This is a genomic window from Chryseobacterium sp. T16E-39 (assembly GCF_002216065.1).
In the GTDB taxonomy this organism is placed as follows: Bacteria; Bacteroidota; Bacteroidia; order Flavobacteriales; family Weeksellaceae; genus Chryseobacterium.
The window spans coordinates 230686-346028 of record NZ_CP022282.1; the positions used below are offsets into that span (position 1 = coordinate 230686).

The 115343-nt window shown below is 34.1% G+C and carries 99 protein-coding genes and 1 tRNA gene (2 of these 100 only partly in view); 73 read left to right on the forward strand and 27 right to left on the reverse strand.

The window, feature by feature from the left end; all coding sequences use genetic code 11:
- Positions 1-252, forward strand: the final stretch of a protein-coding gene (locus CEY12_RS01005; RefSeq protein WP_089025925.1) for a S8 family peptidase. Its footprint begins 1887 nt before the window's first position; only the last 252 of its 2139 coding nucleotides appear in the window; the start codon falls outside the window, past its left edge; its stop codon occupies positions 250-252.
- Between the two features lie 199 nt (positions 253-451).
- Here CEY12_RS01005 and CEY12_RS01010 read toward each other — a convergent pair whose 3' ends face one another.
- Together CEY12_RS01010 and CEY12_RS01015 are read right to left on the reverse strand one after the other, a co-directional pair.
- Positions 452-1618, reverse strand: a complete 1167-nt coding sequence (locus CEY12_RS01010; RefSeq protein ID WP_089025926.1) for a T9SS type A sorting domain-containing protein — start codon at positions 1616-1618, stop codon at positions 452-454.
- 4 nt (positions 1619-1622) lie between these two features.
- A complete protein-coding gene (locus tag CEY12_RS01015) occupies positions 1623-2189 on the reverse strand; it encodes a hypothetical protein (RefSeq protein WP_157676724.1) in 567 nt (188 codons plus the stop codon).
- A 325-nt stretch (positions 2190-2514) separates the two neighbouring features.
- Here CEY12_RS01015 and CEY12_RS01020 point away from each other — a divergent pair, with 325 nt between their 5' ends.
- From CEY12_RS01020 to CEY12_RS01030, 3 genes are all read left to right on the forward strand, one after another.
- Positions 2515-3363 (forward strand): helix-turn-helix domain-containing protein, encoded by an 849-nt coding sequence (locus CEY12_RS01020; protein ID WP_089025928.1) that lies wholly within the window; start codon positions 2515-2517, stop codon positions 3361-3363.
- Between the two features lie 116 nt (positions 3364-3479).
- Positions 3480-4943 (forward strand): serine hydrolase, encoded by a 1464-nt coding sequence (locus tag CEY12_RS01025; RefSeq protein ID WP_089025929.1) that lies wholly within the window; start codon positions 3480-3482, stop codon positions 4941-4943.
- A 15-nt stretch (positions 4944-4958) separates the two neighbouring features.
- A complete protein-coding gene (locus CEY12_RS01030) occupies positions 4959-6398 on the forward strand; it encodes a serine hydrolase domain-containing protein (protein WP_089025930.1) in 1440 nt (479 codons plus the stop codon).
- 66 nt (positions 6399-6464) lie between these two features.
- Here the strand turns inward: CEY12_RS01030 and CEY12_RS01035 are convergent, their stop codons facing one another.
- Positions 6465-7091: an RNA polymerase sigma factor gene (locus CEY12_RS01035; RefSeq protein ID WP_089025931.1), complete on the reverse strand. Its 627-nt coding sequence runs from the start codon at positions 7089-7091 to the stop codon at positions 6465-6467.
- A gap of 267 nt (positions 7092-7358) precedes the next feature.
- On the opposite strand from CEY12_RS01035, the gene CEY12_RS01040 reads away from it, so the two are divergent.
- The 17 genes from CEY12_RS01040 to CEY12_RS01120 all read left to right on the forward strand — a co-directional run bounded on the left by CEY12_RS01040 (position 7359) and on the right by CEY12_RS01120 (position 28203).
- Positions 7359-8306, forward strand: a complete 948-nt coding sequence (locus CEY12_RS01040) for a FecR family protein (RefSeq protein ID WP_228409760.1) — start codon at positions 7359-7361, stop codon at positions 8304-8306.
- A 75-nt stretch (positions 8307-8381) separates the two neighbouring features.
- A complete protein-coding gene (locus CEY12_RS01045; RefSeq protein ID WP_089029735.1) occupies positions 8382-11678 on the forward strand; it encodes a TonB-dependent receptor in 3297 nt (1098 codons plus the stop codon).
- Between the two features lie 357 nt (positions 11679-12035).
- Complete coding sequence (locus tag CEY12_RS01050; RefSeq protein WP_089029736.1) at positions 12036-13352, forward strand: hypothetical protein; 1317 nt, start codon at positions 12036-12038, stop codon at positions 13350-13352.
- A 65-nt stretch (positions 13353-13417) separates the two neighbouring features.
- Entirely contained in the window at positions 13418-14338 is a 921-nt protein-coding gene (locus tag CEY12_RS01055) for a T9SS type A sorting domain-containing protein (RefSeq protein WP_089025932.1), read from the forward strand.
- 183 nt (positions 14339-14521) lie between these two features.
- Positions 14522-15259 carry a hypothetical protein gene (locus CEY12_RS01060; protein WP_228409761.1) on the forward strand — a complete coding sequence of 246 codons (738 nt, stop codon included), beginning with the start codon at positions 14522-14524 and terminating at the stop codon, positions 15257-15259.
- 17 nt (positions 15260-15276) lie between these two features.
- Positions 15277-16635 carry a S41 family peptidase gene (locus CEY12_RS01065; protein WP_089025933.1) on the forward strand — a complete coding sequence of 453 codons (1359 nt, stop codon included), beginning with the start codon at positions 15277-15279 and terminating at the stop codon, positions 16633-16635.
- Between the two features lie 70 nt (positions 16636-16705).
- On the forward strand, positions 16706-16981 hold the full coding sequence (locus CEY12_RS01070) for a hypothetical protein (RefSeq protein ID WP_089025934.1): 276 nt from the start codon (positions 16706-16708) through the stop codon (positions 16979-16981).
- Positions 16982-17325: 344 nt separating this feature from the next.
- A complete protein-coding gene (locus CEY12_RS01075; protein ID WP_089025935.1) occupies positions 17326-18795 on the forward strand; it encodes an ATP-binding protein in 1470 nt (489 codons plus the stop codon).
- A 4-nt stretch (positions 18796-18799) separates the two neighbouring features.
- Entirely contained in the window at positions 18800-22414 is a 3615-nt protein-coding gene (locus CEY12_RS01080; RefSeq protein ID WP_089025936.1) for a response regulator, read from the forward strand.
- Positions 22415-22428: 14 nt separating this feature from the next.
- Entirely contained in the window at positions 22429-22794 is a 366-nt protein-coding gene (locus CEY12_RS01085; protein WP_089025937.1) for a response regulator, read from the forward strand.
- A complete protein-coding gene (locus CEY12_RS01090; RefSeq protein ID WP_089025938.1) occupies positions 22795-23625 on the forward strand; it encodes a CheR family methyltransferase in 831 nt (276 codons plus the stop codon).
- Positions 23625-24215 carry a chemotaxis protein CheB gene (locus CEY12_RS01095; RefSeq protein ID WP_228409762.1) on the forward strand — a complete coding sequence of 197 codons (591 nt, stop codon included), beginning with the start codon at positions 23625-23627 and terminating at the stop codon, positions 24213-24215. Before CEY12_RS01090 ends, CEY12_RS01095 begins: the two co-directional genes overlap by 1 nt.
- A 16-nt stretch (positions 24216-24231) precedes the next feature.
- On the forward strand, positions 24232-24597 hold the full coding sequence (locus CEY12_RS01100; protein ID WP_089025939.1) for a response regulator: 366 nt from the start codon (positions 24232-24234) through the stop codon (positions 24595-24597).
- Between the two features lie 165 nt (positions 24598-24762).
- Positions 24763-25254 carry a MarR family winged helix-turn-helix transcriptional regulator gene (locus CEY12_RS01105; protein ID WP_089025940.1) on the forward strand — a complete coding sequence of 164 codons (492 nt, stop codon included), beginning with the start codon at positions 24763-24765 and terminating at the stop codon, positions 25252-25254.
- A gap of 6 nt (positions 25255-25260) precedes the next feature.
- On the forward strand, positions 25261-26019 hold the full coding sequence (locus CEY12_RS01110; RefSeq protein WP_089025941.1) for a hypothetical protein: 759 nt from the start codon (positions 25261-25263) through the stop codon (positions 26017-26019).
- A 341-nt stretch (positions 26020-26360) separates the two neighbouring features.
- Positions 26361-27368 carry an SDR family oxidoreductase gene (locus tag CEY12_RS01115; RefSeq protein WP_089029739.1) on the forward strand — a complete coding sequence of 336 codons (1008 nt, stop codon included), beginning with the start codon at positions 26361-26363 and terminating at the stop codon, positions 27366-27368.
- 109 nt (positions 27369-27477) lie between these two features.
- Positions 27478-28203, forward strand: a complete 726-nt coding sequence (locus CEY12_RS01120; RefSeq protein ID WP_089029740.1) for a sterol desaturase family protein — start codon at positions 27478-27480, stop codon at positions 28201-28203.
- 13 nt (positions 28204-28216) lie between these two features.
- Here the strand turns inward: CEY12_RS01120 and CEY12_RS01125 are convergent, their stop codons facing one another.
- From CEY12_RS01125 to CEY12_RS01140, 4 genes are all read right to left on the reverse strand, one after another.
- Positions 28217-29173, reverse strand: coding sequence for an NAD(P)-dependent oxidoreductase (locus tag CEY12_RS01125; RefSeq protein ID WP_089025942.1), 957 nt, complete (start codon positions 29171-29173; stop codon positions 28217-28219).
- Between the two features lie 98 nt (positions 29174-29271).
- A complete protein-coding gene (locus tag CEY12_RS01130) occupies positions 29272-29634 on the reverse strand; it encodes a nuclear transport factor 2 family protein (RefSeq protein ID WP_089025943.1) in 363 nt (120 codons plus the stop codon).
- Positions 29609-30229 (reverse strand): FMN-dependent NADH-azoreductase, encoded by a 621-nt coding sequence (locus CEY12_RS01135; protein WP_089025944.1) that lies wholly within the window; start codon positions 30227-30229, stop codon positions 29609-29611. The genes CEY12_RS01130 and CEY12_RS01135 overlap by 26 nt, the downstream gene beginning before the upstream one ends.
- A gap of 45 nt (positions 30230-30274) precedes the next feature.
- Positions 30275-31108, reverse strand: coding sequence for a sigma-70 family RNA polymerase sigma factor (locus CEY12_RS01140; protein ID WP_157676725.1), 834 nt, complete (start codon positions 31106-31108; stop codon positions 30275-30277).
- A gap of 107 nt (positions 31109-31215) precedes the next feature.
- On the opposite strand from CEY12_RS01140, the gene CEY12_RS01145 reads away from it, so the two are divergent.
- Together CEY12_RS01145 and CEY12_RS01150 are read left to right on the forward strand one after the other, a co-directional pair.
- Positions 31216-31779, forward strand: coding sequence for a Crp/Fnr family transcriptional regulator (locus tag CEY12_RS01145; RefSeq protein WP_089025946.1), 564 nt, complete (start codon positions 31216-31218; stop codon positions 31777-31779).
- Between the two features lie 99 nt (positions 31780-31878).
- Positions 31879-32268 (forward strand): RidA family protein, encoded by a 390-nt coding sequence (locus CEY12_RS01150; RefSeq protein WP_089025947.1) that lies wholly within the window; start codon positions 31879-31881, stop codon positions 32266-32268.
- Positions 32269-32434: 166 nt separating this feature from the next.
- On the opposite strand, the gene CEY12_RS01155 is transcribed toward CEY12_RS01150, so the two are convergent.
- Positions 32435-33496 carry an NADH:flavin oxidoreductase gene (locus CEY12_RS01155; protein WP_089025948.1) on the reverse strand — a complete coding sequence of 354 codons (1062 nt, stop codon included), beginning with the start codon at positions 33494-33496 and terminating at the stop codon, positions 32435-32437.
- 134 nt (positions 33497-33630) lie between these two features.
- Between CEY12_RS01155 and CEY12_RS01160 the strand changes: the two genes are divergently transcribed.
- The 16 genes from CEY12_RS01160 to CEY12_RS01235 all read left to right on the forward strand — a co-directional run bounded on the left by CEY12_RS01160 (position 33631) and on the right by CEY12_RS01235 (position 55021).
- The gene (locus tag CEY12_RS01160; RefSeq protein ID WP_089025949.1) at positions 33631-33978 is read left to right on the forward strand and encodes a winged helix-turn-helix transcriptional regulator; all 348 of its coding nucleotides are present in this window, start codon (positions 33631-33633) and stop codon (positions 33976-33978) included.
- 253 nt (positions 33979-34231) lie between these two features.
- Entirely contained in the window at positions 34232-35290 is a 1059-nt protein-coding gene (locus CEY12_RS01165; RefSeq protein ID WP_089025950.1) for a 3-oxoacyl-ACP synthase III family protein, read from the forward strand.
- A 94-nt stretch (positions 35291-35384) separates the two neighbouring features.
- Positions 35385-35472: transfer RNA gene (locus CEY12_RS01170), tRNA-Ser, on the forward strand.
- 250 nt (positions 35473-35722) lie between these two features.
- Complete coding sequence (locus tag CEY12_RS01175) at positions 35723-36961, forward strand: site-specific integrase (RefSeq protein ID WP_089025951.1); 1239 nt, start codon at positions 35723-35725, stop codon at positions 36959-36961.
- A gap of 236 nt (positions 36962-37197) precedes the next feature.
- Complete coding sequence (locus CEY12_RS01180) at positions 37198-38187, forward strand: helix-turn-helix transcriptional regulator (protein ID WP_089025952.1); 990 nt, start codon at positions 37198-37200, stop codon at positions 38185-38187.
- Positions 38188-38240: 53 nt separating this feature from the next.
- Positions 38241-40703, forward strand: a complete 2463-nt coding sequence (locus CEY12_RS01185; RefSeq protein WP_089025953.1) for an N-6 DNA methylase — start codon at positions 38241-38243, stop codon at positions 40701-40703.
- Complete coding sequence (locus CEY12_RS01190; protein ID WP_089025954.1) at positions 40700-41623, forward strand: hypothetical protein; 924 nt, start codon at positions 40700-40702, stop codon at positions 41621-41623. Before CEY12_RS01185 ends, CEY12_RS01190 begins: the two co-directional genes overlap by 4 nt.
- 4 nt (positions 41624-41627) lie before the next feature.
- Complete coding sequence (locus CEY12_RS01195; protein ID WP_089025955.1) at positions 41628-43265, forward strand: class I SAM-dependent DNA methyltransferase; 1638 nt, start codon at positions 41628-41630, stop codon at positions 43263-43265.
- A complete protein-coding gene (locus tag CEY12_RS01200) occupies positions 43266-44462 on the forward strand; it encodes a restriction endonuclease subunit S (RefSeq protein WP_089025956.1) in 1197 nt (398 codons plus the stop codon). It begins immediately after the preceding gene.
- A gap of 19 nt (positions 44463-44481) precedes the next feature.
- Complete coding sequence (locus CEY12_RS01205) at positions 44482-46545, forward strand: DUF262 domain-containing protein (RefSeq protein ID WP_089025957.1); 2064 nt, start codon at positions 44482-44484, stop codon at positions 46543-46545.
- Complete coding sequence (locus CEY12_RS01210; protein ID WP_157676726.1) at positions 46538-47764, forward strand: MBL fold metallo-hydrolase; 1227 nt, start codon at positions 46538-46540, stop codon at positions 47762-47764. The genes CEY12_RS01205 and CEY12_RS01210 overlap by 8 nt, the downstream gene beginning before the upstream one ends.
- The gene (locus tag CEY12_RS01215) at positions 47761-48339 is read left to right on the forward strand and encodes a hypothetical protein (protein ID WP_089025959.1); all 579 of its coding nucleotides are present in this window, start codon (positions 47761-47763) and stop codon (positions 48337-48339) included. The genes CEY12_RS01210 and CEY12_RS01215 overlap by 4 nt, the downstream gene beginning before the upstream one ends.
- An 11-nt stretch (positions 48340-48350) precedes the next feature.
- Positions 48351-51833, forward strand: coding sequence for a DEAD/DEAH box helicase family protein (locus CEY12_RS01220; RefSeq protein ID WP_089025960.1), 3483 nt, complete (start codon positions 48351-48353; stop codon positions 51831-51833).
- Between the two features lie 327 nt (positions 51834-52160).
- Entirely contained in the window at positions 52161-53447 is a 1287-nt protein-coding gene (locus tag CEY12_RS01225) for a nucleotidyltransferase (protein ID WP_066439288.1), read from the forward strand.
- Positions 53425-53883: a hypothetical protein gene (locus CEY12_RS01230; protein WP_228409763.1), complete on the forward strand. Its 459-nt coding sequence runs from the start codon at positions 53425-53427 to the stop codon at positions 53881-53883. The genes CEY12_RS01225 and CEY12_RS01230 overlap by 23 nt, the downstream gene beginning before the upstream one ends.
- A 10-nt stretch (positions 53884-53893) precedes the next feature.
- The gene (locus CEY12_RS01235; RefSeq protein ID WP_089025961.1) at positions 53894-55021 is read left to right on the forward strand and encodes an SAVED domain-containing protein; all 1128 of its coding nucleotides are present in this window, start codon (positions 53894-53896) and stop codon (positions 55019-55021) included.
- Between the two features lie 102 nt (positions 55022-55123).
- Here CEY12_RS01235 and CEY12_RS01240 read toward each other — a convergent pair whose 3' ends face one another.
- The gene (locus CEY12_RS01240; RefSeq protein WP_066439292.1) at positions 55124-55432 is read right to left on the reverse strand and encodes a helix-turn-helix domain-containing protein; all 309 of its coding nucleotides are present in this window, start codon (positions 55430-55432) and stop codon (positions 55124-55126) included.
- Between the two features lie 618 nt (positions 55433-56050).
- On the opposite strand from CEY12_RS01240, the gene CEY12_RS01245 reads away from it, so the two are divergent.
- From CEY12_RS01245 to CEY12_RS01255, 3 genes are read left to right on the forward strand one after another with little or no spacing between them, the layout of a single operon-like run.
- Positions 56051-57352 carry a TlpA family protein disulfide reductase gene (locus CEY12_RS01245; RefSeq protein ID WP_089025962.1) on the forward strand — a complete coding sequence of 434 codons (1302 nt, stop codon included), beginning with the start codon at positions 56051-56053 and terminating at the stop codon, positions 57350-57352.
- A 57-nt stretch (positions 57353-57409) separates the two neighbouring features.
- Entirely contained in the window at positions 57410-60589 is a 3180-nt protein-coding gene (locus tag CEY12_RS01250; RefSeq protein ID WP_089025963.1) for a SusC/RagA family TonB-linked outer membrane protein, read from the forward strand.
- A gap of 11 nt (positions 60590-60600) precedes the next feature.
- The gene (locus tag CEY12_RS01255) at positions 60601-61950 is read left to right on the forward strand and encodes a RagB/SusD family nutrient uptake outer membrane protein (RefSeq protein WP_089025964.1); all 1350 of its coding nucleotides are present in this window, start codon (positions 60601-60603) and stop codon (positions 61948-61950) included.
- 61 nt (positions 61951-62011) lie between these two features.
- Here the strand turns inward: CEY12_RS01255 and CEY12_RS01260 are convergent, their stop codons facing one another.
- Positions 62012-62326 carry a hypothetical protein gene (locus CEY12_RS01260; RefSeq protein ID WP_157676727.1) on the reverse strand — a complete coding sequence of 105 codons (315 nt, stop codon included), beginning with the start codon at positions 62324-62326 and terminating at the stop codon, positions 62012-62014.
- Positions 62327-62605: 279 nt separating this feature from the next.
- Positions 62606-63034: a MauE/DoxX family redox-associated membrane protein gene (locus CEY12_RS01265; protein WP_157676728.1), complete on the reverse strand. Its 429-nt coding sequence runs from the start codon at positions 63032-63034 to the stop codon at positions 62606-62608.
- Positions 63035-63433: 399 nt separating this feature from the next.
- On the opposite strand from CEY12_RS01265, the gene CEY12_RS01270 reads away from it, so the two are divergent.
- From CEY12_RS01270 to CEY12_RS01345, 16 genes are all read left to right on the forward strand, one after another.
- Positions 63434-65104 carry a helix-turn-helix domain-containing protein gene (locus tag CEY12_RS01270; protein WP_089025967.1) on the forward strand — a complete coding sequence of 557 codons (1671 nt, stop codon included), beginning with the start codon at positions 63434-63436 and terminating at the stop codon, positions 65102-65104.
- Positions 65105-65268: 164 nt separating this feature from the next.
- Positions 65269-65808, forward strand: a complete 540-nt coding sequence (locus CEY12_RS01275) for a Crp/Fnr family transcriptional regulator (protein ID WP_089025968.1) — start codon at positions 65269-65271, stop codon at positions 65806-65808.
- Between the two features lie 51 nt (positions 65809-65859).
- On the forward strand, positions 65860-66213 hold the full coding sequence (locus CEY12_RS01280; RefSeq protein WP_089025969.1) for a bleomycin resistance protein: 354 nt from the start codon (positions 65860-65862) through the stop codon (positions 66211-66213).
- 20 nt (positions 66214-66233) lie between these two features.
- The gene (locus tag CEY12_RS01285; protein WP_089025970.1) at positions 66234-66755 is read left to right on the forward strand and encodes an AAA family ATPase; all 522 of its coding nucleotides are present in this window, start codon (positions 66234-66236) and stop codon (positions 66753-66755) included.
- 594 nt (positions 66756-67349) lie between these two features.
- A complete protein-coding gene (locus CEY12_RS01290) occupies positions 67350-67610 on the forward strand; it encodes a helix-turn-helix domain-containing protein (protein WP_089025971.1) in 261 nt (86 codons plus the stop codon).
- Between the two features lie 24 nt (positions 67611-67634).
- Positions 67635-67961 carry a hypothetical protein gene (locus CEY12_RS01295; protein ID WP_228409764.1) on the forward strand — a complete coding sequence of 109 codons (327 nt, stop codon included), beginning with the start codon at positions 67635-67637 and terminating at the stop codon, positions 67959-67961.
- 170 nt (positions 67962-68131) lie between these two features.
- Positions 68132-70258 carry an ATP-binding protein gene (locus tag CEY12_RS01300; protein ID WP_089025972.1) on the forward strand — a complete coding sequence of 709 codons (2127 nt, stop codon included), beginning with the start codon at positions 68132-68134 and terminating at the stop codon, positions 70256-70258.
- Positions 70255-71187, forward strand: coding sequence for a hypothetical protein (locus CEY12_RS01305; RefSeq protein ID WP_089025973.1), 933 nt, complete (start codon positions 70255-70257; stop codon positions 71185-71187). The genes CEY12_RS01300 and CEY12_RS01305 overlap by 4 nt, the downstream gene beginning before the upstream one ends.
- Positions 71177-73390 (forward strand): ATP-binding protein, encoded by a 2214-nt coding sequence (locus tag CEY12_RS01310; protein ID WP_089025974.1) that lies wholly within the window; start codon positions 71177-71179, stop codon positions 73388-73390. Before CEY12_RS01305 ends, CEY12_RS01310 begins: the two co-directional genes overlap by 11 nt.
- A 1-nt stretch (position 73391) precedes the next feature.
- Entirely contained in the window at positions 73392-74711 is a 1320-nt protein-coding gene (locus CEY12_RS01315; protein ID WP_089025975.1) for a hypothetical protein, read from the forward strand.
- Positions 74681-75328 carry a condensin complex protein MksE gene (locus CEY12_RS01320; protein WP_089025976.1) on the forward strand — a complete coding sequence of 216 codons (648 nt, stop codon included), beginning with the start codon at positions 74681-74683 and terminating at the stop codon, positions 75326-75328. The genes CEY12_RS01315 and CEY12_RS01320 overlap by 31 nt, the downstream gene beginning before the upstream one ends.
- Positions 75325-78567 carry a DNA repair protein Rad50 gene (locus CEY12_RS01325; protein ID WP_089025977.1) on the forward strand — a complete coding sequence of 1081 codons (3243 nt, stop codon included), beginning with the start codon at positions 75325-75327 and terminating at the stop codon, positions 78565-78567. Before CEY12_RS01320 ends, CEY12_RS01325 begins: the two co-directional genes overlap by 4 nt.
- A 3-nt stretch (positions 78568-78570) precedes the next feature.
- A complete protein-coding gene (locus CEY12_RS01330; RefSeq protein ID WP_089025978.1) occupies positions 78571-79536 on the forward strand; it encodes a hypothetical protein in 966 nt (321 codons plus the stop codon).
- Position 79537: 1 nt separating this feature from the next.
- Positions 79538-81691 carry a P-loop NTPase fold protein gene (locus CEY12_RS01335; RefSeq protein ID WP_089025979.1) on the forward strand — a complete coding sequence of 718 codons (2154 nt, stop codon included), beginning with the start codon at positions 79538-79540 and terminating at the stop codon, positions 81689-81691.
- Between the two features lie 16 nt (positions 81692-81707).
- Positions 81708-82061 carry a hypothetical protein gene (locus CEY12_RS01340; RefSeq protein WP_089025980.1) on the forward strand — a complete coding sequence of 118 codons (354 nt, stop codon included), beginning with the start codon at positions 81708-81710 and terminating at the stop codon, positions 82059-82061.
- Between the two features lie 181 nt (positions 82062-82242).
- Positions 82243-82923 carry a HEPN domain-containing protein gene (locus CEY12_RS01345; RefSeq protein ID WP_157676730.1) on the forward strand — a complete coding sequence of 227 codons (681 nt, stop codon included), beginning with the start codon at positions 82243-82245 and terminating at the stop codon, positions 82921-82923.
- A 775-nt stretch (positions 82924-83698) separates the two neighbouring features.
- Here CEY12_RS01345 and CEY12_RS01350 read toward each other — a convergent pair.
- Positions 83699-84664 (reverse strand): alpha/beta fold hydrolase, encoded by a 966-nt coding sequence (locus CEY12_RS01350; protein ID WP_089025982.1) that lies wholly within the window; start codon positions 84662-84664, stop codon positions 83699-83701.
- A gap of 251 nt (positions 84665-84915) precedes the next feature.
- Positions 84916-85782, reverse strand: coding sequence for a CPBP family intramembrane glutamic endopeptidase (locus CEY12_RS01355; protein WP_089025983.1), 867 nt, complete (start codon positions 85780-85782; stop codon positions 84916-84918).
- 495 nt (positions 85783-86277) lie between these two features.
- Between CEY12_RS01355 and CEY12_RS01360 the strand changes: the two genes are divergently transcribed.
- From CEY12_RS01360 to CEY12_RS01400, 9 genes are all read left to right on the forward strand, one after another.
- The gene (locus CEY12_RS01360) at positions 86278-86649 is read left to right on the forward strand and encodes a hypothetical protein (RefSeq protein WP_089025984.1); all 372 of its coding nucleotides are present in this window, start codon (positions 86278-86280) and stop codon (positions 86647-86649) included.
- Entirely contained in the window at positions 86646-87269 is a 624-nt protein-coding gene (locus tag CEY12_RS01365) for a hypothetical protein (protein WP_089025985.1), read from the forward strand. The genes CEY12_RS01360 and CEY12_RS01365 overlap by 4 nt, the downstream gene beginning before the upstream one ends.
- A 287-nt stretch (positions 87270-87556) precedes the next feature.
- Positions 87557-87973 carry an OsmC family peroxiredoxin gene (locus tag CEY12_RS01370; protein WP_089025986.1) on the forward strand — a complete coding sequence of 139 codons (417 nt, stop codon included), beginning with the start codon at positions 87557-87559 and terminating at the stop codon, positions 87971-87973.
- A 244-nt stretch (positions 87974-88217) separates the two neighbouring features.
- On the forward strand, positions 88218-89069 hold the full coding sequence (locus CEY12_RS01375; protein WP_089029742.1) for an AraC family transcriptional regulator: 852 nt from the start codon (positions 88218-88220) through the stop codon (positions 89067-89069).
- Positions 89070-89400: 331 nt separating this feature from the next.
- The gene (locus CEY12_RS01380) at positions 89401-89895 is read left to right on the forward strand and encodes a peroxiredoxin (protein ID WP_228409766.1); all 495 of its coding nucleotides are present in this window, start codon (positions 89401-89403) and stop codon (positions 89893-89895) included.
- Between the two features lie 114 nt (positions 89896-90009).
- Complete coding sequence (locus tag CEY12_RS01385; RefSeq protein WP_089025988.1) at positions 90010-90459, forward strand: thioredoxin family protein; 450 nt, start codon at positions 90010-90012, stop codon at positions 90457-90459.
- 19 nt (positions 90460-90478) lie between these two features.
- Positions 90479-91117, forward strand: a complete 639-nt coding sequence (gene msrA / locus CEY12_RS01390; RefSeq protein WP_089029743.1) for a peptide-methionine (S)-S-oxide reductase MsrA — start codon at positions 90479-90481, stop codon at positions 91115-91117.
- A 10-nt stretch (positions 91118-91127) separates the two neighbouring features.
- Positions 91128-91652 (forward strand): peptide-methionine (R)-S-oxide reductase MsrB, encoded by a 525-nt coding sequence (msrB, locus tag CEY12_RS01395; protein WP_089025989.1) that lies wholly within the window; start codon positions 91128-91130, stop codon positions 91650-91652.
- Positions 91653-91848: 196 nt separating this feature from the next.
- Positions 91849-93726, forward strand: a complete 1878-nt coding sequence (locus CEY12_RS01400; RefSeq protein ID WP_089025990.1) for a protein-disulfide reductase DsbD family protein — start codon at positions 91849-91851, stop codon at positions 93724-93726.
- Between the two features lie 191 nt (positions 93727-93917).
- On the opposite strand, the gene CEY12_RS01405 is transcribed toward CEY12_RS01400, so the two are convergent.
- The gene (locus tag CEY12_RS01405) at positions 93918-94265 is read right to left on the reverse strand and encodes a winged helix-turn-helix transcriptional regulator (protein WP_089025991.1); all 348 of its coding nucleotides are present in this window, start codon (positions 94263-94265) and stop codon (positions 93918-93920) included.
- Positions 94266-94368: 103 nt separating this feature from the next.
- On the opposite strand from CEY12_RS01405, the gene CEY12_RS01410 reads away from it, so the two are divergent.
- On the forward strand, positions 94369-95343 hold the full coding sequence (locus CEY12_RS01410) for an aldo/keto reductase (RefSeq protein WP_089025992.1): 975 nt from the start codon (positions 94369-94371) through the stop codon (positions 95341-95343).
- Between the two features lie 90 nt (positions 95344-95433).
- On the opposite strand, the gene CEY12_RS01415 is transcribed toward CEY12_RS01410, so the two are convergent.
- Positions 95434-97212, reverse strand: coding sequence for an ABC transporter ATP-binding protein (locus CEY12_RS01415; protein ID WP_089025993.1), 1779 nt, complete (start codon positions 97210-97212; stop codon positions 95434-95436).
- Between the two features lie 217 nt (positions 97213-97429).
- On the opposite strand from CEY12_RS01415, the gene CEY12_RS01420 reads away from it, so the two are divergent.
- Positions 97430-98413: an alpha/beta fold hydrolase gene (locus CEY12_RS01420; protein WP_089025994.1), complete on the forward strand. Its 984-nt coding sequence runs from the start codon at positions 97430-97432 to the stop codon at positions 98411-98413.
- 216 nt (positions 98414-98629) lie between these two features.
- On the opposite strand, the gene CEY12_RS01425 is transcribed toward CEY12_RS01420, so the two are convergent.
- From CEY12_RS01425 to CEY12_RS01440, 4 genes are all read right to left on the reverse strand, one after another.
- Positions 98630-99103 carry a nucleoside deaminase gene (locus CEY12_RS01425; RefSeq protein WP_089025995.1) on the reverse strand — a complete coding sequence of 158 codons (474 nt, stop codon included), beginning with the start codon at positions 99101-99103 and terminating at the stop codon, positions 98630-98632.
- A gap of 51 nt (positions 99104-99154) precedes the next feature.
- The gene (locus CEY12_RS01430) at positions 99155-100036 is read right to left on the reverse strand and encodes a helix-turn-helix domain-containing protein (RefSeq protein ID WP_089025996.1); all 882 of its coding nucleotides are present in this window, start codon (positions 100034-100036) and stop codon (positions 99155-99157) included.
- Positions 100037-100137: 101 nt separating this feature from the next.
- A complete protein-coding gene (locus CEY12_RS01435) occupies positions 100138-100503 on the reverse strand; it encodes a DsrE family protein (RefSeq protein WP_089025997.1) in 366 nt (121 codons plus the stop codon).
- 239 nt (positions 100504-100742) lie between these two features.
- Positions 100743-101831 carry an NADH:flavin oxidoreductase gene (locus CEY12_RS01440; protein WP_089025998.1) on the reverse strand — a complete coding sequence of 363 codons (1089 nt, stop codon included), beginning with the start codon at positions 101829-101831 and terminating at the stop codon, positions 100743-100745.
- A gap of 252 nt (positions 101832-102083) precedes the next feature.
- On the opposite strand from CEY12_RS01440, the gene CEY12_RS01445 reads away from it, so the two are divergent.
- Genes CEY12_RS01445 through CEY12_RS01455 form a run of 3 tightly spaced genes read left to right on the forward strand, consistent with a single transcriptional unit; the run spans position 102084 to position 104186 of the window.
- Positions 102084-102719: an FMN-dependent NADH-azoreductase gene (locus CEY12_RS01445; protein WP_089025999.1), complete on the forward strand. Its 636-nt coding sequence runs from the start codon at positions 102084-102086 to the stop codon at positions 102717-102719.
- On the forward strand, positions 102716-103405 hold the full coding sequence (locus CEY12_RS01450) for a hypothetical protein (protein ID WP_089026000.1): 690 nt from the start codon (positions 102716-102718) through the stop codon (positions 103403-103405). Before CEY12_RS01445 ends, CEY12_RS01450 begins: the two co-directional genes overlap by 4 nt.
- Positions 103406-103433: 28 nt before the next feature.
- Positions 103434-104186 carry a DJ-1/PfpI family protein gene (locus CEY12_RS01455; RefSeq protein WP_172821001.1) on the forward strand — a complete coding sequence of 251 codons (753 nt, stop codon included), beginning with the start codon at positions 103434-103436 and terminating at the stop codon, positions 104184-104186.
- Positions 104187-104459: 273 nt separating this feature from the next.
- Here the strand turns inward: CEY12_RS01455 and CEY12_RS01460 are convergent, their stop codons facing one another.
- The 7 genes from CEY12_RS01460 to CEY12_RS01490 all read right to left on the reverse strand — a co-directional run bounded on the left by CEY12_RS01460 (position 104460) and on the right by CEY12_RS01490 (position 113678).
- Positions 104460-105884 carry an MATE family efflux transporter gene (locus CEY12_RS01460; RefSeq protein ID WP_089026001.1) on the reverse strand — a complete coding sequence of 475 codons (1425 nt, stop codon included), beginning with the start codon at positions 105882-105884 and terminating at the stop codon, positions 104460-104462.
- Between the two features lie 274 nt (positions 105885-106158).
- Positions 106159-107088, reverse strand: a complete 930-nt coding sequence (locus CEY12_RS01465; RefSeq protein ID WP_089026002.1) for a bifunctional helix-turn-helix transcriptional regulator/GNAT family N-acetyltransferase — start codon at positions 107086-107088, stop codon at positions 106159-106161.
- 127 nt (positions 107089-107215) lie between these two features.
- Positions 107216-108040 (reverse strand): universal stress protein, encoded by an 825-nt coding sequence (locus CEY12_RS01470; RefSeq protein WP_157676731.1) that lies wholly within the window; start codon positions 108038-108040, stop codon positions 107216-107218.
- A 20-nt stretch (positions 108041-108060) separates the two neighbouring features.
- On the reverse strand, positions 108061-108510 hold the full coding sequence (locus tag CEY12_RS01475; RefSeq protein WP_089026004.1) for a MarR family winged helix-turn-helix transcriptional regulator: 450 nt from the start codon (positions 108508-108510) through the stop codon (positions 108061-108063).
- 340 nt (positions 108511-108850) lie between these two features.
- The gene (locus CEY12_RS01480) at positions 108851-109780 is read right to left on the reverse strand and encodes a hypothetical protein (protein ID WP_089026005.1); all 930 of its coding nucleotides are present in this window, start codon (positions 109778-109780) and stop codon (positions 108851-108853) included.
- A 276-nt stretch (positions 109781-110056) separates the two neighbouring features.
- The gene (locus CEY12_RS01485) at positions 110057-110671 is read right to left on the reverse strand and encodes a response regulator transcription factor (RefSeq protein ID WP_089026006.1); all 615 of its coding nucleotides are present in this window, start codon (positions 110669-110671) and stop codon (positions 110057-110059) included.
- On the reverse strand, positions 110664-113678 hold the full coding sequence (locus CEY12_RS01490) for an ATP-binding protein (protein WP_089026007.1): 3015 nt from the start codon (positions 113676-113678) through the stop codon (positions 110664-110666). Before CEY12_RS01490 ends, CEY12_RS01485 begins: the two co-directional genes overlap by 8 nt.
- A gap of 283 nt (positions 113679-113961) precedes the next feature.
- Here CEY12_RS01490 and CEY12_RS01495 point away from each other — a divergent pair, with 283 nt between their 5' ends.
- Positions 113962-114519 carry an OmpH family outer membrane protein gene (locus tag CEY12_RS01495; protein WP_228409767.1) on the forward strand — a complete coding sequence of 186 codons (558 nt, stop codon included), beginning with the start codon at positions 113962-113964 and terminating at the stop codon, positions 114517-114519.
- Positions 114520-114638: 119 nt separating this feature from the next.
- On the opposite strand, the gene CEY12_RS01500 is transcribed toward CEY12_RS01495, so the two are convergent.
- Positions 114639-115343 carry the 3' portion of a sulfatase-like hydrolase/transferase gene (locus CEY12_RS01500; RefSeq protein WP_089026009.1) on the reverse strand. Its footprint extends 381 nt past the window's final position, so only the last 705 of its 1086 coding nucleotides appear in the window; its start codon lies off the right edge, out of view; its stop codon occupies positions 114639-114641.

Consider the following 115343-nt stretch of genomic DNA (forward strand, 5'->3'; position numbering starts at 1 on the left):
AAAGTTGGAAATGTAAACGCAGAAAGCGGTTTGGTGATCGCTCCAACAATTACTAAAGATTTCGTTAAAGTACTGAAAGCTCCTAAAAATTCGACATATACCATTTATGATCTTTCAGGAAAGAGAATACAGAGTGGAACCATTAATTCTGATAGTGCAAGTATAGATCTATCTTCTAATATTAAAGGTATTTATATCATCGAGGTAAAAACAGATAAAGAAACTATTTCGAAAAAAGTTATTAAAGAATAAGTGATCATTTCTTATTCTGTTATTTCTACTATTTTTTTGTATAAACAAAGGTATCATTCTCAATGGTTAATCTTAATTCTTTAAAACCATTGTTAGATGCCTTTGTTTATTTTTTGTTTATGTAGCACGTTTGAATATAATTAAACTCCCACCTATATAAAATAGATAGGAGTTAATTGAATGATATATATATTCAAAATCAAATTTTAATAAATTTTCCACTGTAAATTTTACTTTCAGTAATTAATTTAATGAAATAAGTGCCAGATGGAATATCTCTAATGTTGATATGCTTATTAGCTATGGTTAAAGGTATCCTTTTTACTGTTTGTCCTACTATATTTTGTATTTCAACATTTCCTTCAATACTATTGTTGTCAATATTTAAAGTGATTTCTTCTTTAGCTGGATTCGGAAATACAGATAGCGGGCTATTCAAATCGAAATATTCCTTCTTTTTGTTCGTAATCAGGGAATTACGTGATGGTTTTGAAATTGCACATGCGTAAGAAGAATAGCTGGACATTACCTGTCCTGACTGCTTGGATTGAATTGAATTTGTACAGGGTGAAATAGCTAAAATTAATGGGTTTCCAGACGAGGATGAAAGTATAGACTTAGGACCTACTGTGATTACATCGCCTGCTGTAATATTTGTTGTCACATTTGGTGTTGTAGTAGTTTCTGTTGTTGAAGAACAAAAAGAAGAGCCAATATTAATATTTTTCCAATACAGATCACCACCTGGTATTACATTACAATATGTCATATCAGTAGATGCACATCCAAAGATTTCTAAGCAAGAGATAGTTAATTCTATTTGTGATCTGTTTGCATTTGGACCAGGATAAACAACAATATATTTGTATGATTCCATTGTATCAGTAGAAAATGTCAAATGTAAGGTTTGATCTGTAAAAGACCCTCCCGTATAAGTATATAAAAGTCTACTGGACGAAAATGAAGGAATTGGGCATCCTGAATAACTACAATTTGGTGGAATAGGATCATTACAAAGCAAAACATTGAATTTAGCATTTGTAAATACAGAAGCATTGAATTTTGGAATTCCAATATTTACTTGATATGAGGATCCCTGTACAAAATTTACCTTTCTATAGACTCCTTCTCCCATGGTACCGGACAGATTAGGAAAATTTTGATAACCACTCCACATCCACAAGGTCTGTCCAACACCGTCATATGTAGGAGTCCCGTGTGTAACTCCCCATTCTCCTGGTGTTGCAATGAGCTGTAAATTGCCAGATGTTGGCCCAAGATTAATATTATCTGAAATATTTACCTGAGCTTGAAAAAATGAAGTTATCAGCAATAAAGCAAAAAGTAGATGAATTATATTTTTCATAGGTTCAATTTTTCGTTTTCAACTGATCAACTTCTTTTTGTAGCTTAATGATGTAAAGAGTTAATTCTTCTACTTTTTGCATTAAAATCTTATTCATTTCTTCTACATCCAATCCTTTTTCTTTGATTTCAGCCTCGCTGGGAACACCAGGTAAATGTTTATTTTTAGTAATGAATGAAGATACTTCATTAAGGTCTGGCAAGTGGTAATCATTTGCAAAAACATAATCAGCCCACTTGTCAATTTGAATTACACAACGTTTAGCAATAATATCTCCATCTACACTAAGCTTATAGCCACCATAATTACCATTTGCAGCTGTAGCACCAATTCTAACATTTCCATTATTATCCATAGCCATAGCTAATTTTGTTTCAGATGCCGGAGGAAATTGAGTTGTCTGATAAGTTCTCCATATTTCAAAAATATTTCCGGGAATAACCAACAATCCGCTTGAATAATCTGAAATTTTAAAAGCAGGTTGTGGTGTTTCACCTATAACTGCGCGAATTGATCTACTAATGGACAATGAAGCGTCTGGTGTAGTATTGCCAATTCCTACTTTTCCCATTGTAGTTGTTGGTATACCAACTCCTCCGGTCCACACATTTTGTGCAAAAGAGGTAGTCGATACTGAAAGGATTAAAAGAAAAAAAATTTTGTTTTCATGGTATTAAATTTTATAGTGTTAAATTAATCTTGATATTCGAATTTATCAGTATTGATAAAAGGTATATGTTCTCTATTGTGTGAAGTAAAGATAGGAGAAGGTGAAAATTGGATATAGTATAAATACGACATTATAATTGAAATTTATTATGATGATCTATATTTCAATTGTCAAAATGAATTGAAAAATATTCTATATTTACTTTCAATCAGTTGAATAGATTTTTATGGAACCATTAACATTTCTTCCCATAAATAATAGATTGAAAAAGATTGTTGAATCAATTGTAATTATTGATATTGATTGTGATCAGTATGATTTGAAAAGGGAATATCAATATCCATGGACTGCTAAGGCAAGTATATTTTTTACATTAAGTGATGAGAAATTATTAATAAAAGAGAATGGTAAATATCAAAAATTACCATTTTGTTATACTGTAGGTCCAAGGCTTGTTAATGACGTTATTAATATTGGAGAAAAAAGACGTAAGATTGTTGGAGTTACCTTTAAGGCTGGAGGATTTCACAGACTTATGGGAATACCTGTTAATTTGTTAACAAAAGAAAATACAAATACTCATCATATTTTTGGAAAAGAAACTGAAGAAGTGGAAGAGAGATTAAGAGAGGCTAAAAACAATATTGAAATATTGTCCATAATAGAAAGTTTTTTATTTAGAAGAATAGAATCTCTTCCAGCATTTTCACTATTTGATCTTGCACTTGAACAATGTGTGGAGAGTAAAGGAAATATCAAAATCGGAGAATTGGCCTCCATTTCAGGATTAAGTATCAGGCAGTTTGAAAGAAAATGTGAGATAAGTTTAGCTGTTGCTCCAAAGCTTTTTGCCAGATTGACACGTTTTACTTCTGCATTTATGATGAAAGAAAATAATTTAAAATTAAATTGGTCAAACATAGCTTACGAATCTGGTTATTTTGATCAGATGCATCTTATAAAGGATTTTAGAATGTTTTCGGGATACAATCCTAACATGATGAATCAGATTGAAAACTTTGATGTCAAAATTATGACAATTTTAGAAGGTAAGTACAAGTATAAGACTTCCTAAAGTACTAAATCTAACTTAGCGTATGATCCACAAATTATATAGGAATGTGATTTATTATTCTTATGTAATAGAATTATAATATTGATTGTCTTATTACAAATTACAAACAACCAAAAATGAAGACTTACTTTTTACTGTTTCTTTCTATTCTTTCATCTTTTTACTATGCCCAGAATGCTGAATTGGCTGTCGATGCTATTATAAAAAGGGAAATGTCCGAGCGTAAGATTCCGGGGCTGCAAATTGCAGTGGTTCAGAACGGGAAAATCATTTTGAAAAAATCTTTTGGTGTTGCGAATATACAGGACCAGGTTCCGGTAACAGATACTACGATTTTCCCGATTAATTCCTGTACAAAAGTATTTACAGCTACTGCCATTATGCAGTTGGTAGAACAGGGTAAAGTGGATTTGTCAGCACCCATTTCTACCTATTTGGTTGATCTTCCTGAGCAGTGGCAAAAGGTCACTGTAGAGCAGATGATGACTCATATTTCGGGATTTCCGGAGTTGCTAAATGTACTCGACCCGAATACCGGAAATACCACAAAAAGTGAAAAAGAAGTCTGGGATGAAGTGAAAAGTCTTCCTATGGTTTTTAAAACCGGAGAACAGTTTAGCTATAATCAAACGAATTATTATCTGCTGGGAAAAATAATTGAAAAATTAACGGGAAAATCCTTTGAACAGTTTTTTAAAACCAAACAATTTCAACAGGTTGGTATGACTCATACGCTATTCGGGGATTCCAGAGATGTTATTCCTCATTTTGCACCAACATATCGTTATCGAAACCTGAATAATGGGAAAACAGGGGGCGAACAAAAGTGGGTGAATGATTACTATATATTTCCGGATTTTACCAGAACCGGAGCAGGACTTAACAGTACCGTAGAGGATATGGCAAAATGGATTATTGCTTTACAAAACGGTCAACTTCTGAAAACTCCTGAAGCATTAAACAGAATGTGGTCACCTATAAAAATGAATAATGGAACTCCTACAGCTTGGGCACCCGGTTGGGGATTGGCAAAATTCCGAACCAAACATAAGGCAGTGGGAATGTCTGGCGGTGCCAGATCAGCATTTTTAGTATATCCTGATGATCATTTAGCTGTAATTGTCCTCACCAATTTGGGCGGAAGTACCCCGGAAGATTTCCTGGAAGAGCTTGCTGGTGTTTATAATCCTGAGATCATTAAAGCTGATCCTGTTACTTTTCTAAGGCTTAATTTAAAGAAAATGGGATTTGATAAAGCTATTGAATTAGTCAATGCGGAAAAGAAAAGGAATCCTGATTTTAAGCCTCAGGAATTTGAATTGAATGAGTGGGGCTATCGGATGATGTCTAAAAATGAGTTGAAAAATGCTTCTGAAATTTTTAAATTAAATGTTCACTTGTTTCCAGATAGCTGGAATGCTTATGACAGTTATGGCGAAGTCTTATTAAAATTAGGGGATAAGGATCAGGGGATTAAGATGTATCAAAAATCAATGGAACTCAATCCTGACAATGAAAATGGTAAAAATGTTTTGAAGAAATTGACTTTAATAGAAAGCCCTAAAAGTACCAGCAAATAATCATATTACAATACAATGAAGAATTATACCAGTCTGCTTTTTTTATTTCTTGCAATATGTCCGATTTTTGCTCAATTGCCGGCGGACTCGATAAGACTCCTTGCTAAAAAGGCTGTTACTGATAAAAGAAGTAAAAGCATTATTATCGGTATAATAGATGCCAATGGCAGAACCATTTTCAAAGAAGGAGTCATAAGTGATGATAATCCTGTATTACCCGATGAAAATACGATTTACGAAATTGGTTCCATTACCAAGGTATTTACGTCATTGGTTTTAGCGGATATGAGTATAAAACATCAGTTAAAGCTTGATGATCCTGTTTCAAAGTTTCTGAAGAAAGATATAAAATTACCTACTAGAGGAGGAAAAGAAATTTCTTTACTCAATCTGGCTACCCATAGGTCAGCACTTCCTCGATTTCCTTACAATGTAGATCCAGGAGACCTTGATAATCCATATGCTGACTATACTGAGAATAAGATGTTTGAGTATTTATCACACTATCAGCCGGATATTGATATTGATTCAAAATGGAGATATTCGAACACGGGATACGGATTATTAGGGTATGCGTTAACATCGGTTTCGAAACAAAAAAATTATGAAACGCTGATAAAAGAGAAGATTTGTAAACCTCTTCATATGGATCATACGGTCATTACTATGACTGATGAACTGGAAAAGAATAGAGCAAGAGGGCATTCTGAATATGGAAAGCCCGCAAATTTTGTTGTTTTATCGGCAATTGAAGCAGGAGGTAGCCTACGTTCAAACCTTAATGATATGTTTACTTTTGTTGAAGCCAATTTGGGACTGATAAAGTCGGATTTGTTTCCAGCTATGAAACTTACTCATTTAAAACAGTCTAAAAAGGAGAATCATATGGGCTATGCTACACTTGGCTGGACATTTTGGGATAATGGGAAGGATATTGTTTTCAAAGATGGGGGAACACCAGGTTTCAGTTCTTTCATCGGACTTGATACCAAAAATAAATGGGGGATTGTTATACTATCCAATTCAGCGAATTCAGTTACAGATATTGGATTGCATATTATGGATCCAAGCTATATAATAGAACCTTACAGGTATCCATGGAAACTTTTAGACACTCTGCGGATAGCGGTTAAAAATAATGGTGTAGATCATGGCATTGAATTATACAGGGATCTTAAAGCGAATCATCATACGGAATTTACATTTGATGAGAATCAGCTTAATTATTTAGGACATGAATTGAGAAGAGATAATAAGATGGAAGATGCGATTAAAGTATTTGAATTTAATAAAAATGAATACCCAAAATCTACACTTGTGTATGAGAGCCTGGGAGAGATCTACAAAAGAAATCATAACCGGAAGAAAGCTTTTGAAAATTTCGGAAAAGCCATGGAATTAGAACCTCAGAACAAACATTGGGATTTTATGCTTCATCAACTGAAAAATCAGTGACCTTTTCTTGCACGCCAAATATATCAGAAAAAGATCAGATTCTTGGATCAGTAATTTGAGAGCTCTTTACGAATACAGATTAGGCATCATTTGCATCAGAATGAGTAGAGAAACCAGCTTTTTTGAGGATTCATAATTGGGGTTAAGCTGTTCCCTGATCTCATTCAAGGCTTTACTGAGATTATTACTCACTGTTTTATTACTTAGATTAAGGGCTTCAGCAGTTTCTACAACAGACATATTTTTACGGATTCTTAAATCATACACTTTTTGTTCTGTTGGTGAAAGATGAGAAATGACTTCGTCTATCATTGTGAAAAGCTCATTGATGTCATGATCTTCAAGTATTTCTGCATATTCTGCATCGGTAATTTCCGCTAAAAAATCCTCAGTTTCATCTACATATACTTCCTGTATCTTCTTGATGCTCGCATAATAGTCCAAAATGCGATAATGTATAAATCGGAATAAATATCCCTTAGCACTTTCCTCCTCATCAGTTTGTACAAATTCAGGGTTTTCCAGAATCCTGATCCAGAGGTTTTGCAATAGCTCTTCAGTAGCTTCTCTATCTCTCGTACGGGTGAATATCATTGTATAGAAACTATCCCAATATCTGTCGTACAGCGTAACAAAAGCAGGACGGTCTCCTGATTTTATTTTATTTAGTAAATTATAGTCTGTCGGTTTCATAATCTCTATTGCAAATCTACCTAAACTAATATTAATGTTTTGTGAATTATCCAGTCTTTAAGGTTAAATAATTCTGAAAAAAAATCGTGTTTTCCACTGATAATGTGTCTGTTTGTTCATAAATGTGTTGTTTTTGTTGAAAAAATAATGTCAATGTTAATGAAATATTAAATCCCGTTTGGGAAGTTTCTCTTTTTGCCCAGTATTATAAGTGAGCGTATTTATTGAAATTAATACAACATAAAACTAATACAACAACATTATAAAGTGAAGAAATTGAAATACAGCAAGACCGAGGCATTTGTTTTTAAATTATGGAGCAGGGAAGTATCCGGTAAAGAGATTTCCAGAAAAGAATCAGAAGTCCTGGAACTGTGGAAAAGTGAAGCAAGTAAAAACCTGGATAAAAACCATATCCTCGAATCTAAAATTAAAGTGCTGTCTGGTTTAGAATCCTATTTTGGACGTCCGGTAAAGAATAATGTCTTTTATCTGAGACGAAATTTTTATCGTGCAGCTGCTGTATTGCTTCTCCTTTTTGGTCTTACCGGTTTTTTCTCCTATAACTTTTTCATTAAACCAGATATATATGTTGCAGTAGAAGTTAATAAGATCATCAAATTGAAAGATGGATCTACTGTAATGCTTTTGCCTGGAGCAAAACTAACTGTTGAAAAATCTTTTCCAGCTAAAACAAGGGTGGTGGATTTACAGGGTGATGCTGTATTTAAAGTAGCCAAATCCAAAATACACCCATTCATTGTAAAAGCGGATGGCTTTAGTACAAGAGTAATGGGAACAGTTTTTAAAGTGATGCAGAGAGGTGCACGTAAAACGGTGGAATTATACGAAGGAAAAGTAGCAGTTTCCTCACCAGGCACCGCTGTTTCTTACCTTACTCCTAATCAAAGGTGGACAAATTTTGGATCAGCACATACTGCGGCAGTAATTAATGACAAAACAGATAAGAAGTCTGGAAAAAAGATCTCAATGCTCCTAACCTTAACTTTTAATGATGTATCCTTTAAAAGTATCATGGAGATTTTATATAAAAACTATGGAATAAGCATCAGATATCCGGAAGAAATAGCCGAGAAGAAAATTACGGCAGACCTTACCGGAAGCAGCTGGGATGAAAATGTAGAAGCATTGGCATTTATAACCGGTCTGGAGGTACAAAAAGAAAATAATACCACTTATATATTAAAAAAATAGTAACAGGATTAGTGTGTGATGGAGATTACGAATAAAATTATGAGTCAGTCAGTAATAAAAAGTGGGGTTAAAAATATGAGAAATTTGAAATGCAGTCTTACTGTAGCGGTGATCTTTTTTGCTACGACAATAGACGCGCAGGAGTTAACAATGAAAGTCTCTTTCTCTGCTCAGGCAGGCAGACCTTTGATTGGAACACTGGAAGAATTTGCAGATAAAACAAGAATGCGTTTGGTGTATTCAAAATCAGATATAAAAGATCTCAAAGTGGGCGAGGTAAAATGTGATAACATTCCTGTAACCGATTGTCTGAAAAGTATTACAGATAATCTTCCGGTTGCAGTACGTCAAAGAGGAGAACTGATCTCGGTGAAATACCAGGGGTCTGCTATGTCTGTATCTTCAGTACAAAAAAATGGAAAACTTACCGGTAAGATTGTAGATGAGATCGGAAACGCGGTTATAGGTGCAGAAGTGAGCATAGCGGGTAAGGCAACCGTAACAGATAACAATGGGGACTTTAGCATCAACATTCCTTCTGGAACTTATACACTTACTGTGAAAGCATCCGGCTACAATTCATTAAGGGTAGAGAAGCTTACAATAAGCAATGAAGAAACAAATACAGTTTCCTTTGCTATGAAGCATATTTCTTCAAATAAGGAAACGAGAATTAAAGAAGTGGTGATTAAAGGAACCCGAAAAGCAGATACACAGGCGGGGCTTTTAGCACAACAGAAGAAAGCTGCACAAATGAGTGACGGAATATCAGCCGAACAGATTTCCAAAACTCCTGATAGTGATGTTGGAGGAACATTGAAAAGAGTAACAGGAATCACTACTATAGATAATAAATATGTGGTTGTCCGGTCAATGGGTGAGCGATGGAATACAGCTGCTATGGACGGAATTAATTTGCCAAGTACAGAAGCATATAATCAGAACTTTTCTTTTGATATTATTCCTACGGCAATGGTAGAAAGTGTAGTGGTAAGCAAAACAGCAACACCCGATATGAATGCCAGTTTTGCAGGAGGATATGTAGAAGTACGCACGAAAGATATTCCGAACGAGAACTTTACAACAGTAAATGTTGGATCTTCTTACAACGACATCTCAACATTTAAAGAATTTCTTTCGAAAAAAAGAGGAAAGTACGATTACTGGGGGTATGACGATGGAACAAGAGATTTTCCAAAAGGTTTAGTAGCTGCTGATTGGAATAACCCGCTGTTTTTTGAGCAGTCTAAACAGTTTACCAATGATAATTTTACGAATTACTCTACGAAGGCTAACCTGAACTCCAATATGCAAGTTGCGTTGGGAAGGATCTTCAAACTTAAAAATAATAATAAATGGGGTTTTGCCGCCGCCATTACCACAAGAAATGAACAGAATAAGCTAGATATTGACCATACGGGAAGAGGATCATGGTTGGATAATGCTGGATTGAACGTTAATTGGGAACAGACGGAGACAGCCCCTGTAAGCTTTTTTAATTTTAAAAATAAAGGAGCATCTTACAGCTACAACTCCACAATAGGAACCATGTTAAACTTTGGTTTACAGCTGGGTAAAAACAGATTATCCTTCCGCAATTCCTATACCCATATTTATGATCAAACTCTCACAAGGATTACGGGATGGGATCAATATACCGGAGGTCAGGATGCAACCGTTCCTTATAACTTTTTTTACTATGGAATCGTTCCTACAGGTACCGTTATTGGGGAAACACCTATTACAGAATCAACCAATTACCCGGTTTATCAGACCTTATTGCAGAACAAATTAGAAGGAAGCCATAAAATAGGAAACAAAGAAATAACTTGGTTTGCTGCCCGAACTGGGGTGACTTCTGATACAAAAGATTATACCATATACCGTACAAACTATGATTTTATTGGGAATGAAATTTTAAGCTATAATCAGATTTACAATTCCCAAAATAATTTTACAAGAGGATACATTGCAAATAAAGAAACGGATTATAACTATGGAGCTGCCTTCAAATGGAGCATGGATACCGGGAGTTTTAAAAATGATATAAAAGTAGGTTATGCAGGAGCTATAAAAAATAATACCAATCAGCAGCAAAAGTTTTTCTTAAGGGTCGATGAAAACCGAAATGTCCCCAATAGTGAAAAAGACCATTTGATTATGGATGGAGCACTTTCAGGGTGGCTTGATGGTTCTCATTACGCGCCTGGAGGGATCGGATGGCAAACCAAACCACTTTATAAAAATGAAAAATATGAGGGAAAGGTTACCCAGCATGCCCCTTTCATTATGTTTGATAATCGTTGGGACAATAAACTAAGATTAGTTTGGGGAGTGCGGGCAGAGTATTTTAAATATGATCTGATTTCGCAACAGCAAAGTACAGCTGCAGACGATCCCAAGGCTGTTATTAAAGCTCCGATTAAAGAAAAAGCATGGCAATGGATGCCTTCAGCAAATTTTACTTATAGTCCTACGAGCAGTATCAATGTGAGACTTGCCTATAATAGGTCTGTAATCCGCCCTCAATTTAATGAAAGAACAGGATTACCATATTTTGATCCTATTGCGAACGGTCTTATCTATAATACAGAAATGACTTCAGCGGTGATCAATAATTATGACTTTAAGTTTGAATGGTTCCCTGGTCTGGGAGAGATTATTTCAGCGGGATTGTATTATAAGAATATCGACCGGCCTATTGAGCGTGAAGGATATATTTCTCAGGAAGGAAATTTATTTCTCTACAATGGAAATTCTAAGAATGCAAAATTAAAAGGATTTGAAGTAGAAGTCAGAAAAAGCCTTGGATTCATCCGGGAAGATACTTTCCTTAAAAATGTGTTTGTCAGTGGTAATTTTACCTATAATGATACCAAGGTAGTTGCTTTTAAAGATATCTATAAAACAGAGGATACTGATGAGACTTATGAAGTCAATCGACCACTATACGGACAAACTCCCTATACCTATAATCTGGGATTATTATACAGTGGAGATCGTTTAGGGTTAAGCTTTTTGTACAATGCAAAAGGAGACCAGTATGTTACTGTTGGGTACGCTTATATCGGAGAGGAAATTCAGAGACCGTATGCTGTAGCGGATGCACAGATTTCATATAAGCTTCTGAAAGACAAAAATCTGGAGTTTAAATTTAATATAAAAAATATCTTCAACAGAGTTAGAGAGTACTATAATAATTTCAATTCTTACTCAGTAAATAAAGGAAATGGAAGTGAATTTAGTACGCAAAGAGAATCTTTAGGTCTTTTACCCGGTGCTACAGATAAATATGATAGGGATATTGATACTACATTATTCAGAGCATTCAATGGAAGAACGTTCGGTTTATCAGTGAGCTATACCTTTTAAAGTAAAAGAGATGTAAGTGATCATTAAGTAAGCTTTTTACAAAAGCGTGAAGAAATAAGATTTTATAATTTATAAATGGTGATGTTACAGGTTTCCTTATCCTGAGATCTGATCGAATAAATACTGTTGGTGCGCGCTTCAGTAGGATATTCAGACAAAAATGGAGAATTACTGTGCTCCCCCGGGCAGTAATGGTATCAAAGGGGGGCCTTGCATGGCTGCACCTCAGTTTTGCCTGGTTTTTTAAAAACAATGTGTAACCAAACCGCGAGATATATAAAGGTGAGTATCCCGCAAAACAGGAATCCTCCGGACCAAAAAATAATAACCGGATCCATATTTCTAAATTTTACAACAATGAGAAAATTAACTTTAATCGCTGTAACAGCTTTATCTTTAACAGCTTGTCGTGAGAATGATTCTTTATCAGATTCTTCTAAATTTGAAATGCAATCTGCTTCTGCAGAGTATTTAACTGCTTCTGCACTTCCTGTTACTGCAGTGAGTGGTGCAATTACGACCAACACTACTTGGAGTGGAGTTGTTGAGATCGATGGTATTGTAACTGTTAAAGGTGGGGCTACTTTGACTATCCAGCCAGGTACTTTTATTAAGTCAAAACCAAATGCTAACAATACGCCGACAGGAGTTTTGGTTATCGCTAAAACTGGTAAAATAAATGCTACAGGTACTGCATCACAGCCAATTATTTTTACAAGTTATAATTTATTGGATGGTGATGAAGATACTACTGCAAAGCCAGGTGATTTTGGTGGAGTTATTATATTAGGAGATGCTCCTACTAATAAGCCAACAACTACTGTTATTGAAGGTTTATCAGGTACTGATTATCAATATGGGGGTACGAATGCTGCTCACAACGCAGGAACGCTTAAGTATGCACGTATTGAATTTGGAGGATTTGACCTTTTCGCTCCTAACTCTGGAAATGAAATCAATGGTTTAACTTGTGGAGGAGTTGGTAATGGTACTACTTTAGACCATATCCAGGTATCTTACGGTAAAGATGATTCATTTGAATTTTTCGGAGGTACAGTAAATGCTTCAAACCTGGTTTCTTTTGCACCGGATGATGATAATTTCGATTTCGATTTCGGATATACAGGAACTATTACTTGTGCATTAGCTTTAGCTGATTACAATTCTACTCATAGCCAAAGTGGTGGTGTTTCTGATACTAACGGAATCGAGTTAGATAATGATGGAACAGGTACCGGAGCTACTCCTTTTACTCGTCCTACTGTTAAAAATCTTACTATTGTAGGAGCTAGTAGCCCTGTAAAAGGTGGATTGTATGAAAATGCTATTCACGTAAGGAGAAACGGTAAATTAACATTAGAAAATGCTTCAGTTACAGGTTATCCTGTGGGAGTATTATTAGAAACTGTGAGTGGAGCTGCTGTAAATCTTGCAGATCTTAGCTTTACTTCTGTACAGGCACATGGATTCACATTTGCTACAGCTTCTAAAATAGGTTCTACTACTGCTGCTCTTACTATTCCTGGAGTAACTTCTTCTACCACTAACCCTGCAAACGTTTGGGGAATGACACAACCATTCTTTAACGAAACTGCTGCATGGAACGTTTCTCCAAGAAACTGTGGAGATTTCCAAGGAACATGGACAAAATATAATTTTTCAATTGTACAATAATTGATCAACATGGGGTGGCACAACCTGCCATCCCATTTTTTTAATTCATCTTTAAAATCTATAGAATGAAAAAATTAATTTTACTATCTGTTTTAGTTTTATCAAAATTTGTGTCTGCACAATATCCTGTATGGACCAATTCTTTTAATTCTACAAGTGATATGCAGGGATGGTCTTTCCATGACCTGAATGGAAACGGAAATGGATGGGTACAAGGACCAAATATTTATCATAATGGTACTTCTTTGGCCTATGGTTCACAAGGATCTCTTCGCTATTCAATTACTAACGTGCCTTCAGGAAGTGTACCAGGATTTACCAATGAAAATGACTGGGCTATCTCTCCTGCAATCGATCTTACAGCATCCGGAGGAACTATTACATTGGCAGCCTATATTGGCAGACAAAGAACAACGCACCCGGTAGTTGGTAGATATCTTTATATTTACGTAAGTACTCCTCAGAAACCTGTACCTGCATTGTCAGATTTTCAGGCATTAGCGACAGATACAAATGGCAATCCTCTTCCAAGCCCTTATGTAATCAAAGCAGGAGGTACTAATCCTTTTCCAGCTGATTTAAATCAGTTTGTGGAAAGCTTGGTGGACCTTTCTACTTTTGCAGGAAAAAAGATCTATATCGGATTATGGTCTAACAGATATGCGGCAGATGATACCAATCTTACGAATATCAACATCAATGAAATGACGATCTTTACGTCGGTTCTAAATACACAGGATGTAAAAAAAGTAAAAAATTCTACTTCAATTATGCAGAATCCTGTAGCAGGATCATTACTGTTAAAACTTAATCCTTCATTAAAAGAAAGCTCTGTTTCAGTAACAGTTTTCAATATGGCTGGACAATCAGTTCTTACAACTCAATACAAAAAAGAGATCAATGTTGCTGGTTTATCTTCTGGAAATTATATAGCTGTAGTATCGGACGGAATACTGTCTGAGAAAGTGAAGTTCATCAAAAAGTAATTCTTTAGATGCAGGAAAGTAGTCCCTTATTTCAGATTTTTTATAGAGGTAAAAACACAACCATGTCAGAACTATCATTATAGAATGTATGGAACTCCCTGCTCAAGATACAATTTAAAAGTATTGCCCTCAGTTAGCCTGGGGCAATATTTCTAAATTGAATTTATAATTAATATCATTACAATGAAAAAAATAATAGCCCTTTTTATTCTTTCAGGTTTCCTATCATGTACCGATGAGGCGATGCAGCCTTATGATAAATCGCAGAAACCTGCAGAAATTAATATCAAGGGATTCTCAAAGCCGGATATACTGCAATTCAGGCTTAACGGTCAGCCGGTAAGCATCAATGGAAGTACATCTTACACCAATAATATAGAAACCACGCTAAAATTTGTTGTGGATGAAGGAGAAACAGATCAGATTGAAATCTATAACAATGAAAATGGAAAGCAAATAGCAAAATATAATATCAATTTTAATAATACAGATCAATACAAGAACCTTAATTTCTTCAATCTTCCGGGAATTTTTCTTCAAACGTATGCGGTAAAGCCTCAGGTTAACCTTGGAAAGATAGGATTTGAACTGATCTTTCATAATCTGGGAGAATATTCTCATTCCCCATTACAGGGAGTAAAAGGAGTATTGAAAAAAGAGAATGGAGATGTACTGGCAGAGTTTGAGAACATTGAAAAGAATAATTTCTCTCCTCTGAAGATATATAGCTTTTTCAGTATGACAGCACCGGTTTATCTTGAGTTGTATAAACCCGGGACTACTGAACCTTATTTCGGATCACAGCTTATTAAAGTAAAAATAAAACAGGACATAGGAGCCAATATGATTGTCCTGCAAGAGAAACAGGAAAATGGAAATGTCGTAGTGATCGGTGATATTGATATTGCTGACTATTTATAAAAAATATTTGATATCTCATGATGGGTAAATTTTTAAAGTTTTGTATACTAACTCTATTGTTTTTAAGCTCAATAGCGGTTAATTCCTGCAGATCCGAAGAAGAAGCGATTCCTGACTTTCCGGAAGGAAGTGTAGAATCTATTAATGTCTGGGTACAGGATAATATGAAACGGTATTATTATTGGGAAGATCAGATGCCCTCAAAACCAGACTATCATCTTCCTGTAAAAAAATTCTTTGCTAGCCTTCTATCACAAAACGATCGTTTTTCAAGTATTGTAAATACTGAAGATTCTTCAACCTATTTACGCACAGTCCGGAATATGTATGGCTTTGATTATGCTGTACTTCAACTTGCTAATGGACAGGTAACAGCAGTGATAAAGCTGGTCTTGCAAGATTCCCCGGCCCAAAATGCCGGTTTGAGACGTGGAATGATCATGAAAAAGATCAATGGAAGCGTGATCAATGCTTCCAATGCAGAAAATCTGCTTAACTCTATTCCTGATCATACCACCCTTGATCTTACAGTTGGAGACTGGGAAGCGGGAAATGTGATCAATCAAAAAGAAATTACAGTATATTACGGCTTTTCCCTTAATCAGCCGATTGTTTCTAAAATTTTTGATCAAAACGGGAAAAAGACCGGGTATTTATATATCTACGACTTTCCGGATGGATTGTCCCATACCCTCAATCAGAAATTTGCAGAATTTAAAGCTAATGGAGTAAAAGATCTTGTAATCGATCTTAGATATAACTATGGTGGATCAGTAGCTTCTGCAGCGGCATTATGTTCAATGATCCCTTCAGGAATAACTGCTAATTCACTTTTCATAACATACAAAGGAAATAAGAATGGAGGTGAAGTTAAGAAAACCTTTGCTGAACAGATTGCTTATGATCCGGCAGCTCTTAGCTTCTCGGCTCTGCATGCCAATGCATTGGAACTAAACAGGGTATTTATTCTTACGTCCAGAAATACTGCTTCTGCCTCCGAAATAGTAATCAATAATCTTAAACCTTATTTACAGGTAATACAGGTAGGAGATACTACTTTAGGGAAAGATATGGCAGGATTTGCAATCTCGGATGACCGTAAACCGAAGAAAATTTCCTGGCAGCTTCATCCTGTTATCTATAAAGTATACAATGCGGATGGGCAAGGAGAATACAGCAACGGTATTTCGCCTCAAATTCCAATTAACGAATATATCTCTCTTCCTTTGGCTCAGCTGGGAGAGGCAAATGAGATTTTACTTCAGACGGTCTTGAATAAAATTTATTCAAAATCTGCCTATCAGGAAAATTCAAATAACAATGTGAAAATCCTTACAGAAAGTGAGAAACCTTTTTTAATACCAAGGGTTAAATAATGTTATTGTTTATTTAAAAAAGAAAAGAAAAAACCAAATTATACTATATTTTTTTTAAATCGAATTCACCATGCAGGGAATAGAGCCAAAAATACATCAGGAAGTGATCAAAAGAATTAATGATCTAGAGCAATTGTTAAAACAAACACCTGAGCCGGAAAGAATACATACTGACGAGATTTTCATGATGAATACAGAGTTATCAGCACTGTATGATGAATATCTCAGCATAAAAAAAAGACTGGAGACCTGTATCAAATTGTACCGAATAAGACACGTTGAGATCAGAAAACAGCTTACTCAGAATATCAGGAAATTGAGAAGGGAAACTACGAATCAGAGATAGGGCGTCTTATTATTTAATGAATCCAGCTCATATTTGTGAAATACGAGACTTCAAAGGAATATGGAGTAAATGCAATTTTTCAATTGTACAATAACTGAGTTATACAGATGACATTATTGATCTTTTTTTTTAAAATTTATTTATAGAGTTAAGGCAGATAAAAATATAAGGTAAAGCATAAGATTTCAATTTAATAAATACTAAGAATCATGTTTTTAGTATTTATTTTACATCATTCTGTATTTACTAAACATTGTCAAGAAAATAAACTATTTTTTGGGATATTGTGAGTACTTTTGATGAATTAAGAAAATATGAACTCTCACTAGATTATTTTACGCTTTATGATCCTAATTGTCGATGATAACCAGAACAATATTTACTCTTTAAAGAAGTTATTAGAATCCAAAAATTTTCCGGTGGATACAGCTAATTCCGGCGAAGAGGCATTAGGGAAAGCATTAAAGAATGATTATGCCCTTATTATCTTAGATGTCCAGATGCCGGGGATGGACGGATTTGAAGTTGCAGAGATATTTGCAGGATATAGTAAGACTAAGGAAATACCCATTATATTTTTATCGGCAGTTAATACTGAAAAAAGATTTATTACCCGCGGATATGCTTCCGGAGGTCGGGATTATGTGACCAAGCCGGTAGATCCTGAAATTTTATTGCTTAAAGTTAAAACGTTCTATAATCTCCAGGAGCAGAATCTTGAGATGAAAAAAACGCAGCAAAGTCTTGAACTGGAAGTGAAAGGAAGGCGGGAATCTCAGGTAACCATGAAGTCTAGAATTGATCACTTTCATCTGATGCTGGAAGGATTACCACAAATTGCTTTTACCTTAAATGAAGACGGAATTGTAGATTTTGTGAATGGCAGATGGTATCAGTATTCTGCTCATAATAAGGATTTTCCTGAAACTTATCCCAATGATCTCAATATTAAAACTGAATTTGAAAAATCCAGAAAAAATGGGAAGGCTTTTGAGCTGGAAACCCGGATAAAAAATATAGAATCAGGAGAGTACAGGTATCATTTATTACGGATATCCCCTGTATATGAAGGAGGTCATCTTAAAAATTGGGTAGGAACATTTACGGACATTGATGATCAGAAAAAGGTTGAAAACGAAAAAGATGAGTTTTTGAGTATTGCCAGCCATGAGCTAAAAACTCCGTTGACCAGTATTAAAGCTTATGTGCAGCTGTTAGAACGTAAATTAAAACTTGATAAAGACAGTGCAGAAGCAGGTTATGTCACAAAAGTTCAGGACCAGATCGAAAAACTTAATAGTTTGATCAGTGATCTATTAGATGTTTCTAAAATTGAGAATGGCAAATTGAAAATCAATAAAAAGCCTTCCAACTTAGAGAAAGTAATTGAAATCGCGATTGAAACCATACTTCAGACACATGATGAAGATAAAGTGAAAATTCAACGCCATGGTGAAAAACCGGATATCATTATTCCTTTTGACGAAATCCGCATAGAACAGGTATTGATCAACTTCCTGACCAATGCTATAAAATACTCTCCTGAAAACAATCAGGTTATTATCAGTACTTTTGTAGATGAAAATGAAGTGAAAGTAAGCGTTACCGACTTTGGAATAGGGATTCCTGATTTTAAACAAAAAGCTGTATTTCAAAAATTTTATAGGGTAGAAGAATCATCGTTACAATTTCAGGGAATGGGGATTGGTCTCTATATCTGCTCTGAAATTATCAAGCAGCATGGAGGAACGATCGGGTTATCTAGTATCATCAATGAAGGTTCTACATTTTATTTCACTTTACCTCTAAATTAATTTTATGCCACAAAAAGTTATACGAAACCTACAATTTGGAGTTGGACTATCCTTACTCATTTTAATAGCAAGTTCAGTAGCATCATATTGGAGTATCCAAAAACAAATGGAGGATAGGGAAAGTTTATCCAAAACCCGGAAATCTATTACAGCCGTAAAAGATGTTTTAATTGCTCTTTTAGATGCTGAAACAGCAAATAGAGGGTATCAGTTAACAGGCAAAGAAAATTTCCTGGAACCTTATAACCGAAGTATTGCAGCATATCCTAAAGCAATGGCTTATGCAAAATCATTTGATATTAGAAATAAAGCACAGAAACAACGCATAGAGGCTTTGGAGCTGAATGTTAACAGCAATATCACTAATCTGAGGAAATATGTAGAAAACAGAAGGAAAGGAATAGAAATGACGCAGGATCAGATCATTTTGAGTAAATCTTATATGGATAAGTGCCGGAAGATCGTTCGTGATTTTGTAAGACACGAAGAAATTGAACTTGAGATCAAAAATAATGATCTTAAGCAGTCGACCAGTACAACGATTATTTTTATTATTTTATCTGCCATCGCAGCGATCGTTGTTACGTCATTTTTTTATTTTAAAATGCGTAAAGATCTTATTCGGAGAGATAAATTAGAAAAAGAATTAAAAGCCAAAGACGAAGAAATTACGAAACGTGTAAGTGCTATTCAGCAGGTTGCTAACAGAGTTGCAAATGGAGATTACAGTCAGAGGGCTATTGACAATTCCCAGGATGACCTAGGTGATTTGGTAGACTCACTTAACAATATGACGGATTCTTTAAAGAAATCTTTTGAAAAAATAAATAAAAGTGACTGGCATCAGAAAGGATTGGTTTTATTGAATGAATCATTGGTAGGAAATAAATCGATTAAAGAAGTTACCAGAAATTCCTTAAATCATCTTATTGAATATGGAGATGCTAGCAATGGAGCAATATACTTAATTGATGAAGGGAAATTAAATCTTGAAACTGCTGTAGGTTTAGAAGAACACATGAAAAAATCCTTCGAACCCGGAGAAGGAATGGTAGGACAGGTTTTTCTTCAGAACAAGACAAAGGTTTACAATGACCTTAACGAAAATGATTTTGCAGTAACATTTGCTGGCAGCAAAGTTAAAACTAATGGGATCATAGTGATTCCTATAACCTTAGACAGACAAAGTATAGGAGTTTTAGAAGTAACTTCCACAACTAATTTTGATCAGGATAGAATTAATTATCTCACCGACAGCTCCCGAAATATTGCCACAGCTCTTGGTGCGGCAAAAGCCCGTGAAAAAGAACAGCGCTTATTGGAAGAAACACAGGCACAATCAGAAGAATTACAGGTACAGCATGCTGAACTGGAAAATCTGAATACAGAATTAGAAGCACAAACGCAAAAGCTGCAAGCTTCAGAAGAAGAACTAAAAGTGCAGCAGGAAGAGCTTATGCAGACCAATGCTGAATTAGAAGAACGTTCAAAATTATTAGAAGAAAAGAACCATCTGATCGCTGAACGGAATATTGAGATTCAGAAAAAAGCGGAAGAGCTGGCTTTAAGCACCCAATACAAATCTGAGTTTTTAGCCAATATGTCGCATGAATTGCGTACCCCTCTTAATTCTATTCTTCTCCTTTCCAGATTAATGGCTGAAAATCCGGATGAAAACCTGAATGAAGATCAGATCGAATCTGCAAAAGTGATTCAAAGTTCCGGTGGAAGTTTGCTGACACTCATCGATGAAATATTGGATCTGGCCAAAATAGAATCCGGTAAAATGGTTCTTGAATATGATAAAGTTGCTATTGATGATGTTGTTAAAGATATACGGAATCTGTTCAACCCATTAGCTAATGAGAAAGGGATCGAATTTAACTTTGAGATAGAGGCTGGGCTTGAAAAAACGATTGAGACTGATAGATTGCGTCTGGATCAGGTACTGCGTAATTTATTATCCAATGCTTTTAAATTTACCAGTGCAGGCAGCATAGGTATGCATATCAAAAAAGATCCGGAAAATAAAGATTTCATTATTTTCTCTGTAAAAGATACTGGAATCGGAATTCCTGAGGATAAGCAGAGAATTATTTTTGAAGCCTTTCAGCAGGCAGATGGATCTACTCAACGTAAATTTGGAGGTACTGGCCTGGGACTATCAATCAGCCGTGAAATTGCCAAATTATTAGGCGGGGAATTATCCCTTACCAGCAAAATAAATGAAGGGAGTGAGTTCAGTTTAAAGATTCCAACTCATGGAGAAAGAAATACAACACCTGCAACATCTGATCTGGAGTTAGTGGAAATTATCCAGGAAGATGTTGAGGAAATTAAAAATATTATTGGTTACGAAGAACCAGAGGCGGTAAATCCTGATATTGTTTTGGAAATACCGGAAGAAGTAGCTGATGACAGGGATAATATTACAGACGATGATAAGGTTATTTTAATTATTGAAGATGATACCAATTTTGCCAAGGCACTTTTGAAATATGCTCATCGGCAAAATTATAAAGGAGTAGTTGTAGTAAGGGGAGACCATGGGTTATCTGCCGCGTTGCAATATCATCCGCTTGCTATTTTACTGGATATTCAATTACCGGTGAAAGACGGATGGCAGGTGATGGATGAATTGAAATCCAATCCACAAACCAAGCCTATTCCCGTACATATGATGTCCTCATTGCATGTGAAAAAACAGGAAAGCCTTATGAAAGGAGCTATTGATTTTATTAATAAGCCGGTAGCTTTGGAACATATGACGGATGTTTTCAGAAAAATTGAAGAAGCACTTCGAAAGTCGCCTCAAAAAGTTCTGATTGTTGAAGAAAATGCCAAACATGCCAGTGCCCTATCTTATTTCTTAAGCAATTTTAATATTTCCCTTTCAGTAAAAGATAGTGTAGAGGAAAGCGTTAAAGCCCTGACCGAAGCTGAAGTTGATTGTGTGATCTTGGATGTTGGACCAACAAGAGGCAACGGATATAAAATTGTCGAATCCATTAAAAGTTATGAAGGGCTGGAAAACCTGCCGATCATTATTTTTACAGAGAATAATCTGTCTTCATCAGAAGAGCTTAAGATAAAGCAATATGCAGATTCTATTGTTGTAAAAACAGCACATTCCTATCAGCGGATATTAGATGAGGTAGGTTTGTTTTTACATCTGGTGGAAGAAAAGAAAAATGTGGGTGAAACGCCAAGAAGTAAAACTTTGGGATCATTAACGGAGGTTTTAAGTGGAAAGAAGATTCTCATCACCGATGATGATGTTAGAAATATTTTCTCACTGACGAAAACCCTGGAAAAATATAAAGTTGAAGTAATTCTGGCAATGGATGGAAAACAGGCACTTGAACAGATCAAAGCCCATCCTGATATTGATGCTATTCTAATGGATATGATGATGCCTGAAATGGACGGTTATGAAACCATAAAAGAAATAAGAAAAAAACCAATGTTTACCAGACTGCCAATTATAGCAGTTACTGCCAAATCAATGATTGGTGATCGTGAGAAATGCATTACTGCCGGAGCTTCAGATTATATATCGAAGCCTGTGGATGTTGATCAGCTGCTATCATTATTGCGGGTCTGGTTATATGAAAGTTAAAAAAAACACCTCTGATGAATAAAAAGATTTTGATCGTGGATGATGATCCGCGGAACATATTTGCACTTAAATTAACTCTTAAAACAAGAGGATATCAAATGGAAAGCTGTACTGCTGCACAGGATGCTATTCAGCTTTTAGAAAAGGATAGCGGGATCGGGGTGGTCCTGATGGATATGATGATGCCCGGAATGGATGGCTATGAAGCCATTAAAATTATCCGTAATACGCCCTCTATCAATAAGGTCCCTATCATTGCAGTGACCGCACAGGCTATGCAGGAAGACCGCCAGAAATGTCTGGATGTCGGGGCACAGGATTATGTGAAGAAACCTATTGATGTAGATCTATTATTAACAGCTATAGAAAAGTTATCCTAAATGCTTGAACCGAGTATCGTAAAAGATGAAGAAGTTGAATATCTGATAAAAGATGTTTATGAGCTGTATGGATATGATTTTTCTTCATACAGCAGGGCCTCTTTTAAGCGCAGGGTTAACAGGATCTGCCTTATTGATAAATTCACGAGTTTTGCAGAATTAAGGTATACCGTGCTCAATGACCCTGATTATCTGAAACATTTTATTGAGGAAATTACCGTGAATGTTACCGAGATGTTTCGTGATCCTTATTTTTTCAAAGCTTTAAGAGACCAGATCCTCCCACAGTTAGGGACCTATCCTTTGATAAGGATTTGGGTTGCAGGCTGTTCAACGGGAGAGGAAGCTTATTCCATGGCCATATTACTGAAAGAGGCTAATCTTTATCATAAGTCATTGATTTATGCTACAGATATTAATCCTTCCGTGTTAGAAACGGCACGGGCAGGTGTTTTTCCATTGCAACAGATGAAACTGTATTCGGAAAATTACATTCTTTCAGGTGGAAAAAAAGATTTTTCAGATTATTATACAGCCAATTATGACAGTGCAAGATTTGATAAAAGTCTGCAGCAGAAATTAATTTTATCCACTCATAATTTAGTGTCGGACAGCTCTTTTAACAGCTTTCAGCTGATCATATGCCGGAATGTACTGATCTATTTTGATAAAACCCTGCAGGAGCGTGTATTTCACCTTTTTGATGACAGTCTGGAAAATCTGGGCTACCTCGCACTTGGTTCAAAAGAAACATTACGCTTCTCCAATTTAAGTAAGTATTATCATCAGGCTGATGATCAGAAAATTTGGAAAAAAGTGGATCATCATTAATGTATAATAGAAAAGCAATGAAAGTGAATACTGAATTAGTGGTCATAGGAGGTTCTGCAGGTAGCCTGGAGGTTATTTTGGATATGATCAAAGGGCTGAATGAAAAAATAAGCTTTGCAATTATTTTGGTGGTTCATCGTAAAGCACAGTCTGTAAGTGTATTGCCTACTTTATTACAGCAGTTTTCACCCATTGAAGTCACTGAAATTGAAGATAAGATAGAAATTAAAAGCAACCAGATGTATATTGTACCGGCTGATTACCATCTGCTATTTGAAGACAAACATTTAGTATCGCTGGACAGTTCCGAAAAAATGAATTACTCGCGGCCCTCAATTGATGTCACCTTTAAGTCTGCTGCAGAAATGTATGGGAAAAGTCTGGTAGGAATTCTTTTATCAGGAGCAAATGCTGATGGAGTGGAAGGATTACAGTATATCAAAAGAAATAATGGAACCGTATGGATCCAGGATCCGGATACGGCTGAAGTTAATTATATGCCAAAACATGCAGTCGAAGAGGTCGTTTATGACCTTATTATAACGCCGGAGAATTTAGCAGGGCATATAAATCAATTAAACAGGTTTTAAATTAAAGCTAATATATATGAGTAAGAAGAAAATTTTAATTTTTGATGATGATAAAACGATTTTGGATGTAGCAACCATTATTTTTGAAGAGAGTGGTTACGAAGTTGGAATCTCGGAGACATCACATGATATTATTGATAAAGTTTCACAATTTCAACCGGATGTGATTCTGATGGATAACTGGATCCCCAATATTGGTGGGGTGGAAGCCACAAAGCTTTTAAAAAGTCATGAAGAATTTAAGAAAATTCCTGTCATCTACATAACTGCTAATAATGATATTAATGCATTGGCAGAAAGCGCTCAGGCAGATGATTATATTGCAAAACCATTCAATCTGGATGATCTTGAAGAAAAAGTAGCCAAATACATGAAGGACTGAAAACCAGTATTTTATAATCCATTTGAAAAGATTCAAATGTAAAAAATAGCAACCACCAGCATCCATGACTGGTGGTTTTTTATAGGCAATTGTAAAAATAAATATAGTTGACTATATAGTTGTATATATTTTTTATATATTTGAAAATCTAAAACCTACGATTTCATGAACAATGATTTTATAAAAGAACTTGGTTATAAAGCACTTGATTCCAGATTTAAAAGGATCAGTGAAAAGATGGCTTACAGTGTCAAAAAGCTGTATAAAGATCTCGATTATGATATTGAGCCCAACTGGTATCTCATTTTTATGATCCTGCGGGACAAAGGCGAACTATCGTTGGTAGATATTGCTGAAAGTTTAGGGTACTCCCATCCATCTGTGGTAATCACAGTAAAAAAAATGGCTGCTAAAGATTATCTGAATGTAAAAAAAGATGATTTCGATAAAAGAAAACAAATTGTATCTCTTTCTCCTAAAGCGATCCGGCTGATGCCGGAATTCGAAATGCTTTGGAATAGTTGCGAAGCTGCGATTCTAAATGTAATAGAAAACGATCTTACTATTTTAAATTATTTGGATGGTATCGAATCAGCACTGGAAGAAACTTCATTTTATAATAGATTCAAGCAGGAATACAAAAAACATTTAAAATAAAATCCCATGAAAAAAATAATAATTTTTCTTCTTTCTCTATTTTGTGCATTTTCGTATGCAAAGGAGACGAAAATTACGATAAGAGCAAGAGCTAAAGATGCTAAATTTATAGGAAGCTCTTTAGGAGGAGCCTATGTAATTATCAGAAATAAAATCAACAACACCATTTTAGCAGAAGGAAAAACAAGCGGAAGTACAGGGAATACAGACCTGATCATGAAGGCTCCTAAGCTTAGAGATAGTTCTATTGTAGATGATGCAACAGGAAAATTTTTAGCAACGCTGAATATTGATGAACCTACATTTGTCAGCATTGAAATATTATCTCCGTTTAATCATAAACAGGCACAGGCAAAAGTAAGTACAGAACTTTGGGTAATTCCCGGGAAGGATATTCTTGGAGACGGAATTATACTTGAAATACCGGGATTCATTATTGATATTTTAAAACCCCGGACCCATCAGTACATTGCATTAAACTCTATTACAGGAAAACCATTTCAGATACAGGCAAATATCGTGATGATGTGTGGATGTGTAATTGACAAAGGGGGAATCTGGGATTCAGATAAATTTGAAACTAAAGCAATACTTAATAAAGACGGGAAATTTTTGAGCGAAACAAATTTATCCTGGGTGTCTACTAATTTATTCGACGGTAGTATAGCGATGTCAGCACCCGGGAATTATGAAATAGTCGTGTATGCATTTGATCCCAAGACCGGAAATACCGGAGTGGATAAAATAAATTATGTGGTCTATTAATAAATAATAAACAGGATAGAAGCCATTTTCAATGTGTGAAAAGAAAATGGCCATTGCTCTATTGCTGAAAGTGAAAACAATGTCTGGAGCACAAAATGGTTCTCATTATAAAAACAATTTATATTTTCTGACCGTTCTTTTGGAATAATAAAGTATAGAAAACTCTGTTTTACATAAAATTAATATATAGTTGTAGTATAGTTTATTTGCTTTTTTTAACCATTATACGCGGTCGATAAAACATTACGAAAAGGGTATAAAAGAAAGGTAGCTTTTTGTAATAGTAACCTTTATGGCATGATAATAGGTTGATTATTAATATTAACCAAATCAATTACAAAATGAAATCTGATACTAAATTAAAAAAGAGCATAAGAGGAAAGACTGTCGTGATTACCGGAGGAAGTAGTGGAGTTGGGAAAGCGACTGCTGAAGCTTTTGCTTTGGAAGGATGTAATATTGTGGTAGCGGCCAGAGGTAAAGAAGCACTGGACGAAACAGTAAGCCTTTGCAGAGATCTTGGAGTTGCTGTATTAGGGGTGCCTACAGATGTTTCAAAAGCTGATGAAGTGGCTCATCTCGCAGAAAAAGCTATACAATTTAATGGAAGAATTGATATCTGGGTGAATAATGCAGGGGTTATGGCCAGTGGAAAGTTTGAAGAAATCCCTATGGAACTCAATGAGCAGGTCATAAAAACCAATTTATTCGGGTATATGCATGGAGCTTACAGTGCTCTCCCTATTTTTAAAAAACAACAGGAGGGAATTTTAATTAATAATGTATCGATTGGTGGGTTTATGCCGGCACCATACAGTGCAGTATATTCATCCACAAAATTTGGAATTCGTGGGATGATGGATTGTCTTCAGGGAGAAATTTCCGATTTCCCGGATATTCATATATGTAATATTTATCCACAGATTCAAAGGTCTACAGGGAATATGCATTCTGCAAAATATTCAGGACTGGATTTTAAAATACCACCATTTGCGGCAGATCCCAGAGACACAGCTGCAAAAATTGTAGAATTGGCTAAAAATCCAAGAAAAGATTTGTTTCCCGATTTTACCTCATTACTTCTCAAAAATGTTTATGGGCTATTTCCAAAACCCATCATTAATATGGCTTCAGCAGGAATGCGAATGGTCATGAAAGTGAAAAATGCACCTCCCGATTCAGGAAATATTTTACAGCCCTCTTCCGAACCTCACCGGATTTATGGAAAAACGATATTACCTGTCCCTTCAAAAAAGACAAAAATAGCTATTGCGGCAGGATTAGGTCTAGGACTTGCTTATATGATATTGAAGACCAGCACAGGAAGTAAACAAATAAAAAAAGCATAAAAAGCGATATTCAGCAATTATAGGGATAAATCTATAATTATCCACTCCTTTCATTTCACTGGCTCCTCTTAAATTCATACTTTTACATCGCATGATTGACACTGAAATTATGAATTTTAACGGATCCGGATTTTCAGAATATATAAAAATACTTGAACGGTTTACCGGGTTGGAATGGATTGGATTCAGCCTGGTTGTTAATATTGCTTTGTTTCTGTTTTCAATTGGACTCTATTTTTTTATTGAGAAAACCTGTCCTAAAAAAAAGATACAGGACTTCAGCCATCCCATTACAAGGTCCGATTTTTATCTGAGCCTTCTTACCGTCTTTTGCAACTGTCTTGTCATGTTGTTGGGTGTTTTCTTATGGAAAAACAGATGGATTGAGCTCGGGGATCATCTTTCACCGGTTTCAATTTTTTTTGAAGTGGTTATTTTAATACTACTGATGGACTTTTGTATGTACCTTTTTCATTATGCAGCACATATGCCCTTTGTGTATAAAAGATTGCACGGTAAACATCATGAACATGTACATACTAATTTTTTAAGTCTTTTTGTGTTACATCCTGTAGAGACGATAGGATTTGGATTAATGATATTAGCCCTATTGGTTGGTTATGATTTTTCTGTAATTTCGATTACAACGTATCTTTTTATTAATCTGGTTTGGGGGACAATCGGTCATTTAAATAAAGAATTTTTTCCACCACAATTTGACCGGTATTTTGTAGGGACCACACAATTTCACAATCAGCATCATTTGGATGAAACTAAAAATTTTGGTTTCTATACCTCTATCTGGGACAGAATATTCAAGACATACAAAAAGTGAGAATTGCTCCTGTCTAGGCTAATTTTTTAAAACTTTGCAGGGTATCAATAACCCCTTCAAAATTTTCATTCTTAAAAATTCCCGATTCGTAAACTCTTTCGAATGTTTCTGCTGTTCCGGAAGCTATTATACCTGGCAGATTTTCACTTTTCAACATCTGGGTAAGACCTTTCATCTCATCAATTCTCCTGAAAATATGTTGTGGATAAGTAGGAGTTGTTTTCATTAGATCTTTGTAGGTTCCGGGTAGAAATTCCTGAAGACTGTCATTCAGTTCATCCAGAATACCGAAATGGGCAGCAGCGGTCATCGTTTCAAAAAATAATGCATTCATCCCTTTATTGACCATAGAAAATAAGAGTTTGTAAGCGGATGCTGCTTCTGTTTTTTCTCCGGCATCTTTTATTTTGAATACAGTAGAAAAAACATCCAGAAAAATATTTCGATACGTACCACTTACGATTAATGTTGCATGATCAGGAATATCTTTTGAAGCTCCCATCACAGCACCATTTACAAATTTAATATTCTTTGCTGAAAACAGTTTTTCAAGGTTCAGGGCAACTTCAGGAGTATTAGAATTCAAATCTATAAAAACTGGACGGTTATCAGTGTTTTCCAGGCAAGAAATAGTGTTTTCCGCAATTTCAAGACTTCCCTCCGGACTGGTAAGAGAAAGAATAATATCTGCCTGCTCAACTATATTTTGCAAAGAGCCAACATCTTCGATTCCAATGCTTTTGATATTTTCCAAAGTTCTTGCTGACCTTCCGTTCCCCGCAGTGATTACTTTGTAATTATTTTTAATAAGTGCTTTGGCGATCTGTGTTCCCATATCTCCGGGAAAAAGAATAGCTATAATAGGTTGAATGGGCATTGTTATTATTTTTACTGTTAAAAACTCCTGAATAGATTTCAATGGTTTTTCTTTTACAAATCTCTTTAAAATTTTTCGATCTGTAAAGCTCATTATTTCGATCACATCAATTGGTAAAACCGATTAGTATTTTTAAAGATCAATATAGGAAGAGTACTCATTCCTATATTGATCTTTAAGCGGATAGTATTTTAAACCTGTCTTTTTTCTATAACAGGAATATTGGTAATTACTTTCCATTGGTCATTCTCCTTTACACAAATGATAGTAGAGGTAAACCGGAGAACTTCACTCTCCAAAGTCAACTTTGCAATGGCAATATTTCCCTTTTCTTCAATAGAATCATAGGAAATAGTTCTGGGCTTACCACCAAACGTTTTACTTCGGATATGTTCTATATATTGCTCTTTGGAAATAATGAAAATACCTTGCTGATCGAAAAATCCGTCCTGGATATTTTGATAGTCTTTGTGAAGGATTTCTTCCATTAGTTTTGTATCACTATGATCTCCGGCTTTAATAAAGCTTTCAATGGCTTGTTGTATGTGCTGCATATTCCTGATGATTAAAATATTGATTAATATGATTTCTCTGTTGTTCCATTTTCAGTGAAGCCTCTTCAGGATCGATCATTCCGTCCATTGGAAAATAACCGATTTCTATCACTCCTAGCTGATTCAAAATACGGGTGATCTGGGTTTCAAGAGGATTTTTTTCCTGTGTGGCGGGCTGTAATATACCCATAACAGAAATAATAGATGCTTTTTTATCCAGTAGCAATCCTCTTATTCCGGTGGCATCATAGGCAAATGTCTTTTTCGTCCGGACAACAAGATCAAAATAAGCTTTTAATGAAGAAGGAATTCCGTAATTATACATTGGGCAGTTAATAAGGATTTCATCACTGGCATGCAATTCCTCTATTAAGAGATCTGATAATTCCAGTTGTTCAGAATGAAGGGTTTCATCAAAAAAACCATTCACTGTTTCCTGCGTCAGATGGGGAGTAGGCTGTAAGGTAACATCTCTTGTAATAATCTTTCCATCCGCATGTTTTGTTTTCCATCGTTCCTCAAAATAGTCTCCCATTAAACGGGAATAAGAATCATTCATTCTAAGGCTGCTGTCAATACGAAGTAGTGTTGTCATGTTGATTTTTCTTTAAAGACAAACTACTTTTTTAAAACGTGACGCCTAAACCAATTTTTTTAATTTTTCAGGATCTACAATAGAATAAATTTCCCGGATCATCCCCTCATGATCAACATCCAGAATATGGCAGTTGTAAACATGGTTTTCCCGCCAGAAGCAGATAGCCGGCTGATGATTGAAAATATGGAAAGTATAGGGCTTATGATGAAGAAACTGTTGCTGGACGTAGGCTAAAAGAGTCGCGGTAGCTGATTTGCCTACTTCCACTGCTTTTATTACCCTTACACGTTGCCCGCCGTCAGCCGAAAGCCTGATATCGTTCAATAAAAGTTCTTCAAGCATCGGAATACTGCCTTCGCTCAGTGCCTTTTGATATTTGCTGAGGGTTTCCTGATGGACTGGAGAGTCAATATGGTCCGGATTATACTGTATATCCTGAAGCTGTTTGCTTGCTCTGCTCAGTAACTTTCGTGAATTTTCAATGCTAATGTCAAGGAATTCGGCAATTTCCTGATGCGAATAATCAAAGCCTTGTTTCAAAATGTACACGGCGCGTTCTTTACCACTCAATCGTTCTAACAGTACAAGTAAGGTATAACGCGCGGTTTGTTCTTTAATAAGTTTAGTTTCCGCATTTTCCAGAGATAATGGTTCAGGAAGCCATTCGCCGTACACCAATTTTTTTGAATGCCTGTTTTTAAAATTAATGGCATGGTTGATTGTACTTTTAATTAAAAAGTTTTTTTCATTCCGGATTTCAGTTTTGTCTAATGAAATATATTTTTCCAATACATCCTGAACAAGATCTTGAGCATCATCGTAAGAACCTGTAATATTATAGGCGTACGTTAATAATTGACGATAATTTTCCTGCATGTCATTTCTTTTTAAGACCCTTACCATGTGAAAAACGTGACCATTTTTTTTAATTAAATGGTAAAAAAAGTAAAAGTAGTATTTTTATACTTTCGAAGCTATCAACAATGTCGGATCTATTAAGAATACATATTGAAAAAATCGTTTCCCTGAACGATGAAGAGTTTGCTGTGGTATCCTCTTATTTTACAAGGAAAAAATATAAAAAACACCAGTTTTTAATACAGGAAGGAGAGGCGGTAGTCTATAATTATTTTGTATTGAAAGGACTTTTAAAACTGGTTTATACAGATAATACAGATAAAAGTCATATTGTGGGATTCGCTATGGAAGACTGGTGGGAGAGTGACTTCCGTGCTTTTTATACGCAATCCAAAGCAACCATGTCACTGGAATGCGTTGAAGATACTGAAGTTTTATGTCTTGCCCTGGATGACTACAGGAAATTATGCAATGCCATTCCAAAGATCGAACGTTTCTTTCTTGAAAAAGCATATTTTGGATTTATAGCGGCACAACAACGCATCATTTCTACCATGACCTCCAGTACAAAAGAAAGATACGACCAATTACTTGAGCAGCATCCTGCATTAGTTCAGCGTGTTCCAAAATCTCTTTTGGCTGCCTATCTTGGTGTTTCAAGAGAAACATTGAGCCGCCTTTCTCCATAAGTGTGTGATCTTCCTCACTCCATAATCGTGATAGAGATCAAGAGATAGGTCAAGGGATAAATGCCAACTTTGCTCTATTAATTTGATATAGTCAAAACAATGGAAAAAAGAACAATCAATCCTTGGGATTGGCAAAAAGAACGCAGCTATTCTCAGGCTGTAGAAGTAAAAAATGTTGAAAGTACTTTATACTGCTCAGGGCAGGCAGCTATTGATCCGGATGGAACATCAAGTAATAAGGATATGAAATCTCAGCTTGAGCAGGCAATTGCGAATCTGGAAGAAGTAGTCACAGCTGCCGGCTATGAATGTAATGGTATTGTAAGATTAAATATCTACACAACATCTACCAAAGAACTATGGCCTCATTTTCCTATTCTTCAGGAATGGATTGCCAGACATAATATTGAGCAGGCCGTTACCATGCTGGAGGTAACCGGATTATTTGAGACCCTAACTGTTGAGCTGGAGGCAACCGTTGTAAAATAATTTTTTGCAAAAAAATAAAACCTTCAAGCCAAAAACTTGAAGGTTTTTTATGCATCAGATTTTTGAATATTTTCAGAAATCTTTTTGCAAAGTGGAAATCAGGAGATCAGATTTCCCGTTATTGAAGAAAATTTATATGATAAGAACAGAAAAATGGTGGTGGCTACTAATATAGAACCCCCATGCTTTCAGCTGCAAAACCTGAAAGCTCTTCTATTTTTCCTTCTTTTATTTTTTTTACCCACTGATGGTCATTCAGTAATGCACGTCCTACTGCAACTAAATCAAAATCCTGTCTTTCCAGTCTGCGAAGCAATTCTGTAAGGTCAGATTTTTCTGAACTTTCACCTGCAAAAGCAGCCATAAAATCACCTTTAAGACCTACAGAACCAACAGTAATCGTAGGCTGACCGGTTAATTTCTTAGCCCATCCAGCAAAATTAAGATCCGAACCTTCAAATTCTGGTTCCCAGAAACGGCGTTGTGAACAATGGAAAATATCTACCCCTGCTTCCTTCAACGGAAGTAACCAATCTTCCATTTCAGTAGGCGTTGTTGCCAATCTGCTTTTATAATCCTGCTGTTTCCATTGAGAAAGTCTGATGATGATCGTGAAATCTTCTCCTACAGCTGCTCTGATTGCTTTTACAACATCGACTGCAAACCGGGTTCTTTCTTTCACTGTTTTACCTCCATACTCATCAGTTCTTGTATTTGTTACTTCCCATAAGAACTGATCGATAAGATAACCGTGGGCACCATGGATCTCAAGACAGTCAAAACCAAGATCTTTTGCGGATTTTGCTGAAGCAGCAAATTGTTTGATTGTATCTTCAATATCTGCAAGAGACATTGTGGAAGCTTTTTCCATAGGAACTAAAGGATAGTCCTCAGACATTCTGGTATCACCGACATGCCAGATCTGTGGTCCCATTTTACCGCCATTGTGATGAACCTGATCAATCACGTTTTTCCATCCTTCCAATGCTTCATTGCCGTAGAAATCGGGGATATTCTGCATGTTTTTAGAACCCGGCCTGTTGATCACAGTTCCTTCGGAAAGGATTAACCCTACTTCCGAAGCTGCTCTCCGGCCATAATAATCTGCAATCTGCTGGGTAGGTACCCCATTAGCTGATTGTGCTCTGGTCATTGGTGCCATTACAATTCTGTTTTTCAGCTGTAGGTTTTTATAATTAAATGGACTGAATAATGCGTCTGTACTCATTTTTTATGAATTTTTATATGATGTGAATTCTTTTTGTTACACAAAGTAACTAATAATAATTCGTTTTTGTATCTATTAGAGAAAAAATTGTGGTAACTTTGGCGTAACCAACAATAGTAACTTCATAGTAACTGATGAGACATAATAAAATGACCCAATGCAGCTGCCCGCTTGGGAAGGCAATGTCCGCTTTGGGAAGCAAATGGAAACCGATCATTGTGATGGTCATCAAAGATAAAGTGTTGCGCTTTGGACAGATCGCTGCACGGATACACGTTATTTCACGAAAGGTTTTAACGGATCAGCTTAGAGAAATGGAGGAAGACGGATTATTAACCCGACAGGAGTTTAAAGAACTTCCACCCAGAGTTGAGTATGCGTTGACCGAAAAAGGACTTGCTCTCTTACCTATCCTTTATTTACTCGAAGAGTGGGAGAGAAGCTATGAAACAAAAGAGATGTTTGCAGAAACAAATGTCTGATTTATGTAATACCGGTTTGCTGACCGGTCACTGTACAAATGAGTGATTGCTTACGAATTGGTAGAGATTATTTATTTTTTATTTATAGTCCAATTTGTGAATTATAATTCATGAATTGGTTATGACATGCATAATAGATTAAATAAAAAAAACAGATAATATGTATTCCCAAATACTTTTTTTTATATTTAATCGTTATATTTATCGAATTAATTCTTAAATCAAAAATGAATTAACGGATCATAACTTTTAAATGACGACTAAAATCATCGGAGTAGGAAACTACATTCCCCCAGAAACCATTACCAATTTATTCTTTGATAAACACAATTTTATAAATAAAAGCGGCGAGTCATTAAAAGAAAGTAATGCAATTATTGCCAGTAAACTAAGAGAGATTACAGGCATTGAAGAAAGAAGATATGCACGAAATGATCAGGTTACTTCTGATCTTGGTTTTATAGCAGCAGAAGCAGCAATAGAAAATGCAGGAATTGACCGTGAAACTATAGACTATATTATATTTGCCCACAATTTTGGGGATGTCCGCTTTGGAACTATCCAATCTGACACGGTTCCAAGTCTTGCTTCACGAGCAAAACATCTTTTAAAAATCAAAAATAATTTTTGTGTCGCCTATGATGTATTATTCGGATGTCCGGGATGGATTGAAGGCGTAATTCAGGCTAATGCATTTATTAAGGCTGGTATAGCTAAGAGATGTCTGGTGATTGGTGCGGAGACACTTTCCAGAGTATCAGATATTCATGACAGAGACAGCATGATCTATGCAGATGGTGCAGGAGCTGCCATTTTAGAAGTTTCCAATGAAGAAGGAGGAATAAAATCTCACGTTTCAGCGTCTTTTACCTTGAATGAAAAAGATTACCTGTTTTTCGGGAAATCATATAATAATGAACGATGCCCTGATACGAAATACATCAAGATGGATGGCCGTAAAATTTACGAATTTGCGCTTTCCAATGTACCTGATGCAATGAAAAAATGCCTGGATGACAGTGGTTATCAGATCACCCAGCTGAATAAGATCATTATCCATCAGGCCAATGAAAAAATGGACGAAGCTATCGTAAAACGATTCTATCAGTTATACAATAGTCCAATGCCGGAGGATGTTATGCCTATGGTAATTAAAAAGCTTGGAAACAGCAGTGTTGCAACTATTCCTTCATTACTTGCTATGATCTTAAATGATGAATTGGATTCTCATGATATCAACGAGGGAGATGTGGTTTTATTTGCTTCAGTAGGTGCTGGAATGAATATTAATGCATTTGTGTATAAATTTTAATATTTTTTTTCACAGACTGATAAAAATATTTTGTCAGAAATAAAAAACTCTCTATATTTGCACCACTGAAAACAACGGTGTAACCGGAGTTTAAGGAGAGATGGCAGAGTGGTCGATTGCGATAGTCTTGAAAACTATTGACTGTAACAGGTCCGGGGGTTCGAATCCCTCTCTCTCCGCCAGTTGGGAAACCAAAATAAGCTAAAACGCTGTAAACATTGATGTTTACAGCGTTTTTTGTTTTGCGCTAGTATCAAAGAAAATCAAAAAAGGCCATATTAAAAGTGACCTATTTAGTGACCTATCGTGAAAATATCAAAATAGGTCACTGAAATTTCTGGAAAACCCGACCAATAGGCAGTCTAACGGTTGAACATCTTGCAAAAAGTGGTAACAAAAAGTAAATTATTAAACAATTAAAGTTATCCCACAATGAACAAAACATTCAACCTACTATTCTTTATAAAAAAGAATAAAATCAGAACAAATGGAACTGCTCCTATTTACTTACGCATCACTGTAGATGGCAAGGCTGCAGAGATTGCAGCTAAAAGGTATATCGACCCAAAGAAATGGAATAATAAATCACAGAAAGCCGTAGGTAATAGTCAAGAAGCCAAAACACTGAACTCTTACCTTAAAACTTTGGAACAGCAAGTTTACGATTTCCACTACCTGATGCTGAAAGAAGAAGATTTTGTAACAGCAGAAAGTTTAAAATCTAAACTGCTTGGGACTGATGTTACCACAAGAATGCTCATTCCTATTTTTCAGGATCACAATGATAAAGTAGAAGCATTAATAGGTCAGGATTTTGCGCCCGGTACATTGGAACGGTACAAAACCTCTTTAAAACACACACAAGAATTTCTAAATTGGAAATATAAAATTTCTGACATTGATATTACAAAGATAGATCACGCTTTCATTATGGATTATGATTTCTGGCTTCGCAGTGTCCGAAAATGCGCGAACAACACTGCTGTAAAATACATCAAGAACTTCAAAAAAATTATGCGCCTATGCATGGCGAACGGTTGGCTATCCAAAGATCCTTTTCTAGGCTACAAAGCAAAAATTAAAGAAGTGGAACGCCCCTATCTTACAAAGGAGGAAATTCAGGCAATTTATAACAAGGAATTTGCTTCGGACAGATTGAGTCAAGTTCGTGATATTTTCCTTTTCAGTTGTTATACTGGCTTTGCTTATGTTGATGTGAAAAAATTATCTAAATCTCACATTAATATTGGAATAGATGGGGACAAGTGGATATTTACAAATCGTCAGAAAACTGGTACGGCAACCAGAGTTCCACTACTGCCATTAGCTCAAGAGATTATTCTGAAATATAAAGACCATCCAGAATGTGTTAATTTAAATGTTCTGTTTCCTGTTCTAAGTAATCAGAAAATGAATTCTTATCTCAAAGAAATTGCTAATGTTTGTGGGATTAACAAAGAATTGACATTTCATATCGCAAGACACACATTTGCCACTACAGTTACATTATCCAATGGCGTTCCGATTGAAAGTGTAAGCAAAATGCTTGGTCACAAGAATCTAAAAACGACTCAACATTATGCGAAAATTCTTGATAAGAAAGTGAGTGATGATATGGCGGTTTTGAGGCAAATACTTAAAAGTAAAGAATCGGAAAATTCTAATAAATAATCATTTAATATGTTGAAAAATATTTCTTTTGAATTTATGTGAAACTTTTTTATTGGAAACCCCTCTGTTTTTTTTTATAAAAAGAACAAAAAAAAGTCTTAATCTATTTTTGTATTAATCCTACAGGAATAGTTATCAAAATTCTTCGTTTAAGACCTAAGATTCAACCAATGTGACTAATCAACATTGACTTTAAGGGTTCGTTTCGTATTTTTGTTACGAATACTGAGAAAGTAATGGCTACTAATAAAAATGCACAAATAAGATATAAGGCTCTTGATAAATGTTTCTCTAATTTCTATAAAGCTTTTTATATTGATGATTTAATTAAGTACAGTTCGGATGTACTTACCGAATATTATGTAAAAGAAACAACAGTTTCTCGCAGACAGATTTTTGATGATATAGAATTTATGCGAAGTGAGGCAGGGTTTGATGCACCTATTGAAAGTTATAAAGATGGTAAAAAAGTTTTCTACAGGTATTCAGATTCTGAATTTTCAATTTTAAAAAGTCCATTAAACCCATCAGAATTAGATTCACTCAATGAGGCAATGGAAACGTTGTCAAGAATAAATAATTTACCAGGATTCGATTGGGTTAATACAATGCAGGCAAAATTAAATTCTGGAATAAACCAATCTCAAAATCAAAGGCAGATTATAAGTTTTGAAGATAATGAATTTTTAAAAGGTATAGAACTACTTAATCCATTATATCATCATATTGCTAATACTCAGACTTTGGATATAAAATATTGTGGATTTAAATCATCAAAAGAAAACGTATTTAATATATCGCCATACTATCTCAAACAATATAATAACCGATGGTTTTTGTTTGGATATAATCATCAAATAAATAAAATTCAAAATCTCGCTTTAGACCGTATAGTGGATATTCAACTATCAAAAACATCATTCAAAATTTGTGAAATCGATTTTAGAGAGTATTTTGAAGATGTCATTGGAGTAAGTAACGATGAATCCAAGCAAACTGTCGATGTGAAAATTGAACTTTCAGAAAATATTATTCCATACATCAGTTCAAAACCTATTCATGGATCGCAGAAAATCAAAGAGAATATACTTCATCTTCAAGTAAAACTTAATTACGAACTCGAAGCTCTAATTCTTTCCTATGGAGAAAAAATGTGTGTTTTGGAACCGAAAGAATTAGCTTCGATTGTAAAGGAAAGAATAAATAGAATTAAATTTGTTGACTAGTGCAGATGTGATGCATACTACCAGTATATATTTGTATCAGAAATTTACAAAAAATGAAAGATTATAATAGTAATAATGAAGAAATCAATGATTTTACAGAAAGGATTTGGAAAATATTTGATATTTTAAAAAATACTGTCCCTGCTGAAGATTATCATGTGATTCTTTTTTTACTTTCACTTTATAAAGATGGCAGATTGAGAAGTGGGTTAAACCACTCCACTTACATTAGTCAGTCTGTTGCGGATTCTATACGCTTCGATGATAAGTATAGTGATTTAGCAGAAGTCTATAGTCCGATTATTAAATATCTGTCAAATGATAGGTTATATGAAATCTTAAGATATTTTGAAAATATTGATTTATTTGAGTTACAGCAAAATTTTGCTTCAATATTCGATTCAATACTATACAAACTTGTACAAAATCAAAGTCGAACTTTTGGAGAGTTTATTCATCCAAAAGAAATAATAAGATTTATAATGAATTTGGCTGAGTTACCTGAGAATGCAACGGTTTATAATCCATTCGCAGGCTTAGCCTCTTTCGCAACTTTTCTTGATTCTGATCAACGATACTTTGGACAAGAGTTAAATCGTAAAACTTGGGCTTTAGGTAAATTAAGGTTAATGGCATATGAATTAAAAAATGCTGTATACGAGATAGATGATTCCATTTCTGATTGGAATAATTTTAGCGAATTCGATTTAATAGTAACTAATCCTCCATTTGGGATGAAACTATCAAATTATCTATATAAGTTTGAAAATTCTTCTTTGGAATCATTTATAATTGGTAATAGTCTCAGTCAATTACGATTACATGCAAAATTAATCTGTTTATTTTCAGTGTCATTTTTATTCTCTGAAAATCGAAAAAATAAAAAATTACGCAAAGCATTAATAGATAACAATTTTATTGATACAATCGTGTTATTACCTACTTCAATTTTACAACATTCCTCAATACAACTTTGTATAATTGTTTTCAAAAAATCAAATAACAATGAAATTAGATTTGTCGATGCATCACAATATGTTTATGATACTGAAAGTAAAAGAAATAAAACATTTGATGATATAAAACTTTATGAAGACATTAAAAAACAGGAAAAAAATAAATTCATAAAACATATTGATTTACAGGAGATAAAAGGACAGGATTATAATCTTGCCGTGACAAGATATTTTATCTCAAATGATATTGATGGAGTAAGATTTAAAGAGATAGGACATTTTATCCTTGGTTCGAGAGGAGTCAAGGATTTAGTAGGAAAATATGTGAAAATAAGAGATCTTAAAAATGATATTGTAAATAATCGATTAGATTTCAATTCAGTTGAAACGAGAGAAATTCCCGTAAAAGGATTCAAAAAAATAGAGCAAGACTGTCTTTTAGTTGCATTGAGATGGAAAACTTTAAAACCAACTTTTTTCGAATATAAAGGAAATCCGATCTATATTTCTACCGATGTAGCAGCAATAAGAATAGACAAAAAGAAAGTTAACATAAATTATTTAATTGCAGAATTACATTCAGACTATGTAATTGATCAATTAAATGCTTATAGAACTTCTAGTATTATCACAAATCTTAAAAAAGACGATTTATTTAGCATTAAAATTAAGCTACCTTCTATCCAAGAACAAAGTAAGTCTTATTATATTAAGGCTGAAAAATCTCTATCAACAAAATCTGAACAATTTACTTCAGATTTCAATAAGGAAGTTTTAGATGTGAATGATGAGAATAGTTTTTTAAGACATCAGATTGCAGGTTCGCTTAAAAATGTAAGAGGGGCATTTAAATTTATTCAGCGAATATTAAAAGATAAAGTTAATTCTGAACTTCCAGGCCTGTATGATTTAAAAGCTAGTGACGAACTAGAAACGACACTTGCAAATTACCTACAAATAGTTGACAGAGATTTAAATTCCATCAATAAATCTGTTAATAGATTCGGAGACAAAATTGAGCTTATGGATTTAAATTTTGAATCTTTTGATTTACTAAAATTTATCGAAGAGTATGTCGAAAGTCTAAAAATAAGATCGAAGAATTTTTATAATGTTGTTTTAGATTTAGGTGAAGATGCAATAAAAGAAGATGGTTTTATTGGAGTGCATATTGATGGTGATAAAGATTTTTTAAGAAAAGCATTTGATAATATCATAGAAAATGCCGAAAAGCATGCATTTGATGATGGTGTTAACAATAGAAATCAGAACAAAATAAAGATCGAATTATTATTTGATTTTTCTGATTATTCTGTACAAATTGATTTCAGTAATACAGGAAAGGCATTACCTGTAGAAATCACATTGGACTCCATGGTTCGTAGAGGTAGTTCTTCAGGAAACAATCCTGGAGATGGAATAGGTTTATGGTTTGTAAATGATGTTATGAAACTACATAAAGGAAGTTTTACTTTTACTGACGAAACTGGTCCTGATGGCATCGAAGACGAATATGTAACAACAATGGAATTGACGTTTCCAATAATACCCGCACTATGAAAAAATACAAAGTACTATGGTTTGAAGACGAACATGAAAATTTTCAATCTATAAAAGATGAGGCATTACTAGAAAATGTGCAACTTATTGGGTACTCTAATTCTGAAGAAGGTATTCCGGAATTAAGAACTAATTACAAAGAATATGATGCAGTTCTGTTGGACGGTTTATTTTTTAAAGAACATGGTCAAAAGGGAACTGATATCGATCAGACCGCTTTCGGAGAAGTGGCAAAAGTATTAAATGAACTAAAAGCTAAAGGTATTCTTATGCCTTGGTTTATTTTTTCAGGGCAACCTTCTTTTGTGAAAGTTAAGAATGATATGTTAGAAGTACTCAAAGATAAAACTTTTGCAAACGGAAAGGTCTTTGACAAAAGTAAAGATGAGGATTTTGAAGAATTACTAAATGAAATAAAAATAGCATCTGATCTTAATCCGATACGCAAAATAAAAGTAGAAAATCCTGAAGCATTCTTGCCGTTTGACTTAGGAATAATCGATAAAACTTATGAAAGTCTTTTAATTGATATCATTACAGCATATCAAAATCAAGATTATAGAAAAATGAACCTTAATGTTCAACGCGATTTATTGGAAGCAATTTTTAAAGCATTAAATAGCCCTATACCTTGTTTACACGATAGTTTTTTCGATAGTACAAAAAAGAATAAACCTAATCTGGAAGGTTGTACTCGTTTTATGGAAGACAGAGAAACTAATGGGCACAAATTAAATAAAGCAGTTCCTAAAGGTATTAAATCTGCTTTTAGAAAATTAAAAGAATCTACAAGTGAGTATTCTCATTTATCAGAAGAAGCAATATTAAAACTTCCTTTTCTAGCCAATACATTTCTTTTAATGGAAATCTTAGAATGGCTTCCAGATTTTGTAGAAAAAAATTACAAGAATTACATTTAAAACAATGATAACCGGAGAATTAAAATCCCAAATAGACCAAATATGGAACACCTTCTGGACAGGAGGTGAGCCCAACACAATAACCATTGTAGAGCAGCTTACATATCTCATTTTCATTAAAGATCTTGACGAAAGAGAAATCAGAAATGAACTCAAGGCAAAACGCGGCTTTTCTTATACACCGATTTTTAAAGAAAACCAACAGAATTTCCGTTGGAAAAACCTTAAGGAAATGGATGTAAATGCACGACATCAAATCTTTTCTAATACTGTTGATGGTATTTTTCCATTTATTCGCTCACTTGGCAAAGAAACCAGTATGTTCGCTATTCATATGAAAGGAGCTTCATTTGGAAATTATAAACCTTCTGTACTTGATCAGGTGATTGAAAAGCTGGATAATATTGACATGACACATCAAGATACTAAGGGAGATATATATGAGTATATGCTATCTAAGCTTGAAGGTGGTGGTACTGCAGGTCAATTCCGTACTCCTAGACATATTATAAAAATGATGGTAGAGCTTATGCAGCCTACTTTGGAAGATACCATTTCCGATCCTTCTGTAGGGACTGCTGGTTTTTTAGTCGGTGCAAAAGAATATATTGATAAGCACAATGATATCACTTTGTTGGACAAATATGCTGACCACATCAACCGAAAAATGTTTAATGGGACAGAATTTTCATCTACAATGTTGCGTATCGCCTCTATGAACCTCTATCTTCACGGTGTTGAAGAACCCAACATCATCGATGTGGATGCCGTTTCCAAAGACAACACAGTTACCAATGAACATACCTTGATTTTAGCCAATCCGCCTTTTAAGGGAACGATTGATAAAGAAAGCATTTCTCCCGGACTGAAAAATGTAACCGATACTTCCAAAACCGAATTGCTGTTTTTAGCATTGATGCTTCGCCAGCTGAAAACCGGTGGGCGTGCTGCTGTAATTGTGCCTGATGGCGTTTTGTTCGGAAGCGGAAAAGCCTACAAAAGCATCCGTGAAGAGATTATTGCCAACAACAAACTGGAAGCCGTGATTTCTATGCCGAGTGGCGTTTTTAAACCTTATGCCGGAGTGAGTACGGCGATTATTATCTTTACAAAAACTGGAAACGGTGGTACCGACAATGTGTGGTTCTACGATATGCAGGCTGATGGGAAATCTCTGGACGACAAACGCGCTCTGCTGGTAGATGAAGACCTCTTTACCTCCTTTTCTTTTGGCAACGCTTTGGAAACCATGGATTTGGAAGCCAAACAGAAACTGCACAGTAAGTTTAATCTGCCACAGATTATCGATCATTACCGCTATTACAAAAGTGACTTTTACAAAAAAATGCACAGCGAAAACGGTGCTGTCCTTCAGGTAAAAGATCTGCCGGAAAATTTAGGTTTTAATGAATTTATGCCCGAAACCATTACTCACGATTACAGCAACAGAACTTCGCAGTCTTTCCTCGTACCTTTTAAAGAAATTGCCAACAACGATTGGGATTTATCTATCAACAGATACAAAGAAATTGTGTATGAAGAAGTGCAGTATGATGCGCCGAATGTAATTTTGGAGAGGATTAATTCTTTAGGAAATGAAAGAAACTCTTTGGTTGAAAAATTAAGAATAAATCTAAACTAAATGATAGCTTTAAAAGAATTAATTGAAAAGCCGATAAGTGGCGATTGGGGAATTGAAGGAGAAAATGTTAATGTATTAAGAACAACCAATTTTCAGAATAATGGTTTAATCAATTTTGAGAATGTGGTTAAGAGGAATGTGCCAGAAAAAGTAATTAAACAAAAAAAATTACTAAGAGGTGATATCATAATTGAAAAATCTGGAGGAAGTCCTACACAACCAGTCGGAAGAGTGGTTTTTTTTGATACTACTGGCGAATATATTTGTAATAATTTCACTTCGATTCTTCGTCCAAAAAAGGATTTAATCGATTCTAAATATCTACATTATATACTTTTTGCAAATCACAAAATTGGTATCACAGAAAAGTTTCAAAATAAAACAACTGGCATTATAAATCTTCAATTATCTCGATTTATTGAAAACATCCAAATCCCACTTCCCCCCCTCGAAATCCAAAAACACATCGCCCAGATTTTAAACGATGCCGCTGCGTTGCGAGACAAAACCGCTCAACTCATCAAAGAATGCGACGCCCTCGCACAATCTATCTTTTTGGATATGTTTGGTGATCCTGCATTCAATTATAATAATTTTCCTGAACAAGAACTTGTTTCTTTAGTAAGGAGTAGCAATGATATTAAATGTGGCCCATTTGGGACTCAACTTAGCAAAAGTGAGTATGTTGAAAGTGGGGTTCCTATTTGGGGAATTCCACAAATTAATAGCTCTTTTGTTAAAAAACCTACAGAATATATAACATCTGAAAAGTCGAAAACATTGGAACAGTATTCAGTATTTCCAAATGATATTCTAATGTCAAGAAAAGGAAATGTAGGTACTTGTTCTATCTATCCTAAAAATTGGGAATTGGGTATTCTTCATTCTGATGCTCTTCGAATTAGATGTGACGAGAATAAAGTTAATCCAGTATTTCTAATTTGGCAATTTAGGATTAGTAGAAGCTTAATTGTTCAAATTAATAATGTGAGTAGTGGAGCAATAATGGCGGGAATAAACGTTTCAAAATTGAAAAACATACGACCTATTGTTCCCCCAATCACTCTCCAAAACCAATTTGCCGAAAAAATTGCCTTAATTGAGCAGCAAAAAGAGTTGGCAAAACAGGAACTCAAGGAAAGTGAAGATTTGTTTAACTGCCTTTTGCAGAAGGCTTTTAAAGGAGAATTGACATAAAGAAAACTAAAAACAAACCATGAAAGACCGATTTACATTAAAAGAGATAGCCAATTGGCAATTGTATCCAGCTGATTCATTTGTTGAATTACCTTCCATTCAGCGAGGTTTTGTTTGGAAGCCCAAACAAGTAGAAGATCTTTGGGATTCTATTCTAAGGGGCTTTCCGATAGGATCTCTTTTATTTTCCAAAACGGGAGATAAACTACATCTTATGGATGGTCAGCAAAGAGCAACCTCTATTTTTTTAGGACATTTCAATCCATATAAGTTAGAAAGTCCTGTAAAAGCATGGACTATCAACGGAGCATTACCTGTAGTTTGGATTGATATACATCCAGAAAACTGGCCAGATAGAAGTAAATATTTAGTACGCCTTACAACAAGATCACATCCTTGGGGATATCAAGCTCGGGAAAATAATAAGACATTAAGAGTTTCAGAGAAGAAAAAAGCAAGAGATCTATTTGAAATACATCCTGATAACAAAAATATTGGCTATACTTCTTTCAAGAATACCACTACATTTCCTTACGATGCCTGGTTTCCATTGCCTTTGTGCTTTTTCATAGAATCAAATACTCCAAAAGAAATTATAGAAAAAGCAAGACGATTTTTACCCGAATACTTTTGCACTTCCAAAGGAGGCTTTAGTAATAAAGAGGAATTTATTAATAAGTTGGAGAATGAACTTAATAGTGCTTTAGTAGAATTATGGCAAACTGTAATGAGTGCAAAAGATCTATGCGTACTATACAACATTATTGAAGACAGGGTACTAAATGAAGAGAATGAAGGCGAGAATCCAACACTTTTTGTAAGGATTAATTCTTCTGGTACTACTTTAACAGGAGATGATCTTAATTATTCCATATATAAATCATTATTTCCGGAAGGAAAACAGTTAATCGAAAGTGCCGGATTGGATTTTGTAGAACCAACTCAGGTATTATCATTAGCTACCAGAATTGTTGCTTCGGATTTGGAGAATCATTCATACATCAGAAAATTGACAGTAAGAGATTTTCAAAGACGTATAAAAAATGAAGATTTCAAGAACGGATTAGCAAATCTTATTGAAAGTAAGGAATTAAAAGAACGTTTTGCGCAGGCTATAGAGATTTTGTCTTGCAAGAATAATTCTTTATTTGAGGGTGAAGTACCACCAGTGATCATTAAGCAACTGATAAGAAAAAATCAAGATGTTTTTTTATTCCTAGTGTATTGGCTACATTGTTTTCAATATCCAATTTCTGACGAAATCCAATTAAAAATAGTAGCAAAAACTTACACTTTTGCATGGTTTAATTTTGGCAATTTCCCAGATTTTTGGAATGAAAAAATAAGCAATCCAAATTTTTGGTCAGAACCATTAAATGAACTTTTGTGGTGGAACAATCAGGATGGTGTAGATTTTTTAACAGAACCTAAATTACTTCGCAAATATTATGCACAATCGAAGGTATTTGAAATGTTTAGAGATGAAAGTCCACAGAGATGGAAACTACTACTCAATGGAATAGGCGAAGAAGTTGTAAAGTTTTATGAAAATGTAAAAAAGGAAAGTTATACTGTCGATAAGATAGATGATTTTTTTTCAGAATTTGTCGGGAAAATACGCCACAACAAATCTTTGATTTTGCTAGCACAAAGAAATTATATTAATTCAAAATTTGGAGATTACAATCAAATGGAAGATATTGAAGATACCAATGTACCATGGGACTGGGATCACATCTATCCAAGCGAGTGGGTTTACCGCAAGCAATATTGTAATCAAGGAATTAAGGATTGGAATAATACCAATGGTAATTTTCGTGCTTTAGCACTTGAGCAAAACAGAAGCGAAAGAAATATTGAATCGCCAAAAAGCAGATTAGACACAGAAGAAAAAAGAGAATTATCTTTTGTAAAAGACGAATGGAGCTATTGGCAAAATATTGAAGATCGACTTTGGGATGATAATATAGAAAATCACTTTCAAGGTATTACGAGTCGTATGATAAATATTTACGAGAAATTTTGGAATGATTTTAAAATTGATGAATTAATAATTTTACGGAATGTTGAAAAAAATGATTGATATTAATTTGAAATTCAGAGCTGTAGGTCAGGGAGCCTTTTATACTGGAATTTTTAGACATCAAAATGGAAATCAATTTTCATTCGTTTATGACTGTGGTTCTTATTCATCTCGAAGATATATAGATCATGAGATTTCAAATTTTGTTAGCGAAAGCGATGGAAAAAAAATTGATGTTCTTTTCATTTCTCATTTTCACGCTGATCACGTCAATAAGATTGGCGAATTATTAAGAAGTGCAGGCGGGGCTGAATTTGCTATCTTACCATATCTAACTCCTGAAGAATTATTACTAGCTTACATTGATGTTCGTAAATCTGGTAGTGATCCTGATACATTATCGTTTATCCAAAATCCTACAGGTTTTTTATTGGAAAGAAACGTTAATGAAATCATTTACATCCATCCAAGCGATGAAAATGGGTCAAATGAGAATAACAACCCAAATATAAATGATCCTGATCCAGAAAGGCTCTTGTCTGAGAATTTTAACTTTAAAATTTCCAATAAATTACAGCCAAATACAAAAATGGATGAAGGAAACCCAAAGGTATCTCATTACTATGACCTGGGGATATTTTCAATTGTAGATTTTTGGGAATTTAAATTTTTCAATAAACGTAGGGATGTTGCAACTTTAAATAATTTTATTTCTGATACAAGGTCACATTTAGGAATTCATGATTTTAATTTTAATGAAATTGCAGATTTCATTACTACAAATCCAGCAACTTTTGATTCTAATTTCAATACAATTTATTCTAAAAATTTTGGTTATGGACAATTAATAAACGATACAAGCTTAGTTGTTTATCACGGTTCGTTGGTTAACTTTGATCATTATGTTTCTTGGATACATGAATGGTGGCCTTATAGGATTATTGGTGAAAATGGAACTTTATTAACAGGAGACATAAAATTTGATCAAGATTGTTTAGATCAAATTACCAATAAGTGGATAAATGTAAAATACTTCGAAAATATTTCTATATTCCAAGTTCCCCATCATGGTGCAAATCATTACATTGAATCTCCTATTGTAAATCATTATAAAAATGTAGATTTTTGGGTAATTAATTACGGATTAGGTAATACACACAAACATCCTAGACAAGAAATAGTAGATATAATTGAACTTCATAAAGTCAAAGGGGAAATACTGGGGAATACTCAAGTAAATGCTTTTAGTTATGGCTATTTTTATACAGGTAAATTATGAATTATAAAAATGAACTGTATCCCAACGATTTATCGTTTGTACTCAAAAGTGCAGAAGATTTGGCTGTCAGAATAGTTGAAAAGTTAAATGATGACTCTTGTAAAAAAGTAAAAGAATTATATAATGAAATAGATGGTCGGATAAAAAGAAATAAAGAAATCTTTAATGAATTAGGTTATGTTCCTAATACTTTTTTAAAAACAAATTCCCTAAGCATGAAAAATAACGAGTTTAAGGGACTTTACATTTTTGGGGAAGAGATAGACGATAAGATAATTCCTGTTTATGTTGGGATTAGCCGATCTGTATTTAGAAGGCTAAAGCAACATGCTTGGGGTAAAAAACATAATGAATGTACTTTAGCATATCTTAAAACAAAATATCAATTTGAATCTGAGGGTAAACAATTTTACAGAATAATCAGTACTGAAGAAGATATGTTACCTGCTAAATTACTAATTCGTAATTTTAAAGTAGTTTTAGTGAATATAGAAAATGATTATGAATTATATTTCTTGGAAGTTGCCTTAGCAGGAATTTTTAAAACAAAATGGAATAGCTTTAAAACACATTAAAAACAAAAACTATGAACACCAATTTCCACTTTCTCTCCACAGAATGGCCAGAATTTTTTGATCTTTGTATAAAGGCCGAAAAATTTACAATTACAGATCCGCGTACATCTTTGACGATTGCAAGATCGGCGCTGGAATTGGCAGTGAACTGGATGTTCAGCAATGATGAAGAATTAGATTTACCTTTCGATACTTCGCTCAACTCTTTGATAAAACAAAAAAGTTTTCAGGATCAGTTTCAGAATAAATTTTATACCGAAATCGATCTGATTCGCAAAGTAGGAAATCTAGCAATTCACAACAAAAAAGTTTCTGATTATGACTCTAGATCAGTCATTGTTCATCTTTTTTATTTTTCCAAATGGTTTGCTAAATCTTATTCAAAACAGGATTTGGGAGATTTGGGATTTTTCGATTGGGATTTTGTGCCAGCAGAAGGAGCTGAAGCTTTATCTAAAAAAGAACTGGAAAACCTCCAGAAAAAGTTTGAAGGCGATCTTGATAAGTTTAAAAATAAACTCGAAGAAGTCTCTGATAAAAATGCCGAATTAGCGCAGAAAAACGAATTTTTTAAAAGACAGATTCAGGAACTTCAAACGCAGATTGAAGCCAATAAACAATTGGCTAATCACTCTGATGAAATTGTCCATCCTAGAAATGAGTATGAAACCCGAAAATATTTTATTGATGTTTCGCTTCGTGAAGCTGGCTGGGATTTAGAAGGAAGTAAAGACAAGGAATTTAAAGTGCAGTACATGCCTTCTTCAACTAATATTTCAGAAACTGGCTTTATTGATTATGTACTTTGGGATGACGACGGTTTACCATTGGCAGTAGTAGAGGCAAAAAAAACCATGGAAAATGCTTCTAAAGGTGAAAATCAAGCACAACTTTACGCAGAATCTTTAGAAAAAATGTTTGGTCGCCGTCCCGTAATGTACTATACCAACGGTTTTGAAACCTATTTGTGGGATGACCAGTTTTATAAAAAATCAAGATTAGTGCACGGTTACTATACCAAGAAAGAATTACAAACAATAATGTTTCGTAGAGCTAATCGTCATGATATAAGAACGACAACAATTGATACTACGATTACCGACAGGGCTTATCAGTTGAGAGCCATTCGTTCGGTTGCAGAACATTTTGCAGGCAATGAGAAAAGTTCCGGAAAACTCATTGGAACGCATCGTGCCGCACTTTTGGTTTTAGCAACAGGAACAGGCAAGACTAGAATAAGTATTGCTCTTTCTAAATTATTACTAGAAGCTAACTGGGCAAAAAGAATTCTTTTTCTTGCCGACCGCAGAAGTTTGGTTAGACAAGCAAAAAATAATTTCGTAAAACTCATGCCAGAACATACTTGTGTGAATTTACTCGAAGAAAAAGATAATCCTGACGCCAGAATTGCGTTTTCTACTTACCCAACAATGATGGGATTAATTGATGGGTCTAAAGACAATGAAAAACGTTTTTATGGGGTTGGTCATTTTGATTTAGTAATAATTGACGAAGCCCACCGCTCAATTTATAAAAAATATGCTGCTATTTTTGATTATTTTGATGCTTTGTTTTTAGGCTTAACAGCAACACCGATTGAAAATATCGACAAAAGCACCTATTCTATGTTTGGATTGGCAGATAAATCGCCGACTGATGCTTACACATTTGAAGAAGCTGTATCTAACAAACATTTGGTACCATATCATTCCATTGAAGTTCCTACAAAATTCTTGCGTGGCGGCATACATTATGATGAACTTTCCGAAGAGGAAAAAGAAGAATTTGAAGAAGAAATTTTAGAAGGAGAAAAAGCATCTGGACAGGAAACAATTGATGCAAATGAACTTAATGAATGGCTCTTCAATAAAGATACTGCACTCAAAACACTTAAATATCTAGTTGATAAAGGAATCAAAAAAAGAGATGGAAGCGAATTAGGAAAAACTATCATTTTTGCAAGAAATAAAAAACACGCAAGTTTCCTGAGAGACATGTTCCTACAACTAGATCCCGAACTATATGGAAATGAATATGTAAAAGTTATTACCCATGGTGAACCAAAAGCGGAGGAATTTATCGACCGTTTTTGCGATGAAGAAAAAGAAAGACTTCCACAAATTGTAATTTCTGTGGATATGATGGATACTGGAATCGATGCGCCTAGTTGCGTGAATCTTATGTTTTACAAGCCAGTAAAGTCATATGCAAAATTCTGGCAAATGATTGGTCGTGGTTCACGTTTGAGAAAAAACCTTTTCGGCGATGGTTTGGATAAAGAATACTTTTTGATTTTTGATCTTTACGAAAACTTTGATTTTTTTAAAGAAAACCCTAAAGGAATTGAATCTGGAACACAGAAAAGCTTGAATGAAATTGTTTTCGCTTTGAAATTACAAGTCGCATTATACCTGAAGGAAAAAATTTTTAAAAATGATATTGAACTTCAAAGTTACAGCGATAAATTACTCAGCGAATTACATCAATCCGTTGCTGAATTAAATAGAGATCGTTTTGATGTTAAAATGAAACTCGAAACCGTAATGAATTACAACAGCCGTGAAATCTGGAATAATCTAGATAAAGGAGATGTGAAAAAGATTCAGGATATATTAGCTCCTTTGATTAGGCCCGCTCAATTTGATACTGATCTAGCTCGTTTTTATGATAAAATGATCTATGCTTTAATGTTGAAACGAGTTGAGACACCGGATACAGAAGAATTTATTAGCAGATTGCGCATTCCCATAACTAAGGTTGCTACAATCTCAAAAAAACTGCTAAAAAAAACAAGCATCCCGGAAATTAAAAATAATGAGGATATCATAAAAATTACATTACAGGAAGATTTTTGGAAAAATGAGGGATTAAAACATTTGGAAAAAATACGTCAAAACATTAGAGAATTAGTAAAGTTTATTGATCCTGTAGACCAGAAGTATGTAACAACCAATTTTGAAGATGCTATTTTAGAACATGAAATTGTGGAAACTTCATTTTCTGACGCACGTGCTCACTATGAAACCACTTTTACTAACAACCTTCATCGTCTTGAGGAATTAGTAAGAGAAAATAAAAACAACGTCACTATCAAAAGAATCCAGAATGGGGATGTGATTACCGAAGATGAACTAAAATCGTTGGAAAAAATTCTTTTTTCAGATAAAGTAAAAAAAGAGCAAGTAGAAAATGAATTGGGAAGACAGTTAAATTTAGTAAATTTCATTGTAAATCTAATCGGTTTATCTGAAAAAAAGGTCAATAACGCTTTTTCGGAATTTATGAATCAATATCAACTTTCGGCGGTGCAAATACAGTTTCTCGATACACTCAAATTATTCCTTACCAAAAATGGAAAAATAGACCCGGAAAAACTTTACGAATCTCCATTTAAAAACTATCATAACCAAGGAATTGATGGGATTTTCAATAATGAACAAGCGGATAACATTTTTAGTATTATTGAGCATTTCAATCATAGTCAGGCAAATTAGAATTGGTGCGTTGGCTACGAGTTTTTAAATGTACAACACAAGATGAAATGGTAATAAAGTTTAAGACAGTTTTGTACTTAAAACAATCTTTCAATTTAAAGAGGTTTTTACAATAAGCATTAAGAAAGCATAATCATTTAGAAATTCTACATAAATCTATTTATAAATTAAAATTCTTTTAAAAATATTTTTCCTGTGCAGATACATTGCATAGTAAGCATCTAAATTTGTTTCAAAGTTCTGAGTGAACATTGTAAGCTAAATATGTAAAAGCTACGATAGGACTTCACATAAATGAATATTTAAACAAATTAAATCTTATATAAAATGTTAATTGATAGCAAGAAAAACCAATTTGAAGATTTGTTGAAGAAATTATCAACGAATTTAAGTATCACAAGATCACAACATGAAGCGGCAGTGCAGAGTTACAAAGCTGTAGGTAAGTATTTATCATCCGAATCCTCTCCCCTTTCAGAATATGAACCATATATCAAACCACAAGGTTCTTTTATTATTGGAACAACAATTCAATCAATTGAAGAGGATGGAGATATTGACCTAGATGTTGTATGTGAATTTAAAAGAAAAAAAATTACTTGGACACAATATCACTTAAAAAATGCAGTTGGAGACCATTTGAAAGCACATGGAACATACGAAAGGCTGCTGGACGAAGAAGGTAGAAGATGTTGGACTCTTAGTTATCGTGAAGAGGGGGTGACAAATCAAAGATATCATATGGATATTCTGCCAGCAATAGTTGCTAATGGATATTCACTTCTTTTGGAAAGCTCCTTCAAAAATCTGATGGATGAGGATTATGAAAAACTTCAGCTTAGTATTACTGATAAAGAAAAGAGTAACTATTATATGTCAACATTTCCTGAAGAATGGTTGCAAAGTAACCCATATGGTTACGCAAAATGGTTTATGAAAAGAGCTTTCCTAGTTGGTAATCAATTCAATAATTTATACTCCTTAAATGAATCGGTAAAACCGACTCCAGATTATCAAGAAGAAAGACTACCATTACAAAGGGTTGTACAGCTTCTCAAAAGACATAGGGATGTTTATTTTTCTAAAGAACAAAATGATGAAATTAGAAAACAAAAACCAATCTCTTGCATAATAACGACTTTAGCGGCAAGAGCTTACAGAGGTGAATCTAATTTGATTGATGCAATGTGGGGAGTTATTAATCGTATGAGAGACGAGATAGAATTTAGATATATACCTGAGTATGGAATGGAAATCGAGTGGATATCAAATCCTGTAAATGTTTTGGAAAATTTTGCAGATAGATGGAATGATCAAAACTCATATCGCAGAGATAATTTCTACCGTTGGTTAGATCAGTTGAGTATTGATCTTAATGACGCTGAAAATAAAACTGGCCTGCAAAATATTTCTGAATCATTATCTGCATCATTTGGTAGGAAACCAGTACAAGCTGCGTTTGGTCAAATAGCTGATCATATGAGAGATTTAACAAATTCTGGCAATAATAACATTGACCGTAACAACGGTCTTGTTGGACTAGCAACTGCCGGATTAACTTCTATTAACCCAATAAAAAAACATGACTTTTATGGCACAAATGAAGAAGAGTAAAATTTCTATATCTGATCAAATCAGACTTTTACAATATTATTTTCCAGATAGTCAAATTCAGCATAATAAAAATAAGGGATTTACTTGGCTCGGAAAACTAAAATCCTCTCCTTTGGGGGATACATACAACATTAAAATAGTTTTTGAAAAAAAAGTATCACCAGCAGTTTATGTAGTTGACCCAGCAGAATTAAAATTAGCTGAGGATAAAACAAAACTAGAGCATGTGTATAATCACAAAAAGCAAAAGTTATGTCTATTTTATCCTGATGGCTCTCAATGGAATGATTCAAAAATGGTTGCCAGCACAATCATTCCTTGGACAATTGAATGGTTATATCACTACGAAATTTGGTTGATTACAGGTAAATGGTTGGGTGGCGGAAAACACCCAAATTCATCTGATTATTTAAATAAAGTGAAATCTAACATTTAAAAAACATAAAATGAGTGTAAGTTACATACCAGAAAAAACAAAAATCCTTCTATGGGGTAAATCGGCAGGTCGTTGTCAATACAGGGGATGCAACACTTCGTTATATAGAGATGATTTGACTCAAGCGGAATTTAATCAGTGTTATATAGCGCATATTGTTGCAGATAGTCCAAATGGCCCTCGTGGACACGTAACTAGATCGAAAGAATTAAAACAAAGTTTAAGTAATTTAATGCTTCTATGTGATACCCACCATAGATTGATAGATAAGGTTGAAGTAGAAAATCATCCAGAAGATGTTCTATTACTAATGAAAAAAGAGCATGAGGACCGAATTGATCTGATAACAGGAATAAATCCTAATATGAAGAGTGAAATTATCATTTACAAAGCAAGTATTGGTAATAATCCTGTAATGATGACCTACGATTCTTTAAAAGAATTTTTAATCCCCGAAAAATATCCTGCACGAAACGGAGCAACTGATCTTAGTATTTCGAACTCCACTTCAGTGGATTCCAGAAAAACATTTTGGGAGCTTCAATTAGAAAATCTAGATGATCAATTTAAAGAACAGGTATTGCCTAAATTAAGAAAGTCAGAACTGTCACACATATCTTTATTTGCGATGGCTCCAATCCCATTATTAATAAAACTGGGTACATATCTAAATGATATTCAGCAATTAGATGTTCGTCAAAAAAGAAGAAATCCAGACACGTGGAAATTTAATGATGATATAGATACAGTTTACAACTTTACAACTGCGCAAGATATAAAAGCGCAAGTAGCTTTAAAGATAGAATTAAGTGATAATGTTGCGGATGAGAGAATAATAAGGGTATTAGGTGATAATATTTCAATATACAGTATAAGCATAAACCATCCAAGCAATGATTTTGTAAAATCAAGGAAACAAATTATTGATTTTGGAGAAAAAATTAAAGAAGCTTTTCGAGAAATTAAAAAGATACACGGACAAGATGTTTTATTAAATATATTTCCAGCAATGCCTATTTCATTAGCCATACAATTAGGAAGAGTTTGGATGCCTAAAGCGGATGTGTCCATGAAAATATTTGATCAGAATTATATTTTAGGAGGTTTTGTTGAGGCCTTTGAAATTAGAAACTTTTAATTTAGGTGAAAAAGTCCTTTTTCGATTAAAATGAGATAGCTTGATATTGTTAGTAAACAGCAAAATTAAATCGTGTAAAATAAGAGAAAATCCTGACGAGAGTTAGGATTTTCTCTTATTTTGATTTTTGAATTTTTCTTCCAAAAGTATTGTTTCGGTTATGATTGCATCAAGTTGGCTCTGATTTAATTTAGAAACAACAAGAATTATATCAATTTCTAAAAAATTACAAATATTGGTAATAATTTCAATAGTTGGATTGGTTTTTCCTCTTTCTATTCTGCCAATGTAATCTTTAGAAAGGTCTACTTCAGTTGCTAGTTGAAATTGTGATAATCCTTTTCTTAATCGGTATAATTTAAAAATAATTCCGATTTGACTTTTTATTTCTTCAGAGTCCCATTTATACATTTAGTAAATTTTGGGAATAATTACATTTTTCATAGAGACTTATAAGACGTTATGATTATTTTTTATTATATTTGCTAAATAAGTTACTGTAAAGTAACTTTGCGATACTTCGACGAAATATTAGAAGCTATTGCTTAGAATCTTGTAATAGAAAACTGGTAATTTTTAAGAGACAAGACAATAAGCAGGAAGCTCACGACCTAGGCGTGGGCTCTCTTATCTGTCTCAAGGTATACCAGTACCTCTATTACGGATAATGTAGAGCTCCACGTCGTTTTTATTTCCAATGCTGTCCGCTATTTCTACAATCTAAGCCGCTTTCAAAATACAGTATCATAAGACACGATACAGTGAGGTGTACAACTCATTGCGGCTATACAGCTTTCACGGGACAAAAATTTCATTCATATAATTTTTTATGATTGTTTGGGCAGGAGGTTTACCTCCCAAAAGGAAGCCTCCTCTCAAGCATATCATTGTAAGCAATAACTAAAATAGATATAAGACACAGATAATTTACAGTAACTATTAGAAAAAAGAAAAGCCCTTTCCTCAGTTTGCAGACCACAGGAAAGAGCATAAGAGTCATTAATAATCATTAAAAACCTATTCAAAAATATGAAAAATATTTTTTGCAGGGGATCTATGTCCCTTGCTTTTACCATTGTGGCAGCGACCACATCCTTTGCCCAGAACAAATCTCTTAAAATCGGAGATTCGCTTCCTGAAAGTTTTTGGACAACACCTTTACAGGTTGTCAACCATCCTCAGAAAACCATTCATCTTTCAGAGGATAAAAACAAATTAATACTGATAGATTTTTGGAGTACCTGGTGCAGTGCCTGCCTGATGAGCCTCCCTAAAATTGAAACCTTACAGCAAAAATTTGGAAACAAGGTGAAAATACTTCCTGTAAGCAGTCAGGATAAATCCGCTTTGGACAAATTCTTCGCTTCTTCAAACGGAAAGAAGTATAAAAGTATGATGTCCACTTATGAGGATAAAGCACTTCACAGTCTTTTCCCTCACGCAGGTGTTCCATTCATCATATGGATCAAGGACGGAAAACTATTCAACTCCACAGACGCAGGACAGCTCACTGAACAGACCATCAAGGAGGTACTGAATGGAGATAAATCATCTTTGCAGACCATTATCCAAATGGACAGAGCAAGACCATTGATGCTATCTGAAGATTATGGCCGTCAAAGAAATGTCCAACTCCTCAATTATTCATTCTTTGCCAAAGGACAAATCCCTGACATTGGTGCAGGAGGAACTTATCGTAAAACAGCATCAGGAAAAATTCACGGCAGACAGTTCACCAACCAGCCATTATGGGATATATATTATCCTATAGGATACGAGCTTATCAAACAACAGGATAAAATATCTTTCACGGAAAAAAGGATAATTATCGATGTCAAGGAACCAAAACAATTAATGCTGATAGAAAAAGCAGACGGTTCAAATGATGGAACAAACCTTTATAACTATGAGTTCATTATTCCCGAACAGAAATCTGACTCTCTCTACACTTATATGCTGGAAGACCTCAATCGTTATTCAGGTTATAGCGTAACCTTTGAGAAAAGACCTGTACAATGTCTCGTTCTTGTAAGAACAAGTACCAAAGATAAACTGGCAACCAAAGGAGGTGAAAAGCGTTCCACCTTTCCACAAACCCCATCCATCCTTAAAAATGTACCGCTTAAAAATATGGTCAATATGCTGAATGGTGAGATTCCCATCACGGAATTATTTATCGATGAGACAGGATACACGGGCAATGTTGATCTGGAGGTTTCGGGAGTCAAGGATATTGTCAGCTTAAAAAAAGAGCTTCAGAAATACGACCTTGACCTCATCCCTCAGGAACGTCAGGTTTTGATGATGGTCATTAGAGACCAACGGAATTAAACATTCCACCGCTTGAAAAATCATTGAATTTACATTAATGCAAAACTATATCAGACTATGAAGAAATTATTAGTGCTTCCTGTCCTATGTTACTGTGTGCCTATAATGGCACAGCAGATGTTTACAGGAAGTGTTATCGACGAAACAACCCGCTTACCTGTATCAGGAGCAACCATCGCTATTCAAAACTCCAAAACGGTTACGACTACGGACAGGTATGGAAATTTCAGTCTTACCACCAATGACAAAAAGATTAATCTTGTGATACTTGGAAGAGGTTATGAAGAAAAGATTATTGTATTAAAGCTTCCTTTGAAAGAACCTTTAAAAATCAATTTATCCGAAAAGGTAGCCCAAATTGATGAAGTGGTACTCACAACAGGGTATCAGAAAATCCCTAAAGAACGTTCCACCGGTTCTTTCTCATCCGTGAGTAATGCAGCTCTAAATACACAGGTTTCCACCAATATCCTTGACCGTTTAGCTGCTACAGCCAATGGAATCGTTATCAATAAAGGAACATCACAAGGAGGCTCACAGATTATGGTCAGAGGATTAAGCACCATTCAAGGACCTAAATCACCTTTGATTGTCGTAGATAACTTTCCTTATGATGGCGATATCAGCAATATCGACCCCAACATTGTTGAAAACATTACAGTCCTTAAAGATGCTGCCGCATCAAGCATCTGGGGAGCAAGAGCCGCCAACGGTGTGATTGTCATCACGACCAAAACAGCAAAATATAATCAGCCTGTGACGGTTAATTTCAACACGTACTTAATGACCAGTCCCAAGCCTGATTTCAATTATCTGAAAACAATGTCAAGTTCTGACTTTATTGATGTGGAACAGGAACTATTCAAGAAGAATTTTTACAACACCGATATCAATTCCACAAGTCATCCTGTATTATCTCCTGTGGTTGACCTTTTGAATAAAGAAAAGAAAGGATTGATTTCATCCGAATATGTACGAAATGAAATAGAGCGTTTGAAAACGATTGATTCCCGTGACCAGTTCAGAAGATATATGTACCAGCCTTTGGAGAACAGACAGTATTCACTGAGTATGGTTGGCGGAGCTCCTCAGTTTTCTTGGACTTCATCTTTAGGGTATGATGACAATATCGGAAATCTCGGAGAAAAATACGAACGTGTTAATCTCCGCTTCCAGAATACCTGGCAACCTCTAAAGAACCTGACTTTAAACACAGGAATCTTCTTTATCCATTCAGCGACCCAAAGCGGGCGCAGTGCTTTTGGAAGCATTATTATGAAAACCAATTCGGTTCCCTATATGGAAATGGCAGACGCATTCGGAAATCCGTTGGCAGTTTCAAAATCGTATGAGCAGGACTATAAATCAGCATTAGGCAACGGAAAATTACTGGACTGGAATTATTATCCGCTTACCGATTGGGAGCACAATACTGCTAAAAGCAAAAGTTCGGAAATCATTCTCAACGCAGGATTGAACTATAAACTACTAAAAGGATTGGATGTTGATATAAAATATCAGTATCAGCGAACCACAGGATTCTCCAATACAATGTATTATGAGGGAAGTTACTTTGTAAGAGATTATGTGAACAGATTCACAGTCATTAATTCCGACGGCAGTCTGACCTACAATGTACCCAAAGGAGCGATAGTAGATAAGACCAACTCGCAATTGCTTATTAACAACTTTAGAGGGCAGTTGAATTTCAATAGAAGCTTTGGCAAACATCAAGTTTCAGCCATTTTTGGAAGTGAAGTAAGGGATTCGAATTCACAGTCGAGCAATAACCGATATTATGGTTATGACCCTAACAACCTTTCCTTTGGAATGGTAGACCTCAGCAAGAGATTCCCAATTATTGCAGGAGGTACAGCCTTTATCGATAATCTGAATTCTTTGAGAGAATCGACCAATCGTTTTGTATCGGTCTATGCCAATGCAGCCTACACCTATGATAACCGATATACCGTATCGGGAAGTGCCCGCCGTGATGCCAGCAACCTATTTGGATTGAAGACCAATGACCAGTGGAATCCTTTCTGGTCGGCAGGATTTTCTTGGAATGTAGGAAATGAAAAGTTCTATTCTGTGAGCTGGCTTCCGAATCTGAAGTTAAGAGGTTCTTATGGTTACAACGGGAATATCAATCCTGCGATGGTTGCCGTAACAACAATTGCATTGTTAGGTGTTTCAACCTACACTCAGGAGCAGATGGCAAGATTTGACAATTACTACAATCCCCAGCTTCGTTGGGAAACGGTCAGAATGGTGAATGCAGGATTGGATTTTGCAACCAAAAATAACCGAATCTCACTTTCAGTGGAGTATTTCCAGAAGAAAGGAGAAAATCTTTTCGGACAGGTTCCGTTGGACTATACCATTGGAATAAGCAGTCTTGTATGGAATGTTGCAGGAATTGAAGGGAAAGGCGTTGATGTGGAACTCAAGACCATTAACATCAATAAATCCTTCAGATGGCTTACCACCATTAACTTCAGTACCTACAAAGATGAAGTGACAAAATATTATCCTAGCAGTACTATGGCAAGGAATTTTGTACTTGCCTCTGTCCCGATTTCAGGAATTGAGGGATTGCCTGTGTATTCGATGTTCGGTTACCAGTGGGCAGGACTAGACCCTCAGACAGGTGATCCAAGAGGTTATCTTGACGGAGAAGTCAGTAAAGATTACGCCAACATAATGGGAGGTGATGTCAAAGACCTGCAGTATTTTGGTTCTGCTGTACCTACTGTTTATGGTTCTTTCACGAATACATTTGCCTATAAACAATTAAGCCTTGATGTCGGAATTACCTATAAGCTGGGTTATTATTTCAGAAAACCATCCATTAATTATACGAGCTTATTCAGAGAATGGAACGGTCACAGCGATTACGAACAAAGATGGCAGAAACCGGGCGATGAAGCTTTTACCAATGTGCCTTCCAATCTCTATCAGACGAATTCCAACAGGGATGCATTCTATTCAGGCTCTGCTGCACTTATTGAAAAAGGCGACCACATCCGTCTGCAGTACATCAATCTCGGATATGAGGTCAGCAAAAGACAATGGCAAAGTTTGCCGCTCAAAAGTCTTCAACTGTTTGCCAATGTGAGCAATCTCGGAATACTCTGGCAAGAGAGCAAAAGTGGAATCGACCCTGATTTCAATTTGGGAAACAACACCTTAAAACCTCCTATGACCTTTACCTTAGGATTAAAAGCTAAATTTTAAAATCGATAGAAATGAGAAAAACTAAAATACTTTTAATATCATTATCATTAATTCTAATCTCGTTTGGATGCAGTGATTTTTTAGACGAGAAGTCTGACCTGAAATTGGCAACTCCCGATAGATTGGAGGACAACCAGATGCTTCTCAACAATTATGGTTTCTTAAATGTGGAGTTTGCATCAAGTGGAGAAACGAGTTCGGATGACTACTATCTTACAGATGCTGATTATGATGGCTTAAGCTTCGAAGAATCCAAACGTCTTTACACTTGGATGCCGGATATTGTAGCCCCTCCCATTGAATCAGGAAACGATTGGTCTACCTGCTATAGAAGTATATATATCTGCAATGCCGTTTTGTTTAACATGCAGGATAAGAATTTTACAGGTGAGCAGGCAGATAATATCAGAGGTCAAGCTTTGGCACTTCGTGCTTTCCGATACCTGGATGCCGCTCAGATATGGTGTAAGGCTTATAATCCACAAACCGCAGGAACCGATTTAGGGCTTCCGCTAAGACTTGACCCTGATATGAATATTCCGTCGGTACGCTCAACAGTCAAGCAGACCTATGACCAGATCATCAGTGACCTGCAGACTGCAATACCATTGCTCTTACCTAAGCAGATTTCAGGGATGCGCATATCGAGAGCCGCTGCTTACGGTTTATTGGCTCGCACTTATCTTTTTATGGGGGATTATGACAATGCGCTTTATAATACTCAGCAGGCGCTCAGCATCAATAATGACCTGATGGATTTTAATACGCTGAATCCCAATGCTGATTATCCCATTGAGGAAATGAATAAGGAAGTTCTTTTATGGACAGCACTAACTTACGAATCTCATTTAATGCCTGCAAAGATTCCAGACCATATTTATCAGATGTATGATAGCAATGATTTACGAAAAACTATGTTTTTCAATAAGAATGCAGATAATGAAGTTTTATTCAAAGGCTACTACAACAATGTCAATGGACCATTAGTGAGTGTGGCAACTGATGAACTTTATTTAATGGCTGCCGAATGTAATGTAAGACTGAATAAGGTTCTGGAAGGTATGGGGTATCTCAACAACCTGCTTGCCAAAAGATGGAAGACAGGAACTTATGTTCTGATAACAGCCGGTTCACAAACAGATGCTCTGAATATTATTTTAAAGGAAAGAAGAAAAGAGCTTTTGATTCGTGGACTAAGATGGTCTGACCTAAAAAGGTACAATCGTGATGGGGCGAATATTACATTGACCAGAACTGTGAACGGGCAAACCTACACTTTACCACCCAATGACCTGCGATATGCAATAGCAATTCCTGAGGATATTATTACTCTTACAGGAATGCCTCAGAATCCAAGATAGAAAATAATAGGGTTGACAATATTTTGTCAACCCTACTTTTTAATACTGATTGAAAGGACTATTATTGTCTTCTTTCACTAGGATGAATAGCAAGGACCTGGGGATTAGTTAATCCTCCAATCACATCAACCAGGTCTTGTCCCTCAGGAACTGTGATTGTACAAGGTTTATTTCCTGTTGTCAGACAAGATGAACCTGCTCCCTCTGCCCAGTTGGACACATTAGAGAATGCACCAGCCGCAACACTGTTACTATTATAAAAATATTGCATTGGTTCTGCCTTTTTTTCGATAATTTTAAAAGACATCACTGAACCTGTAAACATAACAGCAGCAATAGCTACCGCATTGATTTTCAAAAATTGATTAATTTTCATTGTTATGGTCTTTTTATACATCAAAAAAGATTACCTTAAAAACTTTAGAAACCTGTCTGAGAAGTACGAAGAGTAGGTTGAAAAATTAATTATACCCATAGATTAACGAATCTTGTCGTACCAAAATATCCCATTCTACATATTCCCAAACAAATTGTTGTTAATAAATTCATTTTAGAAATTTTGATTGTTAAACAGCTTTCGGCTGTCTAATTTTAAGGTTAAATATTAATAACAAATTCCAATCATAAACATCCGTAAATAATTACGGTAACATAATTACTCAGCAGGCCTGCTGTATTTTAGATTTAAACCTAAACCAATAATTGAAAGAATGACACAACCAATATTAAAATACAGATGGTGATGCCAGCTCATCTTTTCCAAAATTCCTCCGCACGAACAAGGAAGATTATTACTTGTACTTAGTATTAAAGCAATATATCCAGTAAAGATGAGCATCAAAACAAAACTTCCTAACAGTCCTATATTTCTTGTTTTTCGATAGCATAATAATCCTGCAATAAGAACTTCGGCAATGATTATTGTGTAAGGGAGGAATTGCAAAGACCCATTCAACAATGGTGATGCTGAAATCTGAACTTGGAAATTCTCAAAATCCAATACCTTACTTATAGCGGCATAGCAGAAAAGAATAACAAAGAAAATGCTTACCGCAAATGGTATTATTTTTTTTAAATATTTCACGACATTCGTTTTTTTGTTGACAGTATTTCTTTGTAATGTGTATGTCTATTTTACTTACAATTACTGATCAAATGTAATACAGAAATTCAACAGAAAAAATGATTTGTAATGCCTGTTTCCTATGTCTGATGCCAGTTTATAAACTGATCCTCTGTATCAAAATCTCAGAGTGGCATAGGCATATGCTGTAGTTTTTTTCATAAAAGTGATTATAAGTTAGATTTAAATATTGTGCTCAAAAAGACAAATAATGCTTATTCATCACATCAAATGTTATTTTGTGTAAATAAGAACAGTGATGATGGCATTTTAGTTCTGTAGTTTACAAAACAGTTGGATATTCCATAAAAAATAATGTAATTTTATAAAAGGTTATAATAAAATGAAGATAACGTGCAGATGTTCAGGTTGTTTATATTGCTATTGGTTTCCACTGCGGAATTATGGGTTGCGCAGAGCACAGACAATGTGGCCTATCATCAGATTAGAAAAAAGTATGATCGCCAGAAGGTTAATGATACTACAGCACTTTCTTACGTTGATCTTTTAATTGCCCTCGCAAAAAAAGAAAAAAATTATTCTGAATTAACTTATGCATACCAAGATGCCCTGAATTTTGAGCCATCAGGATACCACAAAAAGCTGTATGCAGACAGTGCAATAACTTCCGCCCAGCATAGTTGCAATAACGATTTTATTGCCTCTGCTTATCTTGGAAGGGGAATTGTGTCTTACTATAATTTTAAAGATTACCAACCTGCATTGGATGATTATCTTAAAGCGTTATCCTACGCCAGACGTAGCACTAGCCCATACGTAAAGTATAAGGTATTATATCATCTGGGTGTAATGAAAAGTTATCTGGGATATTATGATGAGGCAGTTAGTCAATTTAAGGACTGTTCTGCTTTCTTTAAACAGGAGATTTTGAAAAATAATTCACCAGATATCCTGTACAATATGCGCAAAGGCTATTATAATAGTTTACATCAGCTTATCTATAGCTACCAGCAAATGGGAGATGATGATAGCGCCGACCGCTTAATTGAAATTGGCAACAAGGAAATACCCCAAAATTTAGATTTTGTCCAATTAAGGAGCTATTTTCTTAAATCTAAAGGCATTTCTGAATTTCGTAAAGGAAATTACGAGCAAAGTATTGCTGATTTTAATCGTGCACTTCCGGAACTACTCAAAGTAAATGACTTTGCCTGGGTATCAGTGATCTACTTTTATCTAGGAAAGAATAAATTGGCTCGGCACCAGCAGCAAGAATCTTTTAGTTTTTTTAGAAAAGTAGATTCCATTTATCAGAAACACTTTTTTTTCTTTCCTGAGCTTACGGAAAACTATAAAATTTTACTGAAGAATGCCCGTAAAAAATCAAATATAGACGAGACATTATCTTTTGCTGATACCCTCCACGAAATTGAAAAAATAAACATAGAAGACAGACATTACCTTTCTACGAGGTTTGAATTGGAAGAGATAAATATTGAATATTCCAGTACTGCCCAACGTTACAGGAGCATCCTCGCTGGTGTTGTAGCTGTATCTATGCTCTTATTTGTGTTCATAGTCAACACTTATCTGGAAAAGAAACCCGAGAAAACATACGATGTGGTCTTAGCGGGTGTGGGTATTGATATTGAGGAATTAGAAACGGATGTCTCGCCACCAAAATGGACGTTGAGTGCAGAGATTCGCAACAGAATTCGGAAAAATCTACAAAAATTTGAAGACGAAAAAGAGTTTTTGAAACCGAACCTGAGTTTGAAAAAAATTGCAATAAGAGTAGGGACAAATCCTAATTATCTATCTTCCTACATTAACACAGAGAAAGGAATGCATTTTAACCGCTACCTAAGTGACTTGCGCATCAAGTATATTGCCGAATTGCTTGCAGAAGATCCTATAACAGCTCATCAGAAAACCGAAGTTCTTGCCAAATTATGTGGAATTGCCTCCCGCTCCAACTTTCTAAAACTGTTTTTAGAGATCTATGGAATGTCGCTGCAAGAGTATCAGCATCAGTGCAGAGAGAAGTTTGCTGCTAATGACAGATTTTAGGATGGATGTCTAAAATACTCTTCAAATCGTAAAGTTTTCTTGTATCTACATTTTAGACATTGCCTAAATCAATTTCATAGATTTTATCTGATTCAAGAGATTGAATGAAATTGAAGCGAAGTGATTATTATGTAAATTTGATAGCTAATCTTTAATTATAGAATATGCTAAGAAGCCTAGGTGTTTTTTCAGATTTTGAACTGCAATTATTTAATCAAAATACTAAAACTAAAACCGTTGAAAAAAATGAAGTCCTTCTTTCTGAAGGAGAAATTTCAAAATCGATTTTCTTTATCAAAACCGGAGCTCTTTTTCAACTTCAAAAAATTGATGATGAAGAAAAAATTATTGATTTGAATATTCAAGATGATTGGGTTTTCAATTTTGATAGTTTGACGAATCAAATTCCTTCCAATATAATTATAAAGTCATTTGCTAAATCAGAAGTTGTAGAATTAAAACTAGAAAACTTACACAAACTGATTTCGATTTCACAAAATTTCTTACAACTCAACAAGATTTTCAATTCGTTGTCTACCAAAATTCATATTTATGATAGCAATTTGAATCCGACTGAAAAATATGATTACCTTCTAAAAAATAAACCTCAAATCATTAAAATTTTTCCATTGAATATGATTGCTTCTTATTTAAAAATTCGCCAAGAAACTTTAAGCCGAGTAAGAGCAAATGTGATTTTTTGATTTCAATCAAGTGTTGTTTCAAACTTAATTATAGAAATTTGAAAGAAAAAAATGATTACTGATATTATTGCAAAATTGCCAATGAGGCAAAAAGAACTTACTCTAAATTTTTATAAAAAACTAGGTTTTAACGTTTTCGGAAATGAGTTTGATAATTACTTAATACTACAAAGAGATAAACTGCAATTGCACTTTTTTGAATTTAAAAATCTTATTCCAGACGAAAATTACGGACAGATTTATATCCGTACAACATCCATTGAGGATTTGTTTAACAAATTCATTGAAAATAAAGTTCCAATACATCCAAATGGACATTTAGCTGAAAAACCTTGGGGACAAAAAGAATTTTCTATCCTTGACCCCGATAGCAATCTGATAACTTTTGGAGAAACATTGAATTAAAAAGTTCTAGAACATTAATTATGCGAATAGCTTTTACAGGTTCACATAGAGTTGGAAAAACAACTTTGGCAGAAGAGATTGCTGAAAGTTTACCTGATTATGAATTTATAAATGAGCCTTACTTACAACTTGAGGAAGAAGGATGTTTGTTTTCAGAAATACCGACGTTGGAAGATTATATGAAGCAATTCAATTTTTCGGTAGAACAGCTACAAAATAGTGATGACAATGTAATTTTTGACCGTTGTCCATTAGACCTATTGGCATACATTTATGCAATTAGCAAAAGGAAAAATATATCAACTCTTTACGAAGAAATGACCTCGACAATTGCTGAAATTGACCTCTTGATTTTTGTTCCTATAGAAAAAGTCGATTTAATAGGTTGTCAAGAATCAGATTTGCCCAATCTAAGACACGAAGTAAATGATATTTTAGAAGACTGGATTGGAGATTTTAGTAATGAAATTCTTGAAGTAAGCGGAACTTTAGACAACAGGAAAAAGCAAGTATTGGATAAGATGCTTGATATGGAAAAATAAAAGCTAACCAGCGAGATGCTATTAATCTGATATTTAACCTGTATCTATTTTCAAATTATTGCCAAATATTGAGTGTACAAAATTTGTACACTCAAATTAAAAACCTGTATAAATTTTATACAGTCAAATTACAAACCTGTGTAAAATAGATACAGGTTAATCTTAAACCTGCGTAAAAAAGATGCAGGTTACGAATCTCTCCTTTTCATTCTTTTTTATTTCTAAAGCAGAAATTTGAAAAAATACTAATAATCAATATTTTAAGTATTTATTTCAGAGCTCTGAAAAATCTGAGTTTTAGTACAGCAAGATGTGTCTTTGTATATACAAACTTTTCAAGTTTTACATCCAAAGACTCTCTTGCCTTTTTTGCAAAAAGGGGAAAAAACTGCGGAACTTGTTTTTTTGTTTTCCTTGAAATCAGGTTTAAGATTCCAGATTAATCCAGTTTATTCTTTTTTAATCTCCAAAGATTCCAGAATCATCCAGATTCTTCTTATGTAGCCCAGCCACGATCAACACTATTGTTTTCAAGATTTTGATGCTCCAACTTTGCAGAAGAATTTTTAATCAAAAAGTAAAAAAGAAATAACTATGATAGTAAATCTCATCACAAAGGAAGACCTTAAGGAATTTAAAACCGAGTTATTGGAAGACCTTAAGAATTTATTCAATATCAAAGTTTCTGAGCAGAAATTATGGTTACGTTCATCAGAGGTTAAAGAACTTTTAAAAATCTCTTCCGGAACATTGCAAAACCTTCGTATTAATGGAACTCTGTCTTATACACGTGTCGGAGGGACTTTATACTACAATTACAAAGACATCGAAAAGATGTTAAATGGCAAAGGATAATCATTAGTTCCGAAACAACCGAAAATGAATTATATAAAACATCTCACAGGTTTCTACGAAAAGGTGGCTCAGGACAAAACGCTTAATCCTACGCACATCAGTCTCTACTTAGCATTATTCCAATTCTGGAATTTCAACCGTTTTCGAAATCCGGTCAGTATTTCTCGAGATGAAGTGATGCGAATCAGTAAAATCCATTCAAAAGCCACCTATCATAAATGCCTGAAGAATTTGCATTCTTCGGGCTATATTGATTATCAGCCGTCTTATAATCCATTTGTAGGAAGTCAAGTTTTTATGTTGGATTTTGCTGGGGAGCTGAGATGTATTCCTAAGCAGAAAAAAACGTAATAGTAAATTGCAATGGGCGGAAAATAAATATTCTTAATAATTTAAAATATTCTTAATAATTATTTTAATCAAATCATAATTTTAATAAATTTATAAAGTTTTAAGCTTGTTTTATTAGGAAATACGGAAAACCGTATTTTTTTATAAACATAAATTTTTAAATTTATTAAATGATATTATCATCAGTATATATTATTGACCATTTCTTATTTGAAGACGCTCAAGTTTTAAATTTTGGTGGACATAACTTTTATTCATTTTCAATAAATAAAGATTTGAAAAAAATATATGTTACAGTCACTCAAAATCAATCTTATATTCATGAATTTTGGAATAAAAATATTCAGAATATTTCTGCAATAGTTGGGTCTAATGGAACAGGTAAAACAAATATCCTGAAAGCTATAAATAAGTCTTATAAGGATAAAACAAAGAGCATTTTTATTTACGAAGAAGTTTTCGAAAATAACGACATAAAACTTGTTATACATAATAGAACGGCAGATTTTGATTATGATAACAAGAAATTGGAAGGCTCTGAATATGAAATTATTTTAACTAACGTTGAAAACTATGATCTCTATAAAGCAGAATCTGTAATACCATTATATTATTCTGCCATTTACAACACGTCAATTCCAGATTTCTATTCATTGTTGCCACTAGAATCAGGAAGTATTAGCAAAAATCTTTCTAATATATATTCTGACACTATTTTAAAGCAAGTTGCTTTCTTAAATAATCCAGTTAGTAAATTAATTAAACAATCTTTTCCAGATTTTCCTGTCTATAATTTGTTTAAAATCAGTTTGAAAAATTTAAGTAAAAGAGATTTTACTCAAGTTTATAGTGATTCTAATATAGGAAACCCTGAAAAAATAGAAACACTTAAAATACATATCGAAAGTGATTTAAAGGAACAAAAATTTAGAAATCCAGAAAGTTTATTAAGGCGCTATTTGTCAATAATTGGTGATGATAATTTATTTGATACTTTACAACAGATTTGGAATTTACCTCAATATAAAAATGAATTAACTGAGAAATCTCATATTGTTCATGATTCATCAACCTTTATCAAAAATTTTGAGATAATAATTTTATCTTTTTTAACGTTAAATGACACCTTTATTATCACCGGAAGCAATGGAAGATTTGATTTTAATAAAATATTAGAGTCTTCAAATTTTGAAGAGTTTCTAGATAATTTTTTGAAAAAATACATAATCAGCCAAGATAAAATTTTTGAGAGTAATGAAAGCGATATTAAGCTTGAGAACTCGAATGAATTGATTAAAATTATTTCTTCAGCGTATGAAAGAATCACCCAAGTTAATGGTATTAATACATCGATGTTAAGAGATAAAATGCTTAGAGATATTGAAGGTTTACATAATATATTAGATTTCTATAAATTAATAAACGAACTAGAAACTGATGAGGAATCAACAAGTCTTGTTTTTTTTATTGATAACGGTGATATAGTAGAACGTTCAGAATTATTTTTTGACTTATATTCTAAAATTGTTAATTATTTCAGTAATATTCCCGGTATAAATCCGGATTTTTTGGATGTTAGAACTGATATTAATCTTTCATATGGAGAAACGTGCTTACTAAATCTATATTCTACGATATTTAATTTTACAGTAAGTAATGATCATACTAGGAAAAGAGAAAATTATCTTGTAATATTAGATGAAGCAGATTTAGGCTATCATCCTATGTGGAAAAGAAAATTTGTAGACACTTTAAACAATACTCTACCAATAATTTTTGAAGAATTAACCCCAATGATTTTCGAAGGTAATTCTTGGTTTCCAAATCCACTTTATTCAATTCCTAATATTCAAATAATATTTACTACTCACGATCCATTATCATTATCAGATATACCGAATAATAATGTTATCTACCTCAAGAGAAATAATGGTTTTACAAAGGTTCTTGAATTTGATGATATCCAACGTCCAACCAAAACTTTTGGAGCCAACATTAGTGATTTGATTGCTGATTCTTTTTTTGTTACGGACGGTTTAATAGGAGATTTTGTTAAAGAGAAGATTGAAGATACAATTGAGTGGATTAATGTAAATGTAATCTTGGAAAATAGACAGACAGAAACGTTTGATCAAGAACTGATTTATCATAAAAAATTAATTTCAATTATTGATGAACCTATTATAAAACTTAAACTTTCAGAAATGATTTCCGAATTAGAAGATAGCGTTGTTTTTCAAAAAGAGATTATTGCGAAAGAAATAGAATCGTTGCAACAAAAATATGATAGATTATGATGTACATAGATAAATCTTTAGATAGAATAATCAAAGCGGAACAACTACATTATTCAGGTTTAATAGATCAGTTATACGAAAGGATAGATTCGAAAATTACAGATCCGAAATCAGTCCAGTTATTTGATTTTTTCATTAATCCTTTTTTAGATATAATTATAAACGGTTCGCCATCTGAGATTATAAAATTTTCTAAAGAGATTAATCTTATTGCAAATGAAAAATTTATTGATGATATAAAATCTGTTTTTCAATATAAAGGTTGGTTTGATCAAAAAAAGAAAACACTTTATGATGCTTATGATTTAGCGAAAAATTTAGATATTCCTGTTTGCACTTATTGTAACAGAATGTATACTAAAACAGTATTTGATGAAGAAGGAGAAAAAATAACACGTCCTACATTTGACCATTGGTTTGCTAAAGATGATCACCCCTTACTTGCGTTATCTTTCTATAATCTTATTCCAAGTTGTAATATATGTAACTCATCGGTTAAAGGGAAAAAGGAATTGAGTTTAGGTGAACATTTCCATCCTTATATAGACCTAGGAAAAGAAATAAATAAACAAATTGTATTTAGCTATTATAATAAAAAGCTTAAATCTTTTGGTTTTAATGTCAGAACTCCCAAAGATTCAAAAGCAGAAAAAACAGTTAAGTTCTTTAAGCTAAAAGAAATTTACGAAACTCACGAAGATGAGATTTCAGATTTACTCAGGTTAAAAGATGTTTACTCTGATAAATATTTACAAATGTTGAGAAAGAATATTTTAAAAGGAACTTCTATATCCGATAAAGAAATATACAGATTAGCTTTCGGCACACACATAGACGATGCACAGTTTGATAGAAGACCTCTGAGTAAAATGAAAAAAGATATCTTAAACGAATTAGGAATATTAAAATACTTCAAAAATGAGTTTTAAATTAATAGCCATCAGACCACTTTCTGAATGTAATTCTAACTTTCTTAAAAATTTACAACCCAACTATATTTATCAATTAGACCAAAATTATAATTTTTACGACTCTAATAATAAAATACTTAATAATACTGTATCAGAAAATCTAATTGAAAGAATAAATATAAAAAAGAATCAAGTAAATGATTTATATGATTTGAAATTCTCTGTTCCATTACTTGATTGTGAAAAATTTGTGAAGATTAATATTTCAGCTATAGTAGGTAAAAATGGAAGCGGTAAGAGCAGTCTGGTAGAGTTGTTATATGTGGCATTTTATAAAATATCGAGAATATGCAAAATTATTGATTTTTCAAGTACAGATGATAAGAAACAAGCCCAAAAGGGAATATCTAATATTGATCAGGTAATAAAGACAAAGACAGTAGAAAAAGAAGATTTAAAATTATTGGATTCAGAAATATCATCTGTAAAAAAAGGATTAGATAAAGTACTAGAGCTAGAAAAAAATAGAATAATATATGATGAAGGTACAGATAAGATTAATGTTGAGTTTATATATTCTATTGGTGACAAAACTTATATTTTAAGATTAAAAGATGATGCTTTGTCTTTAAAATCATTGACAGATAACCGTACTTATGATATAAATTCTTATGAAGAATTTAAAAATAACCTAAGTATGTTATTTTATAATTTAGTCATAAATTATTCGTTGTACGGTTTAAATTCTGAAGAATCAGGTAAATGGATAGAGAAAATTTTTCATAAAAACGATTCTTATCAGACGCCTATTGTTTTAAATCCATTTAGAGATAAAGGTAATATTGACATTAATTCTGAGAATTACTTAGTCAGATCAAGATTGATGTCATTGTTGTTTGATAAAAAAGTTAACAATAAGGAATTAGCTAAAAATAAAACAGTCACAAGAATAAAACTTTCGTTTAGTGAAAAATCGAATTCTGATTTTGCTAAACTTCAAGAAGATTTTGAAAATAAAATATTTCCCGAACTTTATAGGACATTTTTTAAAAAAGAAGACTCCACTACGTTCATCGTTAAAACTGGTATATTATATAAGAAAACACAAGAATATATTCTTAGGAAAATAACATTGATTCCTGAGAGATATCCCACTTTTAAGGATTATTATGATGAAAATAATCTTCTTAATGTCGAAAAAATCGATGGATTTATACAGCAGCTCTATACTGATAGAAGTCATATAACATTAAAATTAAGACAAGCTTTGAACTTTTACGAGTATCAAGACTATGTTGATGATAAAATAATCAATGAAGAAAAAACTTTTGAGATTAAAGATCTTGAGAATAAAATAAATAGTTATGAATATCCTTTTCTTGATTTAATTGATTTAGTCCCGCCCTCCTTTTTTAAGTTCGAATTATATTTTGATTCCTCTGAAGAAAACAATTTTTCAAATTTAAGTTCTGGTGAAAAACAAAAAATTTTTAGCCTGAACTCTGTCGTCTATCATTTAAGAAATCTTATATCAGTCAATTTCAATTCAAGAAAAGAAGAACTCTTAGTATATAATAACTTTAATATTATACTTGATGAAATTGAGTTATACTATCATCCAGAATTACAAAGAACTTTTATTTCCGATCTACTAGATTATCTCAAGAAGATAGATTATAATAACTTAGAAGTTTTACCAAATCTAAATATAATTTTTATTACTCATTCTCCCTTTATATTGTCTGACATACCAGCAAAAAATATTTTATTTTTAAAAAGTAACGAAAATGAATCTACTGCTGTATTAGAAAATAAAAAATCATTCGGAGCTAACATTCACGAATTATTAGGAGATAATTTTTTTTTAAGTGATGATGATATCTATATTGGAGAATTTGCAAAAACCAAAATTTCAGAAACTATTGATTGGCTAAATATTTTAAAACAAAAAAAACTGAAATTGAGCAAGTTGGAAGAAAAGGAACAGAATGAAAATTTGACCGATCCAAAATTATCAGAAAAGCTAGAGATAATTGATTCTATTCGTAATCTTTCAGCCTTAAGTAATCAGCACTTAGAGCTAATTGATTTAATCGACGAACCAATTATCAAAAATAAGTTATTAGAAATGTATTCTGAAATATTTGGAAATGCTGTAAGAAAGGAATATTTAGAAAAAGAAAAGGATAGAATTATAAAAGAAATTGAGGGTTTAAGTTAAAATGAATAAAGAAACCAATTCAAACTTTGACTTCGTTAAAATACTCAACGAAGACAAAACGTATAAACTTCTTTTCCCTGAAAGAGAAGTTGGATTGGCTATTGTCCTAATTTTTGAGAAAATTGAAAACAAAACTTTTGAAGATGGTAAATTCACAGAAAAAGATTTACACGAAGCATTTGAGCAAATCTATATAACCAAAGAGCGTTATCCGAAGGAAGTATATAGTGAGCAGATAATGAACCTACAGGAATACTTCTTAGACTATGATCAACAAACTCAAAAGTACTATTTTAAAGATTATGCTTATAAGTTTTGTAAACATGCAAAAGAAACTTTACAGGGAGCTTTTAATCCAACCCGAATTCAGAAAATATGTATTCACCTGACAAACACTTTAAGAAACTCTGATGATCTTAGATTTTGGTTAGAAGAGGAATTTAAAAAATATGAACCTGACTTAAGAGAACAAATAGACTTTCTTGATCGTCAGATTTCTCTATCAATAGAAGATTTAAAGAAAGAAACAAATCTGTTAAACCAAAGTTTTATTGATGTTTTAGTATCAACCGAAGAGCGATTGACAAAATCTCAATCTCACGTAAAAGAATTACGATTTGCCTATTCTGAAACCAAAATTATGAGAGTTTTATTGGAACAGAAAGACAATTCTGATAATGAGATTAACAGTTTGATTTCTGGGGTATATTCTTTTATTAAATATATCAATGACCGATTAAATTCAATTGACCGGAAATTAGACAGGATTCAGCCTAAAATTCGTCAACTTTTTTCGACTTTAAATAAGCCTGCCTTCAATTCCAAAATTGAAAAATTTATTTCATTTCTTCTTAATAATAGCGAACTAGATAACAAAAAAAATATTATTTTCCCTCAAGATATTCCGTGTCCTGTCATACATATACCTACACCGAATTTTACTATAATTAGTAGAGATAAGGAACTGTTTCCACCTAAGCCCAAAGAACGAAAGCAGTATAAACAAAACGAAAAAGTTATTCGTGAAAACAAAGAAAGAGTGCTTGCGAAAATTAAGGAAATTGATACGATTCGAAAATGGGAAAATCTTATTTTATCTGAAATAGCATTGAGAGACCAACTTAATTTGTCTGACGTATTTTTTAGAATTTTAAAAGAAGAAAATAATAGTCAGATAGCTGTAACGGTTCTTTTTAACTTGATAAAACATATATACGGTAATCCTGAAAAATTACAGTTAATTATAGAAAAATCATTAGTAACAAATGATGAATTTAAAAATATTTCACTATGGAAAATGTTGATAACAAAACTACAGTAAGTGATTTTTTATATGCAGAAAATGCAAAAGAATTTTTTGCAGAAATAGATTATCTTTTAAAAGATGGAATGCACTTTCAGAAACAAGGTAATCAGATTCGCTATTTTAATTTTATCGATAAGAACATTGACAGTCTAAAGCTATATTATCAGGATTTTTTCGATGTAGAACTTTCTGAAGGAGGTGAAAAACCAAATAATTATTTCTTTTTAGATTTTTATGGAAATAGTCGTGGAAACATATCTCCGCGACATAGGGAAATATTGAAAAGTGAATATATAATCATCGGTTTTATAATCTATAAAATCATTTATATTGATAAGGAAATAGATTTAGATTCAGTTCAAAAGCTAAAAGAAAAAATAAGAATTGAATATGAAGATTATAAACCGGGAATATATAGGCTAATTGCAAAATCAAAAAATATTACTCCGGGAAATTTTAATGATAAAACGATAGATACTACAATCCAATCAGCATTGGAAGAGTTTAGAAAAATTGGCTGGATTGAATTAAGCAAAGATGAGTTTGGTTTACTTCCAGCTTTTGACAGGCTGATAAAGATTTATGAAGAATATATCCTGAATATTGATGAAACCCTAAATGAATTGAAATGAAAGACTATCCAAGAATAAAAAGGTTATCTACTTTGGGGATTGTTCACCATCAGAATTTTGATTATGAATTCAATTCTTTCAGAACAGATTTTGTTGGAGAAGGAGGTGCCGGAAAAAGTATGATTTCCGACCTTCTGCAATTGGTTTGCGTGGGAACAAAAGCATTCCACTCTCCAACAAAAGGTACTGGACCAAGAAAACCTCATACGATGGTACTACGAACCGAGGGTAAAGGAACAGATATGGGATATGCATTTATCAATATTGAAAAGGATGAAAATCAATATTTGGTTATAGGTATTTATTTAGAGAGTTCGGGCACTTCTAATATGTTTATTATTCAAGACGGAAATAATTTTGATACGGATACTCAGTTGATTCCATTTTCTAAATTATTGGGTGTTGAAGATTTCCAAAAGAACAACATCATTTTTCCAATTAATGAATTAAAAGAACATATACAAAATAATCTAAACCTTACTTGTGAATCTTGGGAAAGAACCGCCAACTATCATAAGATACTTTTCAAAAATAATATTTTACCAATAGACCTTTCACTCAACAGTAAAACTTTAGATAATTATGCTAAAATCATACAGGCTTTTTCCAGAGAATCTTTAGATGTAAGTAAAAGTCATAGTTTACAATCTTTCTTATTTGGTGACGATAAAGAACAAGAATTAATTAAAAAGTTTTATGAAACTGTAGAAGAATTACAAGAAGATACAAGGCAGTTTGAAAGTAATTTGGAAGAAATAGAGTCGTTAACCATCAAACAGACTCAACTTAGTAATTTACTAGATTTAAAAACCATAGAAAAAGATGCTCAAATATTATATTTAAAATCTTCCTACAAATACTATATAAATCAAATTTTCATAAACTCGAATAAACTTCAAACTCTGTTAAATGATTATTATTGCAGTCTGCAGTCACTTCCTTTGTTGAAAGAAAATGTTTACGAGAAAATTGCTTGGACAGAAAAAGAGTTGGAAAATACAGAACCAAAATGGGAAGAAGCTATTAAAGTCAAAAACGAATTGGATACGAAGGTCTCTAAAAGGAAAAAATTCTTTTTATGGATGCAGGCGTTTAATTGTTCACAAGAAGAACTTATAGAAAAGTTAAACAAATACCATAAATCCAAAGATACTATAAACAAAATAAGAGAATTAGAAGAAATTTTAAAATCTGAAAATATTCTTACTGCATTCAAAAGCAATGAGTATAAGGAAAAAAATATAGTAAATCAAATTGATAAACAACTTGAGAAGTTAGCAAGAGATTTAGAACTTAAAAATAAACTCAAAGCTTTAAATAATATTGATGATAAAAATTCTTTGGCTCATTGGGCTTTAAATTTACCAAGTAAATTAGACTTGAATCAGGAAGCAATTATTCGTAAATATCAGAATGAAGGTGTTAAAATAGAATATCCTGATGATTCCTCTAAAAGATATATCCCTAGTCCTGAAGCGTTACTGAACAATATTGTTATATATAAAAATGAAGATCAGGCGTTTTGGCTTAATCTCAACGGTGTTATTGAATTTTTTTCAACGGATTTTTCTCCAATTTTCGACACCCAAGATAAAAGTAAGATAAAGGAATATTTTGAAAAAGAAACGACAAGTATTCTAAGTGATATTAAGAGCTTAGAAAAAGAGATAAAAGAAAAAACAATTTTAAAAAATGTTTTCGAAAATTTAGAAAATCCGGATGGATATCTGAAAGCGTGGAATACTCAAACAGATTTGGAAGACCAACTTGAGACTCACGAAATGTATGAAGTAAGTCAAGAAGATTTCTTTGAGTATTCCAGTCTATATAGTCAGACTTCTATTGAGGAAGATTTTAAGCAAAGTAAAGCTGTATATTCTCAATTGAATACTAATAGAAACCATTTAATAACCCTCGAAAATAATTTAACAAGAGATTATGAAAATTTCTTTACGCTACAGACTAATCAAGAGATAGAAAGTATTAAAAATAATCATGGCTTTGCTTTCGAAGAAAATTTCGACAAAAAACATTTTTTCTCTTCAATATTAAATGCTGAAGATTATTATAAAGAGTTCAAGAAGATTTATCTTCAGGAAAAATCAAAATATAACACAACGGAAGATATCATTAAATTAGATAAAAGAATTGTAGAGCTGACTTCAAACAAAAATGAGATATATTCACAAAATATTGATGCTTTAAAGGATGCTCCTGATTCTTCAGAAGAGTTAACCCAGCAAATAATAGAAGAATTAAAAAATAACTATGATTTAACAAAAAATAATTACAATTTAGAATATAATCTTTTAGTTAGACAGCACTTAAAAAATAATGTGAATCGCTTCGAAAACACAGGAGACTTCCAGTCTTTATGTGAAGAGATTTTGCCATCCGAAATTTTGAATGATATTACCATATTAGAAAAAGAAGTTATTGAAAAGATAGGTAAATATCTTACAGACATTAATTTAAAGAACCGGAGATTAAACAGTCGAAAACTTCAAAAACTTGCTGTTATCGTTGAAGAAGTATCCAATGAAGTAAGTGACCAAAGAAATGATATTAGACTAATCAATAATTTTCTTAATTCTGGCGACAAAGAAATAACGGGAGGTCACATAGTAAGTGTAGAGGATTTTAGTGAAGATTCATTTTCTTCTGGATGGATGAATGCTTTTACCGATAGTATTACTAAAGATTTTGAATTAGGTTTGGATGATTCCTTATTTGAATCAGAAAAAGGAATTTCAAATGATTTAGAAAGATTTCCTTCTTTAAAAGAAAAGTTATTAGAAGCATTTTACAGATCAGGTGGTTCGAGAAACTTAAAACCAAAAATTGAAGAACTATTGAATCCGAAATCGTATTATAATGTAAAGTTTTCAATTAAAACAAGTCAAGGCAAAAAGAACGATGGCAGTACGAGTCAGGCTTATGCCGCGATTGCTTTATTATGTATTGCAAAATTATCTCTCTTAAATAAACAATCAAAAAATAAATTTATAGAATCTATTCGGTTTATTGCTATTGATGAAGCAGAGGGGTTAGGAAGTAATTTTGATATGCTTTACAAAATTGCTCAAGCAAATGACTATCAATTGCTGTCTCTATCTATTAATCCTAATAAAATTGATATAGAAAAACAAAACATATACTTACTGCATAATAGTCGCGAGGATGAAAAAATTAATTATGATCCAATACCTATTTTTGGATCAACATTCAATAATTTATAAATTATGAGAAGCATTGAATGGAAGCATTTAAAAGGACTTCACCAACTTTATGAAAATGGAAAGACTAAGTTAAAAATTCTCAATAATCAGTATATTAATTTAATACTCTTCAAGCAAAAAAAACTAATTAAGTTCCAAGAAGGAAATCATTCTGTTATAATGGTTACTAATAAGAAAAGATTTGCAGATTTTTATGAGCATAATTATTTAAAAACCTATAAATACTATGATGATTTTTTTGCAGATTCCGGTATAGAAAATAATGCAAAGAAAACTTTCACAGAAGAAGATTTAAAAGCATTGGTTTTCATTTATTATAATAGAAATGAGCTTAGAAATAATCTTACAACTCAAAAGAAATTCTCTGCGCAAGTTTTTAAATATGAAAATTCTAAATATTTGGAGAATAAACCAAGTTTGAAAAATGCTGTTTTACAATTGTTAGGAATTGACGAATTTCCAGAAGTAGATCCCAAAAATCAGCAATGGAGATTTATTGTTGATTGTTTAGATCCTAAATTCGTAGTATTATGCGAAAATCTGGATTGTCTTAAAGTGCCTATAGAATATCAGGAAAACAATATAGAGTTATGGTATGTAGGCGGAAATAATACAAAACCTTTAATACATATTTCACAAGACAAGTTAAATCTTCCGATTTATTATTTCTGTGATTGGGATTATAGTGGTCTCAGCATTTATTCTCAGATAAAACAAATATTTAAAAATAAGGATAAGAATATTGAAATAATACAGCCATTTCCAAATGCCAAAAGGTTACCTGTTTCCGTAAAGCATCATAAGAGTAAATGGAAGAAAGCTGATTTTTCCAATTTGACAAAGAATCATTTCACAGAAACTCAAATTGAACTAATTACGGAGCTTATTTCAAGCGATGAGTGGATTGAAGAAGAATCAATGGACTTAATAGCAATTATGAAAGATAAATCAATATTTAATATATCGTAAAATGGAACAAATATATAATTCAGATAAACCGATTGATAATAAAAATAAGGATCGATTTAACAGAAATAAATTTTCTTCTAGAATATCTCAAACCATAATTAATAGAAAAAGCGATGAAGGATTAGTCATAGGACTATATGGAGTTTGGGGTGAGGGTAAAACTTCAGTACTTAATATGATTCAAAATGATTTAGAAGAGAAGGATGATATTTTTGTAGTAAAATTTAATCCTTGGAGGTTTAAAGATGAAGATTCTCTGATTTTAAATTTTTTGAAAAATATTTCAATCGTACTAGATAGGGATTTAAATAATGCTAAAGAAAAATTCGGAGGATTTATAAAAAAGTATGGGATTGGAGTCGGAGTAGGTGTGCTAAATATTGATTTGACCAAGATTGGAGAAGCTCTTTCTGATACAGAATTGGAGAAATTAAAAGATCGAGTAAATGCATTTTTAAAAGAAAGTAAGAAAAAAATTGTTATAATTATTGATGATATTGATAGACTGGATAAGCAAGAATTATTTTCATTGTTTAAGCTAATTAAATTGACTGGAGATTTTTCAAATACATATTACATATTATCTTTTGATGATGAAATGGTTGCTTCTGCGATCGGAGAAAGATATGCTTCAGGAGATAAATTATCAGGATATAATTTTTTGGAAAAAATTATTCAAGTTCCTTTGAGAATACCACAAGCACAATCACAAGATTTACTAAATTATACTTTTGAGTTATTGAATAATGCATTTTCGGAAAATCAACTGGATCTACAAACTGAGGAGGCTGAAAAAATTGGATCATTGATATCTCAAAATATTCTTCCAAGAATAAAAACGCCTAGGCTAGCCATTAGATATGCAAATTCACTATCTTTTCTAATACCATTATTAAAAGGAGAAGTAAATAATTCAGATTTAATATTGTTTGAAGGAATTAAAATATTTTATCCGGAATATTATCAATTTATTAAAAATTATCCAACATATTTTATTGAGTCTTACTATGGATATCGAGACTCTAAAGATAATGCTAAGGCTGAAGAATTAAAAAAAGAACTGGAAAAAATAAGTTCATCATACTCAAATAATGACAAAAAGGCAATTGAAAACTTACTGAAAGAATTATTTCCTTATACAAAAGAAGTTTTTGAAAACTATAGTTTTAGAAATGGTGACATTCGTTGGGAGAAAGAGAAAAGGATTGTGTCGCCCAAATACTTTAACAGATATTTTGTTTATAGTGTATTAAATGATGAAATTTCTGATGTATATTTTGATGAATACATTAAGTCTCTTACAGCAAAAAGCTTTGAAGAACTATCTAAGGAAACACTAGAAATAATTAAGAGAATTGGGCCTAATGATTTTTTAAGTAAAATTAGTTTCTATGAAGAAAAACTAAATTGGGATGAAAAGAAATGCCTTATAAACTTGATAGCAGATTCTCAAGATCAATTTCAGGGGATGAAGGGAGGGACATTTATGTTTGGATTTCATAACCCAAGAAAGGAAGCTGGAAGATTCATTGCCAGAATGCTTCAATCTCAAAATGATGAAAACGAAAAGCTGATTTTAGCTCAATCTTTATTAAAAATCAATATTCCCTTTACTTTTTCAAGCGAATTAATGTGGTGGTTTAAATATGGTAAAACAAATGGAACTTCAACATTTATTGGAAATGATTTACAGAAATTAGAAAGAGAATTCATTGAACGAATCCTAGAAGAAGCATCACTTGATAATAGTAATATTTTTATAAAATTTGAAATTTCAATTTTCGCAGTACTCGACTATTGGTATGATTATGATAAAGACCAAGTATATCAATATTTTGAAAAGAACATTTTAGAAAATAATAAAAATATTAGCAGAGATATAATAAACGCTCTTACAAGCACTATATATAGTTCATCAAATCCAGAACCTTATAAAGTTGATTTTAAAAAGGATTCTTATGAATTATTGAAAAAATATTATGATGTAGATAAATTATATTATGCTTTAATGGCAAATTATAAAGAAGAAATTGAAGAAGCAACTGTGCAATTTTTTGATATGGATGAAGGCCAAACTGAGTATAATGCAATTAGACAATTTGTTCATTGGTATAATGAAGATAAAAATAATTTGATCGAAGATAATAATCAATAATCTACTAGAGAACTTAATGGAAAATAGTCTTGGTAAAATTCAAATAGATGATAAGGTTTATTTTGCCGAATTGCAAACAAACCTTAAAGATGTTTTTAACCTTAAAATTTTGGAATTTGAATATACAGGAAGAAGAAAAATTGATATTTGTATAGGATTTTTTGAGAATTTTGATGAAATTACTTTAATTGCCGGAACAATTGGATCAGGATCAGTCGGAGGTTTAGAGATTCACACTTTTAAATTTAAATATTTTATAAAAGGTGTTCATTTTCTTAAAATTGAAGATATAAAAGCTAATATTGTTAATTTTGAATCAGAAATTTTGAAAAAAGTATTTCCTGATTCAATTCTTGATTTTGGGGGGTAATCACAAGGAATTACCACTTAAACCAGTAAAGCTTGTAAATTCTTCCAATATTAAAGTTAATTATTACAATGGAAAAAGAATAAGCTGGGAACGAAAACTTAAATATACTGTTACCCAGTATAAATATTTAAATGTAAAACATCTTGGAGGAGCAATAAATATTTGGGACTTATGCAGATTGTTGGATAGAATTAAAGATTTATTCTACTTTATCGGATTTTCTGATGAGGGGTCAGATATTTATACATTCGTTTACTATAATGGAAGAATTAAAAAATATTTTGAACTTTTCGGTTGGAATTATAACATAAAACCTTCAAGATTTACCTATTTTAAAACCTACAATTTAAATTTTTTAGAACTTATTAGCCCGAATTCTATTTATGAATGGATTTTTAATGAAGAATATCAAAAATTATTTAAATTATTATTTGAAAAACATTTTTTAAAAATTCATCATAGAGAATTGTCTTTTATAAATTCAGTATATGTTTTGGAAAGGTTTCACAGAAAGTTTATTGCTGAAAAATCTTCTTTTGATAAAAGAATAAAATATTTTCGTCCATTATTTGAACAGCTTTTACCTGAAAGAATTGATATCAATCAATATTTAAACAAAATTGAACAAACTCGGCATAATATTTCACATTTTGAAGATAAAAGCAATGTGTTTAAAGGAATTGATTTATACTACGCATCTTTATATATTGAGATTGTCATAGTAATTTCAATACTTGAAAAAATTGGAATTAAATCTGAGCAAATTCTTTCTCTAACTACATTTTCCAAAGAACATATTGACGGTATGTATTTGCATAATAAAAACTTGGAATATACTTTTCCATCTGAAATGTTTAAGTGATTCCATTAATAAAAGTAAAAATTCAGCTTGAGTATAAGTAAATTATTAATATTTCTTAAAAATTTCAAATTTTGATTGGCGCGTAAAAATAAAAACAGAAGCCAAAGATAATTTGCTTCCCAGTCAAACAGCTAAATTTTGTCAAGGTCAAGTCCTCTGGATTTTCAGAAAAAGTTTTTACGTATAAAATCTACGCAAAAACTTTTCCCAAAAAACCTTGACAGGATGCCACGCTCATTTTCAAAAGGCTTTCTTTTTTTCTTTTTTTAATTTTTTTTCTTCGGTTTCTTTTAGAAATATTTCAACTTAGAAATTTAAGGTGCAAAAAGAAGTATTAAATTCTTGGTTTGAACTCTAAAAAACCTGTTCAAATTTTGGACTTTTTACTTGCAGATTTGACCGAAAATTCCTACATTTACTAAGTAAAATTTAAATTAGGATTTTACCGCTTTTTTGCAAGTGACCTATTTAGGGCCATTCAGAAGATGCTTCAGCGAAACGCTTATCAATAAAGGGATGAAGGGAGGTTACAAAATCCCTCACTCTCCGCTAAGAGGGTCTTTTTCCAAAAGACTCTCTTTTTTTTGTATATTAATTCCCTTTTTTTATTTTCAAGTGATGATGCGATAAAAATCGAGTATTTACGATTGGCCGCTCAATAAATTAACTTAATGATAAAACAAAAAAGCAGTTGATATACATCAACTGCTCCTCTTTATTTCTTTGGCATTCAAAAGTATGTTTATAAAGATCTCTTTATTCTTTAAAAGTTAGTCTAATACTTTTTTATTATTGTATTAAAAATCTCCACAAGTTCATTTGGTTTAGAAAGAAAAGGACTGTGCCCTGCATCAATTTTATAGGTATTGGTAATCTTTGCTTCGGATACCATCTGTTGCTGAAAATCATAACTGATCGCTTTGTCTTGGGTTGTGTAGATGTAGTATTTATTGGCTATGGCATTATAAATATCCTTACTGTAATTCAATGGTGTTCCGGCTGCTACAACAGGTTCCGGGCGAAGATTATCGACCAGCAGTTTATTATCTTCAGCAGAGCCATCTTTACAAAAAATCTCGCGTAAATTTGTTTCAGGCTTTGCAATAGTGACCGTACTTCCGTCAGCAGAGAATTCCAGTGCAGTAGGAATCAGTGTTCCTGCATCCATTGCCGAATAATCAAATACACTGCTTCCGCTTTTTGGAATGAATCCGGCAACGTAGATTAACTTTTCTATTCTTTGCGGCAGCTTTGTAGCAGCCTGTGTAACTATTGCTCCGCCTAAACTATGTCCCACTAGGACAACTGGTGTATTTAAACCTTCAATAACATCTGTTACCTGCTTTACATAACCATTAAAAGTGACTTGAGAAACAGGGGTTTGGTCATTACCATGACCAGCTAGTTCAACTAAAATAACCTTGTTCCCCTGTGCTTCTAAAGAGGTTTTTACCTTATTCCATACGAAGGATGCCTGCCAGGCTCCATGTACCAATACAAATGTTGAATGATGTTCTGGTTTTATCGTATCGTCATCATCCTTAGAGCAAGAATTTAATAATAGCGTGAATACCAATATGGGTAAAATGTATTTTAATAATTTCATTTTTGGTAGATTTTTAAAATTGGTTATTGACTGATATGTGCTTAAAAAAATGCTGTTCAGGTCATTTTTAAGTCTTGCAGGTGCATTAAGCCAAGATAAAACACCCAGCCCGATTGCTGATTTTAAATTTTTCATATGCTAATTAATATAGTTTGTTAAGTCATTATCGACCATGCAAAATTGCATGATTAAAAAGAGAAGACTTTAGCGGATCGGGCCAATTATGGGTGAATTTGGATCAGATTATTGATGTCGTAAAAATAGAATAGATCAATGGAATCCCTGAAGTCGGGATTTCACATAGCGTTAGTTTTAATGGAAAGCACCGGTCAGATTATTCTGTACCGGTGCTTCTGTAAATCAATAAAAAAGTGTGCAAATAATATTTATTTTGCTACATCGTTAAGCTCCTTTCGTCTACTCCAGAAATATATTGCCAGAAATATGGTAACTATAGGTACTACAGCCCCAAATTCATCAATATACCATGGTGAGTGTATATTTTGCTCGGTTACAGGCGTAAAAAAACCTTGAATGAAGAGATTATGACTTGCATGCAGCAAGACACCGGTCCATAAACTTCCTGACTTCATTCTATACCAGGTGTAAATAAAACTTGCAGCAGTAATAGAAACTGTAAAGCAAATCAATCCGTACCATGCTGGTGTCCCATTATTATAATTCCCAAAAATAAGTAGGGGATAATGCCAAATGCCCCAGATCAGACCGGAAGTCAGTGAAACTCCAGTATATCCCATTTTTTTAGCTAATTCTGGTACTAGAAGCCCTCTCCAGCCAATTTCTTCTCCAAGTGCGGTAGAAATGCTTGCAAACATTCCTATAACACCATTCATCAGGAAAAAAATAACAATAAAGAACCAATGAGGTAGGTTATCCCAGCCAAATTCATGTGCTGTTTTAGTAACAAATGAGGTGCTATAAAAATGTCCCCAACCCATTGACCAAATAATAAGATAAGCAACCAAGGAATAAAATAATGGAATAAAATAACTATTCCATAAGTATTTTGGTTCGCCCAGTTTCCAGGCAAGACCAGACATCTTACGTCCTGTCAATTTCAATGTGACAAGTGTAGCCAATGTTGGACACCACATAATACCATAACCGAACATTCGTCCTGCGATTCGCCCTGCATCAGGAGCATTTAATGTAAGCACCCATATAACGGAACTAAAAATTAAAGTGAACAGTAAATAGATTAAAATTGTGTTTTTTGAACTTTTCAATCGCATAGATTTTATTTTGCGCTAAAGTTGCAAAAAAAGAAGTCGTTACATTTAATTTATTGGGTCAATTATTTGGTAATTCTGTTCAAAATCAAAATAGGTTCGATCGTCGATCCCAGCTGGATGAAACAATAACCAATATTTACATTTTACTTAAAATCTTGTTATCGCTAAGCAGACGTACATTTTTTATTCAGAACTACTTCAATACTGTTACTTTGACAAGTTGATTCAATCATAAAATCTTGACCCGATATTTTCAATTACGGATGTATTTTGAACCAGAATCTTAAAATTATGAACCAAATGACAAATTCTTTCCTGCTGATATACTGCAATTTTGTATTGTCCCTTCAGGGTCATAATTACCCGGACTCGTTTTTAGAGAACAGATAGAAATGAAGCTGCGGGCATAAACATAAAAATCAAAAAAATGGGTTTGTCAGCTTCAGGTATTTTTCATGCCGCTATTGGTATCATTAGATTATTAATTATAAACATATGAAATTCAAATTTATCCTGCTTAATCTGGTCATCTGCTCAATTGGGGCAAGGGCCCAGAACATGGTGAGCATGTCTTCAATTCATCCTGCTGCGGATACGGCCGGAATTGACAAAAAAGAACTGGCCATCCGCTATCCTTCTTTAAGGCAGTTTGGTATTTCTGCCAACAATTATGGTTACAGTGATTTGAAAGTACAATTGACGGTGGGAATTTTGCCCAGGGTAAGGTCAGGACAGAACGGATCAGCTCTTTCTTCAATACGCCAGCAATTCATTGGCAGAACAATTCACTTTCTGCAACGGTCAATTATACTTATACCAACACAAAACTTAAAGAAATTAAAAGTGAATCAACACTTACCTCGTTGAGTTCAGATAAAAGCACAATAGATCTTGCATTGAATTATTCAAGGGTTGATCGTATCTTTAATCATCCCATTATTTATTCATTGGTTGCCCGAGGCATCACAGACAATTTAAATACGGTCAGAAGATTTAATTTTAATGGAAGTTTCACATTGCCACTGAAAAAAAATGAGAACACCACGTTTTCGGTGGGATTGATCGCACTGATAGATCCTTCTGCCCCGATACCGGTTGAGCCGATTGTGAACTATTATCACAAATTTTCTGCATCCGGCCTGGAATTGATTGTAGATCTTCCCAACGGCATAAACCTTAAGAAAGCTATTGCCAGGAATGCATGGCTGAGTGTTGGCTCCAATCAGGCATCCTATAGCATTTTCTATGATCATTATAATGAATATCTTAATGGTAAAATAAGCTATAACACCATTGAATTAAAAAGCGGTGCTACATTTGAATATTTGTTTGCCAAAAATATTATGGTCAGCGTAGGCGGTGGAGTCAATAATTTTCTTTCGGCCAGAGTTTTCAATGATGGGGAAAGATACAGCAATGCCTCCATTAGAAGTACCCCAAAAAGTACCCCTTATACGAATATTGGGATTTCATTATTATCATTATAAATTCACAAATAGGTTTATTACTTGAATAGTAAAAAATCCACGCTAAAATTAAACTTTATTCATCTCTTTTTGTTGAATCACAGCTCCAGCAGCAATACGCGTTGGAGTTGTGATATTTTATAAACAGCATGTATGTGCTTCCACTAAAGGTTCATAAATTTTATTGATTGCAGAAATTTATCTGAACCAAATAAACAAATTATTGGACTGTTTAAAAAAAGGTATCATTTAATTTACCCACAACTTTGTAATGTCGATAATGACAAACAATTTTAAAAATCATACATATGAAACGTACAGCAAAAGCACATTGGAGTGGCAATGCAAAAGAAGGAAAAGGTGAACTGACAACACAGAGTGGAATCTTAAACAAAACGAATTATAGCTTTAAAACAAGATTTGTAGGGGAGGAGCAGGGAACAAATCCGGAGGAATTACTTGCGGCTGCTCATGCAGGTTGTTTTACAATGGCAGTAAGTTTTGCATTAACAGAAAAGGGAATGCAAGCTATATCGCTGGAGACGGAAGCTACCCTAACCATGGAGGGATTTGATATCACCGGGATACATCTTTCAATTACAGGTACTGTTCCAGGCATAAACCAAATTGATTTTGAAACGATTACGAAACTCGCTGAACAAAATTGCTTAATTTCTAAAGCGTTGCGAATTACGATCAGTTCTCAGGCTCATCTTGTTCTTTAATTTGAAACACCTAAATAAAGAATCAATGGTCTTTATGAATTGAATAAATGCAATCTGAGGAGCAAACTGTAGTTTATACAGGAGCAGGTGGTATAAACAAATCTTGAAAAATCAATACCCCTCTTATTGCTATTTCATTCGTATCCTGCATTTAAACAGATTTTAACAATTTCGCCGAAACCCTAAATTCTACATGGGTAAGAATCGTGAAAAATTCTTTGCGGACCAAATATATTTAACAACTATGGTAAACGACTATAAGAAGTATGAACTGTATGGTAAGCCGCTGCTACAGAAAATTGAACTGACAGCGCCTTTTAAATTTGATTTTCCTGTTGCTGAGCAGGCTTGTTTTCTATATGTGCTGGAAGGGGAGTTTCAATATCAACAGGATGATGAGGAGATCAATATACCTGCCAATTATGCGCTGTTCCTTAATTGCGTAAACTCCGGAAAGCAGATTCATAATGCCAGACCGCACCACCATTGCCGGATTGTTATTGTTACCTTTTATCCGGAAATTTTAAAGAAGATCTATGACCGGGAGCTGCCGCTGCTCTTACAGAGACCTACTAACCTCATTTCAAATCAATCAAACAAAAAATTAAATAACGACTTTCTGATCCAGAAGTATGTGGAAGGTCTGCTTTTCTATTTTGAAAACCCCTCGCTTGTCAATGACGATATTCTGGTTCTTAAACTTAAAGAAATCATACTTTTACTGGCGCAGTCCCAAAGTGCGGAATCGGTTCAACTGATCCTGTCACAGCTATTTTCACCTACTTCATATTCGTTTAAACAGATTATTGAAGCCAACTTATTCTCCCAGCTCAGCATTGACCAGCTGGCTGCACAGAATAATCTCAGTGTATCCTCATTTAAAAGAGAGTTTAGCAAATTATACAATGATACACCAGCTAATTATATTAAGAACAAAAGACTGGAAAAGGCCGCTGAATTACTGACGGTTTCAGATCAGCGTATTACAGATATAGCTTATGAATGCGGGTTTAATGATCTGGGCACTTTTACAAAGAGCTTTGGCGATAAATATCATCTTACGCCAACAAGCTATCGCCAGGAACAAAAAAGATAAATCGCGGATTCGGGTACTTGTTTTCCCTGCAATTGTAGGTTTGCATTAGCAATCATGATTTCTCATGATCTTTCCACCAGAGACATGTAAGATATACCTATGTCCGGTTAAAGTATTATCGCAAAAAAAATCACGGACAACTCTCTCATTATTAATGCGATCCTTCGCTTCAGTATGAGCTAAATAACCAAAATATTGGTCTAAAATAGAAACTTCTTCTTTTGGTAAAATCGGAATTTTACAGTGTCAATATCGACAGACAATTTAAAACATTACAAGTATGGTAAGATTTAAAAAGAGTAACCTTATTTTATTAATGGTTATGTTCTTAATGACATTAGGTAGCGTGCGAGTGCATGCTCAAAAAACCCTGGACAAAGGTGATAGAGTTCCTATGTTCACCCTAAAAAATCAGGACGGTAAAGATGTTCAGTTATTAAAGTACATTGGGAAAAAGAAAATCGTGATTTTCTTCTATCCGATGGATGAAAGCCCTGTATGTACCAAAGAAGCATGTGCCTTCCGTGATTCCTATGAAACCTACAAAGATGCAAATGCTGTTGTTATGGGAATCAACAAAGGAACAGTAGAAAGCCATAAGGCATTCCAAACGAAGGAACACTTGCCTTTTGATTTATTGAGTGATCCTAATAATAAGGTACTTGACCTGTTTGGTATTAAGGAAGAGGATCTTGGTAATATGGTATTGAGCGGAAGAGAAACATTTGTAATCGGCCTGGACGGAAAAATTGTATATAGATTTCGTGATTTCATGAAGGGAGATGAGCATTCAAAACAAGTTCTGTCTTATTTGAATAGTAAATAAGTTTTGTTCGCTGCTTAAATAATACTTATTGGTGATAAGGAGGAGCCTTACAATTGCAGCTCCTCTTATTGCCCAATGATCACAAATTTTATTCAATGATTTATCAATTTTGTTATGAGAAATTTAAAAATTAATTCATCTATAGCGCTCTTTTGTTTTGTATTGTCTTCTGCATTTTCACTACATGTGAAGGCACAGCAAAAACAGAATATACAGGAAATAAAATTCAGTACTACTGATTACCAACACGTGGTGGCCTTAGCCAAAGCAAGTAGAAAAAAAATCTTTGTAGATGCTTATGCAACTTGGTGTGCCCCTTGTAAAGAACTTCAAAAAGTGACCTTCAAAGATGCTAAGGCTGCAAACTATTTTAATAAGAATTTTATCAATATCAGTATTGATGTCGAGAAAGGTGAGGGCGTTAAACTGGCTAAGAAATGGGGAGTGTCTGGTCTGCCTACATTACTTATTCTTGATTACAATGGAAATGTAATAGACAGTCATACTGGTTATGTTGATGGAAATGGCCTGGTAGAGTTTGCAAAGGATGCGTCTGTTCGGTAATACAAAAAATATCATGTCAATGAAAAATTTCTTACTAGTAGTATTCAGTTTGTTGTCTCTTGTCGCATTTTCGGCGCATGATCTTAAAATGATTGAGGTAGAGGATAATCTGAAGCCGACAAATAAATTAGATACGGTGACTTTTGCCAGTGGGTGTTTTTGGTGTATTGAAGCTAAATTTTCACAACTGAAAGGCGTTCAGAAGGTAATCACAGGATATACAGGTGGCCACGTTAAAAACCCAACCTATAAAGAGGTCTGTAAAGGGACTACAGGACATGCAGAAGCTGCAGATATAATATATGATTCCACAATAATTTCTTATGATGAACTCCTTGAAGCGTTCTTTTTGTCACACGACCCAACGCAACTGAACCGTCAGGGAAATGATATCGGCACCCAATATCGCTCTGCAATTTTCTATCATAATGAGGAGCAGAGAAAAAAAGCACAATATTATATTGAAAAATTGACTGAACAACGGGTTTATCCAACTGTTATTGTAACTGAGGTAGAGCCTTTTACGATCTTCTATATAGCAGAGAGCTACCATCAGCAATATTATAAGCAAAATCCCAATCAGGGGTATTGCCGATTTGTCATCCAGCCTGAACTGGAGAAATTTAAAAAAATATTTAAAAATAAGCTTAAATCCTAATGTAAGAACAATGAAGAATCTCATTTTTAGCTTTATACTCATGCTGATTGGCGGAAGCATATATGGTCAGAATTTAAAATCAGATCAGGGGCATGAACATAATCCCTATTATTCAACTGTTGATACAACTAAGCTGAAGGTATCCGACGCTGAGTGGAAAAAAGTGTTACCTAAAAATTTATATCTGGTTGCCCGGGAAAAAAATACGGAAATGCCTTTTACAGGTAAATATTGGAAGAGTAAAACAAAAGGAACATATTATTGTGCTGCCTGTGGGAATTTACTGTTCCGTTCAGATGCCAAGTTTGCCAGTAGCTGCGGATGGCCAAGTTTTTATGAACCATTACGCCCAAATAGTGTAGAATATCATGAAGATCACTCCCATGAAATGGATCGCACGGAAGTGCTATGTGGCCGTTGCGGCGCTCACTTGGGACATATTTTTAATGACGGACCTGCGCCTACCTACAAAAGGTTCTGTATGAATTCTGTCTCTCTTGACTTTCAGCCCGATAAAACGGACAAAACAAAATAGACTATTTTAAAACGGGTATGGGACATTGCTCCTTTTGTTCTGCTGCATTGGAGATCAGTTTTTCTAATGAGACTCCAACAACCGCCTTTCATTTACGGGCTAACGGATTTCCTATTGTAGCATAAGGTTTACTTATAAACCATTTCTCTAATTTATTCAATTTAATATGTTATCTAAGAAATTTTCACGTATCATAATGGTATTTATCTTATTTTCTATTGGTATAATAGAGGTAAATGCACAAATAAAAGATAATCCGGTAAAATGGAAATCATCCATAGAACAGCTAACGGGCGACACGCTTCAAATCAAGTTTACTGCCATGATAGAAAAAGGCTGGCATATCAACAGCCAGTTTAACAAGATGAATGATGGACCACTGCCCACCACATTTGATATTTCTGCATCTGAACAATATGCCTTGGCAGGAGGGGTGATTGAACCTAAGCCGCTTGAGCGCATCGAAGAAGCTTTTGATAATCAGAAGTTATATTACTTTGAAAATGAGGTCAGCTTTTTTCAGAAAATCGTGCCTAAAACAAAGGGTGATATTGTGGTAAAAACAGTTGTGAGCTATATGTCCTGTGGAAGTACGATGTGCCTGCCGCCTGAAACAGAAGAAGTAACGTTGCGTTATAAAGTGCCGGATCTAACCCAGACTCCTGCTCAAAAAGAGAGCAGTCTCCTGTGGATTTTTTTAGGCGGCTTTTTAGGTGGCTTTTTAGCACTTCTTACCCCTTGTGTCTTTTCGATGATCCCTTTAACTGTAAGTTATTTTACAAAAAATGGAGGTATGAAAAAAGCTGTGCTTTATGCGGTATCTATTGTTATTATCTATGTAGCACTTGGACTCAGTGTCACACTGACCTTAGGACCTGATGCTTTGAATGCTCTGGCGAGCAATGGAATTGTAAATTTTATTTTCTTTTTGATTTTCGTGGTATTTGCCATTTCATTTCTAGGTGCATTTGAAATTACATTACCAAACTCATGGCTGAACAAATCAGATAAAATGTCCGATAAGGGAGGGCTGATAGGGATATTTTTCATGGCATTTACGCTCGCATTGGTATCTTTTTCATGTACAGGACCTATTATAGGGAGTTTGCTGGTACAGGCAGCCGTAAGTGGGAATGTTATCGGCCCCGCAGTTGGGATGTTTGGGTTTGCGCTGGCGCTCTCCATTCCATTCCTGCTTTTAGCAGCCTTTCCGAGCATGCTCAAAAAGTTACCGCGGTCAGGCAGCTGGCTTGGCAGGGTAAAGGTAGTACTAGGTTTTCTGGAACTGGCATTGGCCCTGAAATTTCTGTCCACATTTGACCTGGTGTACCAGCTTGGTCTTTTACAGCGAGAACTATTTATTGCCATCTGGATTGTCATCTTTCTATTATTAGGTTTTTATGTCATTGGTAAACTAAAAATCGACGATGAAGAAAGCATATCAAAAGTGGCTATAAGTGCTTTGATTCCATCTATTTTTATTTTTAGCTTTGTGGTTTACCTTATTCCCGGCTTATGGGGGGCACCTTTAAAACTGGTCAGTGGTTTCTTGCCACCTTCTTTTTACAAAGAATGGAATCAGGAAAAAACATCGACAGTATCCCATGACCCGCAAAAGACTGTAAAACATGCACAGAGTTGTCCTCTGAATCTAAACTGTTTTCATGATTATGATGAGGGTGTGGCATATGCCAAAACAGTTGGTAAACCTGTTTTATTGGACTTTACTGGCTGGAGCTGTGTCAATTGCCGAAAGATGGAAGATAATGTGTGGAGTGCACCTGAAGTTTTGGAGATGTTAAGTAATGATTATGTCGTGATATCGCTGTATGTTGACGATACGACCGTTCTTCCTGAAAAGCAGCAGACAACCTCAAAAATAACAGGAAAGAAAATAAAGACCTTAGGAAATAAATGGAGCGATTTTCAGACTGCCCGGTTTCAGACGAATTCACAGCCCTACTATGTTGTTGTAGATCCCAATGGCAAACAACTGGCTGAACCAATCGCCTACGAGCCTGATGTGAAAAAATATACCCATTTTTTACAATCGGGGATTGAGGGCAATAAGTAAAGATGTTTTACATAAGTCAGGTTTGGCAATTGTATGTAAGATAGTGTATTACTTTTTGTTTTTCTGGTTAAAAAAGAAACGGATTTTTGCAGGAAAATTATATACTTGAGAGTAAATTGAACCTATAAATAAGATGCCATTCAGTATTTACAAATGGTAATAGCATTACTAGATATGATAATTGTATGATCTCACAGCTTCAGTAATTTTTGCAGCTCATTTCTATGTTCTTCTCCCCACTTTGCTGTTGACATAATCACCGGTATCAGACTTTCACCCAAAGCAGTAAGTTGATATTCCACTTTTAATGGGAACCCATCATAAATTTGTTTTTTGATTAATCCATGATCGATCAATTGATTAAGCTGGTTATCCAGCACCCTTCTTGTCGCATCAGGGATTTTACGATGAAGTTCTCCGGGACGTTTGATTCCAGAATATATTGACCAAAGCAAATTTATTTTCCATTTTCCTTGAATCACTTCTAAGAATAAATGCAATCCACAGTCCAAGTTTATAGGTAGTTTCTTTTCGTACATCGTAACAGCTATTAAAAAACAAAAAAGAGGTATAGACAAATTTATCCGTAATTGACACAGCTATATTTTGCAATTAACTTTGCAATAAAATAAAAGTAAAAGTATGAAATTTAAGTTATTTGGAGCGAATAACGGTCTTTATGCCAGTGAAATTATATTGGGCGCGGCCAATTTCGGAACAAGAAAAGGATACGGAGCAGATCCTGAGGAGTCGAAAAAAATTTTAACGGCATACGCGGATGCAGGCGGGAATTTTATAGATATATCAGATTTGTACCAGTTTGGTGAAGCAGAGGAAATTGTAGGTGATTTTATACAAGGAAGCAGAAGCAACTATATCATCTGTACAAAATATACCAAAAGCAGTGATCCCAATCCAGCAATAAGTAATTCCGGAAATAATCGTAAATCAATGCGCCAGGCAGTAGAACAAAGCCTAAAACGATTAAAGACCGATTATATTGATATTTATATGCCTCATTTTGATGATGGTGTGACGCCAATAGATGAAATAGTTATGGGCCTTGATGATTTAGTAAGAGAAGGGAAAATATTGTATACAGGACTGACTAATTTTCCAGCATGGAAGGCTTCTTCCATAGCTACTTCAACTAAATTGACTGCGCTACAGATTGAATATAATTTACTGCAACGCACAGCGGACCGTGAATTAATCCCAATGGCAGAGGAATTTGGATTAGGGGTTATGATGTATTCTCCGTTGGCAGGTGGACTGCTTACAGGAAAATATAGAAATGGGGAATCGGGCCGGATCAGCCTTTCTTCCCAATCTGGCTACAATGAAGATCAGAAAACAAAAGAAATCATTGATGAACTGTTAGATATTTCCAATAAATATAATGCTACTCCCGGGCAGATTGCATTTGCATGGAACTTATCCAAAAATGCATTTCCGTTGCTTGGAGCTCGAAATATCACCCAATTCGAAGAAAGTATTGGTGCCTCTGGCATCTCGTTAACGGCGGAAGAAATCACAAAACTAGATACTTTAAGTTCAATTACTTTAGGCTACCCGCATGAATTGCTTCATACTGTCCGGGGAGTAAAAACTAAATAGACACATTATATTGCAAAATTGAACTTTTATCCTTTACTGATATTTGGAAATTATAATAATGGTAAAGCAACATATGAGATGTGAGAAACTTCATTCATGATGTTTATCTGAAGCTTCTTCCTGATGTCTCCACAATTCCTGAAAAACGGGGCTGTTCTGGCGCAGATATTCAAAAGAGCCTTCTGCCACAACTTTACCCTGTTTTAATACATATATATAATCAAACTTGGGTAACAGATGCAGACGGTGCATTGAGGATATAACAGCTTTATTAGAAAAAGTTTTAAACAGTCTTTCGTAGATTAATGCCTCCGTTTTAGGGTCAACACTGCTGGTAGGTTCATCCAGCAGTACGACCTCGCTTTCTCGTGCAGCCAGTATACCTCTGGCCAGTGCCAGGCGTTGTTTCTGCCCTCCGGATAAATTCACTCCTTTTTCCCTGATATCGGATTCCAATCCCTGTGGTAATTGTTGTATGACCTCATTAAAGTAAGCACTTTCACATACCTCGACAATATCTTCGTTGCTGAAAGGCAGACCCAAGGTAATATTATAGGTGATAGTATTCTCAAATATTTCTGGCTCCTGAGGGAAAAGAGTTACAGTTTCATTAAGAGTAGCAAGACTATGTTCTTTACCATCCACGGTCAGCGAAAATCCGGATTCGGGGAAGTATAAACCTCTCAACAGAGCCAGTAAGGTACTTTTACCGCTTCCGCTCTCACCAATCAAAGCTATTTTTTTCCCTTTGGGAATAATAAGATTCAGATCATGAAGACTTTGTGGTGCATGCTGATCGTCATACGAGCCAAGGTGAGAAAAATTGAGATTTTGTATCTCAATCGTTTTCCAGTCATCTGGCAAGTCTGTCGTGGCATCCGGCCGGTGTTGCTGTTCGTAGGCTTCACTAATGTTCTTTGCCGTTTGTACATGGGTATTATATTGAACAATATTGGTATACTGCCATGCAATGTCATGAAATACGCTGGTGAAATTGTTCACATATCCCAGTAAGACCACCAGGCCGGCAACCTGAAAGACATGACCTTTCTCCCAATGCTGTATGACATAACCTACAATGACCACACAATAGATAAGGGTCACCATCATATCTGCAACAAACCATTTCCATTCGTTAATTACTGAAAGTTTTCTGAAAGGACGTTTAATCTCCTGTACTCTGCCCATTAGCCCTGTTTTCATACTCTTTTCCAGTCTCAGGGTAATAACTGTCATAATATTGGAAAGGCTATCGAATAGGGTAGCAGACACAACATGCTCCTTTTCATTCACCTCGTCGAGCGCTTTGATGTAAGGTTTATCGAACTTAAGGATAATTCCTATAGTTACAATTCCCAACAGAATACCAATGGTACCGTAAAGTGGAGAAAAGAAAAGCATAGCGACTAATGAAAAAGCAAATTTTGAAAAAGCATGTATATACATGAAACCTGTATCAAAAAATTCTTTTAATGCTTCATATGCTTTCTTGATTCTGTTGAGAGTAGATCCACTATGATGATCCTGGTGCCATTTTACCGGAAGATGCAGGGCCTGATGATAGCGTTCCTGTAAAAAGTTGCTGCTGAGATGAAAAGCGAGCATTCTCTCCATGATCCGGGCAGGTCCATCAAAGCTCCATTGTATCAATTTCAGTAGAAAGTAGGCAAGACCATATATGAACGCATAATACAATACTTCATCTGTATTGTTTTGTATTTTTCCTACAAACCATCCGAACAGTAAAGGACTTAGGGCAAATAGAATATTATAAATGATATAAAGTGAGTACACCAATAAAAATTTTTTCCGCTCTTTGCGGGCATATTGCCAGGCTGTTCGTAAAAGAGAAATGTATGGGTTGGACATAACTTCAGATTGAAGTTTAAAATTAAGAAAATATACGATATGATAAGTTTTATCTCACAATTAATAGAAATAAATATGTTTTAAAAACACTCAGAATGTATGTAATTAATATTTTACGACTTATTAATCATTTTTAGTGATTTTAATAATCATAATTTATCGTTTTTAATAATGATTAATTGATTGTAATTTTGTCCTGTTAAAAATAAATATAGAAATGAAAATTAAAAGGACAATCAAAATTTTCTTCGTTGGTGCTTTTGTATTAAGCGTATCCACAGGAAATTTTTTCGCACAATCTCAACATCAATTGACATCAAAAAAACAGGTAGAAAAGAATGAAATTCATTATCGTACCATAAAAGCAGATGGCTTAAATGTCTTTTACAGAGAATCGGGTCCCAAAGATGCACCTGTTGTACTTCTTTTGCACGGTTTTCCCACTTCTTCTTTTATGTATAGAAACCTTATTCCAATCCTGAGTACAAAATACCATGTCATTGCCCCTGATATGCCTGGGTTTGGTTTCACAGATTCTCCTGATACAAGTAAATATAACTATACATTCGAAAGTCTTACAAAAACGATGCAGGCATTTATAGGCGAACTGGGTCTTAAACGTTTTGCGGTTTACATTTTTGACTATGGAGCTCCGGTAGGTTTGCGATTGGCTCTTGCAAATCCTGAAAAGATCACAGGAATCATTTCTCAAAACGGGAATGCATATGAAGAAGGAATGAGCCAGGGTTGGAACGGATTAAAAGAATATTGGAAGCACCGTACTCCGGAAAAGAAAGAGGAAATTATAAGACCGGTGATGTCGTTGAAAACTACAAAATGGCAATATGAGACGGGCGTAAGTGATCTGTCATTAATTGAACCAGAAACCTACACTCTGGATCAACATTTTCTGGACCGCCCCGGAATGGCTGATAAACAGATGGACTTAATGGCAGATTATGAATCCAATATAAAATTATATCCTGCTTTTCACGCTTATTTTAGAAAACACCAACCCATGCTTTTAGCAGTTTGGGGAAATAAAGACCCTTATTTTATTCCGCCAGGTGCAGAAGCATTTAAAAGGGATCTTCCTCATGCGACAGTAAAACTGTATGATACAGGACATTTTGCTTTAGAAACCCATTTAAAAGAAATAAGTACTGATATTTTAGAGTTCCTGGCTAAACTTCCTAAATAATAAGAAGCGGGTTAGATTTTAAATCTAACCCGCTTCTTATTATTACTTTTCATTGTTTTTTATAATCCTGATGTGCTATTATTAAGTTACAGGGCAACAAAGTATGAAGAAGTACTTCTAAAATCAAAGCTGAATTATCAATTTTGATCGGAAATTTACCGGATGTTGCAACAGGAAACATCTCTCATATTTGAGAGACGTAGGTAAGAATCCTGATTACAGTTTTTTTTGATTGATCAGATACTCTGCAAACTGTTCATTTAACTGTTCGCATTCATGTTGTAATACTCCTGATTCAATCTCAGGTTTCCGGCCCCATTTGGGGATGTTTTCTGTTTCAAGGATTTTAAATTCAGAAGTTTGTCCACCAACTAAAGGTACAGAAACTCCAAAAATGATTCTTGCGATTTTATGATGCCTGATGAGGTAAGAGCACATGATACAGGGTTCATGGGTAGAGAACATCACAGATTCATGTAGTGAATCTCCATAGCCATTATTCAGAGCGTCTTTTACAGCTAAGATTTCTGCGTGCTGAGTGATATCTCCTGTTGATTTTCCCGATTCGATTCCTTTGCCGATAATCTTACCTTCAAAAACCAATAAAGATCCTACGGGAGGATTTCCTTTTTTCAATGCTATTTTCGCGAGTTCAATGCATTCAAGCATATAGGTATTGTATGATTCCATGATTATTTTTATAGTTTGTTTTATTGAAAGTATCCTGAAACTTGCATCCTATCACGATTCTCCCTTGTTGAATCCAATGGTATTCCGATAAACCTGAGGAGATATGTCGGTTCTGATCTTAAAAAATCTGCTGAAATAATATTCGTCTTCATAACCAAGCTCGTAGGCAATTTCTTTAACTGTTTTATCGGTAAGGTATAATTCCCTCTTTGCTTCAATAATAATTCGCTCGGTGATCAGGTCAGAAAGTGTTTTATTAAAATGATTTTTTGTGATACGTGCAAGAGATGCTGGCGTTTGATTGAGAAGAGTGGCATAATCACTGGCGGAATGTTTTGTCCGGAAATTATCTTCTATTGCATTTTTGAGATCTTGAATAATAAATTGTTGTTTTGCAGTGCTCTCTTCTGAATTCTGGAGAGATTGCTGATCAAGTTTTATTCTTGTAGCCATTACCAGCAAAATTTTAAGATATGAAACAAGGACCTCATCTTTTCTGAATCCCTCTGATTTTAGTTCGTCGGCAATTCCCTGAATGAGATTTAAGATATTGCCTTTACAGCTTTCGTTGAGATGAACAAAGGGTTGTTGATAGATATTGTTAAATAAGATGCCGTTAGCAGCAATTTCCTGTTGGTGACGGTAGATGCAGAAAAAATCATGGTGAAACTGTATCGAAATACCCGTTAATGGCTTTTTAGAATGCAGCATAAAAGGTTGATACGGATAGAATGCAAACAGTGTATTCTCTTTAAAGGTATAATCACAAAGATCAACTTTAGCAATCCCTTCACCTGAAGTAATTAAAATAAGAGTGAAATAGTTATTACGCTGAATATGATCGAAATAGCTATTATTATCAAATTCAAACAGTTTAAAAGCCAAATTTCCATTCTGTTGATTAATGAGTGTATATACAGATTGTGATACCATGATATGTGCAATTTAATTAATATTTTTCGGATACATTGTGATTGCTGGATTTTATTAAAAAACTGCCCTTTAATTATATTGAAGGGCAGTATAAAGGCCGATTAGAAGATCAAAATATCATAACCTTCATTTCTGAGGTTGAGAAAACTTGGGAGGCCGGGAGTTCCGGGGACTTCATTTTCATTTAATAAATCATAACCGGATACTTCGGTACCAAATACTGCAACACAGCCTTTTGAAAGACCATGTACATGATCTTTTATCTCTTTGTACAGTTCATGTATCGGATGTTCAGAGTGATCAAGTTGTTCAGGCCATCTGATACCTGTTCCCTGAAAAATAATTTTTACATTTTCACCTGCATGCTTGAATTCGTACGCTGATGCTAAAGCATTAAATACCCTTCCCAGTGCTTCTTCTGAACCAGCTTTAGGGTCAGAAAGAATAATAATTGCTGTTTTTTTCATATAAAGTAATTTATTTACAATGCAAAGATGTGGGAATAATGATTTTTAAAGAATGGATGATTTTTACTTTATAATGGAGATTTTTTATAGTATTAGCCTATGTACAATGCCTATAATAAACTAAAGCGAGCCTTTTAGTTATGGCTCGCTTTTTTTGGAGTTTTGTTGAAATTTATATTATGGTTTCCATGATAGTTCAGCGGTTGGTTTTAAGACTTTTTATATTGCAGCAGACATTATTATTTTGAGCCAGGATAAACAAAGGTCTGCCATCCCCGCATAGTTTCGATAAAGCGTTCGCTTAATCCTCCCTGACGGAGGTATTCAGCTGTGACAGGAAGTTGGGGACTGTCATACATAGGGTTCGCTTTTACCTGAAGTGGGAAATCCCGCTGAAGGATACCTGCCCTCGCGATAAGTACAAAATCACAACCTTCCTCCATGAGCTGTCCGGCACGCTGAGCACTCATGATTTTTCCGGCTGCCCCTAAACGAACTCCTTTACGTGGCAGTTCTGTAAAGACACTGAGCATAGTTTTGCCCTGAAATGAACCCTCCCTAACAACCTGAGCGGAATCCCACAAGGCTAGGTCCAGATAATCAATCAGTTCGTGATCAAAGATCTCAGCTGTGATTTCACGCAATTCTTCCAGACGTAAGCCATAGCGCTCAATAGACAGTCGCCATCCTATTTGAAAATCCGGACCACAGGCTTTTCGAATACCTTTGATAACCTCAATGGTGAAACGTGCACGGTTTTCAATACTACCTCCGTATTGATCCTTGCGGTCATTCAGGTTGGGAGACATAAATTCTGAAAGAATCCATCCAAAAGCACCATGTACTGAAACGCCATTAAATCCTGCAAGCTGAGCTCTTTTTGCGGCAGCGATGAAACTGTCTCGGATTTGCTCTACCTGTTCGGTGGTGATTGCTGAGATTCCCGGTATTGTCTTATCTGAAGCAGGAGCGGGTATTCCTCCAAATAAAGGTTTGGCACGATGACCGGCATGATGGAGCTGTACAGCGGATAAACTACCTCCATTACGAATAGTTGTAGCGATTTGGGTAAGACCAGGTAAATGCTTATCACTGTGAATACCTAATTGGCGTTCAAAGGCAATACCTCCTGCTTCTACAGTTGCAGCGCTGGTTTGGATTAATCCATAATAACTTTGAGAAAGCTGTTCGATCCAGGATTGGTCGTATACGGATGCTGTACCATCATGATTGCTTTGCTGACTGGTCAAAGGTGCCAACATAAAACGGTTTCTCATGGCTGGGCCATGCAGCAGAGTGAGTGGTTTAAATAAATCAGAAACAGACATTTTGTTTTTATTTTATGGTTTTGTTATTGTTAATCTTAATCTACTGCAAAGATGACAGGATCGTCACCTGAAAAGAATGGATGATTTTTACTATATGATGGATGTTTTCATCTGGGGTAATAGTACTTTTGGATCAGCAGGAAAAACAATTATTTATCTGGACTACTGATATATTTTTTTCTGGTACCTAAATGTGGATATGAAGGGAAATACCTTTGCATAGAAGAATGATACACTTATCAAATTTACATTATGGGAAAATTATTGATTATAAATGCGAGTGCCAGAAAAGAAAGGTCCTTAAGCCGTCATCTTACGGAAGTCTTTGTAAAGAATTGGAAAGAAAAATATCCGGATGATCGTATTACGTATCGGGATGTTGGTCAGGATAATATCCCCCATGTTACGGAGAAATGGATTGCAGCAGCTTTTACTCCTGCTGAGCTGAGAGGAGCTGAAGATAAAGAAACATTAAAATTGAGTAATCAGCTTGTTGCAGAGCTGAAAGACGCTGATGTTATTGTCTTGGGAACACCAATGTACAATTGGTCGGTACCCAGTGCATTAAAAGCTTATATAGATCAGGTATTGAGAGTGAATGAAACTGTTTTAGTTGATAAAAATAATCCTGAAAATCCTTACAAAGGTCTGCTCGACGATAAAAAGGTGTATTTACTGATGGTTCGTGGTAATGCAGGTTATGATCCCGGAGAGTTTTACGAACATATGGACTTTCAAACCAATTATCTTAAGACCGTATTCAGTATAATGGGGGTAGAACACATCGAACATGTTTCATTGAATGGAGTGGACTTTGGAGAAAAGAAGTTGGAAGTTGCCGGTGAACAAATTAAAAACCTGATCTGTCAAGAAGAAATAGTAGCATGACAGCGGAATTAGTTGCTACCTCTGCCAGTGGATTGGCATGGACGGTAGTTTATATTGCTTTGATTTATCGTGGTATAAAGGACAAATCTTACGGTATGCCTCTTGTTCCATTAGCGCTTAATTTTGCTTGGGAATTTGTTTTCTCGATAGTTTATCCGCCTGCGGTTACGGGGATTGCAGGTATTGTAGTCAATGCAGTCTGGATGATTTGTGATATAGGAATTATAACGACTTATTTTTTATATAGTTACAGGTATTTTCAACGTCAGTATTCTATTTCGAAAAGGGAATGGATGGTTTATTCTATAGCTGCATTTTTGGTGTCTTTTGGCATAATGTTGACGGGAGGTCCTTTCTTTGGACAGTTTATTCCGTACTTTAAGCATGATATTTTTCAGGGAGCAATTTTTATTGCTTATCTTCAGAATCTTATTATTTCAGTCTGTTTTCTTCTGATGATCTGGGAACGTAAAAGCAGTGAGGGACAGTCGATGACCATTGGTGTTTTTAAATGTATAGGAACGGGCCTTACTGTTGGTGTATATTACCTTTTTATCCTTCATAAAGGACAGGCTCACTTGATGAATATTATCGTAGGTTTTACTTTTCTTCTCGATATTATTTATATAACAACGATTTTCAGACAATTAAAAAAAGAGGGAATCAATCCCTGGAAGCGGTTATAGATTACCAATCCATTCAAAAATATGTAAAATGAAAAATAAAATTTCTAAATCCAGGAGATCATTTATCAAATCCATGGCTGCCGGTACCTTTATACTTTCCTTAAGCCCATTGATTGGCTTTTCCCAGGTCAAAGGTAAGCAGACAAGTATTGTAAAGAGGAGTGGAGATAAGCTTTTGCTGGGGATGGTTGTATTTGATGGGTTTCAATTGCTTGATACTTTCGGACCCCTGGAAATGTTTGGCTCATTAAGAGAAAAAGTAGATATTATAATGATAGGACAGGAGCATGGTAATGTAAAAAGCAGTGCCGGGCCTTCAGTCGTAATCGATCGTACTTTTAATGAAATTAATGGTTTAGATATTCTGATGATACCAGGTGGGGGAGGAACCAGAAGGGAAGTCAATAATCAGCCTTTTGTAGAAGCATTTAAAAAACTGGCTATGGAGACAGCCCACGTTGCATCAATTTGTACGGGAGCTGCGATACTTGCTAAGACCGGGTTAATTGATGGTTTGAAAGCAACCACCAATAAACGTGCTTTTAAGTGGGCAACCAGCCAAAGTGATCGCGTGAATTGGGTTAAAGAAGCGCGTTGGGTTGAAGATGGCAAATTTTTTACTTCGTCGGGTATTTCTGCAGGAACGGATATGTCTCTGGCTTTAATACAAAAGCTTTTCGGACATGATGAAGCTATTAGAATTGCCAATGGCGCAGAATATGAATGGAATGAGGATCCACATCATGACCCATTTGCAAGATTGAACGGTCTGGTAGACTAGGATTTATCTGAATATTCTATTTTTTTAAGTCTTTACAACATTGTTTTCTCAATGTTGATGAAATAATAGAAATTTAATTTTGTTCTTTAAAGCTCATTATTTTAGTTCAGAATAATGAGTGTTTAAAAAAGAGTCCCTTAAATAGATCTATTTAAGGGATACTTTTTGATGCCTGTCCAGAAAATTTGTAAAGCTGTAATTTCTCCTTTTAGAGCTTTAGTAAATTATAAAAAAGGGCAAATCAATTGATCTGCCCTTTTTTTAAAGGAAATATTAAACTTTTATGCTTTTCCATTTTCCTCTTTTAAAAAAGATAAAGGTTGTAATTGCAATGGCAGTTTCAGCCACAGGTATTGCAATAAATACACCTGTTGGACCCATTTCAGCATATTTGGTCAATACATATGCCAGTGGGATCTGAAGAAACCAGAAACCAAAAAAATTGATCCATGTAGGGGTTTTGGTATCACCGGCGCCATTAAGCGCATTCATCATTACCATACCGATACCGTAAAAGATAAAGGCACTGCTCATAATGCGCATGGCTCTTTGGGCTACTTCTTTGATCTGAATGTCATTTGTGAAAAATGAGACTAACCAGTCACCAAAGAAGAGAAATAAAACAGTAACGATAACCATGAAAATCATATTGTACTTTACGGTTGCAAGCACAGAATCTTCGGCCCGTTGAAATTGTTTTGCACCCAGGTTTTGCCCGACAAGCGTAGCTGCTGCATTACTCATTCCCCATGCAGGAAGCATAAAGAACATCATAAGCCGTAGTGCAGTCTGATATCCTGCCGATCCATGATCCCCACCTGTTGTGGCAACTAACTCCGCAAGAAAGATCCAGCTGCATGATCCAATAACGAACTGCAGTATCCCCGGGGTTGCAATTCCGATCAGGGATTTCATAACAGGCCAGTCAATGTCAAAATGATGCAGTTTGATTTTTAACTGATGTTTTCCGTTAAATAAACAGAACAATTGATAAATAACACCTATTGATCGCCCAATGGCTGTTGCCATCGCTGCGCCGGTTAACCCAAATGCAGGGACTATTCCCCAACCATTAATAAATACAGGACATAAAATGATGTTGCAGATATTTGCGATCCATAAGCTTCGCATTGCAATAGCGGCGTTACCCGCACCACGAAATATACCATTGATCAGGAATAATAACATAATAACCATGCTGCTTCCCATCATAATCCGGGCAAACAATGTTCCGGCCTTAACTGTTTCCTCAGTAGCACCCATCAGGCGTAAAATATCAGGGGCATAGATAATACCGAGAATACTTAAAATAAGTGTCATGACAAAAGCCACGATAATGGCCTGCATTCCGGCATGAGCTGCTTCGTCAGGATTTTTTTCTCCTATACGCCTGGAGACAACAGCTGTTGCAGCCATACTCATGCCAATGGCAATAGAATACATGACAGTTAGGACAGATTCCGTTAAGCCTACTGTTTGAATCGCATAACTGCTGTTTTCGAGATGGCCTACAAAATACAGGTCAACCAATGCAAATACCGATTCCATGATCATTTCAAGCATCATGGGGATGGCTAATAAAATAACTGCCTTTTGAATATTACCTGTTGTATAGTCTGTTTCAACACCAAGTAATGATTGTTTTAATAATGTAAAATAATGTAAAACCTTCGTTAGGTTTTTCTTATAATGTAACATAGATGTAAAATTAAGTAATAGAAATATTGAACGAAGAGATTTCGTTCTTTAAAGTGTCCTTATGTTTTAAGCCCGATAACTAACCAATGTAAACATTGGTGAGGGCTACTATTACTTTCATATGCAGTAGCGATTGAATGGCAAATATAAATTATTTTTAATAATAAAATATAAAAACAGTTAAAAAAATGATATTGGAAGAAAGAAAATACATGATTATTGTGAAGTGTAAACTATTGACAGGGCTGAATTTAAGTTTTCAAAAAAGTATAAATTAAAGAATATCTTTAAGCATATGAATGGTCGTTGCATAATGTCCGGAGTCACCCAATGGACCCTCTAAATGCTTGTAATCCAGTTTTTCATATAGGGACACTGCGCCCTGAAAGACCTCAAACGATTCTAAATAAAGCCGGTTATAACCTGCTTTTTTTGCTCTTTCTTCAATCATCGTAAGCAGGTATAAACCTGTACCGTTTCCCCTTACTTTATCTGATAGATAAAATTTGACAATCTCTGAACATTTGGATGGTAACCCAGCAGTAGGGTAAAAGCCACATCCTCCCAAAATGATATGATTAGATTCCACGATCCAGTATTCTGCATTGGCATCATGAAAAAGCTGATACAAAAGATCGGTTTGAGGATCATCATAGACACTGCCTTTTTGAGGGGCATTAAACTCATCAAATACATTACGGATAAGAGCAGCTAAAGCTTTATTGTCTTTTTCTTCTATGGGACGGATGATAATTGGATCGACTATATGATTATTTTCCTTGTGGTGTAGAAGAGAATCAATTGTATTCATGCTTCGAACGACTGTTTTCAGATTTTGTTCGGAAAGATCAGCGAACAGATTTTCTATTTGGGTATCCGAATCCCGGTTTATTTTTTCATAAGTAAGACCCCCTAAATCGGTAAGGCTAATGGCGCTGGAACGATTATCTTGCCCCGATTTTTTTCGTACAGTATATCCCAATTTTTCAAAACGTTTAAGGATACGGCTTAGAAACCCTTTATCCAATTCTAGACTAAGGGCAATCTCCGTTGATGTTATATCAGGATTGAAATAGATCTCGCGCATTACCCTGGCTTCTGAAATACCCAGGTCTCCGTCGAAAATCCCTTTGTTAAGTAGTCCCAATACCTGTGTATAATATCTGTTAAAGGCTCTTATTTGTGCAATATATTTTTGTTTCATAGCGTAAATATAATCAATTAGTTGACGAAGTCAACTAATTGATATTAAAAATATTTGATCAAAATAAATACGAGCTACTAATGGTTTTATAAAGCTCATCTATTGGAGATAAAACAGGAGAAAACCTCTATTTTAATATCAAAACAGGTTGGTTGACATTTTGATAGATTCCCTCAGAGATACTTTTACCTGCAAGATAATAAAGGAAACTATGCTTCCCAGGTAAGGCTATGATGAGATCCGTTTTGTTGGATGATGCGAAAGTCAGGATTCCCCTGATAATATTTTCATCGTAATAATTATGAATTGTGCTTGGTATTGTTGTTAAATATTGTCGGATGTATGCTTCCAGTTCCTTATTTTTATCTTCATTATCATCTGATCCGTTTCTTTTGTGAATGTTTAAAAACATAAGCCGAACATCCATTTGTTCAATAATAGATTTATGATGAAACAGCCTGTCTAATTTTGTTATTGTATTTACATCACACGGAATCAGGATATTTTTTACCGTAGTATAGGTGTAGCCATTAGGAACAATTAATGCTTTAACAGGGCTTGTTCTGGCAATACTTATGATATTTTCTGAAACAAAACTATTGGCGGAAGATGCCTGATCATCACTTCCAAGAATAATCAGTTCTACTGAAGGCTGATCTTTTATCAGATCATTGATGCTTCTTGTCAGAGTCCATTGCGTCGATGCTTTTAAAACCGTTACATCCGGTGATTTTTCTGCGATAATCCCTGTTAACCTGCTAAAAAGTAATTCTGTCCTTTTAATATGGCTGTTTACATTTTCTTCATTAGGCAGATAATCAAATTCGAATTCCTGAGAGGCCTTTAAAAGAATAATATGGGTATATTGATATTGTGTTGCCCATTCTGCAGAAAGTTTTACTGCATTTTCAGTAGTTGATGTAAAGTCAACAGGTACAAGTATTGTTCTCATATTCATATATTTAAACGCTGTTATTCAAGATTTGCGGTCATTTTTTTTACAAGGAGAAGTGCTTTCTGTATTTCAATTTCACTAATGGAATAAGCTGCTTTCTCATATAGTTCCAATACCCAGGGGTATACAATTTCTACAATTTCTTTTCCTTTTATGGTAAGGAAGACCTGTCTGTTTCTCCGGTCGTTAGTGTATTCTATTCTTTTTACTAATCCTCTTTTTTCGAGGTTGTTGATCAAATAGGTCACACTTGATTTGTCTTTACTTACCTTATTGCTTATTTCCTGTTGGTTGATTCCGTCATTCCTAGACAGAAGTCCAAGGATCTCTATGAGCTCAAAAGAAAGATCAGGATCGTACTCATTAATTTTTGTCTGAATTTTCTGTCGCAAACGACTTTTCATTTCAGTCATCGCCAAACCTAATTCTAAGGCTAATTCTGATATATTATTTTGTGTTGCCAACATACTTTACTCATTAACGTGATATTTGTGAGATCAAAAGTGAGTGTATATTTAAAATCTCTAACTTTGATTGCCTAACAAATATAGTGAATATTAGTTTGAATTAAAACTAATAATATGTAAAATTATACAGTATTTTATTTGAAGTCTCCATGATAAAGTGAAGAAGAAATGTTGTGTGAAATTTTATGAGGATTTATCTATTTCTTTAAATGGTATTAATTAAAATTGACTGTCTAAAAAGTAGACAGTCAACTTGATAAAACATTGTAAAAAGAGGGATTTCTACATGTTTGAGTTTCAATTGTGTTATTAGAATCTATAAAACCATTATAACAGAAAATTAATTAGCGATTTTGTAACCGTATAAAGAACTGACAACAACCTGGTAGATTCCACTGCCAGTTACTCCTGCTGCTGCTGCCATACTTACTGTTTCATTCTTATTGAGGTAAGTAATGCATGAAACATTTCTTCCTGTTAATGTACCTGGGTTAGGCTGAAAGGATTGAACCAATATATTATCTGGGCTCACTGCATAATTTTTCATAAGATATAATACTACAAAGTCAAAATTTGGAGTACCTGGGATATTACCATTGTCAAACTGAGTGGAACCATAAAACATATAGTATCCGTCTGAAGGGGCAGTAAATCTACCATTGCCAATATCCAATACATTGCCGGTATTAATTACCGTTCCCTGAGGATAATTGATTTCTTTTCTGATATAAGGTCCTGTACTGGCAGTAAGGCTCTGTCTGGTTGTGGTGCTTATTGTTGAAAAAGGATATGTTGTGGCCGCCGCCGGTATACTGTCCGAACTTGAAAGCAGAATAAGCTCCCATGTAATTCCTGACATGGTTCCTTTGCTTATAAAAAACGCATAATAACCTGGAGGAACATTAATAGTGGGTACACCAGCGCCGGTTTGATTGTCAATTAATTCAGTTCCATTAGCAGCTATGGACAGTGCAGCGGTTCCTGTATTTTTGAAATGATAGGTTCTTCCCATAAAGTTACCAGAACCACTGATAGCGGCGGGTAAAATTAGAGTTCCGCTCGTATTGCCATTATAAGCGAGATAATAATCAGTAGGAGCTACATTTCCATTTGTTGTGACTGATCTGTATGTTGCTGCAAACGAGCCATTGACAGTTAGAGTACTGCCGGGATTAGTTGTATTGATACCAACATTTCCAGTTTGCGCAAAAGTAATTGTCGAAACAAATAGTCCTAATGTTTGCAATAGTGTTGTAAAATTTCTTTGCATGTATTATATGTTTTAATAAGTTGTGACATTTTAAAAAACCTTTATTAAAGGGAAGGAAAAATAGACTTATATTATAAATCATTTATTGGTGTAAAATTATAGGAATACCTTCACAAGTCCCCTTTGGAATATGTAGAATGAAATAAAGAATCATGTAGAAAATTTTCTACATGATTCTGTGTAAAATACGGTTATCAGCTTTTTGTAAGAGATTATCTTACGCGGGAATTATCGGTCAGTAAGAACAGATTATGCAACTTATTAGAAAGTCTGATTTCAGGAAATATAAGTTTGATAAAGCTTAATAAGATCGGCAAGATTATTCGTTTTCAATTTGTTGTGGATTCTTTTTTTATAGGTGCTAATAGTGCTCATTTGGATATTCATTTCATTTGAAATTTCTAGATTCCCATATCCCTTTACCATTAAAATAAAAATTTCATATTCTCTCTTTGAAAGTTGTTTTATGGAATCTAAGGGAGAGCTTTGTAATAATTGGTTGACAATACTTGATGGATAATAATAACCTTCCCTGAATATCCTGTTTACTGCCTCTGAAATTTCATCCACTTTACTCAGTTTACTCAGATATCCATTAGCTCCTTCTTTAATATATTGTACAGCTATTTCCTCTTCATAAGCAGAAAATATAAGTATTTTGATCTCCGGATCAAGCTCTTTAATCTCAGAAATCATTTTTTTATTTTTAGATTCAGGCATATTAATATCCAGGATGATCAGGTCGTATTTTTGTCTGGAGAGCTTGTCCAGGGCTTCTGGATAATCTTCCGCCAGATCAATAGAAATATCCGGAATTCGGGATTCCAGTATCAGACTTGTTCCGGTAAGAACTACATCATGATCGTCAGCTATAAGAATGTGTCTAATCATTTATTTTATTTTTTAAAATCAATTGGCAGGTAGTTCCACCTGTATCATTTCTTTTGAAGATCATTTTACTTTCTATCATTTGTAATAATTGTAACACCAGATGCAACCCCATTCCATATTTTTGGAGCAGTAATTTTTCATTTTCAATGTTATCCTGTAATCTTGTATAGTATTCTATTTTTTGAGGATCCATACCAACGCCCGTATCACTGATCATTATAATAATATTTTCATTTTCTAAATGGGCCTCCAGTACTATTGTACCATTTTTAGTGTATTTTACTGAGTTGTCCAGTAGATTGTGAATAATGGCAGCCACAATATTTTTACTGATCTGTGTGTGTATTTCTTCATCTATGTTATTGATGATGGAGGTATTGTTGCTTTCAGCTATGGCATTGAAAAGCACTTTTTTTTCTTCTATGAGCACACATAAAGAATAGACTTCTGTTTTATCCGATCTGTGGTGGCTATATATATCTGCATATTCTTTTAAGGTTGCTGTAAAATTATACAGCTGATCTGAAGATTTATAAATGGAAGCAAGAACCTTTTCAGAGCGTTGCTGATTAAATTCTTTATTTTCCAATACTTCTTTTGCGGTTAATGCAATAAATTTTACAGGAGTGGTGATATCGTGGGTAATCGTACCAATAAGTTTTTTTTGTTGTTCGATTTCCTTATGAAGCTGTATTTTTGTTGTTTCCAGTTTTTCCACAGTGGAAGAAAGTTTTTGGGTACGAATATTAATGATTTCTTCCAGCTCTAGGTTTTTCTTTTGTAAAAAATTGATCCTCCATTTTACCAGAAGGTATAGTAGAAACAGTAACAATGATATTGTGAGTATCTTAAACCATATGGTCTGGTAAAAATAGGGTTGGATGATCAGATTGATCTTTTTATAAATATACTTTCCATTATCAGAGACAAGCATTTTGACAATAAAGGAATAGTTCCCGTATCCTAGATTGGAAATGGAGAATTTTCTGTCTTTCCCGATTGATTCCCATTTTGCATTTTGCAGCCCCATTATTTTTGCCTGTACAGTAATGTTGTCTGGATTTGCATAATAGGGTATATCAATGAATAGATCTATCCTGCTGGATTTTTGTTCAAGATGCAGCTCATTTTTAAAGTATTTTTCCTTATGATCTATCAGAGCCCTTTCGATGTATATATTTTCAGGATAATAACTTGGAATTTTTAGTGGATCAAAAAAAACAAGACCATTCAATGATGGGATAACGAAATCTCCATTGTCCAGTTGATTTCCACAAATATTACTACCTCCATTAAATTCATTGGTATTAAAACCGGAGTCTTTTGAAAATCTATAATAATTAACTTTAGAGTCTTTATTTTGAACATATTTCAACAACTGGCTCTCCAAAACCCTGTACAATCCATTATTAGTAGGGATCCAAAAAAAACCTCTCATATCCTCTAAAATAGTGTGGGATGAAGAAATATTGCCACTAGCATCGAAAGGCATTTTAATAAGACGGTTATTTCTCATTAAATAAAATCCTTTTCCTAATGTAGTAATCCATATGTTACCATCTTTTGATCTTATGATATTACGGATCGATAATTCTTTGTCAGCGGTTATATTGTGTATCTTATTTATTTCAATTTGTACATTATATAATCCTTTTATCGTACCTACTAAAATATGATCCTGATCCAGCTGCATAAATTTTGTAGGTTCGTCATTAAATAAAAATCTCTTTTTCAGTGATTTAAAAGACTTGTCCTTATAGATATCAAATGTTCCGCCGAATTCGGGAGTACCATTGTTTTTTCGCTGTGCAACAAGTGAATAATATCTTGTTTCATCAAAAAAAAAGTCCTTTAAGAAAAAGTTTTTTACATAAGTATAGCTGCTATAGGAAGTTGTTTTTTGGTAGGTTTTTAAATCATCATCTTTTCTTACCATGATATTTCTATAATGATCATAAGCCATAAAAAAAGGAACCGTGTTTTTAAAATTTTTAGTGCTTATCATTCCATTACGGGTGTATATTTCTCCATAAGGATTAATGACTGAAGAGCTATCGTAGGGCAGGGTCGCGTAGAAAACAGATTCCAACTTTGGCAAAGGTCCTTTTACAGTAATAAAATTAGCGAGGCTTATAATCTGAAGTCCCTCTGTACTACTTCCAAGGTAAAGTTTTTTGTACAACTTATCATAATATATACTGATTAGGTTGTCATTTTTTATTTGATTTATTTGAACTATTTTGGATATACGGAAGTGCTCCTTTTCATAAGTGCACATATAAAAGATATTCTTATTCAGAATAAAAACCTGATTATTGATTCTGCTCCATAAAATTTTACTATTAATATCAGTTAGTAAAGGAACCTCATAAGAATTTACAATTTTTCCTTTCTCTATTCTTTCTACTTTTTTTGTAGTAAAGTTGATATAAAATAGCATTTCATTGATGGTGAAAACCCTAGGGACATTTTTGTAAATGGCTTTGATTTTAAGAGTTTCTTCAGTCTGTGAATGAGTATTGCTAAATGTAAGTGTGTTTTTGCGGATGTAATATTTTCCTTCTTTAAAATTCATATAAAAGTTGATACCTGAATAGTTGGTATAACTATAATTAGAACAATACAAAAGATAATTGATGTGATCCTTAGATACCAAAGTTGGAAACCTTTTTGCAGAGCTTGTAACTTTAGGAATTTTTTTATGAAGCAGGATGATTCTTCCATAATCTCCGGGAGTGAAAATACTGTCTTTTTCAGTATGCCCATAGAAATAGGTAAAACGCTGACTGTTCAGTGGAAAACTTTTGTACACCAAAAATTGAGACCCATCATATCGTACAATTCCGTTTTCTGTTGTAAGCCATATAAATCCATATTTATCTTTTATAATATCCTTTACACTATTTTGTGGAAGTCCGTTATCAGTGTTATACAGTTCTATATTATATTTCTGGCTACTGACGTTGAAAAAAATAAATATGAAAATTAATAGTATATTTTTATTCAAATCTAATTATTTTACGAATGAAACAAAGGTATAACGGAATAAATGATAATAAATAAAATTAACTCATCAAAGTATAGTATTATTTTTACAATTTAATTTATTACTGTTTTTTTACTCAACACATTTACTTGTTGATGCAATACAGTTACTAAGTTTACGTTAGGTTATATCATCTTTAATTGTTTTTTTACTAAGTTTGCTTTTTGAGAATAAAAATTGTTTCAATCAAAAATTTTAGTTTAAATAAATTAAAAGATCGATATAAAATTTAATGGCTGGTCCTATGAAAAATTTGAAATTTCCTGTTACCCTGATATTATTCTTGCTATTTAGTTTTAGCAATGCTCAAAAGTTTGGTGTTGTAGACTCCAAGGCCGTATTGAGTAAAATGCCCCAGTATAAAGAGGCAGAGGCAAGACTTGAGGCACAGATCGATACCTGGAAGACTGAACTTCAGGGCATACAATCCGAATATGAAAAGAAAAAATCAGCATTGGATAATGAAAGAGTATTATTAGTGGGGGAGCAATTAAAACAGAGAGAAAAAGAAGTCGCTGATTTGGATAAGAACGTTAAGACCACGACAAGTTTAAGGTTCGGTCTCACTGGGGAAGTTGCCCAACTGAGAAAAAATCTGGCTGTTCCTTTTGAAGATCAGATACGTAAAGCAGTTGAGACAGTTTCTGAAAAAAATGGGTTGGCAACAGTTATTGATAAAACAGATAACAATGTTATTTACCTTGAGAAAAAATACGATTATACAGAAAAGGTCCTGGATATTCTCTTGAACAGAACTCCTGAACCGGAAAAAATAGAAAAGCCATCTAAAAAGAAAAGATAATTAATATAAATTTTATAGCATTATCGTCTTGTAAATCTTTAAACAAGTTTTTCTTTGCTGACAAAAAATAAAGCCCTGATCTTTAATGATCAGGGCTTTAATATTATTTGAATTGGTATTTATTTTCCGAAGACAGATTTTACAGGTTCTCCAACAGGGTGGTTAGCTTTAAAGGTAAACCCTAGTAAAGTGGCTATGGTTTGAGCAATCTGATCCTGATAGATCTGTGATGTGTTTTTCATTTCTCCTGATGGAGGGGTGTCGGGCCCTATTGCGACTAACCATGTTTCACTTGAATGCTCCACAGAAGTTCCATGACTTGTCCACTGACTTCCTAAGCCTCTTCCATGGTCAGGACAGATAATAAAAGTGGTATTGTCTTTATAAAACGGATCTTCCTGCATTGCTGTCCAAAGATTTCCAATCATGGAATCCATATAATGGGCAGCATCCAGGTAGCTATCGTATTTTCCGGCATGAGCGAGATCATCAGTGTCAGCAAAATCGATATAAGTTACTTTGGGATGATTTGCGGCAATATATGTTTTAGCAATAGCGTACGTGCCCACATCCCAGCGTGCAGATTGACCAAAGTCATTAGGAATATAGTTTTGTATTTCATTAGCCAGCTTTTGGGACTCGGTCAGATTTTTACCCGTTGCCTTTTCAAACGGATTGATGACCAGCATATGATTCCTATCGCGGTTAACAATTTTTGATACGGCATCCCAGCTGGCAATTGTAGCGACTTTGTCCTCATATCCTTTCTGTTTATTTAAAAACTCCAGTACATTTTCATTTGGATTATTGGGATAAGAATTTGA

Bases quoted from the DNA above. Each gene is read 5' to 3' on its own strand.
- CEY12_RS01065 (WP_089025933.1), top strand. From the start codon at position 15,277: ATGATGGGTAAATTTTTAAAGTTTTGTATACTAACTCTATTGTTTTTA.
- msrB (WP_089025989.1), top strand. From the start codon at position 91,128: ATGAAGAATCTCATTTTTAGCTTTATACTCATGCTGATTGGCGGAAGC.
- CEY12_RS01100 (WP_089025939.1), top strand. From the start codon at position 24,232: ATGAGTAAGAAGAAAATTTTAATTTTTGATGATGATAAAACGATTTTG.
- CEY12_RS01320 (WP_089025976.1), top strand. From the start codon at position 74,681: ATGGAAAATGTTGATAACAAAACTACAGTAAGTGATTTTTTATATGCA.
- CEY12_RS01225 (WP_066439288.1), top strand. From the start codon at position 52,161: ATGTTAATTGATAGCAAGAAAAACCAATTTGAAGATTTGTTGAAGAAA.
- CEY12_RS01235 (WP_089025961.1), top strand. From the start codon at position 53,894: ATGAGTGTAAGTTACATACCAGAAAAAACAAAAATCCTTCTATGGGGT.
- CEY12_RS01200 (WP_089025956.1), top strand. From the start codon at position 43,266: ATGATAGCTTTAAAAGAATTAATTGAAAAGCCGATAAGTGGCGATTGG.
- CEY12_RS01160 (WP_089025949.1), top strand. From the start codon at position 33,631: ATGAGACATAATAAAATGACCCAATGCAGCTGCCCGCTTGGGAAGGCA.
- CEY12_RS01350 (WP_089025982.1), bottom strand. From the start codon at position 84,664: ATGAAAAATTTAAAATCAGCAATCGGGCTGGGTGTTTTATCTTGGCTT.
- CEY12_RS01090 (WP_089025938.1), top strand. From the start codon at position 22,795: ATGCTTGAACCGAGTATCGTAAAAGATGAAGAAGTTGAATATCTGATA.
- CEY12_RS01335 (WP_089025979.1), top strand. From the start codon at position 79,538: ATGGAACAAATATATAATTCAGATAAACCGATTGATAATAAAAATAAG.
- CEY12_RS01130 (WP_089025943.1), bottom strand. From the start codon at position 29,634: ATGCAGCACATACAACAAGCCATTGAAAGCTTTATTAAAGCCGGAGAT.
- CEY12_RS01075 (WP_089025935.1), top strand. From the start codon at position 17,326: ATGATCCTAATTGTCGATGATAACCAGAACAATATTTACTCTTTAAAG.
- CEY12_RS01340 (WP_089025980.1), top strand. From the start codon at position 81,708: ATGGAAAATAGTCTTGGTAAAATTCAAATAGATGATAAGGTTTATTTT.
- CEY12_RS01195 (WP_089025955.1), top strand. From the start codon at position 41,628: ATGATAACCGGAGAATTAAAATCCCAAATAGACCAAATATGGAACACC.
- CEY12_RS01105 (WP_089025940.1), top strand. From the start codon at position 24,763: ATGAACAATGATTTTATAAAAGAACTTGGTTATAAAGCACTTGATTCC.
- CEY12_RS01270 (WP_089025967.1), top strand. From the start codon at position 63,434: ATGTTCAGGTTGTTTATATTGCTATTGGTTTCCACTGCGGAATTATGG.
- CEY12_RS01380 (WP_228409766.1), top strand. From the start codon at position 89,401: ATGACATTAGGTAGCGTGCGAGTGCATGCTCAAAAAACCCTGGACAAA.
- msrA (WP_089029743.1), top strand. From the start codon at position 90,479: ATGAAAAATTTCTTACTAGTAGTATTCAGTTTGTTGTCTCTTGTCGCA.
- CEY12_RS01175 (WP_089025951.1), top strand. From the start codon at position 35,723: ATGAACAAAACATTCAACCTACTATTCTTTATAAAAAAGAATAAAATC.
- CEY12_RS01165 (WP_089025950.1), top strand. From the start codon at position 34,232: ATGACGACTAAAATCATCGGAGTAGGAAACTACATTCCCCCAGAAACC.
- CEY12_RS01470 (WP_157676731.1), bottom strand. From the start codon at position 108,040: ATGAGAACAATACTTGTACCTGTTGACTTTACATCAACTACTGAAAAT.
- CEY12_RS01360 (WP_089025984.1), top strand. From the start codon at position 86,278: ATGAAATTCAAATTTATCCTGCTTAATCTGGTCATCTGCTCAATTGGG.
- CEY12_RS01280 (WP_089025969.1), top strand. From the start codon at position 65,860: ATGATTACTGATATTATTGCAAAATTGCCAATGAGGCAAAAAGAACTT.
- CEY12_RS01440 (WP_089025998.1), bottom strand. From the start codon at position 101,831: ATGTCTGTTTCTGATTTATTTAAACCACTCACTCTGCTGCATGGCCCA.
- CEY12_RS01415 (WP_089025993.1), bottom strand. From the start codon at position 97,212: ATGTCCAACCCATACATTTCTCTTTTACGAACAGCCTGGCAATATGCC.
- CEY12_RS01435 (WP_089025997.1), bottom strand. From the start codon at position 100,503: ATGAAAAAAACAGCAATTATTATTCTTTCTGACCCTAAAGCTGGTTCA.
- CEY12_RS01420 (WP_089025994.1), top strand. From the start codon at position 97,430: ATGAAAATTAAAAGGACAATCAAAATTTTCTTCGTTGGTGCTTTTGTA.
- CEY12_RS01070 (WP_089025934.1), top strand. From the start codon at position 16,706: ATGCAGGGAATAGAGCCAAAAATACATCAGGAAGTGATCAAAAGAATT.
- CEY12_RS01260 (WP_157676727.1), bottom strand. From the start codon at position 62,326: ATGAAAATTAATCAATTTTTGAAAATCAATGCGGTAGCTATTGCTGCT.
- CEY12_RS01030 (WP_089025930.1), top strand. From the start codon at position 4,959: ATGAAGAATTATACCAGTCTGCTTTTTTTATTTCTTGCAATATGTCCG.
- CEY12_RS01120 (WP_089029740.1), top strand. From the start codon at position 27,478: ATGAATTTTAACGGATCCGGATTTTCAGAATATATAAAAATACTTGAA.
- CEY12_RS01245 (WP_089025962.1), top strand. From the start codon at position 56,051: ATGAAAAATATTTTTTGCAGGGGATCTATGTCCCTTGCTTTTACCATT.
- CEY12_RS01450 (WP_089026000.1), top strand. From the start codon at position 102,716: ATGACAGCGGAATTAGTTGCTACCTCTGCCAGTGGATTGGCATGGACG.
- CEY12_RS01275 (WP_089025968.1), top strand. From the start codon at position 65,269: ATGCTAAGAAGCCTAGGTGTTTTTTCAGATTTTGAACTGCAATTATTT.
- CEY12_RS01405 (WP_089025991.1), bottom strand. From the start codon at position 94,265: ATGTACGAAAAGAAACTACCTATAAACTTGGACTGTGGATTGCATTTA.
- CEY12_RS01485 (WP_089026006.1), bottom strand. From the start codon at position 110,671: ATGATTAGACACATTCTTATAGCTGACGATCATGATGTAGTTCTTACC.
- CEY12_RS01150 (WP_089025947.1), top strand. From the start codon at position 31,879: ATGGAAAAAAGAACAATCAATCCTTGGGATTGGCAAAAAGAACGCAGC.
- CEY12_RS01115 (WP_089029739.1), top strand. From the start codon at position 26,361: ATGAAATCTGATACTAAATTAAAAAAGAGCATAAGAGGAAAGACTGTC.
- CEY12_RS01495 (WP_228409767.1), top strand. From the start codon at position 113,962: ATGAAAAATTTGAAATTTCCTGTTACCCTGATATTATTCTTGCTATTT.
- CEY12_RS01445 (WP_089025999.1), top strand. From the start codon at position 102,084: ATGGGAAAATTATTGATTATAAATGCGAGTGCCAGAAAAGAAAGGTCC.
- CEY12_RS01430 (WP_089025996.1), bottom strand. From the start codon at position 100,036: ATGGTATCACAATCTGTATATACACTCATTAATCAACAGAATGGAAAT.
- CEY12_RS01035 (WP_089025931.1), bottom strand. From the start codon at position 7,091: ATGAAACCGACAGACTATAATTTACTAAATAAAATAAAATCAGGAGAC.
- CEY12_RS01060 (WP_228409761.1), top strand. From the start codon at position 14,522: ATGAAAAAAATAATAGCCCTTTTTATTCTTTCAGGTTTCCTATCATGT.
- CEY12_RS01460 (WP_089026001.1), bottom strand. From the start codon at position 105,884: ATGTTACATTATAAGAAAAACCTAACGAAGGTTTTACATTATTTTACA.
- CEY12_RS01300 (WP_089025972.1), top strand. From the start codon at position 68,132: ATGATATTATCATCAGTATATATTATTGACCATTTCTTATTTGAAGAC.
- CEY12_RS01180 (WP_089025952.1), top strand. From the start codon at position 37,198: ATGGCTACTAATAAAAATGCACAAATAAGATATAAGGCTCTTGATAAA.
- CEY12_RS01095 (WP_228409762.1), top strand. From the start codon at position 23,625: ATGTATAATAGAAAAGCAATGAAAGTGAATACTGAATTAGTGGTCATA.
- CEY12_RS01410 (WP_089025992.1), top strand. From the start codon at position 94,369: ATGAAATTTAAGTTATTTGGAGCGAATAACGGTCTTTATGCCAGTGAA.
- CEY12_RS01330 (WP_089025978.1), top strand. From the start codon at position 78,571: ATGAGAAGCATTGAATGGAAGCATTTAAAAGGACTTCACCAACTTTAT.
- CEY12_RS01155 (WP_089025948.1), bottom strand. From the start codon at position 33,496: ATGAGTACAGACGCATTATTCAGTCCATTTAATTATAAAAACCTACAG.
- CEY12_RS01325 (WP_089025977.1), top strand. From the start codon at position 75,325: ATGAAAGACTATCCAAGAATAAAAAGGTTATCTACTTTGGGGATTGTT.
- CEY12_RS01285 (WP_089025970.1), top strand. From the start codon at position 66,234: ATGCGAATAGCTTTTACAGGTTCACATAGAGTTGGAAAAACAACTTTG.
- CEY12_RS01355 (WP_089025983.1), bottom strand. From the start codon at position 85,782: ATGCGATTGAAAAGTTCAAAAAACACAATTTTAATCTATTTACTGTTC.
- CEY12_RS01385 (WP_089025988.1), top strand. From the start codon at position 90,010: ATGAGAAATTTAAAAATTAATTCATCTATAGCGCTCTTTTGTTTTGTA.
- CEY12_RS01050 (WP_089029736.1), top strand. From the start codon at position 12,036: ATGAGAAAATTAACTTTAATCGCTGTAACAGCTTTATCTTTAACAGCT.
- CEY12_RS01255 (WP_089025964.1), top strand. From the start codon at position 60,601: ATGAGAAAAACTAAAATACTTTTAATATCATTATCATTAATTCTAATC.
- CEY12_RS01085 (WP_089025937.1), top strand. From the start codon at position 22,429: ATGAATAAAAAGATTTTGATCGTGGATGATGATCCGCGGAACATATTT.
- CEY12_RS01480 (WP_089026005.1), bottom strand. From the start codon at position 109,780: ATGCAAAGAAATTTTACAACACTATTGCAAACATTAGGACTATTTGTT.
- CEY12_RS01025 (WP_089025929.1), top strand. From the start codon at position 3,480: ATGAAGACTTACTTTTTACTGTTTCTTTCTATTCTTTCATCTTTTTAC.
- CEY12_RS01290 (WP_089025971.1), top strand. From the start codon at position 67,350: ATGATAGTAAATCTCATCACAAAGGAAGACCTTAAGGAATTTAAAACC.
- CEY12_RS01135 (WP_089025944.1), bottom strand. From the start codon at position 30,229: ATGACAACACTACTTCGTATTGACAGCAGCCTTAGAATGAATGATTCT.
- CEY12_RS01425 (WP_089025995.1), bottom strand. From the start codon at position 99,103: ATGGAATCATACAATACCTATATGCTTGAATGCATTGAACTCGCGAAA.
- CEY12_RS01310 (WP_089025974.1), top strand. From the start codon at position 71,177: ATGAGTTTTAAATTAATAGCCATCAGACCACTTTCTGAATGTAATTCT.
- CEY12_RS01375 (WP_089029742.1), top strand. From the start codon at position 88,218: ATGGTAAACGACTATAAGAAGTATGAACTGTATGGTAAGCCGCTGCTA.
- CEY12_RS01145 (WP_089025946.1), top strand. From the start codon at position 31,216: ATGTCGGATCTATTAAGAATACATATTGAAAAAATCGTTTCCCTGAAC.
- CEY12_RS01250 (WP_089025963.1), top strand. From the start codon at position 57,410: ATGAAGAAATTATTAGTGCTTCCTGTCCTATGTTACTGTGTGCCTATA.
- CEY12_RS01400 (WP_089025990.1), top strand. From the start codon at position 91,849: ATGGTATTTATCTTATTTTCTATTGGTATAATAGAGGTAAATGCACAA.
- CEY12_RS01125 (WP_089025942.1), bottom strand. From the start codon at position 29,173: ATGAGCTTTACAGATCGAAAAATTTTAAAGAGATTTGTAAAAGAAAAA.
- CEY12_RS01315 (WP_089025975.1), top strand. From the start codon at position 73,392: ATGAATAAAGAAACCAATTCAAACTTTGACTTCGTTAAAATACTCAAC.
- CEY12_RS01370 (WP_089025986.1), top strand. From the start codon at position 87,557: ATGAAACGTACAGCAAAAGCACATTGGAGTGGCAATGCAAAAGAAGGA.
- CEY12_RS01015 (WP_157676724.1), bottom strand. From the start codon at position 2,189: ATGGGAAAAGTAGGAATTGGCAATACTACACCAGACGCTTCATTGTCC.
- CEY12_RS01080 (WP_089025936.1), top strand. From the start codon at position 18,800: ATGCCACAAAAAGTTATACGAAACCTACAATTTGGAGTTGGACTATCC.
- CEY12_RS01205 (WP_089025957.1), top strand. From the start codon at position 44,482: ATGAAAGACCGATTTACATTAAAAGAGATAGCCAATTGGCAATTGTAT.
- CEY12_RS01305 (WP_089025973.1), top strand. From the start codon at position 70,255: ATGATGTACATAGATAAATCTTTAGATAGAATAATCAAAGCGGAACAA.
- CEY12_RS01215 (WP_089025959.1), top strand. From the start codon at position 47,761: ATGAATTATAAAAATGAACTGTATCCCAACGATTTATCGTTTGTACTC.
- CEY12_RS01455 (WP_172821001.1), top strand. From the start codon at position 103,434: ATGAAAAATAAAATTTCTAAATCCAGGAGATCATTTATCAAATCCATG.
- CEY12_RS01190 (WP_089025954.1), top strand. From the start codon at position 40,700: ATGAAAAAATACAAAGTACTATGGTTTGAAGACGAACATGAAAATTTT.
- CEY12_RS01185 (WP_089025953.1), top strand. From the start codon at position 38,241: ATGAAAGATTATAATAGTAATAATGAAGAAATCAATGATTTTACAGAA.
- CEY12_RS01475 (WP_089026004.1), bottom strand. From the start codon at position 108,510: ATGTTGGCAACACAAAATAATATATCAGAATTAGCCTTAGAATTAGGT.
- CEY12_RS01210 (WP_157676726.1), top strand. From the start codon at position 46,538: ATGATTGATATTAATTTGAAATTCAGAGCTGTAGGTCAGGGAGCCTTT.
- CEY12_RS01110 (WP_089025941.1), top strand. From the start codon at position 25,261: ATGAAAAAAATAATAATTTTTCTTCTTTCTCTATTTTGTGCATTTTCG.
- CEY12_RS01020 (WP_089025928.1), top strand. From the start codon at position 2,515: ATGGAACCATTAACATTTCTTCCCATAAATAATAGATTGAAAAAGATT.
- CEY12_RS01010 (WP_089025926.1), bottom strand. From the start codon at position 1,618: ATGAAAAATATAATTCATCTACTTTTTGCTTTATTGCTGATAACTTCA.
- CEY12_RS01230 (WP_228409763.1), top strand. From the start codon at position 53,425: ATGGCACAAATGAAGAAGAGTAAAATTTCTATATCTGATCAAATCAGA.
- CEY12_RS01045 (WP_089029735.1), top strand. From the start codon at position 8,382: ATGAGAAATTTGAAATGCAGTCTTACTGTAGCGGTGATCTTTTTTGCT.
- CEY12_RS01055 (WP_089025932.1), top strand. From the start codon at position 13,418: ATGAAAAAATTAATTTTACTATCTGTTTTAGTTTTATCAAAATTTGTG.
- CEY12_RS01140 (WP_157676725.1), bottom strand. From the start codon at position 31,108: ATGCAGGAAAATTATCGTCAATTATTAACGTACGCCTATAATATTACA.
- CEY12_RS01240 (WP_066439292.1), bottom strand. From the start codon at position 55,432: ATGTATAAATGGGACTCTGAAGAAATAAAAAGTCAAATCGGAATTATT.
- CEY12_RS01220 (WP_089025960.1), top strand. From the start codon at position 48,351: ATGAACACCAATTTCCACTTTCTCTCCACAGAATGGCCAGAATTTTTT.
- CEY12_RS01465 (WP_089026002.1), bottom strand. From the start codon at position 107,088: ATGAAACAAAAATATATTGCACAAATAAGAGCCTTTAACAGATATTAT.
- CEY12_RS01295 (WP_228409764.1), top strand. From the start codon at position 67,635: ATGAATTATATAAAACATCTCACAGGTTTCTACGAAAAGGTGGCTCAG.